The 115343-nt window shown below is 64.3% G+C and carries 104 protein-coding genes and 2 pseudogenes (2 of these 106 cut by a window edge); 47 read left to right on the top strand and 59 right to left on the bottom strand.

What is annotated here, in order from left to right:
• Positions 1–729: the 3' portion of an NAD-dependent epimerase/dehydratase family protein gene (locus AWB77_RS26245; RefSeq protein ID WP_061137374.1), read on the top strand. The gene continues 168 nt to the left of window position 1, outside the view; 729 of the gene's 897 nt are visible here — the last part of the coding sequence; its start codon lies beyond the left edge, outside the window; it ends in the stop codon at positions 727–729.
• Positions 730–787: 58 nt separating this feature from the next.
• Here the strand turns inward: AWB77_RS26245 and AWB77_RS26240 are convergent, their stop codons facing one another.
• From AWB77_RS26240 to AWB77_RS26230, 3 genes are all read right to left on the bottom strand, one after another.
• On the bottom strand, positions 788–1897 hold the full coding sequence (locus AWB77_RS26240) for a malate/lactate/ureidoglycolate dehydrogenase (protein ID WP_061137373.1): 1110 nt from the start codon (positions 1895–1897) through the stop codon (positions 788–790).
• 179 nt (positions 1898–2076) lie between these two features.
• Entirely contained in the window at positions 2077–3543 is a 1467-nt protein-coding gene (locus AWB77_RS26235) for a M20 family metallopeptidase (protein WP_061137372.1), read from the bottom strand.
• Positions 3544–3629: 86 nt separating this feature from the next.
• On the bottom strand, positions 3630–6053 hold the full coding sequence (locus tag AWB77_RS26230) for a penicillin acylase family protein (RefSeq protein ID WP_061137371.1): 2424 nt from the start codon (positions 6051–6053) through the stop codon (positions 3630–3632).
• Positions 6054–6181: 128 nt separating this feature from the next.
• On the opposite strand from AWB77_RS26230, the gene AWB77_RS26225 reads away from it, so the two are divergent.
• On the top strand, positions 6182–6370 hold the full coding sequence (locus AWB77_RS26225; RefSeq protein ID WP_061137422.1) for an oxidoreductase-like domain-containing protein: 189 nt from the start codon (positions 6182–6184) through the stop codon (positions 6368–6370).
• A gap of 92 nt (positions 6371–6462) precedes the next feature.
• Entirely contained in the window at positions 6463–6972 is a 510-nt protein-coding gene (locus AWB77_RS26220) for a DUF1993 domain-containing protein (protein ID WP_061137370.1), read from the top strand.
• Between the two features lie 21 nt (positions 6973–6993).
• On the opposite strand, the gene AWB77_RS26215 is transcribed toward AWB77_RS26220, so the two are convergent.
• Positions 6994–8289 (bottom strand): virulence factor family protein, encoded by a 1296-nt coding sequence (locus AWB77_RS26215; RefSeq protein WP_061137369.1) that lies wholly within the window; start codon positions 8287–8289, stop codon positions 6994–6996.
• Positions 8286–10826, bottom strand: a complete 2541-nt coding sequence (mprF, locus tag AWB77_RS26210; protein ID WP_061137368.1) for a bifunctional lysylphosphatidylglycerol flippase/synthetase MprF — start codon at positions 10824–10826, stop codon at positions 8286–8288. The genes AWB77_RS26215 and mprF overlap by 4 nt, the downstream gene beginning before the upstream one ends.
• Positions 10827–11287: 461 nt before the next feature.
• Between mprF and AWB77_RS26205 the strand changes: the two genes are divergently transcribed.
• Positions 11288–11644 (top strand): hypothetical protein, encoded by a 357-nt coding sequence (locus AWB77_RS26205; RefSeq protein WP_061137367.1) that lies wholly within the window; start codon positions 11288–11290, stop codon positions 11642–11644.
• Between the two features lie 15 nt (positions 11645–11659).
• Here the strand turns inward: AWB77_RS26205 and AWB77_RS26200 are convergent, their stop codons facing one another.
• The gene (locus tag AWB77_RS26200; RefSeq protein ID WP_244158654.1) at positions 11660–12172 is read right to left on the bottom strand and encodes a hypothetical protein; all 513 of its coding nucleotides are present in this window, start codon (positions 12170–12172) and stop codon (positions 11660–11662) included.
• Positions 12173–12324: 152 nt separating this feature from the next.
• On the bottom strand, positions 12325–13020 hold the full coding sequence (locus AWB77_RS26195; RefSeq protein ID WP_061137365.1) for a response regulator transcription factor: 696 nt from the start codon (positions 13018–13020) through the stop codon (positions 12325–12327).
• A 194-nt stretch (positions 13021–13214) separates the two neighbouring features.
• Here AWB77_RS26195 and AWB77_RS26190 point away from each other — a divergent pair, with 194 nt between their 5' ends.
• Positions 13215–13667: a response regulator gene (locus AWB77_RS26190; RefSeq protein WP_061137421.1), complete on the top strand. Its 453-nt coding sequence runs from the start codon at positions 13215–13217 to the stop codon at positions 13665–13667.
• A gap of 111 nt (positions 13668–13778) precedes the next feature.
• On the opposite strand, the gene AWB77_RS26185 is transcribed toward AWB77_RS26190, so the two are convergent.
• From AWB77_RS26185 to AWB77_RS26135, 10 genes are all read right to left on the bottom strand, one after another.
• On the bottom strand, positions 13779–14714 hold the full coding sequence (locus AWB77_RS26185) for an aldose epimerase family protein (RefSeq protein ID WP_061137364.1): 936 nt from the start codon (positions 14712–14714) through the stop codon (positions 13779–13781).
• A complete protein-coding gene (locus tag AWB77_RS26180; protein ID WP_061137363.1) occupies positions 14711–15613 on the bottom strand; it encodes an ABC transporter permease in 903 nt (300 codons plus the stop codon). Before AWB77_RS26180 ends, AWB77_RS26185 begins: the two co-directional genes overlap by 4 nt.
• A complete protein-coding gene (locus AWB77_RS26175; protein ID WP_061137362.1) occupies positions 15613–16479 on the bottom strand; it encodes an ABC transporter permease in 867 nt (288 codons plus the stop codon). Before AWB77_RS26175 ends, AWB77_RS26180 begins: the two co-directional genes overlap by 1 nt.
• Positions 16476–17552, bottom strand: coding sequence for an ABC transporter ATP-binding protein (locus AWB77_RS26170; protein ID WP_061137361.1), 1077 nt, complete (start codon positions 17550–17552; stop codon positions 16476–16478). The genes AWB77_RS26175 and AWB77_RS26170 overlap by 4 nt, the downstream gene beginning before the upstream one ends.
• 80 nt (positions 17553–17632) lie before the next feature.
• A complete protein-coding gene (locus AWB77_RS26165; protein ID WP_244158660.1) occupies positions 17633–18736 on the bottom strand; it encodes an ABC transporter substrate-binding protein in 1104 nt (367 codons plus the stop codon).
• A gap of 564 nt (positions 18737–19300) precedes the next feature.
• On the bottom strand, positions 19301–19993 hold the full coding sequence (locus AWB77_RS26160) for a FadR/GntR family transcriptional regulator (protein WP_061137359.1): 693 nt from the start codon (positions 19991–19993) through the stop codon (positions 19301–19303).
• A gap of 157 nt (positions 19994–20150) precedes the next feature.
• Positions 20151–24311: a YadA-like family protein gene (locus AWB77_RS37595; protein WP_074168972.1), complete on the bottom strand. Its 4161-nt coding sequence runs from the start codon at positions 24309–24311 to the stop codon at positions 20151–20153.
• Between the two features lie 468 nt (positions 24312–24779).
• On the bottom strand, positions 24780–25616 hold the full coding sequence (locus AWB77_RS26145; RefSeq protein ID WP_061137420.1) for a 3-oxoadipate:acetyl-CoA acetyltransferase: 837 nt from the start codon (positions 25614–25616) through the stop codon (positions 24780–24782).
• Between the two features lie 187 nt (positions 25617–25803).
• Positions 25804–26085: a DUF3303 domain-containing protein gene (locus AWB77_RS26140; RefSeq protein ID WP_061137356.1), complete on the bottom strand. Its 282-nt coding sequence runs from the start codon at positions 26083–26085 to the stop codon at positions 25804–25806.
• Positions 26086–26202: 117 nt separating this feature from the next.
• Positions 26203–26550, bottom strand: coding sequence for a hypothetical protein (locus AWB77_RS26135; protein WP_063936569.1), 348 nt, complete (start codon positions 26548–26550; stop codon positions 26203–26205).
• 258 nt (positions 26551–26808) lie between these two features.
• Here AWB77_RS26135 and AWB77_RS26130 point away from each other — a divergent pair, with 258 nt between their 5' ends.
• The 4 genes from AWB77_RS26130 to AWB77_RS26115 all read left to right on the top strand — a co-directional run bounded on the left by AWB77_RS26130 (position 26809) and on the right by AWB77_RS26115 (position 29930).
• Positions 26809–27111, top strand: a complete 303-nt coding sequence (locus AWB77_RS26130; protein WP_061137354.1) for an EF-hand domain-containing protein — start codon at positions 26809–26811, stop codon at positions 27109–27111.
• A gap of 11 nt (positions 27112–27122) precedes the next feature.
• Positions 27123–27836 (top strand): response regulator, encoded by a 714-nt coding sequence (locus tag AWB77_RS26125; protein WP_061137353.1) that lies wholly within the window; start codon positions 27123–27125, stop codon positions 27834–27836.
• On the top strand, positions 27833–29164 hold the full coding sequence (locus tag AWB77_RS26120) for an ATP-binding protein (protein ID WP_061137352.1): 1332 nt from the start codon (positions 27833–27835) through the stop codon (positions 29162–29164). Before AWB77_RS26125 ends, AWB77_RS26120 begins: the two co-directional genes overlap by 4 nt.
• A gap of 61 nt (positions 29165–29225) precedes the next feature.
• Positions 29226–29930 (top strand): Crp/Fnr family transcriptional regulator, encoded by a 705-nt coding sequence (locus tag AWB77_RS26115; RefSeq protein WP_061137351.1) that lies wholly within the window; start codon positions 29226–29228, stop codon positions 29928–29930.
• Here AWB77_RS26115 and AWB77_RS26110 read toward each other — a convergent pair whose 3' ends face one another.
• Positions 29931–30920, bottom strand: a complete 990-nt coding sequence (locus AWB77_RS26110; protein WP_061137350.1) for a zinc-dependent alcohol dehydrogenase family protein — start codon at positions 30918–30920, stop codon at positions 29931–29933.
• Between the two features lie 564 nt (positions 30921–31484).
• Between AWB77_RS26110 and AWB77_RS26105 the strand changes: the two genes are divergently transcribed.
• Complete coding sequence (locus AWB77_RS26105) at positions 31485–31859, top strand: DUF3564 family protein (RefSeq protein WP_061137349.1); 375 nt, start codon at positions 31485–31487, stop codon at positions 31857–31859.
• A 16-nt stretch (positions 31860–31875) separates the two neighbouring features.
• On the opposite strand, the gene AWB77_RS26100 is transcribed toward AWB77_RS26105, so the two are convergent.
• Complete coding sequence (locus AWB77_RS26100) at positions 31876–32067, bottom strand: DUF2964 family protein (protein ID WP_061137348.1); 192 nt, start codon at positions 32065–32067, stop codon at positions 31876–31878.
• A gap of 300 nt (positions 32068–32367) precedes the next feature.
• On the opposite strand from AWB77_RS26100, the gene phaP reads away from it, so the two are divergent.
• Entirely contained in the window at positions 32368–32790 is a 423-nt protein-coding gene (gene phaP / locus AWB77_RS26095) for a phasin family protein (protein WP_061137347.1), read from the top strand.
• Between the two features lie 18 nt (positions 32791–32808).
• Here phaP and AWB77_RS26090 read toward each other — a convergent pair whose 3' ends face one another.
• Complete coding sequence (locus AWB77_RS26090; RefSeq protein WP_061137346.1) at positions 32809–34953, bottom strand: serine/threonine protein kinase; 2145 nt, start codon at positions 34951–34953, stop codon at positions 32809–32811.
• A gap of 451 nt (positions 34954–35404) precedes the next feature.
• Here AWB77_RS26090 and AWB77_RS26085 point away from each other — a divergent pair, with 451 nt between their 5' ends.
• On the top strand, positions 35405–35626 hold the full coding sequence (locus AWB77_RS26085; protein WP_061137345.1) for a hypothetical protein: 222 nt from the start codon (positions 35405–35407) through the stop codon (positions 35624–35626).
• 18 nt (positions 35627–35644) lie between these two features.
• On the opposite strand, the gene AWB77_RS26080 is transcribed toward AWB77_RS26085, so the two are convergent.
• Entirely contained in the window at positions 35645–40024 is a 4380-nt protein-coding gene (locus AWB77_RS26080) for a DEAD/DEAH box helicase (RefSeq protein WP_061137344.1), read from the bottom strand.
• A 168-nt stretch (positions 40025–40192) separates the two neighbouring features.
• Here AWB77_RS26080 and AWB77_RS26075 point away from each other — a divergent pair, with 168 nt between their 5' ends.
• Both AWB77_RS26075 and AWB77_RS26070 read left to right on the top strand, forming a co-directional pair.
• Positions 40193–41491: a glycosyltransferase family protein gene (locus AWB77_RS26075; protein ID WP_061137343.1), complete on the top strand. Its 1299-nt coding sequence runs from the start codon at positions 40193–40195 to the stop codon at positions 41489–41491.
• Positions 41492–41680: 189 nt separating this feature from the next.
• Positions 41681–44088, top strand: a pseudogene (locus tag AWB77_RS26070) (phosphoketolase family protein).
• Between the two features lie 128 nt (positions 44089–44216).
• Here the strand turns inward: AWB77_RS26070 and AWB77_RS26065 are convergent.
• From AWB77_RS26065 to amaB, 8 genes are all read right to left on the bottom strand, one after another.
• Positions 44217–45554: an MFS transporter gene (locus tag AWB77_RS26065; protein ID WP_061137342.1), complete on the bottom strand. Its 1338-nt coding sequence runs from the start codon at positions 45552–45554 to the stop codon at positions 44217–44219.
• Between the two features lie 32 nt (positions 45555–45586).
• Positions 45587–46537: a hydroxymethylglutaryl-CoA lyase gene (locus AWB77_RS26060; protein WP_061137341.1), complete on the bottom strand. Its 951-nt coding sequence runs from the start codon at positions 46535–46537 to the stop codon at positions 45587–45589.
• Positions 46534–47727 carry a CaiB/BaiF CoA transferase family protein gene (locus tag AWB77_RS26055; protein ID WP_061137340.1) on the bottom strand — a complete coding sequence of 398 codons (1194 nt, stop codon included), beginning with the start codon at positions 47725–47727 and terminating at the stop codon, positions 46534–46536. Before AWB77_RS26055 ends, AWB77_RS26060 begins: the two co-directional genes overlap by 4 nt.
• A 125-nt stretch (positions 47728–47852) precedes the next feature.
• The gene (locus tag AWB77_RS26050) at positions 47853–48770 is read right to left on the bottom strand and encodes a LysR family transcriptional regulator (RefSeq protein ID WP_061137339.1); all 918 of its coding nucleotides are present in this window, start codon (positions 48768–48770) and stop codon (positions 47853–47855) included.
• A complete protein-coding gene (locus AWB77_RS26045) occupies positions 48770–49156 on the bottom strand; it encodes a PaaI family thioesterase (RefSeq protein ID WP_061137338.1) in 387 nt (128 codons plus the stop codon). The genes AWB77_RS26050 and AWB77_RS26045 overlap by 1 nt, the downstream gene beginning before the upstream one ends.
• 299 nt (positions 49157–49455) lie before the next feature.
• Positions 49456–49647 (bottom strand): hypothetical protein, encoded by a 192-nt coding sequence (locus AWB77_RS26040; RefSeq protein ID WP_061137337.1) that lies wholly within the window; start codon positions 49645–49647, stop codon positions 49456–49458.
• Positions 49648–49925: 278 nt separating this feature from the next.
• Complete coding sequence (locus AWB77_RS26035; protein ID WP_061137419.1) at positions 49926–51098, bottom strand: NAD(P)/FAD-dependent oxidoreductase; 1173 nt, start codon at positions 51096–51098, stop codon at positions 49926–49928.
• 139 nt (positions 51099–51237) lie between these two features.
• Complete coding sequence (gene amaB, locus AWB77_RS26030) at positions 51238–52737, bottom strand: L-piperidine-6-carboxylate dehydrogenase (protein WP_061137336.1); 1500 nt, start codon at positions 52735–52737, stop codon at positions 51238–51240.
• 195 nt (positions 52738–52932) lie between these two features.
• Here amaB and AWB77_RS26025 point away from each other — a divergent pair, with 195 nt between their 5' ends.
• Positions 52933–53571 (top strand): helix-turn-helix domain-containing protein, encoded by a 639-nt coding sequence (locus AWB77_RS26025; protein WP_061137335.1) that lies wholly within the window; start codon positions 52933–52935, stop codon positions 53569–53571.
• On the opposite strand, the gene AWB77_RS26020 is transcribed toward AWB77_RS26025, so the two are convergent.
• The 8 genes from AWB77_RS26020 to AWB77_RS25990 form a co-directional block, all read right to left on the bottom strand.
• Positions 53568–55016, bottom strand: coding sequence for a cytochrome P450 (locus AWB77_RS26020; protein WP_061137334.1), 1449 nt, complete (start codon positions 55014–55016; stop codon positions 53568–53570). The genes AWB77_RS26025 and AWB77_RS26020 overlap by 4 nt on opposite strands.
• Positions 55017–55100: 84 nt before the next feature.
• The gene (locus tag AWB77_RS34790; RefSeq protein WP_074168971.1) at positions 55101–55385 is read right to left on the bottom strand and encodes a type II toxin-antitoxin system RelE/ParE family toxin; all 285 of its coding nucleotides are present in this window, start codon (positions 55383–55385) and stop codon (positions 55101–55103) included.
• The gene (gene relB / locus AWB77_RS26015; protein WP_061137333.1) at positions 55382–55579 is read right to left on the bottom strand and encodes a type II toxin-antitoxin system RelB family antitoxin; all 198 of its coding nucleotides are present in this window, start codon (positions 55577–55579) and stop codon (positions 55382–55384) included. The genes AWB77_RS34790 and relB overlap by 4 nt, the downstream gene beginning before the upstream one ends.
• 99 nt (positions 55580–55678) lie before the next feature.
• Positions 55679–56533 (bottom strand): IclR family transcriptional regulator, encoded by an 855-nt coding sequence (locus tag AWB77_RS26010; RefSeq protein WP_061137332.1) that lies wholly within the window; start codon positions 56531–56533, stop codon positions 55679–55681.
• A gap of 58 nt (positions 56534–56591) precedes the next feature.
• Positions 56592–57413, bottom strand: a complete 822-nt coding sequence (locus AWB77_RS26005) for a sugar phosphate isomerase/epimerase family protein (RefSeq protein ID WP_061137331.1) — start codon at positions 57411–57413, stop codon at positions 56592–56594.
• A gap of 14 nt (positions 57414–57427) precedes the next feature.
• Positions 57428–58039 carry an NIPSNAP family protein gene (locus AWB77_RS26000; protein ID WP_061137330.1) on the bottom strand — a complete coding sequence of 204 codons (612 nt, stop codon included), beginning with the start codon at positions 58037–58039 and terminating at the stop codon, positions 57428–57430.
• Positions 58036–59775: an FAD-dependent oxidoreductase gene (locus AWB77_RS25995; RefSeq protein WP_061137329.1), complete on the bottom strand. Its 1740-nt coding sequence runs from the start codon at positions 59773–59775 to the stop codon at positions 58036–58038. Before AWB77_RS25995 ends, AWB77_RS26000 begins: the two co-directional genes overlap by 4 nt.
• Positions 59772–61535, bottom strand: a complete 1764-nt coding sequence (locus AWB77_RS25990; RefSeq protein WP_244158651.1) for an FAD-dependent oxidoreductase — start codon at positions 61533–61535, stop codon at positions 59772–59774. The genes AWB77_RS25995 and AWB77_RS25990 overlap by 4 nt, the downstream gene beginning before the upstream one ends.
• Positions 61536–61696: 161 nt before the next feature.
• On the opposite strand from AWB77_RS25990, the gene AWB77_RS25985 reads away from it, so the two are divergent.
• The 3 genes from AWB77_RS25985 (at position 61697) to AWB77_RS25975 (ending at position 65145) form a co-directional block, all read left to right on the top strand.
• Positions 61697–63415, top strand: a complete 1719-nt coding sequence (locus AWB77_RS25985; RefSeq protein WP_061137417.1) for a SulP family inorganic anion transporter — start codon at positions 61697–61699, stop codon at positions 63413–63415.
• Between the two features lie 165 nt (positions 63416–63580).
• Complete coding sequence (locus AWB77_RS25980; protein WP_061137328.1) at positions 63581–64408, top strand: shikimate dehydrogenase family protein; 828 nt, start codon at positions 63581–63583, stop codon at positions 64406–64408.
• A 272-nt stretch (positions 64409–64680) separates the two neighbouring features.
• Positions 64681–65145, top strand: coding sequence for a hypothetical protein (locus AWB77_RS25975; protein ID WP_061137327.1), 465 nt, complete (start codon positions 64681–64683; stop codon positions 65143–65145).
• Here the strand turns inward: AWB77_RS25975 and AWB77_RS25970 are convergent.
• The gene (locus AWB77_RS25970) at positions 65112–66440 is read right to left on the bottom strand and encodes a tetratricopeptide repeat protein (protein WP_061137326.1); all 1329 of its coding nucleotides are present in this window, start codon (positions 66438–66440) and stop codon (positions 65112–65114) included. The genes AWB77_RS25975 and AWB77_RS25970 overlap by 34 nt on opposite strands.
• A gap of 177 nt (positions 66441–66617) precedes the next feature.
• On the opposite strand from AWB77_RS25970, the gene AWB77_RS25965 reads away from it, so the two are divergent.
• The 3 genes from AWB77_RS25965 to AWB77_RS25955 all read left to right on the top strand — a co-directional run bounded on the left by AWB77_RS25965 (position 66618) and on the right by AWB77_RS25955 (position 69611).
• Positions 66618–67964, top strand: a complete 1347-nt coding sequence (locus AWB77_RS25965) for an acyltransferase family protein (protein ID WP_157694926.1) — start codon at positions 66618–66620, stop codon at positions 67962–67964.
• 104 nt (positions 67965–68068) lie between these two features.
• Positions 68069–68929, top strand: a complete 861-nt coding sequence (locus AWB77_RS25960; protein ID WP_244158650.1) for an alpha/beta fold hydrolase — start codon at positions 68069–68071, stop codon at positions 68927–68929.
• A gap of 205 nt (positions 68930–69134) precedes the next feature.
• Positions 69135–69611, top strand: coding sequence for a hypothetical protein (locus tag AWB77_RS25955; RefSeq protein ID WP_061137324.1), 477 nt, complete (start codon positions 69135–69137; stop codon positions 69609–69611).
• Positions 69612–69614: 3 nt separating this feature from the next.
• Here the strand turns inward: AWB77_RS25955 and AWB77_RS25950 are convergent, their stop codons facing one another.
• Both AWB77_RS25950 and AWB77_RS25945 read right to left on the bottom strand, forming a co-directional pair.
• Entirely contained in the window at positions 69615–70937 is a 1323-nt protein-coding gene (locus AWB77_RS25950) for an MFS transporter (protein WP_061137323.1), read from the bottom strand.
• Between the two features lie 101 nt (positions 70938–71038).
• Positions 71039–71998 (bottom strand): MBL fold metallo-hydrolase, encoded by a 960-nt coding sequence (locus AWB77_RS25945; RefSeq protein WP_061137322.1) that lies wholly within the window; start codon positions 71996–71998, stop codon positions 71039–71041.
• A 181-nt stretch (positions 71999–72179) separates the two neighbouring features.
• Here AWB77_RS25945 and AWB77_RS25940 point away from each other — a divergent pair, with 181 nt between their 5' ends.
• Positions 72180–72938: an IclR family transcriptional regulator gene (locus AWB77_RS25940; protein ID WP_061137321.1), complete on the top strand. Its 759-nt coding sequence runs from the start codon at positions 72180–72182 to the stop codon at positions 72936–72938.
• Complete coding sequence (locus AWB77_RS25935; RefSeq protein WP_061137320.1) at positions 72935–73729, top strand: IclR family transcriptional regulator; 795 nt, start codon at positions 72935–72937, stop codon at positions 73727–73729. Before AWB77_RS25940 ends, AWB77_RS25935 begins: the two co-directional genes overlap by 4 nt.
• Here AWB77_RS25935 and pdxY read toward each other — a convergent pair.
• Positions 73726–74607 (bottom strand): pyridoxal kinase PdxY, encoded by an 882-nt coding sequence (pdxY, locus tag AWB77_RS25930; RefSeq protein ID WP_061137319.1) that lies wholly within the window; start codon positions 74605–74607, stop codon positions 73726–73728. The two genes, AWB77_RS25935 and pdxY, sit on opposite strands and share 4 nt — an antisense overlap.
• A gap of 453 nt (positions 74608–75060) precedes the next feature.
• Between pdxY and glgC the strand changes: the two genes are divergently transcribed.
• From glgC to AWB77_RS25905, 4 genes are read left to right on the top strand one after another with little or no spacing between them, the layout of a single operon-like run.
• Entirely contained in the window at positions 75061–76335 is a 1275-nt protein-coding gene (glgC, locus tag AWB77_RS25920) for a glucose-1-phosphate adenylyltransferase (protein WP_061137317.1), read from the top strand.
• Positions 76336–76383: 48 nt separating this feature from the next.
• Complete coding sequence (gene glgA, locus AWB77_RS25915; RefSeq protein ID WP_061137316.1) at positions 76384–77847, top strand: glycogen synthase GlgA; 1464 nt, start codon at positions 76384–76386, stop codon at positions 77845–77847.
• Between the two features lie 40 nt (positions 77848–77887).
• Positions 77888–78688, top strand: coding sequence for an SDR family oxidoreductase (locus AWB77_RS25910; protein ID WP_061137315.1), 801 nt, complete (start codon positions 77888–77890; stop codon positions 78686–78688).
• Positions 78689–78701: 13 nt separating this feature from the next.
• Positions 78702–80138 (top strand): dihydrolipoyl dehydrogenase, encoded by a 1437-nt coding sequence (locus AWB77_RS25905; protein WP_061137314.1) that lies wholly within the window; start codon positions 78702–78704, stop codon positions 80136–80138.
• A gap of 71 nt (positions 80139–80209) precedes the next feature.
• On the opposite strand, the gene AWB77_RS37070 is transcribed toward AWB77_RS25905, so the two are convergent.
• From AWB77_RS37070 to AWB77_RS25890, 3 genes and pseudogenes are all read right to left on the bottom strand, one after another.
• A complete protein-coding gene (locus AWB77_RS37070) occupies positions 80210–80422 on the bottom strand; it encodes a hypothetical protein (protein WP_244158649.1) in 213 nt (70 codons plus the stop codon).
• A gap of 409 nt (positions 80423–80831) precedes the next feature.
• Entirely contained in the window at positions 80832–81728 is an 897-nt protein-coding gene (mmsB, locus tag AWB77_RS25895; protein WP_061137313.1) for a 3-hydroxyisobutyrate dehydrogenase, read from the bottom strand.
• Positions 81729–81741: 13 nt separating this feature from the next.
• A pseudogene (locus tag AWB77_RS25890) lies at positions 81742–83266 on the bottom strand (CoA-acylating methylmalonate-semialdehyde dehydrogenase).
• A 189-nt stretch (positions 83267–83455) separates the two neighbouring features.
• Between AWB77_RS25890 and AWB77_RS25885 the strand changes: the two are divergent.
• The 6 genes from AWB77_RS25885 to infA all read left to right on the top strand — a co-directional run bounded on the left by AWB77_RS25885 (position 83456) and on the right by infA (position 88404).
• The gene (locus AWB77_RS25885) at positions 83456–84424 is read left to right on the top strand and encodes a LysR family transcriptional regulator (RefSeq protein ID WP_061137312.1); all 969 of its coding nucleotides are present in this window, start codon (positions 83456–83458) and stop codon (positions 84422–84424) included.
• Between the two features lie 291 nt (positions 84425–84715).
• Positions 84716–85666, top strand: a complete 951-nt coding sequence (locus tag AWB77_RS25880) for a M23 family metallopeptidase (RefSeq protein WP_061137311.1) — start codon at positions 84716–84718, stop codon at positions 85664–85666.
• Positions 85653–86018 carry a hypothetical protein gene (locus AWB77_RS25875; protein WP_061137310.1) on the top strand — a complete coding sequence of 122 codons (366 nt, stop codon included), beginning with the start codon at positions 85653–85655 and terminating at the stop codon, positions 86016–86018. Before AWB77_RS25880 ends, AWB77_RS25875 begins: the two co-directional genes overlap by 14 nt.
• A gap of 57 nt (positions 86019–86075) precedes the next feature.
• The gene (locus AWB77_RS25870) at positions 86076–86510 is read left to right on the top strand and encodes a bactofilin family protein (protein WP_061137309.1); all 435 of its coding nucleotides are present in this window, start codon (positions 86076–86078) and stop codon (positions 86508–86510) included.
• Between the two features lie 174 nt (positions 86511–86684).
• Positions 86685–87662 (top strand): magnesium/cobalt transporter CorA, encoded by a 978-nt coding sequence (gene corA, locus AWB77_RS25865; RefSeq protein ID WP_061137308.1) that lies wholly within the window; start codon positions 86685–86687, stop codon positions 87660–87662.
• A gap of 475 nt (positions 87663–88137) precedes the next feature.
• Positions 88138–88404 (top strand): translation initiation factor IF-1, encoded by a 267-nt coding sequence (gene infA / locus AWB77_RS25860; protein WP_061137307.1) that lies wholly within the window; start codon positions 88138–88140, stop codon positions 88402–88404.
• A gap of 148 nt (positions 88405–88552) precedes the next feature.
• Here the strand turns inward: infA and AWB77_RS25855 are convergent, their stop codons facing one another.
• Genes AWB77_RS25855 through zwf form a run of 3 tightly spaced genes read right to left on the bottom strand, consistent with a single transcriptional unit; the run spans position 88553 to position 91845 of the window.
• Entirely contained in the window at positions 88553–89431 is an 879-nt protein-coding gene (locus AWB77_RS25855) for a Cof-type HAD-IIB family hydrolase (RefSeq protein WP_061137306.1), read from the bottom strand.
• Positions 89431–90252, bottom strand: coding sequence for an ROK family protein (locus tag AWB77_RS25850; protein WP_374728717.1), 822 nt, complete (start codon positions 90250–90252; stop codon positions 89431–89433). The genes AWB77_RS25855 and AWB77_RS25850 overlap by 1 nt, the downstream gene beginning before the upstream one ends.
• Positions 90253–90279: 27 nt before the next feature.
• Positions 90280–91845, bottom strand: a complete 1566-nt coding sequence (gene zwf / locus AWB77_RS25845) for a glucose-6-phosphate dehydrogenase (RefSeq protein WP_061137414.1) — start codon at positions 91843–91845, stop codon at positions 90280–90282.
• A 206-nt stretch (positions 91846–92051) separates the two neighbouring features.
• Here zwf and AWB77_RS25840 point away from each other — a divergent pair, with 206 nt between their 5' ends.
• The 6 genes from AWB77_RS25840 to AWB77_RS25815 all read left to right on the top strand — a co-directional run bounded on the left by AWB77_RS25840 (position 92052) and on the right by AWB77_RS25815 (position 96548).
• Entirely contained in the window at positions 92052–92891 is an 840-nt protein-coding gene (locus AWB77_RS25840; protein ID WP_061137305.1) for an arylamine N-acetyltransferase family protein, read from the top strand.
• 13 nt (positions 92892–92904) lie between these two features.
• Positions 92905–94608, top strand: coding sequence for a peptidoglycan D,D-transpeptidase FtsI family protein (locus tag AWB77_RS25835; protein WP_061137413.1), 1704 nt, complete (start codon positions 92905–92907; stop codon positions 94606–94608).
• 146 nt (positions 94609–94754) lie between these two features.
• The gene (locus AWB77_RS25830) at positions 94755–95120 is read left to right on the top strand and encodes a hypothetical protein (RefSeq protein ID WP_061137304.1); all 366 of its coding nucleotides are present in this window, start codon (positions 94755–94757) and stop codon (positions 95118–95120) included.
• Positions 95121–95132: 12 nt separating this feature from the next.
• Positions 95133–95423, top strand: a complete 291-nt coding sequence (locus AWB77_RS25825; protein WP_061137303.1) for a hypothetical protein — start codon at positions 95133–95135, stop codon at positions 95421–95423.
• 274 nt (positions 95424–95697) lie between these two features.
• The gene (locus AWB77_RS25820) at positions 95698–96003 is read left to right on the top strand and encodes a hypothetical protein (RefSeq protein WP_061137302.1); all 306 of its coding nucleotides are present in this window, start codon (positions 95698–95700) and stop codon (positions 96001–96003) included.
• A gap of 200 nt (positions 96004–96203) precedes the next feature.
• Entirely contained in the window at positions 96204–96548 is a 345-nt protein-coding gene (locus tag AWB77_RS25815) for a hypothetical protein (protein WP_061137301.1), read from the top strand.
• Between the two features lie 13 nt (positions 96549–96561).
• Here the strand turns inward: AWB77_RS25815 and AWB77_RS25810 are convergent, their stop codons facing one another.
• Positions 96562–97419, bottom strand: coding sequence for a formate/nitrite transporter family protein (locus AWB77_RS25810; RefSeq protein ID WP_061137300.1), 858 nt, complete (start codon positions 97417–97419; stop codon positions 96562–96564).
• Between the two features lie 83 nt (positions 97420–97502).
• On the bottom strand, positions 97503–98582 hold the full coding sequence (locus AWB77_RS25805) for a HoxN/HupN/NixA family nickel/cobalt transporter (protein WP_061137299.1): 1080 nt from the start codon (positions 98580–98582) through the stop codon (positions 97503–97505).
• Positions 98583–98749: 167 nt separating this feature from the next.
• Between AWB77_RS25805 and AWB77_RS25800 the strand changes: the two genes are divergently transcribed.
• The 7 genes from AWB77_RS25800 (at position 98750) to AWB77_RS25770 (ending at position 104367) form a co-directional block, all read left to right on the top strand.
• Positions 98750–99757, top strand: a complete 1008-nt coding sequence (locus AWB77_RS25800; RefSeq protein ID WP_061137298.1) for a fatty acid desaturase — start codon at positions 98750–98752, stop codon at positions 99755–99757.
• Between the two features lie 25 nt (positions 99758–99782).
• Positions 99783–100595 carry a phosphate/phosphite/phosphonate ABC transporter substrate-binding protein gene (locus tag AWB77_RS25795; protein ID WP_061137297.1) on the top strand — a complete coding sequence of 271 codons (813 nt, stop codon included), beginning with the start codon at positions 99783–99785 and terminating at the stop codon, positions 100593–100595.
• A gap of 118 nt (positions 100596–100713) precedes the next feature.
• The gene (locus AWB77_RS25790; RefSeq protein WP_061137296.1) at positions 100714–101709 is read left to right on the top strand and encodes an LLM class flavin-dependent oxidoreductase; all 996 of its coding nucleotides are present in this window, start codon (positions 100714–100716) and stop codon (positions 101707–101709) included.
• Between the two features lie 227 nt (positions 101710–101936).
• Positions 101937–102182, top strand: coding sequence for a hypothetical protein (locus tag AWB77_RS25785; RefSeq protein WP_008353523.1), 246 nt, complete (start codon positions 101937–101939; stop codon positions 102180–102182).
• Positions 102183–102629: 447 nt separating this feature from the next.
• The gene (locus tag AWB77_RS25780) at positions 102630–102881 is read left to right on the top strand and encodes an H-NS family nucleoid-associated regulatory protein (RefSeq protein ID WP_374728716.1); all 252 of its coding nucleotides are present in this window, start codon (positions 102630–102632) and stop codon (positions 102879–102881) included.
• 468 nt (positions 102882–103349) lie between these two features.
• Positions 103350–103754, top strand: a complete 405-nt coding sequence (locus AWB77_RS25775) for a helix-turn-helix domain-containing protein (protein ID WP_061137294.1) — start codon at positions 103350–103352, stop codon at positions 103752–103754.
• Positions 103755–103785: 31 nt separating this feature from the next.
• Positions 103786–104367: a copper-binding protein gene (locus AWB77_RS25770; protein ID WP_061137293.1), complete on the top strand. Its 582-nt coding sequence runs from the start codon at positions 103786–103788 to the stop codon at positions 104365–104367.
• A gap of 156 nt (positions 104368–104523) precedes the next feature.
• Here AWB77_RS25770 and rhaS read toward each other — a convergent pair whose 3' ends face one another.
• The 6 genes from rhaS to rhaM are packed head-to-tail and all read right to left on the bottom strand — an operon-like array spanning position 104524 to position 110357.
• Positions 104524–105537 (bottom strand): rhamnose ABC transporter substrate-binding protein, encoded by a 1014-nt coding sequence (gene rhaS, locus AWB77_RS25765; RefSeq protein ID WP_061137412.1) that lies wholly within the window; start codon positions 105535–105537, stop codon positions 104524–104526.
• A gap of 39 nt (positions 105538–105576) precedes the next feature.
• Complete coding sequence (locus tag AWB77_RS25760) at positions 105577–106593, bottom strand: ABC transporter permease (RefSeq protein ID WP_061137292.1); 1017 nt, start codon at positions 106591–106593, stop codon at positions 105577–105579.
• Positions 106586–107626, bottom strand: coding sequence for an ABC transporter permease (locus tag AWB77_RS25755; protein ID WP_061137411.1), 1041 nt, complete (start codon positions 107624–107626; stop codon positions 106586–106588). Before AWB77_RS25755 ends, AWB77_RS25760 begins: the two co-directional genes overlap by 8 nt.
• Positions 107626–109137, bottom strand: a complete 1512-nt coding sequence (locus tag AWB77_RS25750; protein ID WP_061137291.1) for a sugar ABC transporter ATP-binding protein — start codon at positions 109135–109137, stop codon at positions 107626–107628. Before AWB77_RS25750 ends, AWB77_RS25755 begins: the two co-directional genes overlap by 1 nt.
• Before the next feature lie 10 nt (positions 109138–109147).
• Positions 109148–110032 (bottom strand): amidohydrolase family protein, encoded by an 885-nt coding sequence (locus AWB77_RS25745; protein ID WP_061137290.1) that lies wholly within the window; start codon positions 110030–110032, stop codon positions 109148–109150.
• A 10-nt stretch (positions 110033–110042) separates the two neighbouring features.
• Complete coding sequence (gene rhaM, locus AWB77_RS25740; protein ID WP_061137289.1) at positions 110043–110357, bottom strand: L-rhamnose mutarotase; 315 nt, start codon at positions 110355–110357, stop codon at positions 110043–110045.
• Positions 110358–110519: 162 nt separating this feature from the next.
• Here rhaM and AWB77_RS25735 point away from each other — a divergent pair, with 162 nt between their 5' ends.
• Complete coding sequence (locus AWB77_RS25735) at positions 110520–111497, top strand: LysR family transcriptional regulator (protein ID WP_061137410.1); 978 nt, start codon at positions 110520–110522, stop codon at positions 111495–111497.
• A 9-nt stretch (positions 111498–111506) separates the two neighbouring features.
• Here the strand turns inward: AWB77_RS25735 and lra1 are convergent, their stop codons facing one another.
• The 4 genes in view from lra1 to AWB77_RS25715 are tightly spaced (at most 27 nt apart) and all read right to left on the bottom strand, a layout consistent with a single transcriptional unit that may run on beyond the window.
• Positions 111507–112289: an L-rhamnose 1-dehydrogenase Lra1 gene (gene lra1 / locus AWB77_RS25730; protein ID WP_061137288.1), complete on the bottom strand. Its 783-nt coding sequence runs from the start codon at positions 112287–112289 to the stop codon at positions 111507–111509.
• Positions 112290–112300: 11 nt separating this feature from the next.
• On the bottom strand, positions 112301–113479 hold the full coding sequence (rhmD, locus tag AWB77_RS25725) for an L-rhamnonate dehydratase (protein WP_061137287.1): 1179 nt from the start codon (positions 113477–113479) through the stop codon (positions 112301–112303).
• 20 nt (positions 113480–113499) lie between these two features.
• Positions 113500–114822: an MFS transporter gene (locus AWB77_RS25720; protein ID WP_061137286.1), complete on the bottom strand. Its 1323-nt coding sequence runs from the start codon at positions 114820–114822 to the stop codon at positions 113500–113502.
• 27 nt (positions 114823–114849) lie between these two features.
• A protein-coding gene (locus AWB77_RS25715) for an SDR family oxidoreductase (RefSeq protein ID WP_061137285.1) crosses the window boundary here: on the bottom strand, positions 114850–115343 show its 3' portion. The gene runs 268 nt beyond the window's last position; the window shows 494 of its 762 coding nt (coding positions 269–762); its start codon lies beyond the right edge, outside the window — the gene reads right to left on this strand; its stop codon occupies positions 114850–114852.

Raw genomic sequence — 115343 nt, 5'->3', positions numbered from 1 at the left:
CTGCTCGCCGCCGAAGCGCGCAACGCCGATGCGGTCATCAACGCGGCGAGCAGCGATCATCGCGGCGCGGTCGAAGCGCTGATCGGCGCGCTGGAAGGCACGGACAAGCCGTTTCTGCATACAAGCGGTTCGAGCATCGTCGGCGATGCGTCGGGCGGCGAGGCATCGGACAAAATCTACACCGAGGACGATCTGCCCGAGCCGACGCCCGACAAGGCGCCGCGCGTCGCGATCGACAATCTCGTGCTCGACGCTGCCAAACGCGGCGTGCGCTCGGCCGTGCTCTGCAACACGCTGATCTACGGCCACGGCGCGGTGCCGAATACTTCGAGCGTGCAGTTGCCGCGTCTGGAGCGGCAAGCGCGCAAAAGCGGCATCGTTCGGCATGTGGGACGCGGATTGAACATCTGGTCGAACGTGCATATCGACGATGTCGTCGCGATTTATCGGCTCGCGCTGGAGAAATCGCCTGCGGGCATGTTCTACTTTGTCGAAAGCGGCGAAGCGCAGTTCCGCGACATGACGAAGTCGATGGCGAAGGCACTCGATCTGCGCGGTCCGGAAGACTGGCCGCTCGAGCAGGCGATCGAAGAATGGGGCTACGAAATGGCGTCGTACGGCCTCGGCTCGAACAGCCGCGTGCGCAGCAAGCGCACGCGCGACATGCTCGGCTGGCAGCCGAAGCGCACGTCGGTCATCGAATGGATCGAGAAGGAACTGGTCGGCTAACGTGCGTGGCGCGGAAAATTGGCTTGACCAATTTCGCCGCGCCATCGTGTGCGTAACGTTACTTCAACGCGCTCGCGAACTTCTCAATGTCCGCGTCCGGCATGCCCGACTTCGCGGCCGAATCGCGGATCTGCGTCCACGTCGTCGGATCGATCGCAATGCCATTCGCGGTGCGCTCCGCGCGCCGCGCCTCTTCCGGCTCGCCTGGCGCCTGAATCGCGTCGACGCCTTCCGCGCGCGGCGATGCCTTCATCCATTCGAGGAACGCCTCGGCTTCGGCTTGCGCGGCGGGCGCATCGAATGCGTTCGGATCGACGATCACCGAGGTCATGCAGTTGATGATCGCGCTCGATTTCTCCAGCGTTTCCTCGTGCGTCGTGTAGCCGCCCGAAAGCGCGCCGCCGAAAATTTCGCACAGCGCGGCGAGCCCCGAACCCTTGTGCAGGCCGAACGCGGTGAGCGAGCCGAACGGCTCTTCGTGCATCACCTTCGGTTCGATGGTCGGCTTGCCTTCGTGATCGAGCAGCATGCCCGGCGCAACCTTCACGCCCTTGTTGTATGCGACGCGCGTCTTGCCGTAAGCGATGCCCGCGGTCGCGAAATCGAGCACGAGCGGGCTTTTGCCGTCGCGCGGATACGCGGCGCAGAACGGATTCGTGCCGAAGCGCCGGTCGATCCCGCCGAACGGCGCGACGAGCGGATCGCCCGCCACGTTCACGAAGTGGAACGACACCAGCCCCGCCTTCGCGCACTGCTCCGCCCAGTGTCCGATGCGTCCGATGTGGTGCGCGTTGCGCAGCCCGACCGCGCAGACGCCGAGCTTTTTCGCCCGCTCGATGCCGTGCTCCATCGCCTCGTAGGCGACGACCTGGCCGAAACCCTTGCGGCCGTCGATGGTCAGCACCGCGCCCGCGTCGCGCACGATTTCGGCGTGCGTGTTGAGCTTCAGTTGCCCTTCGCCGAGCGACGCGACATAGCGCGGAATCATGCCGACGCCATGCGAATCGTGGCCCGACAGATTCGACATCACGAGGTGATCCGCGACCAGTTCCGCTTCGCGCGGCGCGCTGCCGGCGGATTCCCAGATCGCGCGGACGTAGGCGTGCAGCGTGTCCGCGGCGATGCGCTGTTCGGCGGCGGAAGGGGTCGGCGTGAGGGATGCATTCATTGCGACAATCGTCTCCGTAGTTGATGGCTCGCGCGCCCGATTTTTCTGAGTCGCGCGGGCTTATTACTTTACAGACGATCAACTGGCCTTACCAGTTTGTTTTTCAGAAATCGCTGAAACTGGCGAAAAAAAACCCGGACGAGCCGGGCTTTTCGAACCATCGACCGATCGAAGAACGCTCAAGGCGCCGCCGCGATTACCTCGGCCACCGACGCCGTCAGCTTCTTCGCATACGGCACATGAAGAAATTCGTTCGGACCATGCGCGTTCGATTTCGGCCCGAGCACGCCGCACACCATGAATTGCGAGCGCGGAAAACCTTCCTTGAGCGTATTCATCAGTGGAATCGTTCCGCCCTGCCCCATATACGCGACGTTCGCGCCGAAGTGACGTTTCGACGCCTCGTTCAGCGACGTACTCAGCCACGGCGCGAGATCGGGCGCATTCCAGCCGGTCGCCGCGCCCGCTTCGGGCTTGAAAGTCACTTTGGCGTTGTATGGCGGGTCCGTTTCGAGCAGCCGTTGCAACTGGACGATTGCCTTGCCCGCATCGACGAGCGGCGGCAGCCGCAGCGACAGCTTGAACGCCGTGCGCGGCGCGAGCACGTTGCCCGCATCCGCGAGAGGCGGCAGACCCGACGCCCCCGTCACGGTAAGCGACGGACGCCACGTCGAATTGAGCAGCGCCTCGCGCGGATCGGTGGTCGTCGGCAGAACGCTGGTGCCGTCCGCGCCGCACGCCCACGGCATCTTCTTCCATACGTCGTCGCCGAGGATGCGCGCGGTCATTTCAATTTCGCGTTTGCGCGGGATCGGAAGCGGGCAATGAAAACCGGCCGGCAGCAGATTGCCGGTGCTCGAGTCTTCCAGACGGTCGATGAGATGCCGCAGAATGCGAAACGCCGATGGCGCAATGCCGCCGTAGCCGCCCGAGTGAATGCCTTCGTCCAGCACCTGCACTTCGAGATCGCCCGCGACGAGCCCGCGCAGGGACGTCGTGAGCCAGAGCTGATCGTAGTTGCCCGCGCCGGAATCAAGGCAGATGACGAGGCCGACATCGCCGAGCCGTTCGCGCAAGGCGTCGATGTAAGGGAGCAGGTCGTAACTGCCCGACTCCTCGCACGTCTCGATGATGCCCACGCAGCGCGGACGCTCGACGCCCTGCGCATCGAGCGCCGCGAGCGCGGTGATGCTGGCATAGGTCGCGTAGCCGTCGTCAGCGCCGCCGCGTCCGTAGAGCTTGCCGTCCTCGAGTTTCGGCGTCCACGGACCGAGATCGCTGCGCCAGCCTTCGAATTCCGGCTGCTTGTCCAGATGGCCGTACAGCACGACCGTTTCGGTGCTGCCCGAGCGCGTGGCGGGCGCCTCGAAAAAGATGACCGGCGTGCGTTCCGGCAGCCGCACGATCTCGACTTTCAGACCTTTCACCGGCTGCGTCGTAATCCAGTCGACGGCATCCGTGACCACGCGCTCGATGAAACCGTGGCGCGCCCAGTCGCTATCGAACATCGGGCTTTTGGCGGGCACGGCGATGTAGTCGGTCAGCGCCGGCACGATCTCATCGTTCCATTTGCGATCCACGAAATCCCGCAGCGCGGCGGAATCGAGCCGTACCGCGTCGTGTTGCGTGCTGTCGCCGAGTGTCATGACCGTGTTTCCCTTCGAGGCAAACTTCAATCATAGACGGGATTTGCCCTCGGCTGGACCGGCACCGCGCCGCGTGTGCGCGTTTTTCAATGTTGCGGTGCGCTCGCCGCGTCATCGCGCGTGCCGGAAACGACGACGCGTGTCGTCGCCGGATCAGCATCGATCGCCTTTTCGGTGAACGGGAAGCGCGTCCAGCGTTTGGCCGCGAAGGCGCGCGTCGCGTCGCCCGAATGCGGCGAAGCGGGATCGTCCGACTCGGCGTGCGACAGCATCGTGTCGGCCTCCACGCCGTTTTCGCCGAAGCTTACGACCTGCACATAGCTGTCGCCCTGTCCGCTCAAGTCCATCGGATAACCCTTCGCGTCGAGCGGGCGACGCGCGCAGACGATCGTGAAATAGCCCGCTTCGTCGCAGCCGCCGTAAAGCGGCACGCGCGCGCCGTTGCGCGTCGTGTAGAGGATGTCGCCGCGCCGCGAATCGAGCGCGAAACCGTTGAGGCTCAGCGCGAGCGCCGCACCGCCGAGCGCCTGACGCAAGTCCTGCACGACGGCCGGATTGGCCACGTTAAGGCCCGCGGGCGTCGCGAGCGGCTTGTCCGGATCGAAGGCCGCTTCGAACAGACGATCCGGCGCGATGTGCATCGCGCGCTGCCAGAACTCGTCCCACAGATTCGCGCCGCGCGCGTCGATATCCGCCGTGCCGTTCCAGTTGCGCAGAACCTCGCAGGCTTCGCGCAGCGATCCGGCCGCGTCGTTCACCCTGCATACCGCGTCGAGCAGCGGCTGGCGGAACAGCCGCTCGGACATCGAGCCGGTTTCCAGCACCGCCGATTCGAGCGCCTCGCGCGTTACGCCGCCGCGCTCGCGTTGCAGGCGCGCGGCGAGCAGATGGCCGTAGCGCGTGCGCAGCGATTGCTCGACGCGCGTCGCGCCCGCAATGCGCGGATAGCCCGACATCGGCGCGTTCGCGTTGGTGAGCCAGTAGCTGTCGTTAAAGTTGCCGACATAATCGCCGCGCACGATGCTCGGCAGTTGCGCGATGGGCAGCGTGCCCGGCTGCGCGCTCGCCGGATCGACGCGCCACGCGCACGCGCTTTTCGAGCCGTCGAGGAATGGCACGCCCGGCGCGCGGGCCGCGAATGCGTGTCCGGCGGGCGGCGTGCACGATTGCGCGAGCGCGTCGGGCACGTTCGGGATCGGACCTAAGTCGGCAAACCATACGCGCGCGTCGTCGCGGCCGATCGCGAAGGTGTTGACCCACGGCATGCCGGCATAGCGCTTCTGGATCGCCATGAAATCGGCGAGCGAGCGCGCCTGATTCCACGCGAAAAAGTTCTGGAACGCGCGCGTGTTGTCGACGTTCACATCCGCGATCGCGTACGCGCGCTGCGCGCTCCATCCGAGTCCCGGCGCCATCGACGAGAGATCGACGACCGGCCCGAAGCGCGTTCTATACAGCGTGCGCGACACGGATTCGTACGTGCCATCGTCGCGGCGCGCGCGCACGGTGAGCGGCACGGGCGTCATCGGCTCGCTTTGACCATCGACGAGATAGCGCGCCGGATCGGCGGGATCGAGCGTCAACTGAAAGATGCCGAAACGCCGTGCGCTCGACACCGTATGCGTCCACGCGATGTTCTCGTTGAAGCCGAGGACGATCAGCGGCACGCCCAGAAACGACACGCCCGCGACGTTCACTTGCCCGGGAATCGTCAGTTGCGCCTGATAGAAACGGTCGGGGCCGCGCCAGAACCAGTGCGGATTGCCGAACAGGAGACTGCGCCTGTCGCGGGTGATCGGCGCGCCGAACGCGAGCGCATTGCTGCCGATGCCCGGATTTTCGCCGATGGGAAAGCGCAACACGTCGCGCACGGTCGATGCGCCGTCACCGACCGTCGCCGCTTTCGGCGGATGCGCGATTGCGATCGGCGTCACGAAGCGCGCGGAGCCGCCCGCGAGATTGGCGGCGATCAGGCGCAGGTAGATATCGTCGGCGCTGATCTTGTCGACCCACGGCTTGCCGCGGCATGCCGCGTGCGCGCCCGAAAAACTGCCCGCGTTCAGATCGGCGAGATAGCGGTCGTAGCCGTTCGCGAAGCCGTCGATCAGGTCGCGCAGTTCAGGCGTCTGCGCCGCGCGGAAACGCTCGACCGCCACCTCGCCGCCGATCAGCCGGAAGAAGAAATCGGCGTCGATATTGCGCGGCTGGCCGAAGGTCGCGGCGGCGGGCGGGCGCGCATCGGGGCCGAAATAAGCCGAGCGCTCGCCGCGATACGTGACGAAGCCATCGGCGAGCGTGCACAGATTGTCCTGCGCCTGCGCGTAGCCGAAACCGAAGCCGAGGCTGCCCCAGTCGGCCGCGCGGATGTGCGGGATGCCGTCCTGCGTGCGGCGGATTTCGGCGCGCCAGGCCGTCTGGGCGCTGGAGTCGGGCTGCGCGGGCGCGGCACAGCCGGCGAGCAACGCGCCCGCGAGTGCGCCGGCGATCGCAAGGCTGACGATCTGATTCATCGCGTGAAGTCCTCGGTCCGATCGACGTGATGACGAGGCGCCATCGTCGCCCCGCGCGCAGTATCGCATTGTGCATGGCGCGATACGCCGCCAAAGTGTAGCCGTGAAGGCCGATGCACAATGAAGCGATGACCGATCTCCCAACCGATCGCGCCCGCTCCGCCGACGATCCACGCCCGCTGCCGCCCGAGCGCCCGCTGCCGGAAGACTGCTGCCAGAGCGGCTGCAATCCATGCATCTTCGATCTGTATCAGGAGGAACTGGCGCGTTACAGGGCGGCGCTGCGCGCGTGGGAGGCGCGCCACGCCGAGCAATGAATCTTTACCGCCGATTCGAGCAGGCGAACGGGCGCGGCGCTATGCTTCTCTCCCCTGTCACTAACGAATCAGAATCTCAAGGAGAACAATCCATGTCCCTCACGATGTATCGCGCATCGATTCCGGTCTTCATTCGCGGACTCGAAGTGTGCGCGGATCTGCTGAAGAAAGGCGCCGCCTTCGCCGATGAGAAAGGCCTCGCTCACGCCGATGTCATCAACGCGCGCCTCGCGCCCGACATGCTGCCGCTCGCCGCGCAGATCCAGCGCGCAAGCGATACGGCGAAGCTGTCGGCGGCGCGTCTGTCGGAAGTCGAAGCGCCGCGTTTCGAGGACAACGAAGATAGCTTCGAGGCATTGCAGGCGCGCATCGAGAAGACCATCGCATTTCTGAAAAGTATCGACAAGGCGTCGTTCGCGGCCTGCGAAACGCGCACGATCACGCTAAAGTTTCCGGATTTCTCGCCGTCGTTTTCCGGCGACGATTATCTCTTCGGTTTCGGCTTGCCGAACTTCTACTTCCACGTCGTTACGACGCACGACATCCTGCGCCATCTCGGCGTGCCGATCGGCAAGCGCGATTTTCTCGGTCCGCTGAAGTAATTTCGAGAGCCGGGCGCGGCGTCAGCCCTGCCGCGCCGCGATCTGCTTGCGCCAGCCCGCGAGGATGCGTCGCGCGAGCGCGTCGTAGTCGCCGCCGAAGTGATGATCGCCCGGCAGCTTCACCACGTCGATGCCCGTCTTCGTCAGATCAGGGCACAGCGTATCTTCTTCTTTTTCGCCGTAGATGCATTGCACCATCGACGGCGGCAGCTTGTTCAATTCCGGCCGCACTTTGAGCGCCTTGTCGCTTGCCTTCATGCCGAGCCAGCCCGTCACGCGGATCTGGAAGTCGGCGTCGGGCGCGAAACCCATTAGCGAGATATAGGACACTTGCGCGCGCGCCGCGTCGGGCAGACGGTTATAGGCGAACGGCATTACATCCGCGCCGAACGAATAGCCGACGAGCGCCACATGGCTCGTATGCCAGCGCGCGTTGTAAGCGCGGATCACGCGGGCGAGATCGTTGGCGGTCTGCTGCGGCGACTTCTCGCTCCAGAAGTAGCGCAGCGAGTCGATGCCGATGACCGACACGCCGTCGCGTTGCAGCGCGAGCGCCATTGTCTTGTCGAGATCGCGCCAGCCGCCGTCGCCGGAAATGACGATGGCGAGCAGATCGGTCGGCTGCGCGGCGCGCAATTCGATCAGCGGCAGATCGGAGACGTCGCCGTCGCTCAAAGGCTCGGGCTTTTTCAGATGGGGCGCGGCCATCGCGACGAGCGCGTCGGCTTTCGAGCGGCCCGCTTCGAGCACCGCCGTGTATTCGAAGAAGCCCGGCAGACCTTTCGCGTGGATGATGGCTGCATCCGGCGCGCACGGATTGAAGCGCGGGTCGAGCATCGGATCGGCGGCGAGCGACACGGCGCCCGCGACGGTGTTGTCGGGCGCCTGCTTGAGCGCGCTTTCCGCGACCGTCGCGCCCTGCCCCGTGCCGACGAGGATCGGCGCGAAATAGCGATTCGACTGCACGGTGCGTTCGAGCTGATGGCTCATGTTCTCCGCATCGCCGACGAGGTTGTGACAGTCCTTCTCGGTCTTGTCGGCCTGCAGCTTCGCGGCGTATTTCATCGTGTCCACGCCGACGACCATTGCGCCCTTCGCGGCGAGCGCGTCGGCGGCCTGGCTGTCGGCCGCCGTCCAGCCGTTCTTCCCGGAGAACAGCACGACGAACCCGGTCATGTCGCCCGAAGGCTTCGTCAGCGTGACCTGGCCGTAACGTCCGCCGGGAATCGACTCGGCGGCGTGCGCCGCACCGGTCACATACACACCACACACGACGGCCAACACGAGCGCCGCCGCTTTCTTGCAAAGAAATTTCATGAACGCCAGCCGCCCGCGAGGAGCGAAAGATCCGCCAAAGTGAAAAATACGCCGACCGAACCGGACGCCGCGAGATAACGCGGTTCCCAGCGCGGCTGGAACTTGCTTTTGAATCCGCGCAGACCGCGGAAGTTGTAGAAACGGCCGCCGAAACGCCACACGAGCCCGGCAAGACGATGCCAGTGCGATGCGAGCGGCGTCGGCTCCATGCCCGAAAGCGGCGCGATGCCGAGCGACAGCGACTTGAACCCCGCCTCCTTCAGATGCAGCGCGAGCTTGGTGAAGAGATATTCCATCGCGTACGGCGACGCCGCCGCGACATGACGCATCACGCCGACGGTCGCTTCGGTGTTCATGTCCGTCGTCATGAAGGTGACGAACGCGACCGGCTCGCCCTGCTGACGCACGAGCAGCACCGACTGCGCCGCGAGATATTCCTCGTTGAACGCCGCGACGGAGAAACTCTTCTCGCGCGCGGAACGGCTTTCGAGCCAGTCGTCGGAGATGGCGCGCAGCATCGGCATGCTTTCGGCGATGCGCTCCGGCCCGATCACTTCGGTATCGAAGCCATCCCGCTCGCCGCGCTTCAATGCATAACGCAGATGCGAACGATGCGAGCCCTTGAGATCGAACTCGGACAGCGCGACGTGCGCTTCCTCGCCGAGCTTCATCAGCGTGAGGCCGGCGTCGAGATAGAGCGGCAGCGCGTCGGCGCGCACCTGATAGAACGCCGCGCGGCCGTTGTGGGCGTGCGCGAGTTCGACGAACTTGCGGATGAGTTCCGCCCATTCGCGGCGCGGGCCGACGGGATCGTGCAGCGCGGCCCAGGTGCGGCCGTGCTTCGCGTACATCAGGAATGCTTCGCGCGACTCGGAGAAGATGAAGCTCTTGTCGCCCATCATCGCGAGACCGGCGTCGCTGCGTTCCTGCGCGCGGAAGATGCGCGCGGCATCGGCGAGATCTTGCGGCGCGGGCTTGACGAAGCGGCCCGCGGCCGGGCGCAGCAGTTGCCACACCGCGAAGGCCGCGGCGAACAGCGACGCCGCGAGCGTCGCGCGCAGCGCACGCGGGGCGCGCTCGTCGAAGGCGAACTGCCACCAGAGATCGCGGCTATACGGCACGTCGCGGAAGGCGAAGAACATGATCCAGACGGCGAGCGCCATCACGACGCCGATCGAGATGAGCCACGTCGCGGTGAAACGCTCGGCGAAGAGCGAGGAACGGCGATTGAAGCGCTCGCGCGTCAAAATGAGCAGGACGACGAGAAACGCGAGCACGCCCACTTCGACGAACGCGAGGCCCTTCGCGAGCGACAGCGCGAGGTTCGCGACCGCCAGCGCAAGCGCGAGCCACCAGGCGGCGTCGAGGCGGCGCATCAGCCCGCGCGCGACGAAGAGCAGCAGCACGCCGAGCACCGAGCCGAGCAGTTGCGAGCTTTCCAGCACCCACAACGGCACGATGGTCTGCAAGAGCGCGATACGCATCTTGAACGCGGGCGTCGCGCCCGAAATGACGAGCATCGAGCCGGCCGCGAACGTGACGATCGACAGAAAGAGCGGCGCGAGTTGCGAGACGTGACGCGAGCTCAAAACGTTGAAACGGCCTTTCAGCGCGCGGCCCTCGAACGCGGCCATCACGCCCGCCGACAGGATCAGCGGCAAGCCAAAGTAGATCGCGCGATACGCAAGCAGCGCGGCGAGCACGTCGGGTGTATGAACGCTGCCGCCGAGCGCGAAGACCATCGCCGCCTCGAACACGCCGACACCGCCCGGCGTATGGCCGATCATGCCGAGCAGCATCGCCGCCGAGAAAACCGTCATGAATTCGCCGAAGCCCACCTGGGGATTCGGCAGGAGCGCCCACAGCGCGAGACCGGCGCCGAAGACGTCGATGACAGCGAGCGCGGCTTGCGCGACGAAATCGCGGCGCGCAGGCACCGTGAACGCGAGCCACTTCCAGCGCGAACGCAGCGTGCGAGGCTCGCGGCCGCAGACGATGACCATCGCCGCGAACACCGCCAGAAGCGCCGCACCCGCAACGCGCAAGGCGGCTGGCGGCAGATGCATCATTTCCGGGAGCGTGCCTGCGCTGAACAACATGCCGGCGGCGGCCATGAACGCGAGCGACAGCGCGAGCGTGATGCTCGTGAAAATCGTCAGGCGGCCGACCTGCGCGGGCGTGACTTCGGCCGCGCCGTATACGCGGCAACGCACGGCGCCGCCCGTCAGCGCGCCGAAACCCGTGACGTTGCCGAGCGCGGAGCCGACCGTCGCCCCAACCCACAGCAGCGAACGCGGCATTCTGACGCCGATATGGCGAAGTCCGACCGCATCGCGCCCGACGAGCGCGGCGAAGCTGAGCGCGGTGGCGAGCAGCGCGGCGGCCCAGGCTTGCGGCGTCATCACGCGCAGCGAGTGCATCACCGATTTGTAATCGACCGAGCGCGAAAGATGCTGAAACACCACGAGCAGCAGCACGCAGATGACGATCGTGAGCGCGGGCGCGGCGAACCGCTGGAGATCGACGCCGCCGGACATGCGTCCGAGCGGAGTGTTGGCGCGAAGCCGGGCGAGCAACTTTGTGCGAGACATACGTTCTATCAAACTGGCTCAAGCCGCCTTCGTCGAAAATCGGCGATGGCAACATACATCACGGTTATCGGGATCCGCGCTCGAGATGAGACGTTGCGCGGTCGGAGAGCGCCACTTCGGCTCCCGCCGCCCGCGCTCGCGCCATACAAAAGGCTTCAAAGCGTGAAACGCCTGTATAACGGCGCCGGTTGACCCGACTTGACTAATATTGGGAAAACTACGAATAGAAAGCTTGCATTCAGTTCTGGCGCGCTTTCCCGGCCTGCACCGTGTGCCCGAACGAGCGATCGCAAGCGCTTTACGGTTTGTCAGGGAAGCGGTTAGGATCGACGGCCGCGAACGTGCCGGCGTCGAATGAACACGGGACAGTAGCTTAAGCGGATACTACAAAAAAAGGCATCGCAATCATGAAAAAAATCACTGCAATCCTGTTCGCCGCCGTCGGCGCGTCCCTTCTGGGCGGGTGCGTATCGACCGACGACGCCCTGCTCAAGACCGTGCCGTACGGCTCGGGCACCTCGCGGTATGCGCCGTACGACTTCATCCGCTGCGTGAAGGAAAAATGGACGCCGATCGCGCCGCGCGTGCGCGAATACTCGCCGAGCTCCGACACGCTGGCGGTATCGGTACCGAGCGGCGGGCCGACGAGCCAGTCGGTGGTGCTCGTCATCGCGCAGGCGTCGGCGGGCGGCACCGGTTACACGATTTACGGCGATATCGCGGCGGCGGGCCGCTACGTGACCGCGACGCACACCTGCGACTGATCCCGCTCCCGCGCGTCAGGACGGCTTGCCATTTTGCATGTCGACGCCGGCCAGATGCGTGCCGATGACCCGTCCGATCAGATAACCGTCCGATGCGCACGCGTTGACGCGCACCTTGCCGTCCCACTGGATTTTGTACTGATCGTCCTGGGAATGGACGGCGGCGGCGTCGAACTTGCGCTTCGCCTTGCCGCCGTTGCGCATGTCCTCGCCGACGAGCCGGTTCCACGTCAACGCATAGCCGTAGCGCACGCCGTCGGTGAACGCGTCGTTGTCGCAGACTTGCGATGGCGGCGTCGTCTTGAGCATCAGATGGTAGCCATTCGGGGTGCCGACCATGATCCGCCGCTCACCCGGCGGCGCCGGAGCGACGGGTGCCTTGGCTGCCGCCTGAGCCGCCTGCGTAGCCGATGCCGCGGACGCCGCCGCGGCGGCGCCGGCATCGCTCTGCTGCGGAAGCGGCGCGCACGCGCCGAGAAGCAGCGCCGCTGTCACCGTGAATGCCGTGCCGGCGCCTTGCATTTTCATGAACGTCATCCTGCGAATCACCTGCGCTGACCTTGTCTCGAAATTAGTCCGGGCTCTACCTTACCATCCCCGGCGGCATTCTTCGGAACGATGCAAAAAGACGACGCGGGCGCCCTTTCGGTGCGCCCGCGTCGAGAAAGAATGACGGAAGGTCAGGATGCCGACGATGTATTGCTCATCGGCATTTCGATACCGCGCCGCGCCATTTCGACGATCAGAAACGTTCGCCGTGTCACGTGAAAGCGCGCGAGCAGATCGCTCGAATACTCTTTGGCCGTGTTTTCGCTGATATTCATCTTCCGCGCGATCGCCTTGTTCGACAGTCCCTGCAGCAGATAGCGCAGCGTTTCGGTCAGGCGCGGCGGCAGATCGAGCGATTCGATGGTCACGCCTGCGTGCGGTGAAACCGGCTTCGGGCTGTGGCCGCCCTTGCCGAGCACGGTATTGGGCAGATAGACGCGTCCGTTGAGAATCGTTTTCAGGGCTTCGCGGAACACGCTCGCGCCCTGTTCGCTTCCCTTCGAGATGAATCCGCACGCGCCGTTCTTGATGCATTCGAGCACGGTGTCGCGGTCGTCTTGCGCCGACAACATGATCGTCTGAATCTCGCGCTCTTCCTCGCGGATCCAGTTGAGCAGATCCATGCCGGTCGCCTGGCCGCGCAGGTGGTAGTCGAGAAACATCAGATCGTAGGTGTTGGCGGAAAGCTTGGCTTTCGCCTGCTCGAAACCATCGGCTTCGTCGATTTCGAGCAAAGGCTCGTTTGCCAGGATGAGGCTTTTCATGGCGCTCCTGGTGAGCCCTTCGTCCTCTACTAGCAACACAGTTTTGAAATAGCCATTTTCCATTGCGACGCTCCGAGAACGGTTCCGATATTACGCGCGCCTTGCCCGACTTCCACCCTCCTTTCGCAGGGATACATTCGGCAGTCCCCCAAAATCCTCCGCTTCCCCTCCCCGTGCCGGGTTCAGCGGCCGGCCCGTTCGGTCGAAACTGGGTGCAGTCGAATCACCACGTCGCTCAAACGAGAATGGAGGATGAGATGTCAAGCCGTCTGGCCGCTAACGAAAGCGAATTCGCATTGTGGCGTATCAAGCGGGCGCGCGCCGGGGATGCGTCGCGCCGTGTGCTGATTGCCCATGCGGACAAGTCGGTCGGCGATTCGCTCGCCGTCCAGCTTCGGCTCAAAGGCTTGCAGGTCATCCTCTCGCAGGACATGAAATCGGTGCGCGCGCTGGTGAATAGCTGGCAGCCGCACGCGCTGCTGCTCGATACGAGCCTCGACAACGATTCCGGCTACGTCTTCCTGCGCACGCTGCGCATGGACGCCGACGTCACCGGCCGCCTGCTCGTCGCGATGAGCAACGTGTGGCCGGCCGATCCCGTGCAGACGCTCAAAGAAGCCGGTTTCGACGCCCATTGCCGCCGACCTTGCGCGACGTGGCGAATCGTCGATCTCGTCGAATCCTTCTTCTCGATGCCGCTCACACGCTGAGCTACCGGAGGTGCGCCATGAACACGGATATCTGCATCGTCGGGGGCATGTTGCCGGCGAAAGCGTCGCGCTGTCCCGCGGTTCGCGGGCGCGCCTGTGTCGAGGCGCGCGTCAGGCGGCGGCGCCGTCGCGCGGGGCCGGGTTCGCGGCGGCTGCCATCGCGAGCGACGCCCGTATTTCACTACCTGGCGCGATGACCGCGACGCCGGTGCCGGGAAAACCTTGCGCCGCGAGATTGAAGCCGTCGCTGACGTGCGAGACCGGCTCGACGCACAGATATCCCGCGCCCGCCGGACAATGCACGACGACGTGGCCGAGCGCGTCGTCGGCGCTCAGTTCGAGCGTACGGCCGTCGGCGTAACGCAACGTCGCGCGTCCGTCCCAGCCGCCCAGATAACGCGTGTAGCCGTCCGGCTCGCGCTCGTGCCGATGCGCGGGCCGTTCGTCGGTCGGCGCGATCGCGATCTCCGCTTCGTGGCGCCAATGCGTCGTCGTGCGCAATTCGGCTTCCTGCGCGCCGAAGTACGGATGAAAACCGAGGCCGACCGGCATCGGGCTCGACGAGCGGTTCGCGACGCGCATCGACAGCCGCATGCCGTCCGCATTCACCTCGATCATTTGCACGGCCTCGAACGCCCAGGGCCAGCCGTGTTCGCCTTCCCCGTGCGCGTAGCGCAGCACGACGCAATCCGCTTCCTGAAGCTCGACGCTCCACGCCGCGAACTGGCCGAAGCCGTGCAGCGCGTGCGCCGTGCCCGGAAACGTCGCGAGTTCGACGATGGAACCGTCCGGCGCGGAAAAGCGCGAATCACGCACGCGATTAGAAAACGGCACGAGCGGATAGCTGCCGCCCTTGGGCCACGCATCGCACGGCCAACGCTCGGCCGTCACCGGCGCGAGCCAGTCGTGCAGACCGCGCGCGTCCTGCGTGGCGAAACGCGTGATGCGTCCGCCCGCCATCGGCGCGATCTCGACGAAGTGCGGCCCGCTCGCGATACTGAGCCGCAGCGCGGCGTTCAGCTCTGCGACTTCACGAAGTTTCGTCACTGCTTCTGTTCCTTCACGCGCGACACGAGCTGCGTCGGGCTCACGAACTGCAGCGCGATCAGCACCCAGACCATCGTGATCGCCATGTAGATCATCGCCATGGCGTCGATGGATTGCGGCGCGCGCACGCCCGTCGAGAACACCGCGTAGTACAGCGCGACGACGAGCGTCTGCGTCGTGGGTCCTGCGGTGAAGAACGTCAGCTCGAACATGCCGATCGTGCGTACGAGCACGAGCAAGCCGGCCGCGAGCATCCCGGGCACGAGCAGCGGCAGCAGCACGTAGCGGAAATACTTCGCCGTGTTCGCCCCGAAAATGCGCGCGGCCGATTCCAGATTCGGATCGATCTGCTCGATGAACGGCGTCATCACGAGGATCACGAACGGCAGCGCAGGCACCAGATTCGCAAGGATCACGCCGGTCAGCGTGCCTGCGAGATGGAACTTGTACATGACCGTCGCCATCGGGATGCCGTAGGTCACGGGCGGCACCATCAGCGGCAGCAGAAAGACGAGCATCGCGAAACGCTTGCCGGGGAACTGCACGCGGGCGAGCGCATACGCGGCGGGCACGCCGAGCGCAATCGACAGCAGCACCACCGCGCCGACCACTTCGAGCGTGACGAGCAGCACGCTCGAGAGCTGAAAGTCGCTCCACGCCTGCGCGTACCAGTGCAGCGTGAAGCCTTGCGGCAGCAACGTGCCGAACCAGCGCGTCGCCACCGAGTTCACCGCGACGGTCGCGATCAGCAGCAGCACGTTGACGAGGAAGAAGGCCATCGTCGTCCAGACGAAGAACTTCCACAGCCTGTCACGCAGGCTCGACTGTTGTTTCATGACCTTGCCCGCGTTGTTGCCGGGCGATGCCCAGGCCGGCGCCGTTTGATTATCGAGAGCCATCAGCCCTTGCCTCCGGTCACCGGACCCGTGTAGAAGAAGCGGCGCGCGCCGAGCATCCCGCCCACGACGAGCAACTGCACGAAGCCCATCACGATCGCGATCGTCGATGCGAGCGCGTAGTCGTAGCTTTCGAAGGCGGCCTCCGATGCGGCGATCGAAATGACGCGCGTCGGACCGGCGGGCGCGCCGAGCAGCACCGCCGACGGAAATACCGAGAACGCCTGCACGAACGACAGACACGCCGTCATCGTGAGGCCGGGCAGCAGGAGCGGCAGATAGATCTGGCGGAACTGCTGCCACGGGCTCGCGCCGAGCGTCGCGGCGGCGCGCGCGAGCGTCGGATCGATGCCGGTCACATACGAGAGCGTCAGCAGAAACGCGAACGGAAAGCCCGACACGACGAGCGAAATCAGCACGCCCCAGTAGTTGTGCGTGAGGCGCACTTCGTCGCCATAGAGATGCAGCGCCTGCAACGCCTGCGGAAACCAGCCGTTCGGGCTGAAGTACGTCAGCATGCCGTCGGCGATCAGCACGGTGCCGAGCGTCACCGGCACGACGAGCAGCGTCGTCACGAACTTCTGCCACGGCGACGTGCGGCGCAGCGCGAACGCGACCGGCACCGACACGCCCACGTTGATGATCGTCGCGGGCACGGCGAGCTTGAGCGTGACGATGATCGTCGGCCACATCGACGAATCGGTGAAGAACGTGATGTAGTTCGTCCACATGCTGCCGCCGTTCATCGGATTGAACGACAGCATCAGCCCGTATGCGAACGGATAGATGAACAGCGCGAGGATGAAGATGAGCGCCGGCGCGACGAGCCAGCCCTTCGGATCGCGTTGCTGCGCGGGAAGCGCGATCATTTTTCTTCTCCGTAGACGAGCGTCTTCGACGGTGCGACGCGCAGCGCGATGCGCTCGCCTTCGCTGCATTCGCCCGCGATCCGCGCCCACAGTTTGCCGAACGCCGTATTCACGATGATGAGCGAATCGCGGCCGCCGTATTCGACGACTTCGACGTGCGCATCGAACGCGTTCTCCGTGCCGGGCGCGGCGCGTTCCATGTCTTCCGGACGCAGCGCGACCGCCACGCGCTTATTGTCGAATCCTTCCATCGGCGTGCCGAGCAGGCGCACGCCGTTCGCATTCACCGCGACCGCGTCGCCCTGCGTGCCTTCGAGCGTCGCCGGCACGACGTTGCGAAAGCCCATGAAGCGCGCGACGTGCAGGTTCTTCGGCCGCGCATAGACTTCCTTCGGCGACGCCACCTGTTGCACGACGCCCTCTTTCATCACGACGATGCGATCGGCCATCGATAGCGCTTCGTCCTGATCGTGCGTCACGTAGATGGTCGCGCGCTCCAGCTTGCCGTGGATGCGGCGAATTTCGGCGCGCATCTCGATCCGCAGCTTAGTGTCGAGATTCGACAGCGGCTCGTCCATCAGCACGAGCGGCGGCTCGATGACGATCGCCCGCGCAATCGCGACGCGCTGCTGCTGGCCGCCGGAAAGCTGGCCGGGCAGCTTGGCGTCGTGTCCGATCAGTTGCACGAGTTGCAGCGCGGCCTTCGCGCGCTTCGTGGCTTCGGCCTTCGATACGCCGCGCATCTTCAGCCCGAAGCCGACGTTATCCAGCACCGACATGTGCGGAAAGAGCGCGTAGTTCTGAAAGACCATGCCGAAGCCGCGCTTCTCGGGCGGCAATACGTCGATACGTTTGTCGTCGAGCCAGATGCCGCCGCCCGTCAACGGCTGCAATCCGGCGATGCAGTTCAGCGCCGTCGACTTGCCGCATCCCGACGGCCCGAGCAGCGCGATGAACTCGCCACGCTGGATGTTGAGGTCGAGACCCTTCAACGCCGCGAGCTGCTGCCCTTCCGCGTTGGTGAAGCTGCGCGAGACGGAATCGAGGCGCAACTGCTCAAAAGTGTGCTTCATGACATGTCCTGCGCTTTTTTGTACAAGCGGCGACGCTCCTCGCGAGGAACGTCGCCGTCTCATTGCAGCGTGACGCAGCGTTACTTCGTCTTCGCCGCGCCGATTTCACGGTCCCATTTCTGGAACGCCGCGACCATCGCCTGGGCGTTGAGCGGAAGCACGTGCGGACGGTCGGCGAGCAGCTTCGCGTACTCGGGCCGGCCGAACTTCTGGATGACTTCCTGGCTCTTCGCGGGCGCCATCGAGAGCGGCACGTCCTTCACCGCCGGACCCGGATAGAAATAGCCGTCGTCATAGGTCAGCGCCTGCTGCGCTGGCTCCAGCATGAAGTTCATCAGCTTGTAGAGCACGTCGAGCTTTTCCTTCGGCACGCCCTTCGGGATCACCATGTAGTGGGCGTCGTTGACCCACGTCATGTTGTCGAATGCGCCGACCTTGAATTCCGCCGGCACGATGCCGAGCGCGCGCGGGTTGATGTCCCAGCCCGTCACGGTGACGGTCATGTCGCGCGTGCCTTCGCCCAGTTCCTTCATCACGGCCGACGTGCCGCCCGGGTAGTACGGAATGCAGTCGTTCAACTGCTTGAGGAAGGCCCAGGTCTTGTCCCAGCCGTTGATCGGGTCCATCGGGTCTTTATCGCCGAGCACGTACGGCAGACCCATCAGGAACGTGCGGCCCGGGCCGGAGTTCGCCGGACGCGCGTAGATCAGCTTGTTCGGATGCGCCTTGCACCACGCGAGCAGTTGATCGGGCGTCTTCGGAACGTCGGTGACCTTGGCCGGGTTGTATTCGAGCAGCGGTCCCGCGGGCATGTATGTCACTTCGAGACCGTAGCCTTGCGCGATGTCCTGCATCTTGCGCGGACCGGGCGCGTACTTGTCGAGCACGCCGGGGAACGCCTTCGCGTTATCGGGCAGCAGCTTTTCCCACAGACCTTGCTGGATGCCGGCGGCGAGTGCATCGGTGCCCGTCACGACCAGGTCGATGTCCGAGCGGCCCGCTGCCTGCATCGCCTTGATCTTGCCCGGCAACTGCGGCGCGGGCGCGTTGGTGAACGTGATGCTGGACACGAGGTCCGGGTACTTGGCCTTGAATGCCTCGAAGCCCTTTTGCGTCAGTTGCAGATTGCCTGCGACATCGACGATGTTGATCGATACCGGATCGGCCGCGTTCGCCGCGTTCATGCCGAAAGCCGCGCCGACGGCGACGCAAATTGCCGCCAGTTTCACTGACAGTCCTGCCTTGAAAGCCATGTTGTCTCCTCACTTCTCTCGCAACCACGGGTCGGGAAGAGGTCCGGTCGTATCGTCGATGTTTGTCGATGTTCTCGATTGTGCTGATCGCCGGCCTGTTTTTGCTTCGTCTCGTCTGGTGTCTCTGTGCGCGTGCGCCCTCGTTGCGTCTGGATGCTGAAAAATAGCTAACAGGGTTATAGGATGTCAAGCAAATCCCGGCACGTCGAGGGCATGCGGAAACCTGGGAATAACGTTTTTCTTATGCCGATAGCGGTTTGAGCGGTCTCTCGGGAGATACCCCGAGCCGTTGTTACTCGGATAGTTTCCCTTCTTTTAACTTGGGTTTCCTGCGTGCTTAACCTGTCTTAGCAGGCGCGATGAAGTCACGGCGGCCGCTTCACATACATGCGAACACGCGCGGATAGGGGCGAAGTTGTCAAACAACCCGGCTTACGCTTTCAAGTCGTCGAGCAATCGACGCTAACGTTGTATTACAACTGTCGCCTTGGGTTGTTATTCCCCGAAAACACGATCGACCGCATTCTGTAGATGCGTTCGCATCGCTTCCTTTGCGCGTGACGGATCGCGCGCTCGGATGGCTTCGAGCACTTCGAGATGTTCGCGCTGGACGAGCCTTTGGCGCTCCAACGTCTTCGCCACCGACAGGCTCCGCGACAGGTTCATGCTGACTTCGACCTGCTCTTCCATGATCGACAGCACGGTGACGAAGAACGGATTTCGCGACGCGCGCGCGACGGCCAGATGGAAGGTGAAGTCATCCTTCGCGCCGATGCTTTCCTGCGTTTCAACCACTTGTTCGAGCCGTTCCCACGCGTTCTGAATCGCCAGAATGTCTTCGTCCTCGGCCTTGCTCGCGGCGAGTTCTGCCGCGCCGGACTCGGTCACCAGGCGAAATTCATAGCACCGACGGATGTCCGACAGCGTTTCGAGCGGTGCGAAACGGCGCGCAGCCAGATCGGGGCGACGTCCGACGATGGTTCCCGAGCCGCGCCGCGTCACGATGATGCCGTCGGCGCGCAGGCGCGCGAGTGCCTCGCGCACGGTCGGGCGCGATGTCGCGAAGCGCTCCGCAAGCGCGTGTTCGGTGAGAAGCCGGTCGCCTTCCTTGAACTCGCCCTCGACGATGCTGTTGAGGATGTCGCTGTAGATCCGGTCGGCGAGCCCGGGTGACTTACGCTCGTTCATGTTCGCGCGTGACGTGCTTGTCAGGGTGGAGAACGATTGTAAGGCAGATTTTTCCGCGCGAATCACGTTAGGCGCGAACGGAAGCACATAAAAAATCGGCCGACGCGATGACTGCGTCGGCCGATTCAGGTTGCGCTGCTAGAGCCGCGTCAGGCGGTTACCACTGATGCCCCGCACCGATGGTGAAGCCGACGTTGCCGGAACTGCTGGTATTGCCCGAAGCCTTCACGACCCAGCGGTCGTCTTGCGTGACATACGAAACGCCGATCGCCGCGCCGGAAGCGCTCGCGTATCGTGCGCCCGCGACAGCCACCATCGTCTTGCCCGGTCCCGTGGGTTGAGGCAATCCGGCGGCAGCCATTGCTGCGGCGATGCCACCGTAAGCCGTGCTCGCGACATTGTTGATCTGGCTCTGCACGCCTGCGATGCGTGAATCCGTATAGCTTTGCGCTTGCGCGGATGCCAGATTCAATTGCCGGAGGTTGACGGCATCGGTGTCCTGCGTACCGTTGGCAACGTTGGTGATCTGACGCTCGTTGCCCGCGGAACCGACGGACACCGTGTTCACCCGATCGGCAACCGAATTGGCACCGAGCGCGACCGAGTTGTCGGCGCTGGCGTTCGCGCTCGCGCCCATGGCGGTCGCGTGAACGCCGGTTGCGCTGGCGACTTCGGTGCCGCGATCTCCGTCGGCGGCGAACAACGGATTGCCGCCACTTTCGGCGATGTTCGTCACGCGATCGAGCGCCGCGTTCATCTGATTCACGTTCACCGCATCGGAGCCGGCGACGCCGTCCGCGACGTTGTGAATCACGGTGCTGCTCTTGCCATTGCCAAGCGTGATGCTCGTGTAGTCGGCCTTGCCGTCGCCGCCGACGTCATAGGTCACGGCTGTGTTGGCCGAGCCATCACCGTTGATCAGTCCGGCCTGCTTCAACTGCGACACGTTCACGGCGTCGGTGTCCTGCGTGCCAGCCGCTACGTTCGTGATTTGACGCTCCGAGCCTGTCGCTCCGACCGAGATGGTATTTGCACGATCTGCGACCGAGTTCGTGCCGAGCGCCACCGAGTTGGTCGCCGTCGCATTCGCGTTGCCGCCGATCGCAACCGCGTTGACACCCGTCGCCGACGAATCCTGCAGGACCGAATTCGCATGGAAGTACTTGATGCCGCCGCCGGTCGTGATGTTGTTCAGCGTGTCGTTGATCGTGGTGATGGCTGACGTGTTCAGCGTGACGCGGCCGTCGAGATTCGTCAGCGCATCGCCGACGTTGTCGAACGTGGTGTTATCGGTGAACTTGTAGGTCGGTTTGACGATCTTTCCGTCCGCGTCCACGCTTGCTCCGCCGCCCAACGCATCGGCCGTGCTTTGCGCGGTCGCGTAGAGTTGTGAACCGTTGATGGCCTCGTGACTCTTTTCGTCGACCTTGCCGTTGGCCACGTTGTCGATCGTAACCTGAGCCTGCGGATCCTTAGCATGCAGCGTGATCTTGCTGTGAGTGGAATCATCGTAGGTGACGACGTTCGCCACGCTCGACGAAATCGTCGACTTCAACTGGGACACGTTGACCGCATCGGTGTCTTCCGTGCCCGCTTCGACGTTGGTAATCTGCCGCGTCGCTCCGGGCGCACCAACGGAGACAGTGTTGGCACGATCCGCGATAGAGTTCGATCCGAGCGCGACTGCGTTATCCGCCGACGCGACCGCGTTGCCGCCGATCGCCACGGCATCCGCGCCCGTCGCCGACGAATCGATCAGGGTCGAATTGGCGTGGAAGTACTTGATCCCGCCGCCGTTTTCAATCGTGCTCAGCGTCGTTTCGATGACGGTAATGTCGGACGTGTTCTTCGTGACGCGGCCGTCGAGATTCGTCAGTGCATCCCCTACGTTATCGAACGTGGTGTTATCGGAGAACTTATAGGTCGGTTTGACGATCTTGCCGTTCGCGTCCACGCTCGATCCGCCACCTAGCGCATCCGCCGTGCTTTGCGCGGTCGCATAGAGTTGCGAACCGTTGATGGCTTCGAGGCTGGTGTCGTTCACCGCGCCGGGCGCGACGTTCCCGAGCGTAACCGGCGTACCAGGCTTACCGAACGTTACGCTTGTGTGGTCCGGCGTGTCGTACTGGACCGTGTTGGTCAACGCGACCGACAGGGAATCGACGCCCGTCGAGAGGGAGGCGATGCCGGTACTCGCCGAACTCAGGCCGGTCGACGTTGAGTTCGACAGCGAGATTACGTCGGTCGAAAGTGAGCTGAGGCCGCTCGAGAGTGAGGTCACGTTGGACGTGATCGTGCTCATGCCGGTCGACAGCGAGGTCACATTCGACGTGACCGTGCTTACGCCAGTCGACAGTGAGGTCACATCAGACGTCACGGTGCTCAGGCCGGTCGAGAGCGATGTGACATTCGACGCGACCGTGCTCAAGCCGGCTGAGGTCGAGGTCGACAATGAAGCAAGACCCGACGTCACGGTGCTCACGCCAGTCGATAGCGAGGTCACATCAGACGTCACCGTGCTCAGGCCGGTCGAAAGCGAACTCACATTTGACGTGATCGTGCTTACGCCCGTCGACAGCGAGGTCACGTCAGACGTCACCGTGCTCAGACCGGTCGAGAGCGAACTCACATTTGACGTGATCGTGCTTACGCCAGTCGACAGCGAAGTTACCTCAGACGTCACGGTGCTTAGGCCGGTCGAGAGCGAACTCACATTTGACGTGATCGTGCTTACGCCAGTCGACAGTGAAGTTACATTAGACGTCACGGTGCTTAGGCCGGTCGAAAGCGATGTCACATTCGACGTGACGGTGCTCAAGCCGGTTGACGTCGAGGCTGACAATGAAGCAAGACCCGACGTGACCGTGCTCACGCCCGTCGACAGCGAGGTCACGTCAGACGTCACCGTGCTCAGACCGGTCGAGAGCGAACTTACATTCGACGTGACCGTGCTCAAGCCGGTCGACGTCGAGGCTGACAATGAAGCAAGACCCGACGTGACCGTGCTCAAGCCGGTTGACGTCGATGCCGACAAGGAAGCAAGACCTGACGTCACCGTGCTTACGCCCGTCGACAGCGAGGTCACATCAGACGTCACTGTGCTCAGACCGGTCGAGAGCGAACTGACATTTGACGTGACCGTGCTTACGCCCGTCGACAGCGAGGTCACATCAGACGTCACTGTACTCAGACCGGTCGAGAGCGAACTGACATTTGACGTGACCGTGCTCACGCCCGTCGACAGCGAGGTCACATCAGACGTCACTGTGCTCAGACCGGTCGAGAGCGAACTGACATTTGACGTGACCGTGCTTACGCCCGTCGACAGCGAGGTCACATCAGACGTCACTGTACTCAGACCGGTCGAGAGCGAACTGACATTTGACGTGACCGTGCTCACGCCCGTCGACAGCGAGGTCACATCAGACGTCACTGTGCTCAGACCGGTCGAGAGCGAACTGACATTTGACGTGACCGTGCTCACGCCCGTCGACAACGAGGTCACATCAGACGTCACCGTGCTCAAACCGGTCGAGAGCGAACTGACATTTGACGTCACCGTGCTCACACCAGTCGACAGCGAGGTCACATCAGACGTCACCGTGCTCAAGACCGTCGAAAGGGAAGTCACGGCAGTCGAAGCAGATGTCGACACCGTGCTGACACGCCCATCCAGGCTATTGAATGCACTGCCGACGTCACGGTACGTCGTGCCGTCCAGTACATACGCCGGCGCGTTGACAGTTCCAGCGGCAATGTTCACCGATGCTCCGCCGCCAAGCGCCGAAGCCGTCGTCGACAAGGCAGTGAAGAGCTGACCGGTGTTCACGGCTTCCTTGCCGATGCTACTGGTGATCGCACCGGCCGCGAGGTTGGTTATCTTCTTGCTGCTCATGTTGAGCTGCTCGCTTACAATGAGACCGCCGGATGTCGAAAGCGTGAACATCGTTCTGCCGCCCGCACCCATCACGACCGTATCGGCATCAGTCGCAATGACGTAGGCGCTCATATTGCCTGTAGCGCCATATGCCGCAAAGCCGGCCCCGACGTTACCACTGCCATCGCACGACGCGGGATCGCGCTGCACATCGGCCGTTGTTCCGGAATAGAAGCATTCGGACGGGAACGTACCGTCACCCAAAAGACCGACGGAATATTCATAAGGCGTGCCCGCGTGAGCCCCTCCCGCCGCCGCGAGCAGCGCCACGCTAGCAGCAATTACGGGCGTGCTTCCTTTGCCCCGCGATCTTGCGTTCTCGGGCACGACAATCCAGCTTTCCGACGCACGGCTCCAAACGACGCGATACCTCTTGTTCATATCTGCAACCTCTTAACCCTTGTTTCTTTTGTCGAATGCCCGACTTCGAACCGTTCTCCAGGTTCGAAGTCCAGCTCACTTTTTAACGGCCGCGTGCGACTCCGACTCCAACGCCGCCGGTTATTCTCGGGATGAGGCAAACAATAGGATTACTAACTTGACACTAGGCAATCATGTGACGCATTTACTGCTCCAAGACAACCAATAGCTTGACCACCGCAAATCCCGCGTGCCCACCTCTCCACACCGGAATTTTTAGTTTTCTAAGCAGAACTTTCCATTCATAAATTCCGAAAAGTTACCTTTCTCTTGCGTTTCTTTGCGGTCATACGGGCAAAACCCTAGCTAACGTGGTCCGCTATATGGAACCGCACGTCGAAGTAACCACGATTTCAATCGATGAGCATCCCAAACAAAAAAGCGCGCTGCGGTTTCCCGACAGCGCGCTTCGACCAGCAAAGGCAACACTCAAATCGACAGCAGCTTCCTCGCCTCTTTCGCCGTCGCCACCGGCCGACCATATTCCGCGCAAAGCGACGCCACCCGGCTCACCAGTTGCGCATTACTCTGCGCGAGCGTGTCCTTGTCCCAGCGCACGTTATCCTCCAACCCCGTGCGGCAATGTCCGCCCAACTGCAACGTCCAGTGATTGACTTCGAGCTGATGGCGTCCGATGCCCGCGGCGGTCCACGTCGCATCCGGCAGATTCTTTTTAAGTTGCTCGACTTCGAATTCGAGAATCTCGCGCCGCGCGGGCAGCGCATTCTTCACACCCAGCACGAACTGCACGTGAACCGGCGACTTCAACAGCCCCTGATTCACGAGATCGACGGTGCTGTACAGCATCGCCAGATCGAAGATTTCGATTTCGGGCTTCACGTTGTGATCGAGCATCGTCTGCGCGAGCGAGCGAACGAAATCAGGCGGGTTCTCGTAGACGATCGTCGGAAAATTAACCGATCCCGTCGCGAGCGACGCCATGTCCGGCTTCAGATCGAGCATTGCGCCGCGTTGTTCGAAGGAACGCCCGCGCCCGCCCGTCGAGAACTGGATGATGATGTCCGGACAATGCTTGCGAATGCCCTCCTGTAATTCGGCGAAGCGATGCCGGTCCGAACTCGAACGTTCATCCTCGTCGCGCACGTGCAGATGCACGAGCGTCGCGCCTGCTTCATACGCCTCGTGCGTGCTCTCGATCTGCTCGGCGATCGTGATCGGCACAGCGGGATTGTCCTTCTTGCGCGGCACCGAGCCGGTGATCGCAACCGATATCACACAGGGTTCTTTCGTAGGGGATTGGGTCACGCTTCGCTCCTTGACGGCGCCATCCTGACGATCGCGATGGTGATTGAGACTACGCGTATCGCGGACAGCGCTCAAATTTGAACTAACTAGTACGTTTTAATGATGAGGCTTTATCCTGTTCGCGGCAAGCCCCACAAACCCTAAGCGCCCGATGCGTCTTCTTCAGACGAATCGGGCGGCTGCTCGACTACTGCCGCTGCGCATCTTCGGCGAGCATTTTTCCGACCTGCTCGTCGGTGATGGCTGGCTTGATATCGAACATGAAGAGATCCGCCCACTCGTGCGCCCAGCGCGCAAGCGGCTCGATTGCGTCGCACTCGCACACGGCGATGCCCCAGATCGAGCCGATCGCGTGCCAGCGGCCCAAGAGACGAATGCCGTCGGGCGGCGCGCCGCGCGTTTGCAGGAACCGCTCGGCTGCCTGTCGCTCGACCTCGGGCTGCGCAGTCCAGTTGACGATGAATAGCATGGCTCGATCCTCCTGTTGGAACGCCATGGAACGGCGCGCCGCGCCGGGCTCGCCGCCGCATCGCATGGTCGTCCGATGCGGTTCATCCAGTATAGGAGCCGCCGTGCATTGCATCGCTCAATGCATCACGACGACGGGCGCCGCGAGCACCGGCTGCGCATAAGTCACCCTGACGGCCGGCGCGAGACCGTACGGCGACACGACGACCGCCGGCCTCGGCGGCGGAGGCGGCGCGCTGACCACCACCGGCGCGACCGGCGGCGCGACGACGACCGTGCGCACCGGCACGTAGTAGTACGGCGGCGCAGGCGGCGGCGCGTAGTAATAGACCGGACGCGGCGGCGGCGCATAGACCACGGCGGGCGCTACGTAGGAAACCTGCACGCTCGTTCCGGCCGACGCGCTCGTCGCGCAAGTCAGGCCGATGACGGCAATCGTGGAAACGCTGAGCAATTGAAAGTTCATGTCGATGTCCTCATGCATCGTGAGACGTTGATTCCGGCGGCGTGAGCGAAACACATCCGCCGGCGATGAGAACGATAGCGAAGCACCGCGCAAAGCGTGAGCCGTAACTTATGTCGCCGGATGTCGGCGCAAGCGCGAGGCATCGCGGTTGAAATATGGCGACATCATTCGTAGCATCCCCAAGATTGCGTTCGCCGCGCGGCTCAATAGAATGGCATCACCGTTGACGTTCATCCGTTATCGATCAGGGAGACAGCCATGCGAAAGTTCCTTGTCATCCTCGCGGCATGCGCGGCGTGCGCGACATCCGGCGCGGCGTTCGCGCAAACCGCCACGCAGCCGATGGGCGCGAGCCCGCGGCTCGAACACGCGCTCGGCCAGCTCCAGACGCGATTCTCGAACGCCAACACCACGCACGACGGCAAGCTCACGCGCGAGCAGGCATCCACCGGCATGCCGATGGTCGCCCGCCACTTCGACGAAATCGACACGCACAAGAACGGCTACGTGACGCTGCCGCAGATCGAAGCCTTCATGCACGAACACGCCGCGCAACGCTGACCGGAGCATCCATGGAAACCCTGCCGAAGATCATCGTGCTCGACGACGAAGCCGAGCTGCGCAACATGCTGCAGCGTTTTCTGAGTTCGCAGGGTTTCGAGGTGCGCGTCGTCGAAAACGGCAAGCGGCTCGACCGCTACCTTCAGCGCGAGCCTTACGACCTGCTCGTGCTGGACTGGATGATGGAGCCCGAGGACGGCCTCTCGGTCTGCAAGCGCCTGCGCGCCGAGGGCCAGACGCTGCCGATCCTGATGCTCACCGCGAAGGGCGATCCCGTCGACAAGGTCATCGGTCTCGAAACCGGCGCCGACGATTACCTCGCCAAGCCCTTCCTGCCGCAGGAACTCGTCGCGCGCGTGCGAGCGTTGCTGCGCCGCCAGAAGATCGCGGCGGGCGACCCGACGCACACGCAGCAGATCATCCGCTTCGGCGACTTCCGCTTCGATCTCGCGAAGCAGAAGCTCTATTGCAACGGCGAGCCGTTCGAGATGCATTCCGCGCAGATGCAGTTGCTGGGCGCGCTCGGCGCGTCGCCGAATCGCGCGGTCAGCCGCGACAATCTCATCGCGCGCACGCGTGGCCGCGATCACGACGCGCTCGATCGCAGCATCGACGTGCAGGTGTTGCGGCTGCGGCAGATCGTCGAGGAAGATCCGGGCAAGCCGCGCTTCATCAAGACGGTGTGGGGCGTCGGCTACATGCTGCTCGCGGAAATCGAATCGTGAACGTCGTGCCGCGCTCGCTCTTCGCACGCAACATCCTGCTGCTCGTCGCGCTCGTCGCGGTGAGCCAGGTGTGCGCGATCGCGGTGCTCCTGCACTTCATCCAGACGCCGCGCATCGAGCGCGCGGCGGCGACCTTCGCGAGCTACATCGTCACGCTCGACACGCTCCTGAAAACATCGCCGCCGCAAGCCGCGCAAAGCGTCGCCGCGCATCTCGACCTGCGCCGCGAACTGCCGGCCGGCGCGGGCGAAACGGCGCCGGGATCGCGTCTGCGCTTCTATCAAACGTATCAGCGCCGGACGTTCATCGAAAGCCTGCGCGAGCATTTGCCCGCCGACATGCCCGTGCGCTGGCAAGGCGGCGACACCGCCGGCGACGGCCAGCAGCGCCTGTGGATCCGCGCGCATCTGTCGGGCGAGCCGCGCTGGCTCGCGCTGCCCGTGCCCGAAGCCGCCCACGACGACGGCCTCACGACCGCGCTGCTCCTGTCGCTCGGACTCGGCGCGCTCGCGACCGCGACAGCCTATGTGATCCAGCGTCACCTGAACCGCCCGCTCGCGCATCTCGCCGACGCCGCGCGGCTCGTCTCGGCGGGCGGCGAACCCGGCGTCCTGCCGACCGACGGTCCCACCGAAATCGCGCAGGTCAGCGGCGCCTTCAACCGCATGACCGCCGCGCTGAAAGAGGCCGACGCCACGCGCGCGCTGATGCTCGCGGGCATCTCGCACGACATCCGCACGCCGATGACCAAGCTGCGCCTCGCGATGGCGATGTCCTCGGTGCCGTCGACGGACGCGGCGTTCGCGGCATCGGCGGAAGGCTATCTCGACACCATCGACACGATTCTTCAGCAGTTCATGGACTACGCGGGCAGCGGCGCGAAGGAAGCGCCCGTCACCGGCGATCTGAACGCGCTGATCGCCAGTCTCGCCGCCGATTTCGCCGGGTTGGGCCACGAGTTCTCGCTCGATCTCGGCGAGATCGAACCGTTTCCGTTCCGCCCGATCAGCATGTTGCGCATGCTGATGAACCTGATGCAGAACGCGGTGCTGTACGGCGTCGTCGGGCTGGAAGTGCGCACGTGGACCGATCGCGCGGCGAATGCGGCGTGCGTCGTGATCGCGGATCGCGGCAAGGGACTCGGCGGCCAGGATCCGGAAGCGCTCAAGCAGCCGTTCAAGCGCGGCGGCGGCGAAGGCCAGCCGAAAGGCACGGGCCTCGGACTCGCGATCGTCGAGCGCATTGCGCGGCTGCACGGCGGCACGCTCGAATTGCGCGCGCGCGAGGGCGGCGGCGCGGAGTCGCGCCTCGTGCTCCCGCTGCCGTGAATATCGACGATTTTCCTTTCCTCGCTTCCTGAACCATACTGGTCTGAAGGAGGAAGCCGCGATGGAACCTTCAACCGATACCGCCGTTCCGGCCGGGCGCGCGCCCACGCTGCACGTCCGCTTCGCGGATGCCGATGCCATTCCGTTTCCCACACGCACCGTCGAGCGCGGCGATGCCCTCTATTGCGCGGGCGAACCGCTGCGCAGCCTGTACACGGTGCAAAGCGGCTGCTTCAAGACCGTCGCGACCTTTCCCGGCGGCGACGACGACAGCGCCCCGCACGCGCAGGTCACGGCATTTCACTTCAAGAACGAAACGCTTGGCCTCGACGGCGTGTGCACGAACCGGCACGAGAGCGACGCCATCGCGCTTGAAACGAGCATCGTGCGCATCATGCCGGTCGGCATTCTCGAGCCGCTGTGTCGCGAATACGCGGCGATGCAGCACGAACTGCTCGCGATCATGAGCGCGGAGATCGTGCGCGCGTCGCGGCTTGCGCTGATGCTCGGCACGATGCCCGCCCGCGAGCGCGTCGCCGCCTTTCTGCTCGATCTCGCGGAGAGGCTCGACGCGCGCGTATCGTCGTCGGGCGAACACGCGAGCGAATTGCTCCTGCCGATGACGCGCGCCGATATTGGCAGCTATCTCGGCCTGGAACTCGAAACGGTGAGCCGCACGCTTTCGAAGTTGCAGCGCGAAGGCGCGATCGGGCTTAACGGTCGGCAGGTGCGGATCGTCGATCGCGCGATGCTCGAGCGTCAGTAATCACGCGCGGACCGTCAGCACGGCCGCGCCCGTCAGCTTGCCGTCGCGCAGATCGGCGAGCGCGCGGTTCGCATCGTCGAGCGGATAAGGTGTCGTGTGCATGTCGAGGTGAAACTGCCCCGCGATGCGCATGAATGCGCGCCCGTCCTCGCGCGTGAGATTGGCCACCGACATGACGCGCCGCTCGCCCCACAGAAGACCGTACGGAAACGACGGAATGTCGCTCATATGGATGCCGCCGCACACGACGGCGCCGCCCTTCGCGACCGCCTTCAGCGCCGTGGGAACGAGCGCGCCGGCGGGCGCGAAGATGAGCGCGGCGTCGAGTTCGCCGGGCGGCGTCTCGTCGCTGCCGCCCGCCCATTTCGCCTTCAGGCTAAGCGCGAGCCGTTGCGCCGCGAGATCGCCCGGGCGCGTGAACGCGTAGACCGCGCGGCTCTGGTGGACCGCGACCTGCGCGACGATATGCGCCGCCGCACCGAAGCCGTAAATGCCGATGCGTTCGGCCTCGCCTGCCATCGCGAGCGTGCGATAGCCGATGAGTCCCGCGCATAGAAGCGGCGCCGCTTCGATGTCGGAATAGCGTTGCGGCAGATGCAGGCAGTAACGCGCATCGGCGACGACGCGTTCGGCGTAACCGCCATCGATCGTATAGCCAGTAAAGCCCGGCGTATCGCAGAGATTTTCGCGGCCCGCCGCGCAATAGCGGCAATGACCGCACGTATGTCCGAGCCACGGCACGCCCACGCGATCGCCGGGCGCGAAGTCCGTCACGCCCGCGCCGCATTGCGCGACGGTCCCGACAATTTCGTGCCCCGGGATGACGGGCCGTTTCGGATGCGCGAGCTCGCCGTCGACGACGTGAAGATCGGTACGGCACACGCCGCACGCGTGCACGTCGATGAGCAGTTCGCCCGCGCGCGGCAACGGATCGGGCAGATCGCGGGCCTGCAGAACGGGCGTCTTGCCATCGAAGACCATTGAGCGCATCGACACGTCTCCTGGTTTCGTTGCAGTGTTGCGGCGCAGCGGTGCTAGCGGAAGGCGACGCACATGTGCAGGTCGTTCGCCACCGCCGTGGTGCACAGGCGCACGATCGGCGAGCGTCACGCACCGACATCCCGCGATGCCGCAGCGCGTCGATCGTTTTAAAACATATGCAAACCTGCGGCGATATGACCTTGACGCTTGTCGCCAAAGCTTCAGATTGTCATACTAAACTTCGGTCATGCAAGGCCGAAACTCATGCGCGTTGCGATCATTTTCGGCATCGGTCTTGCTTAATTGATTCGGACGACTTCACTGTTGCAGTGCGGCATGTTTCACGGCAAAAGCCTTGCCTTATGAACGCTGCGTCGATGGAACCCATTACATGCGGTGCGATTAAACTTATCCGCCGCCTGTCGTTCGAATCTCTCATCGCGGTCCTGACGGGCCGGGTCGTAACGCCTTAACAATACGCGCGGTGCAAGCCGCCATTCGATCGATGACGCTCATGGCAGGCGCGCTTGCGCCGGGCGTCTCGTCCATGGATATCGTTTCTTGGAGGATGACATGCGTATCACGGTCAAGTTGGATGGCTTCGAAGGCGCACAATCGGCGGCCTACGCCATCCTGTGGCTCGACAAGGAAACCCGCCGATGGTCCCGCGAAGGTCACCAGTCCGTCGAGGTGCCGGACTGGGGCGGATTGCGTTCAGGATCGAGTGGCACGATGATCTGCGGCCAGCAGGTCGGCGAGCCGATCTGCGTGCTGGAGCGCCTCGACGTCGACGCGCCGGACGGCCCGAGCGAAGGCCTCGCGGGACGCGTGCTGTGGTATGCGGACGGCGCGGGCATCACCGGCACCGGACGCTGGCACGTGCAGTGCATCGACCGCGAGCAGATCAAGGCGGAACACGGCGTCTTCGCCGGCGAGGAGGAAATCTGATCCGCACGCGGGATCGTCAGGGCTCGTCGCTCGGGAACGGTGTGAGCATCACGACGAACGACGCAGCCCCGATGAGTATCGCGAGCACGCCGTAATACATCACCGACGTCTCGTCGAAAAGCAGGCCGCGCAGCGCCGCGTCGATGCCGCCGAGCGTCACGAAGACGGCGCCCAATGCCGCGACGATGCGCCCTTCACCCATGATCATGATGTTCTCCCGGCCATCGGCGGCGCGTGCCGATATTGCGCCGCCATAGATTCATGGTCGGCCGCGCGGCGCCGCATGCGTTGACCTGCATCAACGTCGACGGGACGCGCGTCAAGGCGTAAGAAGACCGGTCGTTCTGGTGTTTTCCCTTGCCCCATTTCCACGGTTTATATTGGTAGTATCAGGTGCTGGCTGCGCGACGACATGGTGTCGCGCACGGCGCATGCTGCCCGGGCCATCCTCGCGTTTTGCTCCGCGAGCCTGGCTCGCATTCGACCGACAGAACCCTGGGGAGGCACGATGAATCAGAATTTCAGCGATCCGTTCAGCCAGTTTGCAGCCATGTTCCAGCAGTACCAGCTTCCAGGGTTCGATGTCACCGCGATCATGGAATCGCGCCGCAAGGACGTCGAAGCGCTCGCGGCGACCAATCGCGTCGCGTTCGGCGGAATGGAAGCGCTGCGCGACAAACAACTCGAAATTCTGCGCCGCACCCTGGGCGATCTCGAAACCATCGCAAAGCAGTTCGCTACCACGTCGACTCAACCGCCCTTCAACGCCAACGAAGTCGTGCAGCGCGCTTTGCACAACGCGCTCGCCGACATGCAGGACATCGCGCGCACGACCCAGCAGACGCAGGCCGAAGCCTATGCGCTCGTCAGCAAGCGCATGGAAGACGCATTGAAGGAACTCAAGGCTTCTATCGAGCAGCCGAAGACCTAGCGGCGCATCGACGCGGCGTTACTTCTTCGCTTGCGTGGTGATCTGGAAGATATCGACGGCAACGCGCTCGCGGCCGTACTTTCCTGCGAGCGCGGAAAGCCGTTTTTCGACCGCGCGCAGATATTCCGGTTTGGCTTCGCTGTCGGGGCGCGGCGCGTCGAAAAGCGGCGCGGGCGTGACCGTCAGCACGATCATCTCCGAACCGAACGGCTTGCCGACGACCCAGTCGCCCATCGTGCCGATCGTCGCCGTGTAGTTCGCGGGCGCCTGGTTGTCGCGCGAGCGCGCGTTCGGCAGCAGATGCACGACGCTGCCGTCGAGCGTGTAGTAATCGACGTTGACGTAGGACTCGAACGCCGGCGTCATCAGATCGACGATCAGCGGATCGCCTTCGGTGAGGCGCGTCGCGCGCGAACGAGTGTGCACCGACGCCGGCCTGCCCGACTGCCGGTTCGCCGTCCAGTACGCGCCGAACACCTTGAGCAGATCGCATTTGTCGTCGGCGACCTGCTGCACGCCGAAGTTCGTCGTCTTCACGCCGGGCACGCGGCCGAGCGCTTCCTTCAGGCGCGCGAGACCGTATTTCTGCGACACGAACCCCTGCACGTCGACGGTCTGATCGTGCACCGACGCGACGAGCGCCGAGCACGGCACGCTCGCGAGCACCGGCGTGACGGCGGCCACCGTGAGTTCGGGAAGCGGCGTCGCGGGCACGGCGGGCACGACCGTCACGGTCGCGGAAGCAGGCGGCGCGCCGGGGCCGTGTGGCGTCACCGTGCCCGTCGTGCTGCCTTCGGACGCGCGTGGCGGGGTTTCGTGCGCGGCTTCCTCGACGCCTTTCGACTGATCGTAGAAGTAATAGGCCGCGCCCGCCGCGACGAGCGCCGCCAGCAGCGCCCCGCCGATCGCGAATTTCGGCGCTGAGCTCTTCTTCGCCTTGCGGCCTGCCGGCGACGCGGCATGATCGTCGCCGATTTCTTCGAGGAATTGCGCGACGCTCGGCGTTCTCGCTTCACGCTCGAAGGCGAGCGCGGCCCTCAGCGCCTTCCACTGCTTGCCGCCGAGATGCTCGGGGCGCTGCGGCTTCATGCCCGCGCTTCTCGCCTGCAGCGCGGGCACGCGGTCGAACGGATGCTTGCCCGTCAGCAGTTCGTATGTGATGCAGCCGAGCGCATAGATATCGTCGCGCGGATCGGGCTCGCGATGCTCCAGCATCTCCGGACTCGCATACGCTGGCGTCAGCGCGCCGAGACTGCCCGGATCGAAGACGGTCGCCTCCGTTTCTTCTTCCGGGCGCTGGATCACGCGCGAAATGCCGAAGTCGATCACCTTCACTTCCGACGCGTCCGTCAGGAACACGTTGGCGGGCTTGAAATCGCAGTGCACGAAACCGCGCTCGTGCGCGTAGGCGAGCGCGTTGGCCATGCCCTTGAAGATCGGAAAGACTTCGGCGAACGGCATGCCCTTGAAATTCGGGTTCCGAAGCAATCGGGACAGCGGCTGGCCGGACAGATATTCCATCGTCAGATAGACGACCTGGCCGTCGCGGTCGAAGTCGTACACGGTGACGATGTTCCGGTGCGCGAGCTGCTGCGCCTTGCGCGCTTCACGCTGCAACGCGATCAGCGATTTCGGATTGCCGCGGAACTGGAGATTCAGCACCTTGATCGCGACGTAGGGCCGCCGGTCCGACGCTTCGAGCTTGCGCAGATCGAGCGCCTTGTACACCGTGCCCATGCCGCCGATGCCCAGGCACTCTTCGAGCACGAAACGGCTGTTGAGCGTGTCACCGACGCCTTTCATCGTCTGATCGTGGTCGACCATGACCTGCGTCGCCTGGCTGCCGGTGCCGCTGCTCGGATCGCGCGATGGCGGCGGCGCGAAGCCTGGCGACGTTTGCAGGCGCGTCTCGTCGCGGTTCGCGGGACCCGTGGGAGAATCGGCTTCGGGACGCGTGCGCGCGGCATGCTCGATGCGGCGCCGGATGGCCGCATAGATGTCGGGCGGCAAAGGCCGCGCCGCGTGCTCCTCGTCGAGGATGTCCATGAGCCGTTTCGCCGGAGTCTGCTCGGTCGCCAGTGCGCCGTCCACTCCCGCAAAGAACTCGTCGCGCGACCCGCCGTCGCCCCGATATGTACGAATCGCTTGCGCAAAACTTGTCATCTGTGCGACGCGACGCGGCTCCAATCGATCGACTGATACTTGTCGTAACAAAATCCGGTGCTCGTTCGATACTAGCCTTCACGTCACGCTTACGCAAATGGCGTTTTCGATTCTGAGCGGCATCGCGCACATGTCGTTCGGAGACCGACACATCGGGTTCGAGTGTTGGCGCTTCGGCGTCGCTTCGTGTGTTTGTCTTTCGTGCGGCAGCGGATAAACCCTCGCGGAATCAACGCGTTGCGTTGTCCGTACGAAACACGGTAACGCTGGCACGCGATTCGCATAACCCGTCGCGAACACCGTTGCGGCAGAAGGCACGCGCCTTTTGCCGGCATTGGCGTTCATCGCCGCTTTCCGCCGATGAAACAGCGCGCCGGACCAAGGAGTCCGTCCGGCGCGTTCGGCGGATTGTCTATACTCGATTGCGACTCCCCACTCCGGAGGAACACTCATGGCCGTCATCAAGATCAGAGACCTCGCCGACAGCGTCGAACTCGACCGGCAGGCGATGCACACCATCGTCGGCGGCGCGCGCGATGGCGTGCGGCCCCTGTTTCGCATCCGCCGTGCATCGAGCGGAAATCGTGTGGTCGACTATCCGGGCGTGCCGGTGAAGGACGTGCCCGCCGCGCAGGCCGGACCGTTCACCGCGAAGCTCGTCGCAAAGAAATAACGTCCGCGCTTCGTCGCTTCAATGGCGCACCGGCATGCCGGTGCGCGTCGCCGTGCTGCCAATCGCCGTGCCGAGCGAACGCGCCGTCCGCTTGACGAGCGCAAGCCGCACGCGCTCGCGCGCTTCTCCGTCTTCATCGCCGAAATAACGCGTCTTGCCCGCAATCACCGCGCCGACCGGCACGCCGTCGCGATACAGCACGCGATTGCCCGCGAGCGCAGGCACTTTATCGCCCGGCAACAGCGTGCCGACGAGATTGAGCGGATCGACCGCCGACAACGCCACGAACGCGCCGTCTTTCGGCCGCTTGCGCATGTCGCGCAGGAGCGGCACGGCTTCGGGCAGCGCGAACTGCTCGCCTGCGAGCCCGGCGACGAAGCGCCCGCCGCGAATCTCGCCGCGCGCTTCCAGCCGGTGATAGACGCGCAGCAGATCGCGCCACGGCGGCAGCCAGTCGGCCTCGCGCTCGAGCAGCCGCCAGAACACGACGCCATAACGCCGCAAGAGCGTCATTGCGATGTGTTCGATGTCGCCGTCCTGATCGCGCGCGTCGTCGGGTTTCGCGCGGCGCAGCAGCGCCCAGCGGCCCGCATCGTCCATCCCGCCGATGAACAGGCCGCCGCGCCGCGGCCTGCGCGCGAACGCATTGCGCTTCGCGGCGGGCGCGAGCAGCGCGCGCAGTCCCGCGAAACTGTCGGCGCTGACGAGACCGAGCGCTACGAGTTCGCCGAGCGCGTCTTCGAGTTCGGTGCGCAGGAGACGCACGTCGGAAAGGAGTTCGTCGAAGAACATCGCGCCATGCGCTTTCAGCGCATCGAAGACGCGTTCGGCGCGCGACGAAAGCTGCGGCGCGTCGTCGGGACGTACCGTCGACATCAGCGCGTTCCACGCGTCCAGATGACGGCGCGGCAGGAGCACGACCGGCGTGCCGCGCACCGGTCCGCCCGACGCGCGCGAGCGTCCCGCCGGGCGGGTCCACACGAGCTTGCCCGCGCGGCAGAGATCGTCGAGCCACATGCCCGAATAGTCGGCGATGCGCGCCGGCAATATTTCGTCTTCCCACGCGACGGCGGGCGCTTCGAATCCTTCGAGCTGTTCGAGCACGGCGCCGAGAGCGTCGCGCCCTTCGCCGCGCGAATCCGGCGCCACGCGCTGCCATTCGAGCAGAAAGCGCATGAAATCCTGCCGCTCGACCGGTTCGATCTCGCGACGCAGCCGCCGCACCGTATAGCGATGAATCCGCGCGAGCAGATGCCGCTCGCACCATTCGTCGGCCTGCGCGCCCGGCGTGAAGCGTCCGCGCATGACGTAGCCCTGCGCTTCGAGCCGCGTCAGCGCAAGCGCGATCGCCGATGCGGGCAGCGCAAGCGGCCGCGCGATCTCCGGCACCGTCAGCGGACCGCAGCCCGACAAGCGCGCCCGCACGATTTCGACGAGCGCATCGTCAGCGGACCAGGCATCGTCGAAACCGGGCGGCGGTGTAAGCGCGGGATGCATCGGCGCATGTTCGTAGACCGCGCGCACGCATGAAAGACGCTCGACCGGCGTCCACAGCGCGTCGTGCTCCGCGACTTGCAGGCGCGTCGCGCGGCCGGCGCGCGCGAGCGCATCGAGCCACGCGAGCCATTGCGGATCGCGGCGCGCTTCCGTTTCGGCGATGCACGCGAGCGTCGAAAGCGCCTCGTGCATTTCGTCGGCGTTCGTGACTTCGGGCCACGCTTCGTCGTGCACGCTCGCGATGGCGTCGGGGTCGAGCGCGCCGAGATCGTCGGCGGATCGGGGATCGGCCCAGCGGCGCGCGAGCACGGCCTGCGTGCGGCGTTCTTCGAGCGGGGCATCGTCGAGAAACGCGTAAGGACGCGCCGACAAGATTTCGGCCGCGAGCGGCGACGGCGCCGGCAACTCGCGCGCGACGAGCCGCACGCCGCCGCTTTCGATGCGCCGCAGGAGCGCGAGCCACGCGTCGGCGTCCATCGCGTCGTGCAGGCAATCGTCGATGGTCTGTTCGACGAGCGGATGCGCCGGCACCTCGCGCTCGCCCGCGATGTTCTCCACGCACGCGACCTGATCGGGAAACACCGCCGCGAGCAGATCCTCGCTTTTCATGCGCTGCAATTGCGGCGCGACCCTGCGCCCGCCCGTGTAGCGCGGCAGCGCGAGCGCGTTGGTCGCGTTCCATCGCCAGCGCACGCCGAAAAGCGGCGCGTCGAGCAGCGCCTGAACGAGCACGTGTTCCGCCGTCGCGGAGTTCAGATAGCGCCAGACGTCGTCGAGTACGAAGCTGTGGCTGCCCGTCAGCGACAGCACGATCGCGTCCTCGGTCGCCGCCGCCTGAAGTTCGAAGTTGAACGTGCGGCAAAAGCGCTTTCTCAACGCGAGACCCCACGCGCGATTCACGCGGCTGCCGAACGGCGCGTGGATGACGAGCTGCGTGCCGCCGGATTCGTCGAAGAAACGCTCCATGACGAGCGTGTCCTGCGTCGGCAGCACGGTGAGCGCCGCGCGCGAACGCGCCAGATAATCGACGATCTGCCGCGCCGGTTCTTCGCCGATGCCGCTTTCCCGTGCGAGCCATGCGACCGTCGCGTCGATGCCGTCATCGATCCGTGTGTCGATATCGGCGCGAAGACGCGAAATCGCGTGTGAAAGCTCGTCGCTGCGGCCCGGCGCTTCGCCGAGCCAGAACGGGATGTTCGGCGGCTGGCCGTTGGCATTCTCCACGCGCACGCGCCCGCCTTCCACGCGCGCAATCCGGTACGACGTGTTGCCGAGCTGGAAGATATCGCCCGCGAGACTTTCGACGGCGAAATCCTCGTTCACCGTGCCGATCTGCAAGCCTTGTGGTTCGAGGATCACGGCGAAATCGGCGTTGTCGGGAATCGCGCCGCCCGAGGTCACCGCCGTCAGCTTGCCGCCGCGCCGGCCGCGCAAGGTGCGCGACACCGCATCGCGATGCACGTACGCCGCGCGCACGCCCTGCCGTCCGGTATAGCCTTCCGCGAGCGTGCGCAGCACGGCTTCGAAATGTGCGCGATCGAGGCTCGCATACGGATACGCACGCGTGATGCGCTCGAAAAGCGCGTCTTCGCTCCATTCGCGGCATGCGACCTCGGCGGTGATCTGCTGCGCGAGCACGTCGAGCGGGGCGTGGGGAATCGTCAGCGCATCGAGTTCGCCGCGGCGCACGCAATCGAGGAGCGCCGCGCATTCGATCAGATCGTCGCGCGAAGTCGGAAAAAGCCGCCCTTTCGGCACGCCGCCGACGTGGTGCCCCGAGCGCCCGACACGCTGCAAGAACGCACCGATCGAACCGGGCGAGCCGATCTGGCAGACGAGATCGACATCGCCGATATCGATGCCGAGCTCCAGCGAAGCCGTCGCGATCAGCACGCGCAGCTCGCCGCGCTTCAGCCGCTGCTCCGCGTCCAGCCGATGCTCGCGCGCGAGGCTGCCGTGATGCGCCGCGACCGATTCCTTGCCGAGCCGCTCGGTCAGATGCCGCGCCGCGCGTTCGGCCATGCGGCGCGTGTTGACGAAAACGAGCGTCGTGCGATGTTGGCCAGCAAGTTCCGCGAGACGATCGTAGACGCGCTCCCACATGTCGTTGGACATGATGGCTTCGAGCGGCATCGGCGGAATGTCGAGCGCGAGATCGCGCGTGCGGACGTGGCCGACATCGACGATTTCGCAAGCTTCGCCCGCGCCGGCGAGGAATTTCGCGACGAGTTCGATCGGCTTTTGCGTCGCCGACAGCCCGACGCGCACCGGCCGTTCGCCGCCCGCGTCCTCGCAGAGCGCGTCGAGCCGCGCGAGCGACAGGCTCAGATGCGAGCCGCGCTTGCTGCCCGCGACCGCGTGAATTTCGTCGACGATCACGGTGCGCGTTGTCGAGAGCATCGCGCGGCCCGAATCGGACGAGAGCAGCACGTAAAGCGATTCCGGCGTCGTCACGAGAATATGCGGCGGGCGCTTCTTGACCGCGTTGCGCTCCTGCTGCGTCGTGTCGCCGGTGCGCACGGCCGCGCGAATCTCCGGCGCACTCACGCCGGACTCGCGCAACGTCCGCGCGATGCCCGCGAGCGGTTCTTCCAGATTGACGTGAATATCGTTCGACAACGCCTTCAGCGGCGACACATACACGACGCGCGTCTCGTCCGGCAGCGCCCCGCCGCCCGCGATGCCGTCGCGCACCAGTTCGTCGATGGCGGCGAGAAACGCGGTCAGCGTCTTGCCCGAGCCCGTCGGCGCCGCGACGAGCGTCGAGCGGCGTGCGTGCACCAGCGGCCACGCGCGGGCCTGCGCGGCGGTCGGCGCGGGAAAGCGCGAGCGGAACCAGTCGACGACGGCGGGATGGAAGCCGCGCAGGGCGGCATCGGCGGAAATGGCTTTTTCGGTCATCCGGACATTCTATGAGTGCTTGAGAAACGGCGTATTGCGTGGCTTTTTCGGACAATTCCCATGCGAGCAGATCGGCTTAACGGCGATGCTAGCGCGTCTGCCGTTTTCGTTCGCTTCGACTCGTGCCGTCCCGCGGCGCGATCGAATGCGCTTTAATCCGCTCATCTCATGATCGTCGTAAGCCTCTTGTTCGACCGCGCACCGGGCGCGCTCGCCAATCATCGCGCCTATGCTCGCGCGCTCACCTATCGCCATGAAGCACTGGATCTGTCCGATCTGTCAGGCAGCGACGACGCCACCCGGTGGGCTTATAAATATGAAGCGCTTTCGCGCTGTCTCAATCAGGCTGCGAACAATGAAATCATCCTGTTATTGAGCGAAAACGCAGCGATTCTCCGCACGGTAGACCTGCCCTCGCTGATGGCCGGTCGTGACTGGCTCGTGACCTGTTCGGAATCTGACCAGGCGCAGACCGATGTTCTCATTTTCCGCAACACCGAATCCGTCCGGACACGGATCGCAGAACTGGTCAGGCGCTGCCGCTACGGCATCGAGCAGCCATTGCAAGAAGGCGAATTGCTGCGGGATTTTCCTGCCTGCCCGCAGCAATATTGCGTGGGCGATGTGATGGTCGTCGTGCCGGCCGCCACCAACACGCAGACAGTCTGGGCAAACTGGAATGCGTTCTCGCTCAGCTTCCGCGATGAGAAGCAACACCGGCGTTATCGGGCGGCTGTGTTCGAGCACATCAACGAATGCCGCGCGCGCGGGCTGCCTTATCTCTCACTCGTCGACACCGGCGTGCGCGAAACGTCTGGCCACAGCGTATATCAGCCGAACCGCGCCATCGCCGTCGTTACGCTGTATACGCCGAACGTCGCGCAGTACGGGCGCATCGCCGAGGCGAACTTCAGGCGCTACTGCGAGCGCCACGGCTACACACTCTATGTTCACCGTGAGATTCCCGCGCAACTCAACGACGGGAAGGCAACGGGAAACTGGCACAAAGCCGCCTTGTTACGCGAATACCTTCCGAATCATCAATGGGTGTTCTGGCTCGACGCGGACGTGCTCATCAACGACATGAACCGGCGCCTCGAACCGCTAACGCACGAATGCGATACCGTGTTCGCGCGCGACGTGGGAACATGGGATTTCAACTCCGGCATCATGGGATTCCAGCGCAATCAGCACAACTACGACGCGCTGGCACGCGTCATAGATGAGTGCGGAAAGCTGGAAGACAAGTCAAAAGTCTACGCGAGCCGCGGCGATCAGCACTACTTCATCCGCGCATTCGAAACGATGCCGGAATACGATCCCACGCGCTTCTTCGGTTTCATCGATCTGAACACGCCCTGGATATACCGCCGCCCGGACAGTTTCATGGTCCATTATCTCGGGATGTGGGAAGACAACCGCGCGCTAGTGATGGACTATGATCTACGGCATGCCGCGATGGAATGACGCGCCCGGCTCCCCGTTCCCCGAATCGACGTTAAGATGTCTCACCGGGCGCCGCGTGCGCCTGCAACCAAAACGCCACAAAGACCGCCGATCATTGAAGGAACGCGCAGGACGCAATCCTGCGCGTTCCCGCACTTCCCCGCACGCCCGACGCTCGACCGATCCTCTCACTTTCGCAAGGAGAAGCCATTGAACGACGACGTCACTCGCACGACCGCTCCCGAAACGCCGCTCGACCCCGATCTCCTCGCGAAAATCGACGCGTACTGGCGAGCCTGCAACTATCTGTCGGTCGGCATGATCTACCTGCGCGCCAATCCGCTGCTGCGCGAACCGCTCAAGCCCGAGCACATCAAGCGGCGTCTGCTCGGTCACTGGGGATCGGACCCTGGTCAGTCGTTCGTGTGGGTGCATCTGAACCGGCTCATCAAACGCGACGATCTCAACGTGCTGTTCGTCTCCGGCCCTGGCCACGGCGCGCCCGCGACGCTCGCCAATTCGTGGCTCGAAGGCCACTATTCGGACATCTATCCCGATCGCAGCGCCGACGAGCGCGGCATGCTGCGGCTCTTTCGCGCGTTTTCATCGCCGGGCGGGATCGGCTCGCATTGCACGCCGGAAACGCCGGGATCGATCCATGAAGGCGGCGAACTCGGCTACAGCCTGTCGCATTCGTTCGGCGCGGCGTTCGACAATCCCGACCTGATCGTCGCGGCGGTCGTCGGCGATGGCGAAGCGGAAACCGGCCCGCTCGCCACGTCCTGGCATTCGAACAAGTTCCTCAATCCCGCGACCGACGGCGCCGTGCTGCCGATCCTCCATCTGAACGGCTACAAGATCGCGAATCCGACGATCCTCGCGCGCATTCCACACGACGAGCTCGAAGCGCTGTTCAAGGGCTACGGCTACGTGCCGCATTTCGTCGAAGGCGACGAGCCCGAAACGATGCATCAGCGCATGGCCGCGACGCTCGAACGCTGCATCGACGACATCCGCGCGATTCAGGCGAACGCGCGCGCTCATCGAAACGGCGCTGACGACATCGCGCGCCCGCGCTGGCCGATGATCGTTCTGCGCACGCCCAAAGGCTGGACCGGACCGAAGGAAGTCGACGGTCACAAGGTCGAGAATTTCTGGCGCTCGCATCAGGTGCCGATCGCCGATCCCGCGAGCAACTATCGCAGTCTCGCGCTGCTCGAAGAATGGCTGCGCAGCTACCGGCCCGAAGAATTGTTCGATGAAGACGGCCGCCTGATCGAAGTCTGCGCGCGCTCGCGCCCGAAGGCACGCGCCGCATCAGCGCGAATCCGCATGCCAACGGCGGCGCACTGCGCCAGTCGCTCGATCTGCCCGATATCCGCGATTACGCGTTCGAGTTCAAACGCGCGGCAAGCGTGTATCAATCACCGACGGCCGTGCTCGCCACGTTTCTGCGCGACGTGATCCGCCGCAACATGACGCGCTTCCGTCTCTTCGGCCCGGACGAAACCGCGAGCAACAAGCTCGACGGCGTGTACGAGGCGTCGGGCAAGCGCTGGCTGGCACAGACGCTGCCCGAGGACGAAGACGGCGGCGCGCTTTCCATCGATGGCCGCGTGATGGAAATGCTGTCGGAGCACACGCTCGAAGGCTGGTTCGAAGGCTATGTGCTCACCGGCCGGCACGGACTTTTCGCCACTTACGAAGCCTTCGTGCACGTGATCGATTCGATGTTCAACCAGCACGCGAAGTGGCTCGAAAAATCGAAGACCGAACTCGACTGGCGCGCGCCGGTGCCGTCGATCAACCTGCTCATCACGTCGCTCGTATGGCGGCAGGATCACAACGGCTTCACGCATCAGGACCCCGGTTTTCTCGATGTCGTCACGAACAAGAGTCCGGGAGTCGTGCGTATCTATCTGCCGCCGGATGCTAACTGCCTGTTGAGCGTCGCGGATCATTGCCTGCGCTCGCACGATTACGTGAACGTGATCGTCGCGGACAAGCAGCCGCATCTGCAATACCTGAACATGCAGGACGCGATGGTGCATTGCGCGAAGGGCATCGGCATATGGGACTGGGCGTCGACGGATCAGGGCGCGGAGCCGGACGTCGTGATCGCCTGCGCGGGCGATATTGCGACGATGGAGGCGCTCGCCGCCGTCGAAATCCTGAAGGCGAATTGTGCCGATCTGAAGATCCGCTTCGTGAATGTCGTCGATCTCTTCAGGCTGATGCCGGATACGGAGCATCCGCATGGTTTGTCGCATCGCGATTTCGATTCGATTTTCACGCGCGACAAGCCAGTGATCTTCAACTTCCACTCGTATGCATCGCTCGTGCACAAGCTTACGTACAACCGCACGAATCACGCAAACATGCACGTTCACGGTTATCGCGAGCGCGGCAACATCAACACACCGTTCGAACTCGCGATCATCAACGGCGTGGATCGCTACACGCTCGCGATCGACGTGATCGACCGCGTGCCGCGCATCGCGAGCAGCGGCGCGCATACGAAGGAATGGCTCAAGAATCAGATCATCGAGAGCGTGCGGTATGCGCACGAAGAAGGCATCGACCGCGACGAGATTCGCGACTGGACGTGGAAAGATTGATGCGCGATTGAATGCGGCATGCAAGATGCCATCTGGTCGAATGAATGCAAAACGCCAGATGCAAAAGGCAAAAAGCGCCCGGAGAAATGTATCTGCCGGGCGCTTTTGCGTTTCAGATCGTCGGACGTTCAGGCTTTGCGCTCCGAATGATCCTTCTGCCTGAGCGACTGCGGCAAGCCGAACAGCAGCAACAGCGCGCACAGCACGCTCATCGCGCCGATCGCATACAGCGCGGGCGTCGTGCTGCCCATCGTGTCGCGGATGCGGCCGACCATCACCGGGCTCACGATGCCGCCTAGTTGCCCGAGCGTGTTGATGAGCGCGATGCCGCCTGCCGCGCCCGCGCCGGTCAAGAGCTTCGGCGGCAGCGCCCAGAACGCCGGGATCGATGCGATCACGCCCGCGCCCATCACGCCTAGCGCGGCGATCAGAAGCGTCGTCTGCTTGTCGAAGACGCCCGCCGCGAAGAAGCCCGCCGCCGCCATCACGAGCAGCATCGCGACGAATTTGCGGCGCTCGCCCGAACGATCAGACATACGGCCGACGACGATCATGCACACCGCGCCGCAGATATACGGCACCGCCGTGAGCAGACCGATGATCGTCGGATTTTGCGTGCCCGCCGCGCGGATCAGATGCGGCGCCCAGAAGTTGAGGCCATACGACGCGATCTGGATCAGGAAGTAGATCAGGCCGAGCATCAGGAAACCGGGCGTCTTGATCGCGCCGAAGAGCGAATGGCCGGTTTCCGTATGCTGACTTTGCGTCGAGATCTGGCTCTTCAGCGTCGTCTTCTCGGCGCTCGTGAGCCACGCGGCGTCATCGACGCGATCTTTCAAGACGTTGAGCACGAGAATGCCGAGCAGCACGCACGGCAACCCGCCGAGCAGGAACAGCCAGTGCCATCCCGCGATGCCCGCCACGCCGTTCAGATGCCCGAGCACGAGACCCGACAGCGGTGCGCCGAAGAGACCCGAGAACGCCGACGCGAGAAACAGCATCGACGTGATGCGCCCGCGATAGCTCGCCGGAAACCAAAGCGTCAGGTAGTACAGCACGCCCGGCGCGAAACCCGCTTCCATCGCGCCGATGATGAAGCGCAGCCCGTAGAACTGCCATTCCGTCTGCACGAAGACCATGAGCGCGGTCGCGATGCCCCATGAAATCATGATGCGCGCGATCCAGCGGCGCGCGCCGACCTTGTAGAGCAGCATGTTGCTCGGCACTTCGAAGAGCACATAGCCGATCACGAAAAGACTCGCGCCGAGACCGTAGGCGGTATCGGACAGACCGAGCGAGCTTTGCATCTGAAACTTCGCGAAGCTGATGTTGATGCGGTCGAAGAACGCGAAGAAATAGCACAGCATGATGAGCGGCATGAGCCGCAACGCCACCTTGCGAATGATGTCCGAGGTGTTCGCGCTGACTTGCGGCTCATCGGCCGCGTTCGCACTGAGATCGCTCATGTTTGTCTCCAATATAGTTTTGGTGTCTTGACTCAGATGGTTTTCACGTAATCGGGCGCCGCATGCAGATCGCAATTGCGTCCCGCCTTCGCCACTTGTCCCGACACCTCATGTCCGACGAGCGCAGGCAACGTGCGCGACAACACGATCAGCTTTTGCAGATCGATGCCCGTCGAGATGCCCATCTCGTCGCACATGTTCACGAGGTCTTCGGTGCAGATGTTTCCCGATGCGCCCGGCGCGAAAGGACAGCCGCCGAGACCGCCGAGCGCAGCATCGAAACGGCGCGCGCCGGCATCGTAGGCGGCGAGGACGTTGGCGAGGCCCAGGCCGCGCGTGTTGTGGAAGTGCAGCGTGAGTTCGGCGGCGGGGACATGTTCGAGCACGCGCGCGACGAGCCGCGCGACCTGACGCGGATTCGCCATGCCCGTCGTGTCTGCGAGCGTGATGCCGTCGATGCCCATCTCGCGATATGTCCGTGCAATCGACACCACGCGCTCTTCGTCGATGCGTCCTTCGAACGGGCAGCCGAATGCGGTCGCGACCGTCGCGTTCAGCGATATCGAGTGCGATACCTTGTCCGAAGCGAGCCGCACGATATCGCCGAAACCAGCCAGCGACGATGCGCAACTCATGCGCATGTTCGCGCGGTTATGCGTCTCGCTTGCGGACATCACGAGGTTCAGTTCATCGGCGCCAGCGGCGAGCGCGCGCTCGGCGCCCTTCACGTTCGGCACGAGCGCGACATAGATCACGCCTCGCCCGCGCCGGATGCCGTTGAAGACCGCCTCGCCATCGCGCAGCGCGGGTATCGCCCTGGGCGACACGAACGAGCCCGCCTCGATGCGCGTGAAGCCGCACGCCGACAGCGCGTCGATCAGCGCGATTTTGTCTTCGGTCTCGATCCATTGCTTTTCGATCTGCAATCCGTCGCGCGGCGCGACTTCCTGCACGATCAGTGGTTCTTTGTATTCGTAATTCATTGCACCGCTCCTTCGGCGCGCAGCCGTTTTACGTCGTCCGCGGCGAAGCCGAGCGATTCGAGCACCGCTTGCGTGTGCTCGCCGAGCGCCGGGCCTTGCCAGTGCACTTGGCCCGGCGTGTCGGAGAGCTTCGGCACGATGCCCGGCATCTTCACCGATGCGCCGCCCGGCAGATTCGCCTGCAACAGCATGTCGCGCGCTTGGTAGTGCGCGTCGTTCACGATATCCGCGACCGAATAGATGCGGCCCGACGGCACGTCCTCGCGCTCGAGCGTCGCGAGGACGTCGTCCATCGAGTGATGCGAGGTCCATGCGGTGATCGCTTCGTCGAGCATCGCACTGTGCCGCACGCGGCCGTCGTTGCGGGCGAGCGCGGGATCGTCGGCGAGATCGGGCCGGCCGATCACGTTCATCAGGCGCCTGTAGATCGGATCGCTGTTGCCCGCGATCACGACGAAGCCGCCGTCTTCCGTGCGATACGTGTTCGACGGCGCGATACCCGGCAGGGCCCCGCCGCTGCGCTCGCGCACATGGCCTAGCAGGTCGTATTCGGGCACGAGGCTTTCCATCAGGTTGAAGACGCTTTCGACGAGCGAGACATCGACCACCTGGCCATCGCCCTGACCGGTCTTCACGCGCAACACCGACATCAGCGCGCCGATCACGCCGTGCAGCGACGCGAGCGAATCGCCGAGACTCACGCCGACGCGCGCCGGCAGCCCTTCGGCGTCGCCGGTCGTGTAGCGGATGCCGCCCATCGCCTCGCCGATCGCGCCGAAGCCCGGACGGTCGCGATACGGACCCGTCTGGCCGTAGCCGGAGATGCGGACCATCGTGAGCTTAGGGTTTATTGCATGCAAAATATCCCAGCCGAGGCCGAGCTTTTCGAGCGCGCCCGGACGCATGTTTTCGATGACGATGTCGGCATCGGCGGAAAGACGCTTGATGACGTCCACACCCTCGGGCGACTTGAGGTTCACGCACACCGACTTCTTGTTGCGCGATTGCAGATACCACCAGAGCGACGTGCCCTCGTGGAGCTTGCGCCATTTGCGCAGGGGATCGCCGCTTTCGGGCGCTTCGATCTTGATGACTTCCGCGCCGAATTCGGCCAGCATGCGCGCCGCGAAAGGCGCGGCGATCAGCGTGCCGATTTCGATGACGCGAATGCCCTGAAGAGGTCCGCTCATGCTGCCTGTCTCCTACGATGTGTTTTTCGATGGAAACAAGCTTATTGGCGAACGCTCGGACGCGTCCAACCGCATTTCGGCAAGCATCGTTCGCCAAACGCGAACGCTCACCGGTTTTTTGAATGTTAAATGCGAGATTCCACGGTCCGAAGATGGTCGAACAGGAGCCGGCTGACGGGCGAGAGCGCGTCCGAATCCCGCACGACGATGACGAGACTGCGCGCGGCCCATTCATCGTCGAGCGCGACTGCCGCGAGGCCGAGCTGGCGGCCCATCGCTTCGAAGACCTGCATCGGCAGCACGCCGACGCCCATGCCCGCCTGCACCATGCGGCACACGGCATCGAAGCCGGGCACGTGGATGCGCAGCCGCAGCGCGCGCCCCGCCTGACGCGCCGCGAGATGCGTGCGCTGATTGATCGAGCTCGCCGAATGCAGCCCGATGTGATCGAAGTCGAGTGTTTCCGCGAACGCGACGCGCTCGCGCTTCGCCAGCGCATGATCGCCGGGCATGACGAGCGCGAGCCGGTCGTGACGGTAGTGCGCGGTTTCGAGCCCGCGCGTATCGGCATCGCCGGAACAGATACCGAGATCGACGAGACTGTCCGCCACGCCTTCCACGATGCCGCCGCTCGGGCGCTCTTCGAGATCGATCTTGATCTGCTCGTGCACGGACGAAAACGCGCGCAGGTCTTCCGGCAGGAATTCGACGATCGCGGAAAGATTCGCCATCATCCGCACATAGCCGCGCACGCCGCTCGCGTGTTCCGCAAGCTCGATGCCGATATTCTCGACATCGCGCAGCACGCGACGCGCATGATGGAGCAGCGTTTCGCCCGCCGGCGTCAGCGCCATGCCGCGGGCCTTGCGCTCGAAAAGCACCGCGCCCACGGCCTGTTCCAGTTCGAGCAGACGCTTGCTCGCCGCCGATACCGCGATCGCCTCGCGCTCGGCCGCGCGCGTGAGCGTGCCTTCCTCGAAGACGGCCAGAAAGAGTTGCAGCGTCGTGAGATCGAGCCGCCGGAGCAGGTTGCGCGTGGCCATCAGCGTGCGTATTTGAACGTGCCTTGCGCGCTTGCGATCATCAAGTGATCGTCGATCCACGCCTCGCCGCGCGCGAAGAACACGGAACGTCCCTGGCGTTCTAGGAAGCCCTTTGCGACAACCTTGTCGCCGATGCCGCGATCGAGATAATTCACCGTCAGCGACAACGTGAATCCATGCACGGGCGTTGTGTCCGCCGTGAAGAGGCCCGCGTAGCCACACGGCGCGTCGAGCAGCGTGGCGATCGCGCCGCCTTGCAGAATGCGTTGCCGGTTCAGATGGCCGGCGTGTATCGGCATCGTGAATTCGGCGTATCCGGCGCGCCACTCCGTGAATATTGCGCCGAGCGCTTCGAGAAACGGATTGTCCAGATCCAGGTTCGCCACCTGTGCTCCTGAGATGCCTGCATTGCGAGCGATTGTGCCATCGGTGCGCGCGGGCTGCCGGGCAAAGCGAACGTGATTCGAACACGTCAGAAATGCAAAACCCGCACGCGGCGGGTCCGATTTGCACACTTGAGATTTACGACGAACTCCGGTCGACTACTGTTTAGTAACGCACACAAACATTCGCTATTCGCGTTCATGACGCCTCGTCATGAATTGCGCGGCTACGCATTCTTGTGCGCGTTTATATGGGCCGTGACAAACCGTGTCACGCGCGCAACACATCGCACTAAACGACGTCAGTTATATCCACGAATCACACAGGAATTTTTTTCTTCCTCCGTCTTCGCGAAACGTCCGCAAATTTCGGCGACATATTCGGGTTCCGCGGCAACCTGACTGGAACGGTGCGACACGGAAACACTCGTGTCTGGCGGCAGTTCGCCGTCGTCGATCCAGGCATAGTAATGCGCGCTCGTATTCGCTTCCATGTTAAGTCTCCTTGTCTAATAAGACGCGAAAAAGCGTTTTGACGATTCCAGAATGCGCTTATCCGAAGCGGCTGGCCCTAGTGGATTTCATTGATGGACGCCGCCCGCCGGCATGACGATGATAATAGGAATGCCCGTTCGAAACGCATACCGAACCGGTTTCAATCCGCTCGTTTATTTAGTAGCGAAAAAAATGCCCGGTGCGGGACCGGGCAATCTTTGCAAATTCCCTTTCTGCAAACGGGAATTCGCAGTCCTATATCAGTTATACGACGCGGTTATACGACGTTTTTCTCGACGATCGGCCGGCCTTCCAGCACGCGCGTCCAGTCGAGCGGCGATAAATCGAGCGTCTCGTAGCGCCCTCGCAAAATCAGTTCACTTACACCACGGCCCGTCGCGGGGCCTTGTTGCAGGCCGTGTCCGCTGAAACCGTTCGCGAAAATGCAGTTATCGACATCCGGGTGACGGCCGATGATCGCGTTCTGGTCAAGCACGTTGTACTCGTAATAGCCGGACCAGCAACGCTCCACGCGCAACGCCTCGAATCCCGGTACGCGATGCGCGAGCGTCGGCCAGATCACGTCGTCGAAAAGTGCGTGATCGACCTCGTCGAGCGGCAGGTTGTCGGGATCGTTGTCGGCGGCGGGCGACGTGCCGCAGATATACGTGCGCCCTTCTGGACGGAAGTAGACGCCGCTTGGATCGATCAGCAAGGGCGCGCGTTCGAGCTTCGCCGGCGACGACACGTTGAAGATGCTGCGCCGCCGCGCAAACACCGGAATGTCGATGCCGAGCATCGCCGCGATCCGGCGCGACCACGCGCCCGCCGCGTTCACGACGACATCGCATGGATACGTCTCGCCGTTGGACGCGCGCACCGCGCTCGCACGCGGCCCTTCACGCTCGATCCCGACAACTTCCGTGGTCACGTAGCGCGCGCCGAGCGATTGCGCCTTGCGGCGCAGCGCCTGCACGAGACCGTAGCCGTCAAACCAGCCTTCGCCGCTTTCGCCGAACGCGCCCGCCGCGAGATCGTCCGTGTTGAGCCACGGAAAGCGCGCGTTCAATTGCGCGGCGTCGAGCAGGCTGATGTCCGCGCCGAGCTCGCGCTGCAATGCGTGATTCTCGCGCAGCGTCGATACGCCCGCCGCGGTCGCAAGAAAGAGATAGCCGCCTTCGTGCAGATCGATCGACGGGCGCTCGCCGTTCACTTCGAGCCGCTCGCCGATCGAGCGCAGAAAATCGATGCCGAAGAGCGACATGCGCACCGAAAGCGGCGTCGAGAACTGCTGCCGGATCGACGCCGCCGACAGTGCGGACGACGACCGCGCGTAAGTCGGATCGCGCTCGATCACCGTGACCAGCACCGTCGGATCCGACGCGCGCAGAAAATACGCGACCGAGCTGCCGATCACGCCGCCACCTACGATCACCACTTGAGAAGCCAACGCCGCCTCCATTCGCCGGTTTGCATACAACGGACAAAACGCACAATGCACGATGGCATGCGTAATGCAAAACGCAAAATGCCAACGCGGCGCGCAGAACGCTGGCGCGCCTGGGCCGCCTCAATCGCGGGAAAGCCTGTCAGCCGAGATTGAAGTCGATGCCTTGCGCGAGCGGCAATTCCGACGAGTAGTTGATCGTGTTGGTCGCGCGGCGCATGTAGGCTTTCCATGCATCCGAGCCCGATTCGCGGCCGCCGCCGGTTTCCTTCTCGCCGCCAAACGCGCCGCCTATCTCCGCGCCGCTCGGCCCGATGTTCACATTGGCGATGCCGCAATCGCTGCCCGATGCGGACAGAAAGCGCTCGGCCTCGCGCAGATCGGTGGTGAACGCGCACGAGGACAAACCATGCGCGGCGGCGTTGTTGGCGGCGATGGCTTCGTCGAAATCGGAATAGCGCATCACGTAGAGAATCGGCGCAAAGGTTTCCTTCAGCACGACTTCCGTTTGCGACGGCATCTCCACGAGCGCCGGGCGCACGTAATAGCCGTTTTCATGACCCTTCACGGTGACGCGCTCGCCGCCCGTCACCTTGCCGCCTTCGCCTTTCGCCTGTTCCAGCGCGTCCTGCATGCGCGCGAACGCCTGGACGTCGATGAGCGGGCCCATCAGCACGCCCTGCTCCAGCGGATTGCCGACGGGCACTTTCGCGTAGAGATCTTTGAGGCGCGCGACGGTTTCGTCGTAGACGCTGTCGTGCACGAACAGGCGCCGCAGCGACGTGCAGCGCTGCCCCGCCGTGCCGACCGCCGAAAACAGGATGCCGCGCAGCGCGAGATCGCGATTGGCCGTCTGCGACACGATGCCCGCGTTGTTTCCGCCGAGTTCGAGGATCGAGCGGCCGAAGCGCTCCGCGACCGCGACGCCGACCTTGCGGCCCATTTCCGTGCTGCCCGTGGCGCTGACGATATCCGAGCGCTTGTCCGCGACGAGCGCCGCGCCGACCTCGCGTCCGCCGATGATGACCGATGCAAGACCGGCGGGCGCGGAGCCGAATTCATCGATGGCATCGCGCAGAATGCGATCGACCGCGAGCGCGGTGAGCGGCGTCTTCTCGGACGGCTTCCACACGACCGCGTTGCCGCAGACGAGCGCGAGCGCCGCATTCCACGACCACACCGCGACCGGAAAATTGAACGCGGAAATGATCGTGCACACGCCGAACGGATGCCACGTCTCCGCCATGCGATGCCCGGGGCGTTCGGAGGCGATCGTCAGACCGTACAACTGGCGCGAGAGGCCGACGGCGAAGTCGCAGATATCGATCATTTCCTGCACTTCGCCCAGCCCTTCCTGAAGAATCTTGCCCGCTTCGAGCGACACGAGCCGGCCGAGCGCCTCCTTCTTTTCGCGCAGGCGATTGCCGAGCAGCCGCACGAGCTCGCCCCGGCGCGGCGCGGGCACGTTGCGCCAGGCGGCGAACGCGGTGCGGGCCGAGGCAAGCGCGGCGTCGACGTCGGCGGTGGTGTTCTGCTTCACCCGGCCGATGACTTCGCCGGTGATCGGCGAAGTGACGGCGATGTCGCCATCGGCGACGAGGCTCGCGATGCCGAGGTCGGAAAGAATCGATTGCGTGTTCACGGAGAGTCCTTTCGAAACGGGTTCGTTCTTCGGAGCGAAGTTTCTGATAAGAAACTTTCGTAGGTCTGGAGACTATACGCGCTGCCGCCGATGCTCACAACACTCGAAAATATAAGGGTTGTTACCAGATGGACGCCGCCCGCCGCCCTTTGGCGCGATGTTATTATCGGAAACAAACGTCCTTTCCGCATTCCCATGTCCAGCCCCGGCACGAAAATTCCGCCCGAACAATCCTCGTCCGACCTCGGACGACGGGTGAAGCGCGCGCGGCTTGCGCACGACCTGACGCTCGAAACCGCGAGCCGGATGTGCGGAGTATCGCGTTCGGCGCTGTCGAAGATCGAGAACGGGCTGATGTCGCCGACCTTCGACGTGTTGCAGAAAATCGTCCGTGGCTTGCAGATCGATCTGGCCGAACTCTTCGGCACCGCGCCCGCGCCGAATGCGAGCGGGCGGCGCGCGCTCACGCGGCGCAACGAAGGACAGCGCCACGCGTATCGCGGGTATCAGATGGAATTGCTCGCGACCGAACTCGCGCACAAGGCGATGCTGCCGTTTCGCATCCGCATTTCGGCGCACACGCTCGACGCATTCGACGACTGGGGCCGTCACGAAGGCGAGGAATTTCTGTACGTGATCAGCGGCAGCGTGTGCCTTTATTCCGAACTCTACGCGCCGACGCACCTGAACGCCGGCGACAGCATCTACTTCGACAGCCGCACCGGTCACGCGGCCATATCGACGAGCGACGAAGACGCCGAAGTGCTGTGGATGGCGACGCTTGCCGGCGCGCCCACGCTCACCTCCGCCTCCGACGCCGTGGACGCGGGCTAGCGCGAGGCGAGGCGCATCGGCATTTCGCTCGGTCCCACGGTGAACGTGCAGACTTCGTGGATATCGGCTGGATTCGTCGCGAATTGCGCGGTGAAATTCGCCGTCAGCATCGACACGACGAGCCGCATTTCCACCGCGGCCAGATGCCGCCCCGGACACACGCGCGGTCCCGCGCCGAACTGCAGATAGGCGCGCGCTTCGTGCGCGCCGCGCGGCGATTCGCGCAGCCATCGGTCCGGATCGTAGCGCGCGGGATCGGCGAAATTTTTCGGGTCCATCATCGCGGGCCGATGCAGCATGAACATCTTCGTGCCGGCGGGAAGGCGCACGCCCTGCAGGCGCACCTCCTCGAGCGGCTCGAACGACAGATACGGCGCGATCGGATGCAGACGGCTTGCTTCGGTGCAGACGGCTTCGCAGAGGTCCAACTCGCGCATCGCGGCGTAGCTCGGGCACACGGGCGAATCGCCGAGCACGCGCCGCGCGTGAGCCGCGATGCGCGCCTGCAAGGCGTCGTCGGCGCCGATGAAGCGCAGCGCCCACGCAATCGACGTCGCGGTCGTCTCCTCGCCCGCGACGAGCATCGTCAGCACGTTGGCGGCAACTTCGTCGTCGGTGATGCCGGAGCCGGGTGCATCGCGCAATGCAAGCATCGCTTCGAGCAGATTGCGCGGCGCGCGGGCGGTCTCGGCGAGCGGCGTTCCGCAGGCTTCGATCGCCGCGTCCTCACGCATGCGCGCGCGCGTGCGCGCCATGAGTTCGCGGATATGCCGATGCACGTCGATCATCGCTTCGTCGAATTTTCGGTCGCGCGGAAACTTCACGTAATGCCAGTAGGCGAACGGCGAATTGACGCGCGCCATGAGCATCGGCAGAAGCATCGACAGTTGTTCCTGGATCTGCACGCGCTCGTTTTCCAGCGTATTCGGATCCTCGCCGAAAGCGAGCGCGCTCGTGACGTCGACGGTGAAACGCTTCAGATCCTCGATCATGTCGACGACGCGCGCCGCACGCGATGCCGCTTCCCAGCGCCGACGCAGCCGCTCGGTGATCGCGGCGAGCGTCGGATAGAACGTCTTGATGTGCGGAATCGACAGCGCCTGCATCACGAGGCGGCGCTGCGGCTCCCACGCGGCGCCTTCTATTGAGAAGAGGCCGTTGCAGCCGAATTCCTTCAGGATGTTTTCGATGGGCGCGTAGCGGCGGTAGCGATGCGGCCGCTCGCGCATCACGGCGTGCGACAGTTCGATGTCGCTCCAGACCGTGACGGGCGTCGTCGCGAAGCGGAAGACGTACGGCGTGCCGAGTTCGGCGGCCCAGCGTTCGAGCGTCAGATGATGCGTGGCGGGCGGCAATTGATGCAGATTGCCGAGGAGCGGCAGGCCGCGCGGGAACGGCAAGTCATCGACTTCGCGCAGGGACGCGCTGACGGACGCTGCGGTCATGATTGACCTCGCGAGGGCTTGATTTGTGGAGGATAGTGCAGGCGCCGAAGAAACGCGCCGATACTCGATTCCTCGCTCGCTTTCTCATTCGAACGGGTAACACTGCCGTGAATGCAGCACGTTCAACACCTCGACATAGTCGGTCACTACTTGATAGACGACGATATAGTTTGGATGAACAACGATTTCGCGGGTCCCCGGAATCCGTCCATTGCGATACAGATAGGGATCGATGGCAGCGGATAAAGGCGCGGATTCTATGCCGTCTTTGAGCGCCCGCGCAGAAGCAGGACTGCGTTCAGCTATGTAGCGAATGATTTCACGAAGGTTGAGGCGCGCGGTTTGGGTCCAGACTACTTGTAACGTCAAGCGGCCCTCGACTTGCGGCGTTTCTCGGCCTCCGTAATGATCTCTTCCATTTCGGCCATCACCTGGTCATGCGGAATAAGCGGCCGCGTATCCGCCATCGCGCGTCGGACTTTCTCGCGAAACCACTGGTCATAAGCCTCGGCTTCTTCGACAGTGGCGAATTCGGACACGATCGGATCGAGTGGAGTGGGCATTTCAAGTTCTCGTTTCATGATGAAAACGATGATAACGCAGGCGTTTTCGCCGCGTCACCTCGTCCGTTCGGCCAACTCGCGCACCATCGATGCGCGCCATCAAGCGTTCGTCACCCGCTTTCCTTTCGCCTTCGGCACGGGCGCCGGCACCGGCTGCTCAACCTTCCCCGCAGACCGCTTGAAATAAGGCGAGCTCAACGTCGCCGCGCTCATATCCGATGCCGCTTCGAGCAGCGCCGGTGCGAGCGCCTTCAGCCGCGCATCGGACAGGCGGCTCGTCGGGCCGGCGAGGCTGACCACGCCGACGACGATGCCCGTCACCGGATGATGAATCGGCGCGGCCATCGACGTCATGCCGGCCTCGTACGTCTCGCTCGCGATGCCGTAGCCGCGTTCGCGCGCTGCCTGCAGATCGACGAGAAACTGCTGAATGGTCTTCGGCGCCCTCGGACCCCCCGAGCCGGGCTTGCCTAAACCGCCCTGCTTCGACACGAGCGCGAGGGCTTCTTCATCGGACAGGGATGACAGCCACGCCTGCCCGCTCGCCGTGCAATGCAGCGGCGGCTGACTGCCCATGTCCGGGTCGTAGCGCAATCCCGACTTCGCGCCCTGCGCCTTGCCGACGAACGTGATGTGATCGTCCTCGACGACGCCCAGCCGCGCCAGCTCGCCCGATTGCGCGGCGAGCCGGTCGAGCACGGGCTGCGACACGTCGAGCACGCCGCCCGTCGACAGGTAAATGAGCGCGAGCGACACGAGTTTCAGCGCGAGCATGTATTCGCCGTGATCCTCGTCCTGCCGCACATAGCCTTCGTCGATCAGCATCGCGAGCAGGCGATGTGTGCCGCTGCGCGGAATATCGAGCGTATCGGCGATGGCGGCGAGCTGCATCCGCCCGCCGTTTTTCGCCAACAGCTCGATGATCGACAACGCCCGCTCCAGATTTCCCGCCATCTTTCAGTTTCTCGTCGTTCCGGTAATTCGGAATGAGAACACGATTCCACCACGGAATTCAACCCGCATATGCGTGGTCCACTACAGCAAGCGTCGCCTCGCGCAGACGCTTCGCACGCGTGAGCGCGCTGGCGCTCCTGGCCCACTCGTTCATCGGCGCTTCGATCGACAGCGGCAAACCGTCCGGCAGCGCGCGCAGGATGCCGGCGAGATCGAGGCCGCCCTCGCCCGGAATCATTCGCTCGGCGCGCGCCTGAAAGAGCAGCGTGTCGACATCGCCCGGGCGCGCCGCGGGCGCGTCGCAAAACTGCACGTAGCCAAACCATTCGCGCGGCAGTTCGCGCAAGGTTTGCGTCGACGACCCCGTGCGGTCGAAATGAATCGGATCGACGATCAGGCCGGTATTCGCACGCTGCGCCGCCTTCACGATGCGCGCGCCCTGCACGATGTCCTTCGCGTCGGTCCAGGGCATCGGTTCGAGCGAGGGCGACAAACCATACGGTTTCGCCAGATCGCACAACGCGGCGAGCCGCTCGGCCGTGCGCGCTTCGTCGGGATCGTTGCCCGCGACGAGCACGTAACGCGCGCCCAGTTCAGCCGCGGTCGCGAGCATCGGTTCGTAATCGTCGACGTTCGTGTCGGACTTGAGGCGCAGGATTTCGGCATCGAGCACGCCGATGCCCGTGTCGCGCAGAGCCGCGAGCGTCTCGCGCTTCAACGGCGTCGCGCCGACGATCTCGTGGCGCACCTCCGTATCGGTCGCGGGCAGAAGCCGCAGGCCGACGAAGTCGTAACCCGCCTGCGCCGCGCACTCGACCATCTGCGGCGGCGTCAATTCGAGGACTGTCAGCGCGGACAGGGAAAGCTTGCGTCGTGACATCGCGATGTCTCCCGTCAGCGCAGCGGCGAAAACGGCGCGGGCACGTAGATGGTCGACTCCATCGTCGTCAGATGCGCCGGTCCACCCTTCGGCGGCCAGATGCCGTCCTTCACGGCTTCGGCGCGAATCCGCGAACGCTCGTCGACGCTCTTGTACGGCCAGATGTTCAGGAAGCGCGGCACGGTGCCGTCGAGCGCATACATCGCGCCGACGAGCGGCGAGCGCTTCGTGCGCTCCGGCACCGCGTTTTGCCACGCATCGATCGTATGTTGCAGGCTCGCGAGCTTCGTGCCGTAGACGCGCATCTCGTAGATGCCGCCGTGTTCGGCCGGCTCGATCGGCGGCAGAAATGGAAAGAGCGCGTAGCTGTTCACGTCGACATCGACGATGAACTCGCCGCAGCCAAACGGGTTGCCTTCGAGCAGCAAGCGGCGGCGCTCCGCGATCAACGCCGTTTCCGATTCGAAGCCGCGCAGCACCATCACCTTGCCGAGCGCGCCGATATCCGAATACCAGCAGCCGAGCAGCTTCGCGCCGGGCGTATCGCCGCGCGTCTTGATGTTCTCGAAAACCTGCGCGTTTGAACCGATTTTCACCGTCAACGTGACCGTGTCGTACAGAGTCATTGCAGCGTCCTTGCGTGTGTGAAGTTGGATGAATTTGCGATGCTTTCCTCGCGCGCCGGTTCGGCGAGTTCGAGGCCCGCGAGATAGCCGAAGGTCATCGCCGGTCCGAGCGTGATGCCGCCTGCCGGATAGTGCCCGCCCATCATGCTGGCGGCGTCGTTGCCGATCGCGTACAGGCCGGAAATCGGCGCGCGCGTTTCGTCGAGTACGCGCGAGCGCGCATCCGTCGATAAACCCGCGAACGTGCCGAGGCTGCCCGGCACGATCTTGACCGCATGGAACGGACCATCGACGATCGGCGCGAGACACGGATTGGGCTTGTGCGATGCATCGCCCTGCACGCGGTTATACGGCGTCGAGCCTTTATGAAATTGCGGATCGAAGCCGTCTTTCGCGTAAGTGTTGTACGTGGCGACGGTATCGGCGAGCGCGCGCGCATCTATGCCGCATTGCTGCGCCAGCGCATCGAGCGTCGGGGCGGATTGCAGATAGCCCGAGCGCTCGTAAGGCCCGAGGGGAAACGGAAACGGCTTCGCAAACCCGAGGCCGTAGCGGCGCTGGAACCGGTGATCGCAGACGAGCCACGCGCATGTTTCATCGCCCGGGGCTGTCGTGCCGATCAGCGCGGACACGAAGTCGTAATACGACGATGCCTCGTTGGTGAAGCGCCTGCCCGCGCGCGTCACGGCGATGACGCCCGGCTTCGCGCGTTCGATCAGATGCGCAAACGCGACGTCCTGCCCTTCGGATTTCGGCACGAGCGACACCGGCGCCCACGCTGCGGGCGCTTCCAGCGACGCGTCAAAATGCGCGCCTGCCGCGACGCCAAGGCGAATGCCATCGCCGGTATTGCTTCTCGGCGCGGCAGACCAGTGCGGCATCACCGGAAACGTTTCTTTTTGACGCTGCACATCGTGCGGATAACCGCCGCACGCAAGCACGACGCCGCGCCGCGCGCGCACGTCGTGCATGACGCCTTCGATCTCCACGCGCGCGCCCGTCACGCGTTCGCCTTCGCGCGTGATCGACACCGCCTTCGCGCGCGTGCGCAGATCGACACCGCGATCCGCCGCCGATTTGAGCAGCCGCGCGACGAGCGCATTGCCGTTCACGAGATGCATCGAGCGCCGATAACGCAGGCTGTGCCACGCGAACGTTGCGAAACGCTTGGTCACATGCCATGCCGACTTCGCGTTGCGCGTCGCGTTCATGAAATGCGCGAGGTCTTGCCCCGACGCGATCGCCATGCCTTTGATCGTCATCTCGACGAGCGGCGGACGCAGCTTGTCGATGAGCGGGCCGAGTTCGCGCCCGTCGAACGGCATCGCGCAGACCGAACGGCCGCCTGTCGCCGCGCCGTGCGTGGTGTGGAAATCGGGAATCCGATTGCCGTCGACGAAACGCATCGACGTGCGGCGCTCGAAGAATTCGACCATGCGCGGACCGTGTTCGATCAGCGCGTCGGCTTTCGCGGCATCGAAATGCGCGCCGAGTTCGCTCTTCAGATACGCGCGCGGCGCACTTTCATCTTCGACGATGCCCGCGCGCGTCGCGAGCGGATTGCGCGGAATCCACATCCAGCCGCCCGACCACGCGGTCGTGCCGCCAAACACGTCTTCCTTCTCGCAGACGAGCACGGAAAGGCCGCGCGCCGCAGCCGTGACGGCCGTCGACAGGCCGCCCGCGCCGGAACCCAGCACGAGGACATCGCATTCGAGTATCGGGTCGGGCTTCATCGGGCGTGTGCGTGAATGTGAAGATCGAGTGATTCATCGCGCGCCGGTTGCGTGTGCTGTGCTGCGCGCAGCGTCGCGTGCCGCGCGGCGAGATAGCCGAACGCGAGACCGGGACCGAGCGTGATGCCGGGACCGGGATAGACGCCGCCCATCACCGATTGCGCATCGTTGCCGCAGGCGTAGAGACCGCCGATCGGCTGGTCGTCGCGATCGAGCACGCGCGCATCGGTATCGATGACGAGACCCGTTGCCGCGCCGATATCGCCCGGATAGAGCCGCACCGCATAGAACGGCGCGGCGCCGATCGGCCCGAGGCACTTGTTCGGGCCGCTCCAGTTCGCATCGCCGTTGGCGTTCTGGTACGCGGTCGTGCCGCGCGCAAAGTCCGTATCGACGCCGCTTTGCGCGAAGCGGTTGTTGCGCGCGACGCTGTCGGCGAGCCCGGCTTTGTCGATATCGAGCTTCGCCGCCAGTTCGTCGAGCGTCTTGCCTTCGACGAGATAGCCGTCCGCGAGAAACGGCGTGAGTCCCTTGCCGCCCGGCCGCACCATGCCGAGACCGTACTTGCGCAATCCTTCGGAATCCGTAATCAGATACGCGGGCACGGCAGGCGTCGACTCGTTCGCTTCCTGCATCGCGATGCCAAACAGGTGATACGACGTGTTCTCGTTGAGAAAGCGCTTGCCGGATTTGTCGACGGTAATCACGCCCGGCTTGCCGCGATCCATGATGAAGTGCGGGAAAACGGCCGTCGTGCCGTCGGCGCGCTTGCGCAACGAGACCGGCGCCCAGAACGCGTTCGACAGCGCACCCGTGCCGAAACGCGCGCCGGCCGCGAGCGCGAGATCCTGCGCGCCGCCCGTATGGCCGGGCGCGCCGGGGCACCAGATCGGATCGGCGCCGGGCAGCATGTCGCCGCGACGTTTCGCATGACGATTGAAGCCGCCGCTCGCCAGAATCACGCCGCCTTTCACCGCGATACGTCGCCGCTCGCCGCCGTGACTCAACGTCACGCCTTCGATGCCGCTCGCGCCCGCATGCAACGCTTCGACCGTCGTGTTCGTCAGCACGGTCACGCCGCGCTGAAGCAGCGAATACAGCAGCCGGCCGATCAGTGCGTTGCCCATCACGAGACGCGTGCCGCGCGGTGAGCTCATGCGGTCGCGCGCATGACGCGCAAGCAGCTTCGCGGCATGTCTGAACGACGCGAGCGACTTTGTCATGTTCAACAGATGCGTAACGTCATCGCGGTCCACCATCATCCCGCCGAGCACGGTGAATTCGGGAATCGGCGGACGAATCAGCGAAAACGCGGCGCCGAGTTTGCGGCCGTCGAACGGCAGCGGTTCGAGCGCGCGGCCGCGCAATGTCGAGCCTTCGACTTCCGACAGATAGTCCGGATGAAACGGCCGCGCGCGGTACTTCACATCGGAATTCGCTTCAAGATGCGCGACCGCTTTCGGACCGGCGTCGAGAAAGGCGCGGCGCATCGCCGCGCTGCTACGTTCGCCGATTGCACGTTGCAGAAAGCCTTCGGCGATCGCGGACGAATCGTAGCGATTGACGCTCGACGCGTGCATCGACGCGGGTATCCACGTCGTGCCTGCCGAGTACGCGGTCGTGCCGCCGACGTATTCCGTGCTTTCGACAAGCAGCACGCGCGCGCCGTCGATCGCCGCGACGAGCGCCGCCGACATGCCCGCACCGCCCGCGCCGACCACGACGACATCGAAAGTTTCGTTTTGTCCAAGATCGTTCATTGTCTCCGCCACTTCCAGAACCATTTTTGATATTGGAATAGTATTCCAGAATCGCGCGGCGATCCAGAGATTTCTGGAGGCTGGTTTTAGCCGGTCATCCGGCGCTTGGCACCGCCGATTCCTTGGGGCACGATCGCTTCTTCATGAACACGGGGCCGCGCATGCATGATTGGACCCGAACGCCCGCGACACGCCTGGCGCTCTTCAAAGGCATCCTGCCGATCAACCGCGCCGCCGCGTTGCGCGATGCGCTCGCGGGCATCTCGCTCGCGTCGATGGACATTCCGCAAGTGCTCGGCTACGCGCGCATCGCCGGAATGCCTGCCGTGACGGGGCTTTACACCGCGTTTCTGCCGCTCATCGCGTTCGCGTTCTTCGGGGCGTCGCGCCATCTCGTCGTCGCCGCCGATTCCGCGACCGCGACAATCTTCGCGAGCCGGCTGTCGACGATGTCGGCGATGGGCAGTCCGGAATACGTCGCGCTCGCCGGCATGGTGGCGCTGCAGACCGCCGCGCTGCTCTTGCTCGCGCGGCTATTCAAGCTCGGTTTTCTCGCCGATTTCCTCTCGCGCACGGTGCTGACGGGCTTTCTTGCGGGCGTCGGCGTGCAGGTCTCGATCGCGATGCTCGGCGATCTTTTCGGCATGACGGTGCCGTATCCGTCCTCACGCAGTCTCGCGCAGCTCGTCTATGTGATCGGCCACGTCATGCACGCGCATGGTCCGACGCTCATGCTCGCGCTCGGCGTGGTCGTCGCGATTCTGCTCTGCAAGCGTGTCGCGCCGCGCGTGCCGATGCCGCTCATCGTGGTGATCGGCAGCATCGCGGCAAGCCGTGCGCTCGATTTCGCGGCGCACGGCATTTCGGTGCTCGGCCCGGTCGATGGCGGCCTGCCCGCGCTGCGTTTTCCCGACGTGACCTGGCAGCAGGCGCTCGACATCGTGCCCGTGGCGGCGTCGTGTTTCGTGATGATCATCGCGCAGAGCGCCGCCGCGGCGCGCGTCTTCGCGCAGCAGTATCACGAGGACGTCGATACGAACAGCGACATCCTCGGTCTCGCCGCAGCGAACGCGGTGGCCGGCGTGAGCGGCACGTTCGTCGTGAACGGCAGCCCGACGCAGACCGCGATGGCCGAGCGCGCCGGCACGCGCAGCCAGCTCGGACAGATCGTGTTCGCGGCGGTCGTCGCCGTCGTGCTGCTGTTTCTGAGCGGCTATTTGCGCTATCTGCCGCATTGCGTGCTCGCCGGCATCGTGTTCACGATCGCGATCGGCCTTATCAACGTGCAGAGCCTGAAAGACATTCGCGCCGAAAGCCCCGGCGAATTCGCGCTCGCGCTCATCACGGCGGGCTCGGTGGTGGTGGCGGGCGTCGAGCACGGCATTCTGCTCGCGGTCGCGCTGTCGCTGCTGCGGCACGTGCGCCACAGCTATCATCCGCACACGATGGTCCTCACGCCCGTGGCGCCCGGCAAGCCGTGGCAGTACTTGCCGACGACGCCCGCAGCGATGACCGCGCCGGATCTGATCGTCTATCGCTTCGGCGCGGATCTGTTCTACGCGAACGATCACTTTTTCGTGTCGGAAGTGACGAAGCTCGTCGATACGGCTTCGGACGGCTTGCGCTTCTTCGTCGTCGACGCCGGCGCAATCACCGATCTCGATTATTCCGCCGCGCGCACCATCGGCGAACTGGTCGAGACACTGCGCGCACGCGATGTCGACGTGATCTTCGGACGCGTGAACCGCTTCCTGCGCAGCGACATGGACCGGCATGGATTGACGCGTGTGGTCGGCGCGTCGAACGTGTTTTACACGTTGCACGAGGCGTTGACTGCCGCTGGCGTGAGCCCGTCCGTACATGCGCCGGATGCATTGTGAAGTCTTGCAGACGTCTTTTTGTCGTCGCTCCTGAATACGCAGTTTCGAGATGGTCTAAAACTTTGACGGTTAGTTGCTTTAACTGAGACGACACAAGATTGTTGAACACCATTCCATTTTCAACTAGCATTCACGCTATTCCCGGCTTTGAGGAGCAATCGACGTATGACGCAGGACACTTCTTTTTCCGCATCGCTCGATGCGGGCCTGAGCGGCGCGACGCGCGTCTATTTCATCGTCGGCGATCCGATCGCCCAGGTACGCTCGCCATCGGGCGTCACGGCGGCGCTGCGCGCGGCAGGCCGCGACGCGATCGTCATTCCGGCGCACGTTGCGCCCGCGGATCTCGACGCGTTCTTTGCGGGCATCGCCCCGCTGCAAAACTGCGATGGCGTCATCATCACCGTGCCGCACAAGTTCAGCGCGACCGCCTATTGCAGCACGCTGACCGACGAAGGCGCGTTCCTCGGCGCGGTCAACATGCTCAAACGCAACGCCGACGGCACGTGGCACGGCGGCGCATCGGACGGCATCGGCATGGTCGCGGCGTTGCGTGACGCGGGCTGCGAGCCGAAGGGCAAACGCGCGCTGCTGATCGGCGCGGGCGGCGCGGGTTCGGCGATCGGCCACGCGCTCATCGATGCGGGCGTGGCATCGCTCGCAATCCGCGATTTCGATGCCGCGCGCACGAGCGCCCTTGCCTCTCGCCTGGCCGCGCTGGGCCGGGGCGCGGTGCATGTCGCCGACGATTCGCCCGCGGAAAGTTACGACGTCATCGTGAACGCGTCGCCGGCCGGTATGCGTCCGGGCGATCCGCTGCCGATCGACGTCTCCCGCCTGCCTCCGACGACCGTCGTCGGCGACGTCGTGACCAAGCCGCCGCTCACGCCGTTCATCGAAGCGGCCCGCGCGCGCGGCTGCACGACCGTCACCGGCACGCAGATGTTCGGCCGCGTGTGCGACGCGATTGTTGCCTATCTGCTGAAAAGCTGAGTACGCGACGCGATTCGGCGCGCAAGGAATCGGAGCAATCTGGTTCAATCGCGGCTCGCATTGGTACAACATTCCGGCCGCGCATTCGCCTCCCCTCGCGAAGCGCGCCGGCCCGCTGGTTTCGGAGCGAATCGACGCAGAACGCCGCCCCTATCAGGCGGCGTTTTTTTCGCGCGACGTTTCCAGCCACGCCGGCGCGAGCGTGCGGCTTTCGAGACCGTGCTCGCTTCGAGGGCCAACAAAGTGCGTGCGAATGCACGCAAGAGGCTGGAATGAAAGTGGATCAAAAAGGAATTCAACGCGCGGCGCGAGCAGGTTTCGCCGCTACCGCATTTGCGATGCTCGCGGCGTGCGCGAGCGGACCGGGCGCATCAGCGCCGCTGCCGGTGGACAGCACGCTCGCGACGGGCCGCGTCGTCGGCAAGCAATATCTGACGACAGTATTGACGAGCGCGGCTGCGTCGTCTGGTCCGACGCTCGGCGTGGGCGGGGGCGGCATCGGCGGGAATGGCTGGAACGGCGCGGGCGGCGGCGCGGGCCTGAGCTTCGATCTGACGAGCCTGTTCCAGAAGAGCCCGGAACAGACCACGAAGGTCTACCGCTACAGCGTTCAGATGAAGGACGGCTCGAAGCGCGAGGTCGACAGCGCGCTCGATCTCAATGACGGCGCGTGCGTGACGACGATCGATTCCAGCCAGCCGGGCTATCCGAGACTGACGGCCGCGGACGCATGCTGATCTTCCCGCGCGGCTCGGTCAATGAGCCGCGCCGACAGCGCCGCGGCGACGCGTTCCACCACGGGCGCCCAATCGCCCGGTGCGCGCTGTCGAATGAGTTGCACCGAGTCGTACCACGGCTGCGCCTCATCTTCACCCCAACACCAATGCGACGCGCGATCGATCATCGCCAGAACGGGCTTGCCGAGCGCGCCGGCGAGATGCAGCGGCGAGCTGTCGACTGTGACCAGCACGTCGAGCGCGCAGACGAGCGCGGCCGAATCGTGAAAATGCTCGTGATAGTCGGGCATTTCGGCGATGCGCGCGCCGGCTGAACGCATCGCCGCGATGTCGCCTTCGCGACCGGGCGCGACCGGATAGAACGCGACGTCCGGCAAACGCCAGAGCGGCGCGAGCGCTTCGACGGGCACGCTGCGTTGCGCGTCGCGGCGATGCGCCGGACTGCCCGCCCACACGAGCCCGACACGCAACGCCTCCGTGCCGTCCGACGCCAGCATGCGCCGCCAGCTTTCGATGCGTTCGGGAGCGGCGTCGAGATAGGCGCGGCCATCGACGTGATGGGGCAACAGGCCGATAGCGACCGGCATGCTCATCATGCGAACGGTGTAGTCGACCGCGCCGAAATCGCCTGTCTCGAGTGCGATGCAATCCGGCGCGAACCGCCGGATGAGCGGATAAAGCGTCGAGCGCACGGCCAGGCGCGCCTCGCCGCCGTTTCTTCGCACGCCTTCCGCGAATTGCGGAAAGTAGCGTACGAATTGAATGTCGTCGCCGAGACCGAGTTCGCTGTACACCACGACGCGCTTGCCGTCGAGCGGCTGCCCGCCCCAGCGTGGCGCGATTCCCTCCAAATGCGCGACGACGCTGTTCTCGCCGCGTGCCGAACGACGGCGCTCGAAGCGCCGCCAGCCGTCACTCCACGCGTTGCGCCGCAGTTCGACTTGCGCCAGATCGGCAGCGAGCTCGCTGTCATCCGGCGACTGCGCGAGCGCGGCGCGGTACATCGCTTCCGCTTCGCCGTAGCGCGACTGCTCGCTGAGATACATGGCGATCGCGCCGGTCACGGCGGCGTTATCCGGATGATGCGACGCCGCCTCGCGCATGACCGCTTCCGCCGACACGCTATCGTGGCGCATCCAGTAGCAATGACTCAGTTGCCAGCGAAGCTCGTAGTCGCGCGGGAATCGCCGCAACGCTTCGATGCAGAAACGCTCGAGCGCGGGCCAGTCGGCCGAGCGGCGAATATCGAGGGCGATGTCGAGCGCGTGGGCCGCATTGGATGGATCGGGATACATGGATGACTGAACGCGGAAGTATTTGAAACGCCGATTGAGTTTATATCAAGCGCTCCGTGGAAACGCGCCGGAAAAGACGAGATAAATCGGAAAAGCGCAACGGCATCGTGTGATTCATTCGCATGGCGAATCATCGGTGCGGGCCGACGTGAAACGCAGTGATTCGAATCGACGATTGTGCGCGACTCGCCGCTTTGCCATACTGAATCCAGACATTCTGTCTCCTCAAGCATCCGCTCTCGATTAACGAGCCCACACGCGGATGCTCTCGCCGCCTCTTCAGGCGGCGTTTTTTTTGCTCGCTCGCGGAAAGAGGCCGCCAGAGCCTCATGTAAAATGCGCCGTGCTCCTACCGTAGCGCTCGAGATGACCGGACGCTTGCCAGAAGAATATATGCAGCGCATGAAAGAAGACATGAAGAACGTCGAGATCGAAGGCATGCGCGGCATCGCGGCGCTTCTGGTCTTGTTCAATCACATCCCGTTCGCGTCAGGCGCGCTCGACCCAAAGTATGTCGCGCTTTTTGGTTTCGTGAAGGACACCCAGCGCTTTCTCATCCCGGGGCATTGCGGATCGCTCGGCGTTCAACTGTTTTTCTGCATCACGGGCTATCTGTTCTGGAAGCGGATCGTCGTTTCCGGAAAAGCAACCGACTGGGCGCAGTTCTATCGAAACCGGTTTCTGCGGCTCGCACCGGCATATATCCTCTTTGCAATCACGATGATGCTCACGCTGAGCGCAATCGACGGATTCGTGAAGCACGTATCGCTGAAAGATCTCGCTCACGACGTTTTCGCACAGCTTGCGCTCGGTATTGTCCAGCAGCGTCGATTCAATGGAATCGATACGACCATGTTCAATACGGTCACCTGGACATTACCGTACGAGTGGGGCTTTTATGTGCTGTTGCCGCTTCTCGCCGGTTTGCGAGCGAAGCGATGGACAACGAACGCGGGACTCGCCGTTCTCGCGCTCATGCTGCTCGTCTACGACGCGCGCTCGTATTTGCTGCTTTTCTTCCTGTCCGGCGCGCTCGCTGCGGAGATGCGTTTGCGCACTCGGCTGCGTCCGTTATTCGGCTCGGTGGCGTTCTGCCTTCTCGCATTCGCGGACATTATCTTTCCGAAAGAAGCGGTCGCAACCGCCATTGCGACGACACCGGGAATCAGCTCTTTCGCGGACGTTGCCGTGTATCTGGTGCAGTGGATTCTGGTGAGCGCGGCGTTCTTCGTTGCTATCGGATTGAAGCCGTACATATTGCGCGTCCGCCCGCTGATCTTGCTCGGCACGATCAGCTATAGCCTGTATCTGCTTCACCTGACGGTCCTGCAAATCTCCATTCGAATCGCGGACAAATTACAGCCGATCCCGCAATGGAGCATTGCGCACTTCTGGCACTGGGCAATCATTGCGACGATCTGTTCGATCGGCGCCGCGGCTGTTTCATACGCGCTCGTCGAGCGGCCCTTCCTGCATCGGCGACGCAACGAACGACGCTCCACGCTGGCCGATCAGAGCGCATGACGCCCGGTCGCGTGTCGCGCGGCCTATTACCTCTGGCGTAATTGTCCCGCCCGCTTTCCCCTGCGACGATGCACTCACACCGCACATCGAGAGGGAGAACGAAAGTGAACGCGATCCACGCCAGCATTGCCCGCCCGGGATTCATCGCGACGCCCGGCGGCGTCGAACTGTTTTATCGCGACTGGCGGCCCGACAGTGCGAGCGCCAACGGCAAGACAATCGTTTTCGTGCCCAGCTATTCGCTGCCGGGCGACATGTGGGCGTATCAGATGCTGCCGCTCACGCAACACGGCTTTCGCTGCATCGCCTATGACCGGCGCGGTCATGGCCGCTCGACCGATCCGGGCAGCGGCTACGACTACGACACGCTCGCGGACGATCTCGCCGCCGTCATCGAAGCGCTGGATCTGTCGGATATCACGCTCGTCGGCTATTCGATGGGCGGCGCGGAAGCCGTGCGCTATCTGACGCGACACGGCCGCGCGCGGGTTGCACGTCTTGCGCTGATCGCCTCGACTTTGCCGATGCTCGCGCAGACGCCCGACCATCCCGAAGGCATCGATCACGCGTATATCGAGGCCTTCCGGCACGATCTGCTGAACGACTATCCGCAATGGCTCGCCGAGAACGCGTGTCCGTTCGCGGGGCCGGATGTGTCGCAGGCAATGATCGACTGGATTCGGGAAATGGCCTTGCGCACGTCGCATCACGCGCTTTTCGCGTGCAACGAAACGGTGAGCAACGGCGATTTCCGCGACGAATTACGCGACATCGACGTGCCGACGCTCATCGTTCAAGGCGATCACGATCTCTCCAGTCCGCTCGAACTGACTTCGCAGCGCACGGCACGGCTGATTCCGCACGCGCGGCTCGTCGTCTACGAAGGCGCGCCGCATGGCATCTTTCTGAGCGATGCAGCGCGGCTGACGGCGGATATCGCCGCATTCGCATCCACGTCGATGTAATACGCCATTCTCTGTATTACTGACTTAATAACCTTCACGATCGGCGTTTGTCGGATTATCACTGACTCCTGACGCGTTTGAAAACACTCATAACATTAGTCTCTGGAAGAATCCCGCCACATCCAGCACTGCGAATCAACACTGCGGCGCGCGATCCGAAAACATCGCCGCGCCGTTTCTCTCCACGTCACCGGAGTCCATCGCGATGATCTTCCACGCCTCCATCCCCGCCCACGACCCGAAACACGTCGCTCATGTGCTCGCCGAATTGTGGGAAGGTTTCGCTGCCCCCTTCTCGCCTTTTCCCGACGCGTGGATGGCGGTCGCGGGCGACGATCGCGGCAGCATCATCGAGGTCTATCCGAGCGACAAGGTCATCACGCCGGGCGGCGGGCACGAGGAAACCGACAGCTACGGCGCGCAGACGCTCGCGCGCCCGCAGTACAGCGCGTTCCACATGGCCGTCGCGACGAAGCTGAGCGCCGACGAAGTCATCGCCATCGGCGAGCGCGAAGGCTGGCGCGCGGTACGCTGCACGCGCGGCGACAATTTCTTCCACGTGATCGAATTCTGGATCGAGAACTCGACGATGCTCGAATTCCTCACGCCCGACATGCAGGCCGAATATCTCGCCTTCGCAACGCCGGAGAACTTCAAGGCGATGGCCGCCGCCACCGCCTGACGCTCAATCGCCGCGCCGCAACCCGAAAAACAGCGCGGCGCCGCTCGCGAACAGCAGCAACGAAAGCAGTTGCACGGCGAGATCCATGCTGCCCGTCGCGGTGCGGATCTGGCCGATCACCCAAGGACTCACGATCCCGCTCGTGATGCCGATACTGCTGATGAACGCGATGCCCGCCGCCGCGCTCCTGCCCGGAAGATGGCTCGCGGGCACGGCCCAGAAGATCGGCAGCGCGGCGAAGATCAGCGTCGCGGCGAGCGAGAGTATCGCGAGCATCAGCGGCAGGCTTGGCGCATGCAGCGTCAGCGCGGCGAGCGCGATGCCGCCGCCGATCGTGCAGCACGCGAAGTGCTTGCGCCGTTCTCCGACGCGATCCGAATGCCGCGCGATCAGAATCAGGCCGGCTGCGCCGATCGCGTTCGGCACGACGGTGTAGAGACTGACCGACATGACATCGGTGATGCCGAAATCGCGGATCATCAGCGGCATCCAGAAACTCAGCGTCAGCGACGCGCATGTGAGCGAAAAATAGATGAACGCGAAGAGATAGACGCGCGGATTGCGCAGCGCGTCGAACATGCCGCGGCGGTCGTGCTGATCCGTATTTTCGGCAATGCACAGCGCCGCGAGCCGGTCGCGCTCCGCTTGCGTGAGCCATTGCGCATCGCGCGGCGTATCTACCAGCAGACGCAACGCGATCAGGCCGAGCAGCACCGCCGGCGCGCCTTCGATCGCGAACATCCACTGCCAGCCGTACAAGCCCATCGCGCCGGCCATGTCGCGCATGATCCAGCCGGACACGAGTCCGCCGAACACGCCCGCCACCGCGACGCCCGCGAAAAACACGGACATCACCCCGGCGCGCCGCTTCGCCGGAAACCAGTACGTCAGATACAGCACGATGCCCGGAAAGAAACCTGCCTCGAACACGCCGAGCAGAAAGCGCAGCAGATAGAAATGGCCGGGCGTCGACACGAACATCATCCCGACCGACGCCGCGCCCCACAGCAGCATGATCCGCGTGAACGTGCGGCGCGCGCCGAACCTCGCGAGCAGCAGATTGCTCGGCACCTCGAACAGCACGTAGCCGACGTAGAACACGGCGGCGCCGAGGCCATACATCGCATCGGAGAAACCGAGATCGTGCTTCATCTGCAACTGCGCGAAGCCGATGTTGATGCGGTCCAGAAACGACACCACGTAGCACAAGAACAAGAACGGAATGATGCGCCATGCGACTTTGCGGAACAGCGCCTCGTCCGAGAGGGCGTGCGTATCCGCGTCGGCGCTCGGGATGAGCGCCGCCGTGCTGATCGACTTCGACATGTCTCGCTCCAGATGGGCGTGTTGAGGCCGGCGTCTTGCGCGCGCCTTTTGCTTCGAGAAGGAAGAAGCGGCGCGTCAGTGCGCGCCGCAGGAAACGGCGGTCAGTCCTGCAAGGCGGCCCACATGTCCTTGTCGCGCTCGGCCGTCCAGATGCGCGGATGCTTGATGCCGCTCGCTTCATCGAAGGCGCGCGAGACATCGAACGGCAAACAGTGCTCGTAGATGAAGACGTGGCCGAACTTCGGGTCCATCGCTTTGCGCGTAAGCGCCATCGAACCCTTCAGATCGAGCTTTTCGGCGACGGCTTCACGGCCCGCCTGCAACAGCGTCGTGACGAAATCCTTCGTGTAGTCGAGGCCCTTGTCGACTTCCGCTGGCGACAGCAGCGCGGGGCCGCGGCCCGGCACGAGCTTGTCGGCCTTCAACGCGCGCAGCGCTTCGAGCGTCGCGGGCCATTCTTCGAGCTGCGCATCGCCGCAATAGCAGGCGGCGTCGTACTCGACGAGATCGCCCGAAAACAGCACTTTCTGCGACGGCAGCCAGACGACCGTATCGCCCTTCGTGTGGCCTGCGCCCAGATGCGCGATCTTCACTTCGAGCTTGCCGAGGAACAGCGTGATTTCCTTTTCGAAGACGAGAGTCGGCCACGTGAGGCCGGGCACCGTCTCGACGCCCGCGAACAGGCGCGGAAACCGCTCGATTTCCGATTTCATGTCCTGCTCGCCGCGCTCGACGATCATTTCATACGTGCCGCGGCTCGCGATGATCTGCTGCGCGCCTTCCGCGAAATAGGCCGACGCGCCCAGCACGCGCACCGCGTGGTAATGCGACAGCACCACGTATTTGATCGGCTTGTCGGTGACGCCGCGGATTTTCGCGATGAGATCCTGCGCCATTGCGGGCGTGGCCGTCGTATCGACGATGAGCACGCCGTCGTCACCGATGATCACGCCCGAGTTCGGATCGCCTTCCGCCGTGTACGCGTACGCGTTCTCGGAAACCTGCGTGAAGGTGATCTTCTTCTCTTCCAGATCGGCCTGCGATGCGAATGCTTTTGCCATGATCGTGTCTCTCTTCCATTCTCGTGAGGATGGGTGGATGATCGGCGCGATGCTGATCTTTGTCAACAGCAAGCGCGCTTGCTATTTGCAAATTTCGGGTAAATACCGAAACGCTTCGTCCGACGATTACCGCTCGGCTAACATTTGCGCTTCCTTATTCTTTATAGATCGCGGAGTGCCCTTGGCTCGTTCCGAAGACGGCGAAGAAAAAAAACAGCGCGGCGTCCAGAGCGTCGAGGTAGGCGCGCGTCTGCTCGATGCGCTCGCCGCGCGCCGTGAGCCGCTCGCGCTCAGCGCGCTGGCCGAAGCGGCGGAATTGTCGAGCGCGCAAGCGCACACCTATCTGGTGAGCCTGACGCGGCTCGGTCTCGTCAAGCGCGACGCGCTTACCGGCAACTACGAACCGGGTCCGCTCTCGCTCAGGCTCGGTCTACTGAATCTGGAACATCAGCCGGCATACCGTGCGGCGGCGCCACGCGTGACGGCGCTGGCGCTCGCGACGGGCATGAGCGTCGCGGTCAGCGTGGCCGGGCCGCAGGGTCCGACGATCGTGCGCTACGAGCGCGGCGGCTATCCGCTTCACGTGAACCTGCACGTCGGCACGGTGATGTCGCTGTCGGGGACTTCCACGGGCCGCGTGTTCCGTGCCTTCGACGATGCCGCCCGCGTCGCCGCGATGCTCGCGCATCAATCGGAAGCCGACGCGCCGGATATGGCCGCGCGCATCGATGCGATCCGCGTGCGCGGCATCGAACGCAGCGTCGATGCGCCGAGTCCCGGTGTCAGCAGCATGAGCGTGCCGGTGTTCGACGGCAAGCATCGGATGCAGCTCGCGCTGACGGCGATCGGACCCACCGGCCTCGCCGACGTCGACTGGAATGGACCGCTCGCGCATGCGCTGATGGACGCCGCACGCGACATCGCCGGACTGCTCTCATGACGCCATTCGACGAAGAAGCGAAACCGCAGCGCGGCATCAATGCGCTGGATGCGACCGGCGATCTGCTGCGCGCGCTGGTCGCGGCGGGCGAGCCGCTCGCGTTGCGCGATCTCGCCGCCGCCGCCGGCATGCCGCCCGCGAAGGCGTTCGCGCACCTGGTCAGTCTCGTGAAAGTCGGCTTGCTCGCGCGCGACGACGCCGGGCTGTTTCACGCCGGAACCTTGAGCCGCGAACTCGGTTTGATCGCGCTGCAGCGCCTTTCGCCGATCCGCGATGCCGAAGCGGAGATCGTCGCGCTCGCCGCGAGCACATCGATGACGGTGGCCGCTGCCGCGCTCGGACCGCTCGGGCCGACCGTGATCCGGCTGGAAGAATCGGCGCGGCCGCAGCATGTGAGCTTGCGCGTGGGCACGGTGATGTCGCTCGTGAACACGGCGATCGGGCGCGTGTACGCCGCGCATCTTCCCGCCGACATGCGCGCGAGTTTGATGACGCAGGACGGCATCCGCCTCGCGGGCGCGCCGCCGGACGCGGGACTCGACGACGCGTATCTCGCGACACTCGACGCAATCCGCGGGCGCGGGCTCGACACGGCGCTCGGCGCGCCGGTGCCCGGCATCCATACTTTGGCCGCGCCGGTATTCGATCACACCGGCAGCGTGTGCCTCGTGATTGCGTTGATAGGCTCGTCGGGCAGCTTCGACAGCGCCGCCGACGGACCGCTCGCGCGCGCGTTGCTGGCCGCGACGCGCCGCCTGTCGTGGCGCTTCGGACTGATGGAAGCGCGCTAGCCGCGCCTGACGACTTCCGTTCCGGTCACGCGGATAGCGGGGAAACGGTCGGTCGGCTTCGCGATCTCGTCCTGCGAGGCGACGATCTCCAGCTCGTAACGCCCCGCATCGTAGGTTGCCTTGACGACGGCATTGACCGCTGCGAGCGTGTGTTCCAGCGCGGTGCGCAGCGAGTCGCCCTGCAAGGTGCGCGCGACGAACACGGCGCTCGTCAGATCGCCGACGCCTACCGGCTGGCGCGCGAACGGATAGAGCGGGCGCTGCGCAAACCACGCCTCGGTCGGCGTGACGGCGAGCATGTTGAAGGTGTCGGCGCGGCTGTTGCGATCGAGCAGATGCTTGACCAGCACGATGCGCGGGCCGCGCGCGATCACTTCGCGGCAGGCGTCGACGGCCTCTTCGACCGTTTCGATCGTGCGCCCGACGAGCTTTTCCAGCTCGACGTGATTAGGCATGAGCGCATCGGCGATTTCGGGCATCGTCGTGACGAGGAAGTCCTCGATGCCGGACGCCACTGTGCAGCCACCCGTCTGGCCCATGACCGGATCGCAGAAAAAGAGCGCGCGCGGATTCACCGCCTTCACCATCTTCACGATTTCGACGACCGCGCGGCCCTGCTCCGGCGCGCCCAGATAGCCCGACAGCACCGCGTTGCAGCGCGCGAGCACGCCGATCGCGCCGATGCCTTCGATCACGCTTTGCAGTTCGTCGGCGTCGAACGCGCTGCCGGTCCAGCGGCCGTATTGCGTGTGATTGGAGAATTGCACGGTGTTGAGCGGCCACACGTTGACGCCCAGACGGCGCATCGGAAAAACTGCGGCGCTGTTGCCCGCGTGGCCGAACACCACATGCGACTGAATGCTCAGGACGTTGTTCATGTTCTGATTCCCGATTGATCGTGTCCGGTCAGGTGAAACGTTCGCCGCGCATGGCGTCGTGCAGCGCAGCGCGCCCGCCGACGCCGATCGCGGGCAATGCAATCTTCGCATTGTGCCGTGCCTCGGACGCACTGCGGCATGGCGCGCCCGTTATAAATTGCGCCGCCGCGCGTTTTCAGACGATGTGATCGTTCAGAAGCCCAAACGGAGCGTCAGAGACCGAAAAAGGTCGTGTGCCCGCAACACCGCCGCACGCCCGTGCGCGTTCGGCACACGGCTTGCTCGATCCGCACGGCGATTCGATTCGCGTCGTCCCGCGAAAAAAACGACCGACTTCGGCACACGAATCCGGATGCGCGCCGGATAATGCTTCATCGATGCACATACAGAAAGGCATACGAGGACGAACACACGCAAGACATCAATAGTCGCAGGTCAAATCAGGAGGCTGACATGGAGACGTTGTCTAAGAATCGCACCGATTTGCAGAAGTCGACCCTCGCAATCGTTCTCGCCGGCGGGCGCGGCACGCGTCTCGGCCCGCTCACCGACAAACGCGTGAAGCCGGCCGTTCACTTCGGCGGCAAGTACCGCATCATCGACTTCGCGCTGTCCAACTGCCTCAATTCCGGCATCCGCCGCATCGCCGTCGTCACGCAGTACAAGGCGCATTCGCTGATCCGCCACTTGCAGCGCGGCTGGGGTTTCCTGCGCGGCGAGTTCAACGAGTTCATCGACATCTGGCCGGCGCAGCAGCGCGTCGATTCGAGCTGGTATCGCGGCACCGCCGACGCCGTCTACCAGAATCTCGATATCGTGCGCTCGATCGGTCCGGAGTTCGTGATCGTGCTGGCGGGCGATCACATCTACAAGATGGATTACACGCGCATGGTGCTCGACCACGTCGAAAGCGGCGCGGATTGCACGGTCGGCTGCATCGAGGTGCCGCGCATGGATGCGGTCGCGTTTGGCGTGATGCACGTCGATGAGAACCGCCGCGTGACCGACTTCCTCGAGAAGCCCGCCGATCCGCCCGCAATGCCCGGCAAGCCCGACATCGCGCTCGCGAGCATGGGCATCTACGTGTTCAGCGCGAAGTATCTCTACGAGATGCTGCAGGACAATATCGAGACGTCGAACACGGATCACGACTTCGGCAAGGACATCATTCCGCGCGTCGTGACGACGGGCAAGGCGATCGCGCATCCGTTCGGCATGTCGTGCGTGACCTCGAGCAGCGATCCGGAAGCGCCCGCGTACTGGCGCGATGTCGGCACGGTCGACGCCTACTGGTCGGCGAATCTCGATCTCGCATCGACGATTCCGGAGCTCGATCTGTACGACCGCAAATGGCCGATCTGGACCAATCAGGAGCAGTTGCCGCCCGGCAAGTTCGTGCGCGACCTGAACGGCCAGCAAGGCGCTATCACCAATCTGCTCGTCTGCGGCGGCTGCGTGATCTCGGGGTCTCAGGTGTCGAAGTCGGTGTTTTCGTCGGCGGTGCGGGTCCATTCGTTCTGTAACATCAATGAGGCAGTCTTGTTGCCGCAGGTGACCATCGGGCCGAGTTGCAGGTTGCAGAAGGTCGTGATCGACCGCGGCTGCACGGTGCCCGAAGGACTCGTCGTGGGCGAGGATCCGGACGACGACGCCGCACGCTTCTTCCGCACGGAGTCCGGCGTCACGCTGATTACGCGCGATGCGCTGGCGCGCCTGTCGCAACGCTAGACGATTGAACGAACCGAATCGACCCGAATCGACCGGACAGGAGCGCCGATGACCGTATGCGTGCTGCATGCCGCAGCAGAGATGTTTCCACTGTTGAAAACGGGCGGGCTCGCCGATGTCGTCGGCGCGTTGCCGCCCGCGCAATCGCAATTGGGCACGGACGCGCGCGTCGTGCTGCCGGGCTTCCCCGCCGTGCTGGCGGGCCTCGACGATCTGCAACCGGTCGCCGATCTCGGTGGCGCGTTCGGCGCCGGCACTATCCGGCTCGAACGCGGCGTGCTTCAGCCGCACGGCGTGATCGTCTACGTGGTGCGCGCGGATCAGTTCTACGATCGTCCGGGCAATCCGTATCTCGACGCCGCGCATCGCCCATATGCCGATAACGACCGCCGCTTCGCGCTGCTCGGCTGGGCGGCGGCGCGCATCGCGACGGGCGCCGATCCGGCGTGGACACCGCACATCGTCCACGCGCACGACTGGCACGCGGGTCTCGCGCCGGCGTATCTGCGCGCGTTCGAGCGCGGCGGCGCGGCGAAGATCGGCAGCGTGATGACCGTCCACAACCTCGCGTATCAAGGCACGTTTGCGGCGTCGGAATTCGGCGCGCTGCAACTGCCGGGCGATTTCTTCGCAGTAGAAGGCGTCGAGTTCTACGGTCATGTTTCGTTTCTCAAAGCGGGCCTGTATTACGCCGATCGCATCACGACCGTCAGTCCGACTTACGCGCGCGAAATTCAGACGCAGACGCAGGGCGCCGGTCTGCACGGGCTGTTGCAGACGCGCACGCACGACATCACCGGGATACTGAACGGCGTCGACTATTCGATCTGGAGTCCGTCAGTCGATGAATCCATCGCATCGAAATACACGCAGGCGAAGATCGGCGGAAAGTCGAAATGCAAGGCGGCGCTGCAGGAGCGCATGGGTCTCGCGAAAGACGACGACGCACTGCTCTTCGGCGTCGTCAGCCGTCTGACCGAGCAGAAAGGACTCGATCTGCTGCTGTCCGCCGTGCCGGATATCGTGCAGCGCGGCGGCCAGCTCGTCGTGCTCGGCACGGGCGATCCGGCGCTCGAAACCGGCATGAAGAACGCGGCGGCGGCGCATCCGGGCGCGGTGGCCGTCGAACTCGGCTTCGACGAAACGCTGTCGCATTCGATCATCGCGGGCAGCGACGTGGTGATGGTGCCGTCGCGCTTCGAGCCGTGCGGCCTCACGCAGCTTTATGCGCTCGCGTACGGTTCGCCGCCGCTCGTGCATCGCGTGGGCGGGCTCGCGGATACCGTCGTCGACAGCTCGCTCGAAAATCTCGCCGACGAACTTGCGACCGGCTTCGTCTTCGATACCTTCGATCGCGCGGGCATCGTCGGCGCGATCCGGCGCGCGTTCGCGCTGAAGGCGCGTCGCTCGGACTGGAAAGCGGTCGTAAAGCGCGGCATGGGCCAGAACTTCGGCTGGGAAGCCGCGGCGCTCAAGTATGCGGAGGTCTATGAGGGACTGACGGGCGCGTAACTTGCGTCATCGGCGGGGAAACCTCACACGAGAACTCCCTATGCACAAACCTCTTGCAGGCCAGATCGCGCTCGTCACGGGCGCGAGTTCGGGCATCGGCACGGGTGTCGCGACCGCGCTCGCCGATGCCGGCGCGTACGTCGCCATCAACTATCACTCGCACGCGGAACCCGCCGAGCAACTCGCCGCCGCGATCACGGCGAAAGGCGGCGAAGCGTTCGCCGTCGGCGCGGATGTATCCGACGAAGCTCAGATCGACGCGATGTTCGATGCTGTCGTGAAACGCTACGGCACCGTCGATATCGTCGTCGCGAATTCGGGTCTGCAGAAGGACGCGAAATTCACCGCGCTCACGCTCGCCGACTGGAACACGGTCATCGAAACGAATCTCACCGGCCAGTTCCTGACCGCGCAGCGCGCCGTGCGCGAGTTCGAGCGGCGCGGCATGCGCGATGTATCGAAGGCGCTCGGGAAGATCATCTGCATGAGTTCCGTGCACGAAGTCATTCCGTGGGCGGGACACGTGAACTACGCGGCGTCCAAAGGCGGCATTCAGATGATGATGAAGACGATCGCGCAGGAAGTCGCGCCGCAGCGCGTCCGCGTGAACGGCATCGCGCCGGGCGCGATCCGCACGCCGATCAACAAGGACGCGTGGGACACACAGGAAAAGCTCGACAAGCTGCTCACTTTGATTCCCTACGGGCGCGTGGGAGAAGTCGAGGATATCGGCCGCGCGGCGGTGTGGCTCGCGTCGGACGAAAGCGATTATGTCGTCGGCACCACGCTTTTCGTCGATGGCGGCATGACGCTGTATCCGGGATTCGCGGATAACGGCTGACAGCAGGATAAAAATGAACGAAATCAAAGTAGACGTCGCCGTGATCGGGGCCGGCACGGCGGGCATGGCCGCATTTCGCGCGGCGCGGCTCGCAGGCGCGAGCGCGGTGCTGATCGAGAGCGGCGAACTGGGCACGACCTGCGCGCGCGTCGGCTGCATGCCGTCGAAGCTGCTGCTCGCGGCGGCGAACGGCCTGCACGACGCGCATACGCTCGCCGCGCGCGGTATCGAAGGCACGCACGCGCTCGAAGCCGACCACGCGCGAGTGCTCGATTACGTGCGGCGCGAACGCGATCACTTCGTCAAAGGCGTGCTCGACGAAGTGCGCGCGCTGCCGGGCGGCATGTTGCTGCGCGGGCAGGCGCGCTTCGAGTCGCCGACGCGCCTGCTCGTCGGCGACGATACGCGCGTCGAAGCAAAGAGCGTCGTGATCGCGACGGGCGCCGCGCCGAGCGTGCCCGACGAGCTGAAGGTCTTCGGCGACAAGCTCATCACGAGCGACGACCTGTTCGATCTGCGCACGCTGCCGAAGCGGATCGCCGTGTTCGGCGCGGGACCGATCGCGCTGGAACTGGGGCAAGCGCTCGCGCGGCTCGACATCGACATCTTCATATTCGGCAAAGGCGGCAGCGCGGGCGCGATCACGGATAAACCGGTACGCGACGCGCTCATCGACGCCCTCGCCGACGAGTTCTATTTCGATCCCGACGCGAAGTTCGACGCGATGTCGCTCGAAGACGGCCAGCCGACGCTGCGCTTCACCGCGCGTGACGGCACGGCGCACGTGGAACGCTTCGACCTCGTGCTCGCCGCGACGGGCCGCGCGCCGAATCTGAAGCCGCTCGCGCTGGAAAACGCGGGCATCGAACTAAACGATAAGGGCGTGCCGACCTTCGACGAATCGACGATGCAGTGCGGCACCAGCGCAATCTTCGTCGCCGGCGATTGCGACGGCACGCGCCCCTGGCTGCACGACGCCGCCGACGAAGGCAAGCTCGCGGGCGACAACGCCGCGCGCTTCCCCGACGTGCAGCCGGTCAAGCGCAAGGTGCCGTTCTCGATCGTGTTCTGCGAGCCGCAGGTGGCGATCGTCGGTCGATCGTACGACGATCTCGACAGGCAGATGACCGTGACCGGCGAAGTGTCGTTCGAGGACCAGGGCCGAAGCCGCGTGATGCGGCAGAATCGCGGCCTGCTGCATGTGTACGCCGACGCGAAAACCGGCAAGTTGCGGGGGGCGCAAGGCTGCGGTCCGGCGATGGAGCACCTGGGCCATCTGCTCGCGTGGGCGCTGCAACTGGAGTTGACGCTCGATGAAGCGCTCAAGCTGCCGTTCTACCATCCGGTCGTGGAAGAAGGCTTGCGCAGCGCGCTCAAGGATGCGGATCGGAAGTGCTACGAGGAGAGGTCCGAAACACCGCCCGCCCTTCCAAGCGCCGCAGGCTGCTAGACCAATAGAAAACGCCGGTTGCGAACAACCGGCGCTTCGTCTTCCGAATCAAAGATCGGAACCGCGACCGATCAGCTTCCGCTCAGACCGTATTGCAGCGCAAGGTCGAAACCCAGCACGACGAGCGAGCAGAAAAGCCCCAGCGACAGATTCGCCAGCCGATGGCCAACGTCCTTGTGCTTGGTCAGCACGGCGCCCGCGAGGAACGCGATTTCCACGATAACCTGCATGCAAAACACGGCGATCATCAACGCGAACTCGTAACCCATTGAGTTGAAGTTCATGAAGTTGAAGCCGTTCACCGCGACCCAAGACCCCACTCGCCAAGCTTCGTATGCCAATAGCAGCAACGGGAAGAAATAGCTGGCTACATAAGTCGGCACCGTGGCGTGCCGCAACTCCATATTTAAGTGACGTGTTACTTGCATCGCGTACTCCTCATCTGATTGCCCGAAAACGACGGGCGTTCTACCTGCACCGTGGCGCAAACCGGAGCGTTCTGATCGAACGGCACACGGGCGTCGTGCTTTCAGAATAGGACAATTTTCGGGAAAGCGAATCATCGTATTCCCGATGATCGCTTCCGCTAAGGAGTTGCGCGATGCGTTGTGCAGTGCAACTGAATAAAGCAGTTATTTCCGGGCCGGCGAATCGACGTGCGCGTGTATGCCAATTTCCTAAAGTCTGCAAATTCTAATCAGCGCCCGATTGCTTCGCGTATAGCTTGATGATGCCCGAAAAATCGAGTCCGCCGAGCCCTTGCTGGCTCATCGACTGATACAACTGTTGTGCCAGCGCGCCCATGAAAACAGGCTGCTTCGCGCTGCGCGCCGCATCGACGGCTAAACCGAGATCCTTCAGCATCAAATCCGCGCCGAATCCGCCGGAATAGCCACGCGACGCCGGCGCCGTTTCAACGATGCCCGGATAGGGATTACACGTATCCGAACTCCAGCAACGCCCCGTCGACGTATTGATAATGCTTGCCAGTTTCACCGGATCGATGCCGAGCGTTTCACCGAGTTTCATCGCTTCGGCGACGCCGATCATGGAAATCCCGAGTAGCAGGTTATTGCAGATCTTCGCGATCTGGCCGGTGCCGGTTTCGCCGCATCGCACCATATTCTTTCCCATTCCGGCTAAAACCGGACGCAACGTTTCGAAAAGCGTTTCGTCCGCGCCGACCATGAATGTGAGCGTGCCCGCCTGCGCGCCGACTACGCCGCCCGAAACCGGCGCATCCGCGAACGGATTGCCCTGCTTTGCCGCCGCTTCCCCGATGAGTTTCGCCGTCGCGGGATCGATCGTGCTGCTGTCGACGAGCGGAACGCCCTTCGCGACGCCCGCGAGCACGCCGTCGTCGCTCAGATAGACCGCCTTCACGTGCTGCGCGGCAGGCAGCATCGTGATGACGACTTCCGCGTCCTCGACCGCCGCGCGCGGCGACGCGGCGAGCGTCGCGCCCGCCGCCTTCGCCGCGTCGAGCGCGTCCTGCACGAGATCGAACGCCGTCACCGCGTGACCGGCCTTCAGGAGATTGGCGGCCATCGGACCGCCCATGTGACCCAGACCAACGAAGCCGATTCGCATGAGCAATCTCCCGTTAGCGAAGCGAGATGGTCGTGTTGACGCCGTCATTCACGGTGGCGTCGTCGAACCAGCGCGCGGTGACCGTTTTCGTCTGCGTGTAGAACTGCACGACCTGCTTGCCGTACGGGCCGAGATCGCCGAGCTTGGAGCCGCGCGAGCCCGTGAAGCTGAACGCGGGCACCGGCACCGGAATCGGAATGTTGATGCCGACCTGGCCAATATCGATCTCGCTCTGGAACTTGCGCGCCGCCGCGCCGCTTTGCGTGAAGAGGCCGACGCCGTTGCCCATCGGATTGCGGTTGACGAGCGCGATGGCGTCGTCGAGCGTATCGGCCTGCAGCACGCACAGCACCGGGCCGAAGATTTCCGTCTTGTAGATCGACATGTTCGTATCGACATTCGTGAAGATCGTCGGGCCGATGAAGTTGCCGCGCTCGTAGCCCTTGACGTCGATATCCCGGCCATCGAGCGCGAGCGTCGCGCCCTCTTCCACGCCCTTCCCGATCAGCCCGAGAATGCGCTCCTTCGCCGCCTTCGACACGACCGGGCCGACATCCGTGTTCGGCTCCGTGCCGCCGTTGACCTTGAGCGTCTTCGCCTTCTCGACGAGTTCCGGCACCCAGTCCTTCGAAGCCCCGACGAACACCGCCACCGATGTCGCCATGCAGCGCTGACCCGCGGCGCCGAAGCCCGCGCCCGCAAGGGCGTTGAGCGTCTGCTCCTTGTTCGCGTCGGGCAGCACGACGGCGTGATTCTTCGCGCCCATCATCGACTGCACGCGCTTGCCGTGCTGGCTCGCGAGGTTGTAGACGTGCGTGCCGACGGCCGTCGAGCCGACGAACGAGATCGCCTTGATGTCCGGATGCGTGCAGATCGCATCGACCACTTCCTTGCCGCCATGCACGACGTTCAGCACGCCCGCCGGCACGCCCGCCTCGAGCGCGAGTTCGACGAGTTCCATCGTCGAAAGCGGATCCTGCTCGGACGGCTTCAGCACGAAGGTGTTGCCGCAGACGATCGCCATCGGGAACATCCACAGCGGGATCATCGCTGAACGGCGTGATGCCCGCGCACACGCCGATCGGCTGACGCAACGTGTAGGTATCGACGCCGCCCGCGACGTTTTCGGAGAATTCGCCTTGCTGCAAGGTGCTGATCGAGCAAGCGTGTTCCACGACTTCGAGGCCGCGAAAGATGTCGCCTTCGGCATCGGCGAGCGTCTTGCCCTGCTCCGCGGTCAGCGTCTGGGCGATGCGCTTCTGGTTCTGGCGCACGAGATCCTGAAACTTGAGCATGAGGCGCATCCGCGTGCCCAGCGGCGTCGTGCGCCACGTCTGAAACGCCTTGTGCGCTGCGGCGACTGCGGCACTCACTTCGTCCATCGTCGCGAACGGCACGCGGCCGACGACTTCCTGCGTCGCGGGATTGACGATGTCGCGCCACTCCGTCGACTTCGAATCGACGAATTCGCCGTCGATGAGCAGTTTCGCCGTACGGACGGTCGCACTCTGCGCCGGATGTTCAGCAGCGATATTCACGAGTCACTCCTTTTGGATGAGTTGCCACGAAGAGGGACGAAGACGCGCGGACGGAGCGCCGATGCGGCGCCGAAGGGAAAGGCATGTCGTCTCCGTTTATAAGAAATCGGCGCGCAGCGCGGCACGCTCGTTTCCTTGAGTATAGTTATGCAAAAATCCATCATGGCACTAGAAAAATACCCGATCGATATGCAAAAAAACGCCATGCAGCCAGCCAAACTCGACCTCGCCCGTCTCAACTGGGACGACCTGCGATTCTTTCTCGAAGTCGCCCGCACGCAGCGCGCGAGCGGCGCGGCGAAGCGTCTGGGCGTCGATTACACGACCGTTGCGCGGCGCGTGCGTGCGCTCGAAGACGCGCTCGGCACGCTTCTGTTCGACAAGTCGCGCAGCGGCGGATTCATTCTGACCGCCGAAGGCCAGCGCCTGCTCGGCTTCGTCGATTCGATCGAAACCACGGTGCAGTCCGCGACCGAGCAGATCGCCAATACGGGCCACGCGCTGTCGGGACACGTGCGCGTAGGCTCGACGGAAGGCTTCGGCTGCTTCTTCCTCGCGCCGCAACTCGCACGCTTTCAGGACGCGCATCCGAACATCTCCATCGATCTCCTGCCGGTGCCACATTTCGTGAGTCTGTCGAAGCGCGAGGCGGATATCGCCGTCACGCTGGAGCGCCCCGAGCAGGGCCAGTACGTCTATACGAAGCTGTGCGACTACCGGCTCAAGCTCTACGCGACCGCCGAATACCTCGACGCGCACGAGCCGATCCGCACGAGCGACGACCTGCGCAAGCATCGTTTCGCGAGCTATATCGACGATCTCGCTTTCAGCTACGAACTGCTGTATCTCGAACGCGCGGTGCCGGGCGCGGTGTCGCGCTGGCGCAGCACGAGCGCAATCGCGCAATACTTCGCTGCGCTGCAGGGCCGCGCGCTCGCAATCCTGCCGTGCTTCATGACCTCGCCCGATCCACGTTTCGTGCCGGTGCTGCCCGACGATATCGTCGTGACGCGCGCGTTCTATCTGTCCTGCCGCGAGGACTTGCGCAAGCTGAAGCGCATCACTGCCGTATGGGACTACCTGCGCGCGGCGGCCGAAGCGAATCGCGCCTTCCTGATGGGCGACGGCACACAGATGGCCTGGGTCGATGTCAAGTGATCCTGATCGCAGCACGTTTTTTGACAGCACGTCGAGGGCGAACATGTTATTACCCGACACCGTTTGCGGTGACACAAAAATTGACTCGATAAATTCGTGGAATTTTGCTTCGATGTCCTGTTGAAACATCACTTCCGCGGGCGAGCTCGGGCATAATCGCCGCCCAGTTTCATTGCTTTGCCGTGGAGAGCGCGGCGCACTCCATCTCGTGATTTTCCCTAGTCCTTACTCCGCTGGCCGCCCGGGCCACGCCGTGCGCTGATGGCTTTCGTCATCTGGTCACGGCGGACCATGTCCCGCCAGCGTATCCGCTTCGTCGAGGCGCGCACGGCGCGCGCCATCGCAGTCATCGGCGCCATTACGCTTCTGGTCGCCGCGCTCGCGCTCGGCATCGCCATCGGCACCGTGTTCGCTCGCAGCCACCTCGGCGAGGAGCGGGCGCTCATGTCGCGCCGCTCCTACGAGATCGAAGAACTCGGGCGCATTCACGCCGCGCTGATCGAACTCGCGCCGCGCGTCGAAGGGCTGTCCGCCCAGGTGAACGAGCTGCATGATTTCGACGCGCATCTGAAGGCCGCACACGGCACGGGCGGCACGTCCGGCGTGCACGATGTCCCGCCGCTGCCGGACAGCGAGGAGCCGGTTTCGTCGCTCGACGGCGCCGGCGGCCCGGCCCTGCCTCCGCGCCTGTGCGATATCGAGCGTGAGTCGGCCGGAACGCCGCGGCAACGTCTGAAGAGCACGCAGCGCATCATCGATTGTCTGAACGACGAAGTCTCGCAACTGCAGACGCAAACACTCGCGCGCTATGCGGCCTATATGGCCTTTCCGGGGCGCAATCCAGCGCCCGGTCTGCGCTTCGGCTCGCCTTACGGCAACCGGCTGGACCCGTTCACGGGGCGTCTGAGCTTCCATCCGGGCATCGATTTCGCCGGACCCACGGGCACGCCGATCCTCGCCAGCGCGGGCGGGCGCGTCATCGCCGCCGGCGAGCGCAACGGCTACGGCAATGCGATCGATATCCGCCACGGCGACGGTCTGGTGACGCGCTACGGCCACGCGTCGCGCATTCTCGTGAAAGTCGGCGACTATGTCATGCCCGGGCAGGTGATCGCCGAAGTCGGCTCGACCGGGCGCTCGACCGGCCCGCATCTTCACTTCGAAGTGATCGTCGACGGCGCGCAGATCAATCCCTCTCCTTACCTCGCGCTTTTCAGGCGCATGCCGAATGCGCAAAGTTGATTCGAAGCGGCTGTCGCTGCAACTCACCCGCCAGTCCTACTCGCTGACGCCCAAGCGCGGCGCGGGCATCTGGCTCGGCCTGATCGCGGCCCTGTGCGCGATCGCCGCGCTCGGCGCCGCGGGCCTCGCGCTCAAGCGCTCGCACGAGGACGTGCGCAAGCTCGACACGCTATGCGCGCCGCCCGCCTCCGAGCAGAAGCTGCGCGAGCAACTCGCGCACGCGCAGCTCGCGCTCGAGCAGGAGGCGGCGAGCCGCGCGTCGCTCGAGCAGCGCGTCACGGACAGCACCGCTGAAAACCAGCGCCTGCAAACCGACATCGCTTTTCTCAGAAAGCAGCGCAAACCCGACTGAGCGACACGCGATACGCGCTCGCTTCGTGCAACTCTTCACCGCATCGCAAGGATCGACATGTTTTCATCGAAGAAGGACTCCAACGGCATAAAGATGGCCAAGCTCGCGACGCTCGTCGCGCATAACGTTCACATTTCTGGCGACCTCGAATTCAGCGAGGGCCTGCGCATGGACGGCCAGGTCACCGGCAACGTGTCCGGCCGCCCCGGCGAAGAGACGCTGCTCGTCGTGAGCGATCAGGGCGCCATTCGCGGCAACGTGAGCGCATACAACGTGGTCATCAACGGCTGCGTGACGGGCGATGTCACCGTCACGCATTTCGTCGAGCTTCAGTCCAACGCGCGCGTGCTCGGCAACATCTACTACCAGCAGTTGCGCATGGATATCGGTGCGACGATCGAGGGCAAGCTCACCAGGATCGATTCGCAATCCGCGCACGTTCCGACGCTGCCCGCGCCGCCGGAATACACGATCGACCTCACGACGAACTGAAGGCGAGCGGCGAGCGGCGAACGCGGGCTTCGCGGCCCTCGTTGGCAACGGCGCGCATGTGCGGCTAAGATTCGATGGATGAAGGCCACGCGCTCGCGCTTCCCGCGAAACAGCAACAACGAGCGCCCATCGACGCGTGGCCGGTGACATCGTGATAACGATAAAGGGCGCCCCATGCTGGTCAATTGCGCGGCTTATCAAAACGGCCGAAAGCTCGCGGACGTGCATATCGACGATATCAACGCATATCGCGATCTGCCCGACTCTTTCATTTGGGTTGCACTGAAGGAACCCGGCCCCGGCGAACTCGCGCACATGACGCATCAATTCGGCTTGCACGAACTGGCGGTCGAAGATGCGCAGCACGGTCATCAGCGGCCGAAGATCGAGGAATACGGCGACTCGCTGTTCGGCGTGTTCCATACGGTCGAGTTCGACGAAGAAGGCGAAGTGCTCGTCGGCGAGATCAACGTGTTCGTCGGCACGAACTATGTGCTCTCGGTGCGCAACCGCACGACGCAAGGCTTTCAGGAAGTGCGCAAGCGCTGCGAGCGCGAGCCGCATCTGCTCAAGCACGGGCCGGCGTTCGTGATGTACGCGCTGCTCGATGCGGTCGTCGACCGTTATTTTCCCGTGCTCGAAACGCTCGGCGCGGAAGTCGATGAAGTCGAGGAGCGCATCTTCGAACAGAAAGGCTCGGCGGAATCGCGCGAGATCATCGAAGATCTGTACTCGCTCAAGCGCCGCATGACGATCCTGCAGCATCACACGGCGCCGTTGCTCGAAGCCGTCAGCAAGCTGTATGGCGGACGCTCGCCCGGCGTATGCTCGGGCATGCAGGAATATTTTCGCGACGTGTACGACCATCTGCTGCGCATCGTCAAGACCATCGAAGGTCGTCGTGAAATGATCGTCACGGCGATTCAGGTGAATCTCGGTTTGATCGCCCTCGCGGAAAGCGAAGTGACCAAGCGCCTCGGTTCGTTCGCCGCGCTCTTCGCCGTGCCGACGATGATCGCTGGCATCTACGGCATGAACTTCAAGTCGATCCCGGAACTCGACTGGGTCTACGGCTATCCCACGTGCCTCGCCGTCATGCTGATCGTCGACCTGGTGCTTTACTGGCGCTTCAAGAAAGCCGGCTGGCTGTAGCAAAACGGTCTCTTTGAGGGAACCGTCTGGCGAAATTCATTGTCTAATCAAACGATTTGCGAGAGAATGTCGTCTGGCCTTGCAAATTGGCCGCTCGACCGCACATGACGTAAGCGCACAGAAAAAGCGCTCACTTTCGCAGCACACGTTGCTTTTCCGTTTCAACCCGCACGTCGGCCTCGCTTTTTGCCGATGTCGCCGTCCCGGTCATGCCGGCCGCAGCGCGCCGCATCGCGGTTCGCCCTGTCGTCCGGCCTATGCCGTCAAGCTCAGCACGAGCCTGAAATAGAGACGCGGCGCGCTCCAATCGCACGTTTTCACGGTGCGCGGACGTGCCAGGCCACGCTTTGCATCGCCTCTTACGTTTCGTAGCGACGACGCTTCCGGCAGCGGCGCTCGACGGGTCATTGGCGTTACACGCGCGTATCGCACGATACGCGGCAGCACCCACTACAACTCATCACAGGAGCCCCATATGGCGAAAGAAGAACTTATCGAACTCGACGGTATCGTTGACGAAGTGCTTCCCGACAGCCGCTATCGCGTGACGCTGGACAACGGCGTCGTCGTGGGCGCGTACGCCTCGGGCCGCATGCGCAAGAATCACATCCGGATTCTCGCAGGCGACCGCGTGACGCTGGAACTGTCGGTTTATGACCTGACCAAGGGCCGCATCAACTTCCGTCACAAGGACGAGCGTGCCGGCGGCGGCGGACCGCGCGCACCGATGCGTCGTCGTTGATATCCCTCTGCTTCATCTGAATCATCCGCAACGAGCGTGAGCCCGATCCGCAGCGCACGCTTTTGAACACCCTTCGCGGATCATCCTGAACTTCGACGCGGCCGCTCAACCGTCAAGGCTGCGCCACGCGTCGATGTCCCTTCTTCCCTCAGCCTCGCGCCGCCAGCAGCGCGCCGATGCCGATCGCGAAGCCGTCCTCGTCGTTGCTCTTCGAGACCAGGCTCGCGCGACGCCGCACGTCTTCCGACGCCTGCCCCATCGCAATCGAAACGCCCGCGATCTCGAACATCGCCACGTCGTTGCCCATGTCCCCGAGCACGGCCACGCGTTCGAGCGGCACGTTCGCGCGCCGCGCCAGTTCGCGCACCGCGGTGCCCTTGTTCGCCTCGATGCTCGTGATATCGAGGTAATAGGTCTGCGAGCGCGCGGCGTGGCCACGGCCCTCCAGTTGCTTCTGCACGCTGCTTTCGACGCGCGCAAGCAGCGCCGTGTCCGCGGTCGAGCCGACGATCTTGTCGACGGCATCGAGATCGATATCGTCGAAACGTGCGATGCGCACGCCTTCGTACCCAACCGTGCGCGTTTCGAGCGGCACATAGGTGCCATCCGGATTGGTCAGATACCACGCATCGTCGATGAACACCCACGCATCCACGCTTGCCGCCGCGAGCGCTTCGAGCGACGTCTGCACGACGTCCCGCGGCAGCTTGTGCGACGACAGCAATTCCCACGTGCGCGGCGCGACCAGGCTGCCGCCGTTGTACGACGCGTAAGGCATGTCGACGGCAAGCGTCTCCACGATATGCCGCATGCCCTTGCCCGGCCGGCTGCTCGCCACGGTGAATCGCACGCCCGCGTCCTTCAGGCGGCGCACGGCGTCGATCGCCGGCTGGCCCAGCGCCTTGTCGGTGTAGAGCAGCGTGCCGTCGCAATCGGTGACGACGAGTTGCACGGAGGCGAGCGCCTCGAAGGCCGCGTCGGCGTCGCCGTTTTCGCTGTAAAGGCCGTATTTGCCGATTGCGTTCATCAGTGCGCCCCTTCACGCTGATTGAAATGCGGCAGTTGCCGCGTCTCGCGCACCGAACGCGGATGCCACAGCCGCGCGCCGCCTTCGATGCCCGCCGCGTTCGACACGATCGCCACGTTATCGGGCAGCTTGAACTTGATGTGCGCCGCGTTGCCGCCGCCGATCCACAGCTTGTCGTAATTCGTGAGCGTCGCCAGGATGCCGATGATCTTCTCGACGCGCCGGCTCCAGCGCTTCTTGCCCGCTTTTTCGCGCGCTGCGTTGCCGATGTACTCGTCGTAAGTCTTGTCCTTCGCGACCGGATGATGCGCGAGTTCCAGATGCGGCATCAGCTCGCCGTCGCGAAAGAGCGCCGTGCCCGCGCCCGTGCCGAGCGTCAGAACCATTTCGATGCCGCGCCCTTCGATCGCCGCGAGCCCTTGCATTTCGGCGTCGTTGATCATGCGCGCGGGCACGTTGCCGAGATGCTCGGCGATCAGTTGCGCAAGCGGCACGCCGCGCCACGCCGGCGTGCCGAGATTCGGCGCGGTCAGCACGACGTTATCGCGCACAACGCCCGGAAAGCCGATCGAAATGTGCGTCGGCGGTTCGGCGACGATCGGCGCGATCAGTTCGACGAGCGTCGCCACGACGACGTCGGGCTTCGCCGGATGCGGCGTCGCCACGCGCACGCGCTCGCTCTTCATCTCGCCGTCCTCCGAGATGATGGCGGCCTTCAACCCGGTTCCGCCGATATCGATCGCGAGAATGCGTTCCGCCTTGATCGCGAGTTTGTCGGCTGTGACATGCGTTTTCTGTTTCGCTTTCGACTCTGTGCTCACGCTCGTTGTCCTTATGGTTGGATGAGTTCAGTCCTGCTTGTGCGCGTCGGTCAGCGAACGCCACGTGCGGCCGTCCTGCGCGAGCAGCCGGTCGGCCTCCTCGGGCCCCGCGCTGCCCGCCGGATAGCCGTGCACCGGCAGCGGCGTCTCCGGATGCAGCACGCGATCCACCGCCGCCCACGCCGTCTCGATGCTGTCCGCGCGCTGGAAGAGCGTCGCGTCGCCGAGCATGCAGTCGTAGAGCAGCGTTTCATAGCCGACGTTCGCGCGCTCGGCGAAGAAGTCCGCGTAGTCGAAGCGTGAACGCACCTTGCCGATCTGCATCACCGGTCCCGGCACCTTGACGTTGAAATCGAAGCCCGTGCCATGCGCCGGATCGATGCGCAGCGTGAACACGTTAGGCGTGAGCGCATCGACGGGCGTATCGCGGAACAGCAGAAACGGCACCGCCTTCAACTGCACCGATATCTCCGTGCGCCGCTCGGTCAGGCGCTTGCCCGTGCGCAGATAGAACGGCACGCCCGCCCAGCGCCAGTTCTCGACATACACGCGCGCCGCCGCGTAGGTCTCCGTGCGGCTGTCCTTCGCGACGCCCGGTTCTTCTTTGTAGCCCGGTCCGGCGGGCCCGGCATCGTACTGGCCGAGCACGACGTCGTTCGCGGTGAGCGGGCGGATCGCATCGAATACTTCGGCTTTTCTGTCGCGCACGGATTCGGCGTCGAAGGAGTTGGGCGGCTCCATCGCGACCATGCCGAGAAGCTGGAACAGATGATTCGGCAGCATGTCGCGGAACGCGCCGGTCTGCTCATAGAACTTGCCGCGCCCTTCCACGCCGATGGTTTCAGCCGCCGTGATCTGCACGTTGTCGATGTACTCGCGCCGCCAGATGGGCTCGAACATCGCATTGGCAAAGCGCACGGCGAGAATGCTCTGCACCGTGTCCTTGCCGAGAAAATGGTCGATCCGATACACCTGCGACTCGTCCGCATATTCGAGGATGCAGCGATCGAGCGCCTGCGCCGACGCCAGATCGCTGCCGAACGGCTTCTCGATGACGAGCCGTCTGAAATTGCCGTCCTTCTCCTCGAGCATGCCCGCCGCGCCCAGATGCTCGATGATCGGCTGGAAGAAGCGCGCGCCCACGGCGAGATAGAACATGACGTTCCCCGACTTCGCCTTGTCGAGCCGCGCCTTCAACCGCGCGAAGGTTTCGTCTTCCTCGAACTCGCCGGGGAAATATTCGAGCCGTCCGACGACCCAGTTCCACGCGTCCTCGTTCAGTTGCGACGTGTGGAAGGTCGCGGCCTTGTCGGCGGCGAAGGCGCGCAGCGACTGCGTGAGTTCGTCGCGCCACTCCGACGTCTCGCGCTCGCCGTGATTGACGCCGATGATCTCCATGCCGTCGTCGAGCAGCTTGTCCGCGGACAGGTTGTACAGCGACGGCATCAGGAGCCGCTTGGTCAGATCGCCGCCCGCGCCGAAAATCACGAGCGTGCAGGGCGGCGCGGGATGCTTGCCCGCGCATGTCTCGCTCGCCGGGTTCGTCTGCTTCGTTTCCTTCGATTGATTCGCTTCGTTTGCTTCGTTTGGCATGGCGTATCGCCCCTTGTCAGTTGCGCTTGAACTGGAAAGACCATCATCGATGCGGCACAGTTCATTCGCACGGCGCAGCGCAAGCTCGCGCACGAAAAACGTATGCTGTTTGTAATTTTTTACCTTTCGTGTCGTAAAATATGCGCGCCTGACGAGAGCGCTCGCGGACATTGCGACATCGAAGCCGATACGAGGCCTGGACTCACATGAACGCCCACGACACATCCATCGACGTTACCGCGTACTTCGCGCGCATCGGCTTTTTCGGACCGGCGCGGCCCGCGCCGACGCTCGACACGCTGCGCGCGCTGCATCTGCTGCATCCTCAGGCCATTCCTTTCGAAAATCTCGACGTGCTGCTGCGCCGTCCGGTCCGGCTCGATCTTGCATCGATCCACCGCAAGCTCGTCGACGGCCAGCGCGGCGGCTACTGCTATGAACACAACCTGCTGTTTCGCAGCGTACTGCAGACGCTCGGTTTTCGCGTGCGCAGCTTCGCGGGACGCGTGCTGTGGGGCCGCGAGGCGGCGGACATGCCGCCGCGCGCACACATGCTGCTGCTCGTCGATCTCGACGAAGGCACCTTCCTCACCGACGTCGGTTTCGGCGGCATGACGCTTTCCGCGCCGCTCGCGCTCCAGACCGGCCTCGAACAGATCACGCCTCACGGCGCGTTCCGTCTCGCCGATGCCGAGCCGTCCGGCTACATCCTGGAGGCGCTCGTGAACGGCGCGTGGGCGCGCGTCTATCGCTTCGACCTCGATCCGCAGTATGACGCCGACTACGAAATGGCCAATCATTTCGTGTCCACTTACCCGCAGTCGATCTTCGTGCATAACCTGCTCGCCGCGCGTCTCGCGCCCGGCAAGCGTCTCGCCCTGCTCAACCGGCGCTTTTCGACGCACGACGAGCGCGAAGGCAGCGCGCAACATCCGCTGAACGATGCCGCCGCGCTGCGCCGCGTGCTCCAGAACGACTTCGGCATTCGTCTGCCGGATGACGGCGAACTCGACGCCGCGCTCGGCCGCCTGCCCAACCAAGCTTAACCACGAGACCACGATGTTCAAGAAGAAGACGCTCGGCGCCAGAGAGTTCCAGACGCATCATCGCAGCGCGATGCTCGCGCAACGGCTGCCCGCATGGCGCTCGCGACTTGTCGTCGTCGGCGTGACGGCGGCGTTTCTCGCGCTCGCCGGGCGCGCGCTGTGGGTCCAGGTCATCGATCACGAGTTCTATCTCAACGAAGGACAGAAGCGCTATCAGCGCACGCTGGCGCTCTCGGCGACGCGCGGACGCATCGTCGATCGCAATGGCGCCATGCTCGCCGTGAGTCTCGCCACGTACGAAGTCTGGGCGACGCCCAGACTCTTCGACGGCGATCACGGCAACGAGATCGCGCGTCTGCTCGACATGCCGCCGAAAGACATGCAGCGGCGTATCGACGGCACGCGCGCGTTCGTGCTGCTCAAACGTCAGGTGGAAGCGGAAACGGCCGAGCGCATCGCGACGATCGGGCGCGCGGGCATCACGCTCGTGCCGGACACGAAGCGTTTCTATCCCGAAGGCGAATCGGCGGCGCACGTCGTCGGCTTCACGAACAACGAGGATCACGGGCAGGAAGGCGTCGAGCTTGCCGCCGATACGCGCCTGACGGGCGAAGCCGGCCAGCGCGAAGTGATCCGCGACCGGCTCGGGCGCGTCGTTTCGCAGATCGGCGAGCCGGCCATGCCGCAGAACGGCGAAACCATTCAACTGACGATCGACCGGCGCATCCAGCAACTCGCGCATTCGCAACTGAAGGCGGCGATCGCGAAGCACAAGGCGCGCGCGGGCAGCGTCGTCGTGCTCGATGCGAAGAATGGCGAAGTGCTGGCGCTCGCCAATTATCCGAGCTTCGATCCGAACGACCGCTCGCGTCTCACCGGCGAGCAGTTGCGCAACCGCGCGCTCACCGACACCTTCGAACCCGGCTCGACGATCAAGCCGCTCGTCGCCGCGCTGTCGATCGACCTCGGCCGCGTGCGGCCCGACACCCGCATCGACACGGCGCCGGGCACGTTCAAGCTCGGCCCGAACGTGATTCACGACACGTCGAATCACGGCGTCATCACCGTGTCGCAGGCGGTGCAGATGTCGAGCAACATCGCGCTTACGAAGCTCGCGCTGCAGATTCCCGCGCAGACCATCTGGGACAAGTACCGCGAATACGGCATCGGCCGTGCGCCCGAGCTGACGTTTCCCGGCGCCGCGACCGGCCGTCTGCGCGCGCCCGGGCGCTGGAAGCCGATCGAACAGGCGACGATGGCCTACGGCTACGGCATGTCGCTCTCGCTCGTGCAGATCGCGCAGATTTACACGGCGTACGCCGGCGACGGGCGCTTTCATCCGGCGACGCTGATTCACGGCGAAACGCGCCGCGAACCGCTTCAGGTGACGAAGCCCGCGACCGCGAAAGCCGTGCGCGAGATGCTCGAAAACGCGACCGGCGACCACGGCACGGGGCGCGCGGCGGCGGTCGAGGGCTATCGCGTCGGCGGCAAGACGGGCACCGCGCGCAAGCAGGTCGGGCGCTCGTATGCGGCGAACAAGTACCGGGCATCGTTCGTCGGCATTGCGCCGATGAGCGATCCGCGCGTGATCGTCGCCGTGATGATCGACGAGCCCACGGGCGGCACCTATTACGGCGGCACGGTGGCGGGGCCGGTGTTCTCGGGCATCGTCGGCGCGACGCTGCCGTTGCTCGGCGTGCCGCCCGACGCGTGACGCCCGACGCCCGACGCATGAAGCGCGGCGCATGCGGGCGCAAGCCTTGCTGCATCGACCGGACGCATCCCGCCAACCTGACCGGACTGTAAAGGGCGTGTGCTCTAATGTCGTGTCCGGCACCAAGAGATCAAACGGGAAAGACCATGAAAAAACTCGCCGCGGCGCTCGCGTTCCCTGTGCTTTTCGCCGCTTGCGCCCAGTTTCATAACGAAGATGCGGGGCAGCCCGAAGTCGAGAAATCATCGACGGAAAACAAGGTGAACGGTATCGTGCAATGCATCGCCGGCGAGGCGAAAAAGCACGATGCGCAGTACAAGCAGACGTCCATTCCGCAAGGTGTGATGCTCGAATTCGGCGATTCGAACGTCATCAAGGTCCGTTACGACAACGGCGAGACCACGTATCGCTTTTATCCGGGGCAGCGTCATCCGTCGAATCTGTGGATCGAAGGCGCGGGCAAGAAGTGCGCGCCGGCGGACTCGACCGCCCACGACGAACCTCAGAAATAAGCCGGCGGCGACATGCGCTCGACCAAAGCCATCAGCGCCGTGGAGCGGCTCAAGACGCGCAGCGGCAACGCGAATTACGCGGCCATCTCGATGCCCGGCGGCTACTTTTATCTCGTCGAGCGTTCGCCCGAAGGCTCGAAGAAAATCTCCGAACCCATGCCGATGGACGAGTTCGTCGCGTTCGTTAACGCGCGCGAGCCGGCCAAACCGCGCAAGGTCAGCAAGCTCGATCTCGCGATGGAAGAGCAGATCGGCCGCAGCGGCAAGCGCACGGCGAAATCGCCCGCAGACGGCGACGCGTAAGCGCCCCGCGCCGCCCAGGCGCGGCGCAACGTCGCCATCCCCACACTCCTCCCCCCCTCAATGTGCGATGACAGACGGAGCCGGCAGGCTCGCGTTGCGTACATTTTTGTTAACGATCGAGCCCGCTCAGACGGGCAACGATCGGTCATCCGAAGATAAGAGCAAGGGCCACCCGCTTAGCTATAAAAAAATGCGCGGGTGAACGGGGTGCCTGAACGGCGCGTGTGTCCGATGTCTGGACGAGGCGCCGCATGGCCGAGAGGAAGACCAGAAAATGAAGAAAAAAAGCGAGACCAAGGGCAGCCTTCTGCCCTCGGCGATGGCGGACGTCGAGCTTCAGCACATCGAGCGCGCACTCGCGCAGCTCCGCACGATGAACAAGCAATCTTCCGGCACGCTCAACGTCGAATACTGGCGCGAGCGTCTTGCCGCCGTATCGAAGGGATATGCGCTCGTGCCGGCGCAGAAGCAACGCATCGAAGCGCTGCGCATCGCGCTCGATACGGTCGACAGCGGTCCGCGCGACGGCTCCGGCAGCCGTAAAAGGTCGACCAACAGGCTTTGGGCGAAAGCGGCCTAATCCCCGCTTTCGCCGCTCGCGCCGCGGCGCGACCCTTCGCCCACGCCCGCGTCTCTCGATGAGCCGGGCGTGCGGCGTCCTATCGAACATCCGGCGATTCACGGCACGCGCGCACGTTCGACGCGTTCAACGCGTTCGCCCCTCCGCGCAGGCACCGTTCATGCTCGAAAGCTAGTCTTTCGATCCTGCCGGGAGCCGCCATGTCTCTTCATCGTCACGCTCAAGAATTCGATCCCGCGCGCGCGCCGCGCCGGCCTTTCCCGATGCTTGCCAATGCGCTCGTCGCCGGGCTCATCGCGACGTTCAGCACGTATGGCGTCGCGCAAATCACGAATGGCGGCGGCTCCGAGCGTCAGGAGAACCGCCAGTCGGATTCGAGTTCGCGCGAGAATCCATCCGGCTCGCCGCTGGTCGAATCGCAGAAGCCGCAATCGAAGGACGCGGCGCAGGGCCGCACCGCCAAGGCGGACAAGAATCACAAGTCTGACGGCAGCGGCGGCTTCAACAACGGCTTATACGGCACCGGCGCGGGCAACAACAAATGATGCGCGGCCGCGCTCACTCTTCGCGCTTGGGTGTTGCGTCGGTGATCTCCGGCGCGATGGCCGCGTGATTGACGATCGCGACGAGCGAGACACCGCCGATCACGTTGCCGATGAACGTCGGCACGAGGAACACGAAGAAGTAGTCGGAGAGGTTCGCGGCGCCGGTCATCACCGCATACGCCGCTTCGACGGATCCCGCGATCACGTGCGTCAGCTTGCTCACGGCGACGGTCCAGGTCACGAGCAAGATGGTCAGCAAGCGCGCCGAGCTCGCGCTCGGCAGAAGCCACACCATCAGCGCGATGAGCCAGCCGGAAAACACGCCGCGCACGACGGTCACGCCGAACTCGGCCGACAGCGGCATCTTCGCGATGTTGGCGAGCGCCTCGATCACATCCGGCGAGAATACGCCGCGAATCTGCAGGATCCCCGCGAAGATCGCCGTGCCGACGAGATTGAAGAACAGCACGATCGCCCACAGCCGCAGCGCCTTGAACAATGTCGAGAGATCGCGGCGCGTGAGCACGGGCAGCACCGCCGTCAGCGTGCTTTCGGTGAAAAGCTGCTGGCGCCCCAGAATCACGAAGACGAAGCCGATCGTATAGCCGAAACTCGACACGAGGCCGCTCCAGTGCGTCTTCGGCAGCGCGCTTTCGAGAATCGCCTGGACGAGAAAGGAGAAGCCCATCGAGAGACCGGCGGCGAGCGCGGACCACATCAGCGCGGCGAAGGTGCGCTCCATCGCGACTTCGCCTTCCTCGCGCACGATCTCGTGGATGACGAGCGGATGCGGCGCGGTATGTTCGGCGGCCTGTTCCTGTTCGGCGCTATCGAGGTGCGGCGACTCCGCCCCGGCTTGCGGGTCGTTCATGTTTTTTCTCCCTGTACGCCGCTCGATACGGCACGTGGATGAGCGGCTGGCGCATCCACGAAGCAGGAAGAATGCCCAAAGCGTTATCGCGCGATGCCGCCATCGAGCGATTCATAACCGCGCCACTTGTAGATGAGCGCGGAGACGATCCAGCACGCCGCGAAGACGCCGACGATCGCGTAGCCGAGCATCCCGAAGTGCTCCGAGAGCGACGCGGCCACGTCCCATAGCCCGCCCTTCAGTTGCAGCCGTTCCGCGATCAATCCGAGCGCCTCGATGCCGCCGACGAGCACCGCGATCAGCACCGACACGAGCGTGACCGTGAGGTTGTAGTAGAGCTTGCGGACCGGCTTCATGAACGCCCAGCCGTAGGCGCCCGTCATCAGCAGGCTGTCTGCGGTATCGATGAGCGACATGCCCGCCGTGAACAGCACTGGAAACGCGAGGATCGACCAGATCGGCACGCCGCGCGCCGCTTCCGCCGCGGCGATGCCCATCAGCCCGATTTCCGTCGCGGTATCGAAGCCGAGGCCGAACAGAAAGCCGAGCGGATACATGTGCCAGCTCTTGCCGATCAGCCTGAAGAGCGGCCGCGCGATGCGCGCGAGCGGGCCGCCGCCGACCGCGAGCATGTCGATGTCTTCGTCGCGGCAGATTTCCCCGCGCCGCACGCGTCTGAAGGCGCGCCACACGCCGCGCAGCACGAAGAGGTTCATCGCCGCGATCGCGAACAGGAAGAGCGACGACACCGACGTCCCGATGATTCCGCCGATCTCGCGGAACCCGGCGAATCGGCCCTGCACGGCCATCGCGGTTGCGGCGATGAGCGCGCTCGCCGCGACGACGATCGTCGAATGTCCGAGCGAGAAGAAGAAACCGGCGAAGAGCGGGCGCTTGCCTTCGTGCATCAGCTTGCGCGTGACGTTGTCGATGGCGGCGATATGGTCGGCATCGACCGCGTGACGCAAGCCGAGCGAATACGCGAGCAGCGATGTGCCGAGCAGCAGCGGGTAGTGACGGAACGCGACGAGCGCCCAGAGCCACGCGAGCACGTTGAACGCGATCAGCCCGGCGATGAGACGCGCCGACTTGCGCGGCAGGATGCGAAGCGCCGGCTGTCTCGTTGATTGGGGCGCGGAAACGGGCTCGATCGGTTCGGACATGGGCGCACGCGCATGCGGTGATGAAGGGACAAAGCATACCGTGCGTGCGCGCACGGCCAATATTCGGATGCTTATTGCGCTGTGCGCGAAATCCTTAGCCGGATTCGTTGGTTGGGGCCGCCGACCCGCGCCGCTACGATGGCGCTTCGCCTTTCCCGACGCCCGCCATGCCCCGCTATCTCGACGACGCCCAACGCCAGGAACTCCAAAGCCAGCGCACGAGCTGGCGCTGGCGCAGCGAATGGCCGACGTGGGCGGTCATCGTCGCGATCTACGGCGGATGGTTCGGCGTGGCGCTCAACGCGCGCGCGATCGGGCTCGTTCCCGCCGTCGCGCTGCTCGCGGTGCTGTCGTGCTGGTACATGTCGCTGCAGCACGAATTGATGCACGGCCACCCGACGCGCTGGCCGCTCGTCAACATGCTCATCGGCGTTGCGCCGCTCGCGGTGTGGTTTCCGTACGCGGTGTATCGCGAATCGCATCTGCGTCATCACGACGACGCCCATCTGACCGAGCCGGACCGCGACCCCGAAAGCTACTACGTCAGCCCTGAACAGTGGGCGAGCGCGGGTCCCGTGCTGCGCGCCGCGCTCGCCGCGCGCAATACTTTCGTCGGGCGCATGCTCGTCGGTCCGTGGTTTTCGATCGCGGCGTCGTGGCGCGAGGCGGCGCAGGCGCTCGTCGAGCGGCGCTGGCGGATCGTCGCGAGTTGGGCGGCGCACCTCGCGTCGCTCGTCGCGCTGGCGAGCTGGCTCGAAACGCGATGCGGCATTCCGTGGCGCGCGTTCGTGTTCGGCGTCGGTTATGCGGCGCTCGCGCTCGCCTCGGTGCGCTCGTTCCAGGAGCATCGCGCGGCGGAACGGGAAAGCGAACGCACGGTCGTCAACGAAGCCGCGTGGCCGTGGCGTCTGCTCTTTCTCAACAACAACTTCCACGCCGTGCATCACGATCTGCCCGGCGTGCCGTGGTTCGCGCTCGGCAACGTCTATGCGCGCCGCCGCGATGCCTATCGGGCGAGTAACGGCGGTTTCATCGTCAGGGGATACGGCGAATGGGCGCTTCGCCATGCGTTCGCGCGGGCGGCGCAACCGGTGCATCCGCTCGCCGCTCCCCAGGCGGCAGCCGGACGAGCGCGGCCCGCACGCAGCGCCGATACCGCGAGCCTCGCGAGCTGACGCGCCGCACGGTAGGATTCGCGTCATGCACTGGATCGCCGCCCTGCCTATGTACAACGTCGCGCCCGAACTCGCCGCCGACTGGCGCACGCTGCTCGCGCGCGTCCGCGAAGATCTCGCGCCGTGGCTCGACGCGCGCGGCGATACGCTGGATATCGTCGATCCCGGCCCGGACCTCACCGCGTTCTGGCTGCGCGACGACGTGCTGCTGTCGCAAACCTGCGGCTATCCGCTCGTCAAAGCACTCGCGGGTCGCGTGCAGATCGTCGGCGCGCCCGATTTCGATGCGCCCGGCTGCGAACCCGGCGCGTATCGCAGCGTGATCGTCGCCGGGGCGCATGTGGATGCGCGCTCGATCGAAGATTGCCGGAACCTGCGCGCGGCCTATAACGACGACGATTCCAACAGCGGCATGAACCTCTTCCGGCACGCCGTGGCGCCGTTCGCGCGCGATGGGCGCTTCTTCGCCTCGGTGACGAAAACCGGCGCACATCTGGCGTCGCTTGCTGCAATTTCCGAATCGCACGCCGATATTGCCGCGATCGATTGCGTCACGTTCGCCTTCGCGCGGTCGCACGAACCGGCGCTGACTGATGGCATCCGCATACTCGGCACGACCGCTAGCGCGAGCGCATTGCCCTTCATCGCATCGATGCGCGTGCCGCAAACGGGCATCGACATACTATTTGACGCGCTCGCCGCCGCGCTCGTTCGCGACCCGGCCCTTGCCGCGCGACTGCGCTTGAAGGGCGTCGTGAGGCGCACACAGGCGGACTACGCGCCAATTCTCGACTACGAACGCGACGCCATCGCGCGCGGCTATCCCCGCCTCGCCTGATCCGCCGCGCAGGGCCTTCCGGCAGAAAGCGCGGAGTTTCGGCACAATTGGTTTTTTAGCGCGCGCCAGCGGCGCGGTGCGCAGGCATCGCGATCGGGCGCGCTTTCGGAAAGCCGCAATGATCCCCTTCTCGCTACTCGACCTTTCTCCGGTTCCGCTCGGCTCGACGCCCGCCGACGCTTTCGCCCATTCGCTCGATCTCGCCCAGCACGCCGAGCGCTGGGGTTATCGGCGCTACTGGCTCGCCGAGCATCACAACATGACGGGCATCGCCAGCGCGGCGACCGCCGTCGTGATCGGCCATATCGCGGCGGGCACGAAGACGATCCGCGTCGGTTCGGGCGGCGTGATGCTGCCCAATCACGCGCCGCTCGTGATCGCCGAGCAGTTCGGTACGCTCGCGTCGCTGTTTCCAGGGCGCATCGACCTCGGACTCGGACGCGCACCCGGCACCGATCAGACCACCGCGCGGGCGCTGCGGCGCGACATGAACGGCAGCGCCGAATCGTTCCCCGACGATGTCGTCGAACTGCAACGCTATTTCGCCGATCCCGTCGAAGGCCAGCGCGTGCGCGCCGTGCCCGGCGCCGGGTTGCACGTGCCGATCTGGCTGCTCGGCTCATCGTTGTTCTCGGCGCAACTCGCGGCCGCGCTCGGGCTGCCGTTCGCGTTCGCGTCGCATTTCGCGCCAGATTATCTGCTGACGGCGCTCGAGGTGTATCGCAAGCAGTTCCGCCCGTCCGCGACGCTGCAAAAGCCCTACGCAATGGTCGGCGTGAATGTCTTCGCCGCCGATACCGTCGAGGAAGCGCGCTTTCATTTCACATCGCTGCAACAGCAGTTCATCAATCTGCGACGTGGCACGCCGGGCCAGTTGCCGCCGCCGGTCGAATCGATCGCGTGGAACGAGGCCGAACGCGCGGGCGTCGAGCGCTCGCTCGCGTGCTCGGTCGTAGGCGCCCCCGCCGATGTCGAGGCGGGCCTGCGCTCGGTGATCGACCAGACGCAGGCGGACGAACTCATCGTCACTGCGCAGATCTTCGATCATAAGGCGCGTCTGCGCTCGTTCGAGCTCACGAGCCAGGCGCGGGACGCAATCGGAGCGGCCAACTGAAGCGAAAAAATTAGGGGTCGCAAGGCTTTGGCGGGCTCGCGCTGGACGCGCGCGCTTTTGACAGGCAATAATGGGATACCGGAGGGCGGCGCAGGCCGTGCCGCCCTTCGCGTCCGCTTCATCCGCCAAGCCGAGACTCCGCAGCGCGTGCCCGATATTCGTGCACGCCGGTGACCGGCGCGGCGACACAACAACAACGACGTCGCAAGACGGGAGGAAGAATGTCGATGCCGAGAAGCGCCGCTACTGGCGCCATGACGCTCCTGACTGAATACGACGATGCCAGCGGACAGGAAGTGCGTTCGCTGCGCCTCGAACCGGCAGCGGACGGCAAGGCCGTACTGCTGATTGAAATCGACGAGCGCAAACCCGGCATTCACCGCGAAGTGCGTTATGAAATTACGCCCGCGGAACTGATCGCCGCCATTCGCGCGCATGGTGCCGAATTACCGGGGGAACAACACAGTCGTTAAAACGTTTTAATCGCGGCCCTAAGCAGCATACAATAGTGTTATGTGAGGTTTCGCCCACCAAGGGTCATCGGTGGCGCGGGCTTCGCCATCGGTTCGTGGCTCCCCTACGTGACTTCCCGTGCGCTTTCCCTGTCGCGCGTCCGTCACGGCGATGCTCGGGCGGGCGAACGTTCGCAATCGTGGCACTGCCCTGCATTAAGGCAAAGTCACCGGGCGAGTTAATAGGCGTGCGGTAAATACACTAATTGACGCGAGGCATGTGCTGCGTCACGCTTCGTAAAACACATATATTCAAGTCATCGAGCCGCCCCGGTCCGCGCGGGGTTTCGGTTCGTCCTTTGAAAATCAAAAAGCTGAATCAGGAAAGCCGTGGACGAAAGAAAGCGAGACAGCATCATTGCGTATTTGCGCAGCCGAATGGCTGAGTTCGGCATTACGGAGACCGCGTTGGCCGAAGCATTGGCCGAAGCGCCGGTGGTGAATCCACCGCCCTCCTTCACCAAGACCAACGGGGCTCATGGCGCACCCAAGGCAAAGCGGCCGATGCCGCAATTGCCCTTGCTGCCGCATGCGGCGGATATCGGCGTGCCGATATTCCGAAACGCGAGCGGCGACACGTGGGACGGCATCGGCGACATGCCCGAGTGGCTCAAGCGCGCGGTGCACGCCGGCCAGGACATCGAGTTCTATCGCGTCTGAGACGCCGCCGATGATGCGCCGCAGCCGGCCGTGAACCGCTCGCGGCCCTCTTCGCGCGCCATAATGCACGCGCGTCGAAACGCACGCGCGCAGCATTGCGTGTCGCGGCGCGTTCGATGCCTATCGGCAAGTTGCATAGGCAATTCGCTGACATTTATCAAGCCGAAAAAATTTTCGCCGATGGTTCCCCATCGCGCCTGAAAACGTTTATTGGTACGTCTCTGTAATCCGGCTCTACCGGACGAACCACGCATCGACCCTTCACGTCAGCCACGCCCGATCAGTCCCGCCGTCTCCATTCGACAGGGAGGCACGCATGAACACATACGGACGCCGCAACGTTGCACTCGTCGCTCACTTGCATCGACAGGCACGCAGGCGAGTGTCAGGCGTCGGCCTTGGATCGCGCAGCCGCGCCTGACGCGCCGGGCAATCGCGTGTAATCCGAACGATCGAGCGGCGCGCGCCATGCTCTCCCGCCCTGAAACACTGCCAAGCGTCGTGCGACGCATGACGGCTGGCCGCATGCTGCTCGACGGCGCGTCGATCGAAGAGGTCGCGCGGCAGCTGCATCTTTCCGTGCAGACGGTGCGGCGCTACAAGGCGATCGTCAGCGAAGGCGGTCTTGACGCGCTGGCGCAGATGGGCGTCGGCGGGCGCGCGTCGGTGCTGGATCGCGAGGCGCTCGACTGGATCGCCACGGCGTTGCGCGGACCCGCGCGCGAACACGGCTTCGAAAGCGATACGTGGACCAATGCGCGTTTGCGTGACGTTATCGAGCGGCGCTTCGGCGTGCGCTACTCGCGCGTCTATATCTGGCAGATCGCGACGAATCTCGGGCTAGGACATTTGCTGTCGAAGTCGCGGCGATGAAGGTGTTCTCCATCACGATACGGAGGTTCTCATGAATCGCTCTTTCAAGGTCGCTGCAATGTGCCTGGCGCTCGCGGTTGCGGGAATTGGCGGCGCATCGGCTCAGGATGCAGCGTCGGCACCGCCCGCGCGCGGCGCGGCTGCCATCGCGCATGTGCAGGCGCGCGTCGTCGGCATCGATCCGGTGACCAACAGCGTGTCGCTGCAAGGGCCCGCCGGGCGCGTCGTGGATGTGGCGGTCGATCCGCAGATCGGCAATGTCGGCAAGCTGAAGCTCGGCGATGTCGTGAACATCGAATATCGCAGCGCGCTGCTCGTGAGCGCGACGAAGGTGAAATCGAACGGGATACGCGAGCGGATCGACACGCAAGCGACGATTCCCGCATCGGGCGGCGTGATGGCCCAGGCGCGGGTGGTCGAAGTCATCGGAACGATCGAGCGCGTGGATGCGAAGAAGCGTCGGGTAACCTTGCGCGGGCCGAGCCGGACGGTGACGCTCGATGTCGCGCCGGACGTGCAGCTCGCCGGCCTGAAGGCGGGTGACATGGTGCACGCGCGGTTCGAATCGGCGACGGCCGTGCAGGTGATGCGCGATGGGCAGGGGATACAGTGACTGCATGCGGTTGTCCACAGTTTCTGTGGAGAGCCTTGTGGATAGCCGCCGGAACATCGGCATCAACTCGTTGACGGGGAAGGCTTTTCGCGAAGGCCGCGCTTGCGCGGCAGCCGCTCACAAACCAAACGCCCCGCAGGGCGTTCCCCAAGAACCTCAAAAATTGAAGTTATCGATATTTGCCGCATCGAACGTGGTCGGCGGCCCGAGAATCACTTCCCCGCTCTTGCCGACCGTCCGCTTGCCCAGCTTGCCCGCCTCGAACGAATCGCCTTCCTTGCCGGTGATCGTCCCCGATGCGAGATTGGCCGCCGCGAACGCCGCGAGATAGCCCAGTTGACCCGGATCCCACAACTGGAACGCCTTCACCGTACCGTTCTTCACGAACGCGCGCATCTGGTTCGGCGTGCCGAGCCCCGTCACGACGACCTTGCCCTTCGCCGGCGAGCTCGAGATATAGCGCGCCGCCGCCGCGATGCCGACCGATGTCGGCGCGACGATGCCCTTCAGGTTCGGATAAGCCTGCAATAAGCCCTGCGTCTCGACGAACGATTTCTGATCGTCGTCATTGCCGTAGGCGATCTTCACGAGCTTTATCTTCGAATACTCGGGCTTCTTCAATTCCTCCTGCATCCACTTGATCCACGTGTTCTGATTCGTCGCATTCGGCGTCGCCGAGAGGATCGCGAATTCGCCCTCGCCGCCGATCAGCTTCGACAACAACTGAATCTGCCCGCGCCCGATCGCTTCCGAATCGGCCTGATTGACGAAGATCTGCCGGCCATCGGGCGCGGTGTCGGAATCGAACGTGACGACCTTGATGCCCTGCGACATCGCCTTCTTCAGATACGGCACGACCGCGTTGGCGTCGTTCGCCGCGATCACGATCGCGTTCTGCCGTTGCGTGATGAGCGTGTTGATATAGCTCACCTGCGACGACGCGCCCGCATCCGACGGGCCCACGACCTTGCCATCGCCCTTGAGCTCCTTGATCGCGGCCATGCCGCCGTCGTCGGCGATCACCTCGTACGGGTTGTTGATCTGTTTCGGCAGGAACGCGATCTTCAGGCCGCTCTTGATGTCGGCGGCGCTCGCCGAGAGCGCGACGGTCGCGGCCAGAAACGCGGCTGCCAGCGCCGGGCCGCGCGGGAATCGAATGGGCTTTTTCATCTTGGCATGTCTCCTGTCATTGCGCATTGGCTGCGCTGGTTAACCACGAACTTCAAGCGCCTGCGCCATCAGACGCTTCTCGCGCACCGCCCGCCAGCGCGCGACGAGATTCGGTATCAGCACCGACGAGAGCAGAAGCGCGCCCGTCACGATCGTCAGCGTTTCACTCGATACATCTGCGAGCGTCAGCGCATTGCGCAACACGCCGATGATGACGAGCGACAACAGCACGCCAATCATCGAGCCGCGTCCGCCGAAGATGCTCACGCCGCCGAACAGCACCGCCGCGATCACCGAAAGCTCGAAGCCTTCGCCATTGTCGCCGCGCGCGCTCGTGAAGCGCAGCGTATAGACGATGCCCGCGAGTGCCGCCATCGCGCCCGACATCATGAAGAGCTTCAGCTTCGTCTTGGCGACGTCGATGCCCGAGAACTGCGCGGCCGTCGGATTCGCGCCGATTGCGAAGAGGCTGCGCCCGAACGGCGTCGCCTGAAGCAGGATCGTAAAGACGATCGCGCCCGCGATGACGAGGATGAACGGCATCGGCAGGAAGGTCGCGCCTATCGTATCGATGCCAAACGCCGTGTACGACGCGGGAAAATCCGCGATCGCCTGATCGCCGAGCAGCACGTACGCGAGGCCGCGAAAGAGCGCGAGCGTGCCGATCGTCACCGCGAGCGACGGCAGATTGAAGCGCACGATCACGAGCCCGTTGAGCAAGCCCGCGAGCGTGCCGAACAGCAGCACGAGGACGATCACGAGCGGCATCGGCAACCCTATGTGCCACAGCACGCCCGTCAGTGCGCTCGATGCGCCGAGCACCGACGCCACCGACAAATCGATCTCCGCCGCGACGATGATGAGCGTCATCGGCAATGCGATGAGCGCGATCTCGGTGAAATCGGCGAGCATGTTCGAGATGTTCGCCGCCGATAGAAACAGCGGCGAGAGCACGCGCCCCGCGACGAGCGCGACGACGAGCAGGATCGCCAGCATCGCTTCCCATTGCAGATGACGGCGCTTCGCTGTAGAGAGTGCGGAATCCGGTTTAGCCATGATCGCGTTTCCTCATCATGCGGCGCGCGACGGAACGCGCGAGCAAGGTATCGAGCGCGATCGCCGCGACGATCAGCGCGCCTTGAATCGCCTGCTGCCAGAACGGCGACACGCGCAACACCACCAGCGCGATGTTGATGACGCCGAGCACGAGCGCGCCGAGCGTCGCGCCCGCAATCGTGCCGACACCGCCCGTGATCGCGACGCTGCCGACGACCGCCGCCGCGACCACTTGCAATTCGATGCCCTTGGCCGTGCTCGCGTCGACGGTGCCGAAGCGCGCGAGCCACAGCACGCCCGCAAGCCCCGCGATCGCGCCGGAAAGCAGGAAGCCGATCATCACGCGCCGGTCCACGCGTATGCCCGCGAGACGCGCGGCCTCGGGATTCGAGCCAATCGCGTAATGCTCGCGCCCGCCGCGATACTGCTTCAAATAAACCGACAACGCGATCAGCACGACAAGCGCGATCAGCACGAGATTCGGCACGCCGATGAGCGAGCCCGTCGCGATGGACGCGAATGCATCGGGCAGGCTCGTCGCGTTGATCTGGCCGCCGTGAACCCATGCGTAATCCGCGCCGCGCACGATATAGAGCGTCGACAACGTCGCGACGAGCGAAGGCACGCGCCCGAACGTGACGAGCGCGCCGTTCACCGCGCCGATCACGAAGCCGATGCCGATGCCCGCGCCCATCGCGACGATCACCGGCATGTGCGGGAACATCACGAAGAGACTGCCGACCGCATACGCGCTCACGCCGACCACCGACGCGACCGACAGATCGATATGCCGCATCAGCATCACGATCGTCATGCCCGCCGTCAGCAGACCGATGATCGACACATTCAGCAGCACGTCGCGCAGGTTCTGCAGATTCAGGAAGTCGGGCTTCACTGCGGCCGTCGCGCCGATCAGCACGAGCAGCACGATGAAGAGCGTCAGTTCGCGGCTCTTCGCGATCGTCACCGCGAGGCTTTCGCGCTTCGTTTCGGCGGGTGGCATCGCGGGCAGCGTCGGGGAATGTCGTGTCATCATGCTGCGCGTCCTATCGTCTGCGATGACGCGCCCAACGCAGCGCCCATCACGCGTTCTTCGTTCGCATCGACGCGGGCGATATCCGCGCTGATGCGTCCTTCGTGCATCACCAGCACGCGATCGGCCATGCCGAGCACTTCGGGCAGCTCGCTCGATATCATCAGCACGGCCATACCGTCCTTCACGAGTTCCGCGAGCGTGCGATACACCTCCGCTTTCGCGCCCACGTCGATGCCGCGCGTCGGTTCGTCGATGATGAGCACCTTTGGGTTCGTCGCGAGCCACTTGCCGAGCACGACCTTCTGCTGATTGCCGCCCGAGAGCGTGCCGACGGGTGCATCGAGATCGCTTGCCTTGAGACGAAGCCGCTTGCCCCAGTCCGATGCCAACGCGGACTCGCTGCGCGATGATATGAGTCCGTGACGCATCAAGCGCCCGAGCACGGTCAGCGACGCATTGCGCGCGATGCTCAGTTCCAGCGCGAGCCCTTGCGCGCGGCGGTCTTCCGGCACGAGCGCGAGTCCCGCGCGCACCGCCGCCGCAGGATGACCCAATGCGAGCTTCTTGCCGGCGATCTTCACCTCGCCGCCATCGACCGGATCGATGCCGAAAATCGCGCGCGCCACTTCGCTCCGTCCCGCGCCGACGAGTCCCGCGAGCGCGACGATCTCGCCCGCGCGGACATCGAAGGAAACGTTCTCGAACACGCCTTCGCGCGTGAGATTGCGCACCGAAAGGCGCACGTCGCCGGGCGTCACATCCGCTTTCGGATAAAACGTGTCGAGATCGCGGCCGACCATCCTGCTCACGATCGCATCGATGCTCATGTTCTCCGTGAGCGCGTCGTAGACCTTCATGCCGTCGCGCATGATCGTCATGCGTTGCGTGAGCGCGAACACTTCATCGAGACGATGCGTGATGAAGAGAATCGCAACGTCGCGCTCCTTCAGCGCGCGCACGATCGCGAACAGCCGCTCGACTTCGGGCAGCGAAAGCGCGGCGGTCGGCTCGTCCATGATGAGCACGTTCGCATCGAGCGACAGCGCCTTTGCGATTTCAACGACCTGCTGATCCGCGATCGACAAACCGCGCACCAGCCGTTGCGCGCGCAGATTCACGCCGAGCGACGCGAGCAGCGCATCGACCTCGCGATGCATCGCGTCATGGCGAATGCGCCCGAAGCGGTCGCGTGGCTGCCGGCCCATGTAGATGTTCTCGGCAATGGAAAGATCGGCGAAGAGCGTCGGTTCCTGATAGATGACGGCGATGCCCGCGTCGCGCGCTTCGGCGGGATTCGCGAAGCGGCGCGCAGTGCCTTCGACGAGGAGCTCGCCCGCATCCGGCTGATACACGCCCGCGAGCAGTTTCACGAGCGTCGATTTGCCCGCGCCGTTCTCGCCGAGCAGCGCGTGGACTTCGCCGGGAAAGAGTTGCAGGCTGCCGTCGCCGAGCGCGCGCACGCGGCCGAACGATTTGCTTGCGTGTCTCAATTCGAGACGTGGCGTCATGTCGTTATCCTCAAATGCGGTAGATGCGTTCCGCGTTGCGCACGAAGAGCGCGTCTTTCTCGCTCTCGCTTGCATCGGCGACGATGCCCGCATACGCGTTCCACAACGCCGTGTACGTGCCGAATAGCCGGTCCACCGGAAAGTTCGATGCGAACATCGCGCGCGAGACGCCGAACGTATCGATGGTTTCGTGCACGTAAGGACGCAGGCTCTCGATGGTCCAGCCGTGATCGAACATCGCGAAGCCGCTCAGCTTCACCGCGACGTTCGGGCACGCGGCGAGCAGGCGCATGCCGTCGCGCCAGGCACGATAGCCGTGCGTCGAATCGCGGTCCACGAACATGCCCGCATGATTGACGATGAACTGCGTATCCGCATGTTCGCGCGCGAGTTGCGCGGCCTCTTCCATCTGCGACGGATAAAGCTGCAGATCGAACGACATGCCGAAGCGCTTCAGCAAGCCGAAGTGCCTGCGCCATTGCGGCTCGCGCATGTAATGACGCCCGACGTAATCGTAGAGCTTGCTGTCATGCACGTTGAGAATCTGGCGGATGCCGCGCGTGTTGGCGAACGCGGCATGCGCTTCGAGCACTTGCTGCGCGTTGTCCGCCGACAGATCCGCGCCCGCGACGATGCCGTTCGGCATGCCTGCCTGATCCGCGATCGATTGCAGCCAGCGCGTTTCCTCGACGGGATCGGCGGGATCGTGATTCGCATCGACATGGACGAGCTTGAGCACGTCGATGTCCACGGCATCGCGCAGCAGATCGGCGAGCAGATAGTCGTGCTGCAAGTCCCGCGCATCGCCGACGAACGAGGTCTGCGGGTTCGCGAGCCAGGGATAGTGATGCGTCTTCAAGTCCCACAAATGAATGTGCGGATCGACGACCTGCATGATGGCGTTCCTAGGGAAGATGAAAGACTTGCGCGAGCGGCGTCGCGACCGGCGACTGGTCCGCGTGCGTTTCCATCAGTTCGGCCATGTAGTTCCACCACTTGCGCATGATGGGCAGCGCGGGCAACGTATCGGCCGAATGCGTGTCCGTGCGCTGATGAATGGCGAAGAGATGTCCGGTCGATTCGTCCAGGAAGATCCGGTAATCGCGGATGCCGGCGGCGCGCAACGCATCGGCCAGTTCCGGCCATACCTCGCGATGGCGCCGTTCGTATTCCTCGCGCATGCCCGGCTTCAGGGTCATGCGAAATGCCACTGTCTCCATGGCGGCCCGCCTGTTTTGATTGGTGAATCCCTGTGTTCGGGACTCGTTGTGCTGCGACTATAATTCGCCGACCGATAACACGACAATCCGATTGCAGGATTGGCCGATTGCAAAAACGTATCGCTGCGCCGTATCATCGCGCGGTTCAAAGCGGGCTGTCGAATGAGCCAGAATGTGTCCCACAGTGTGTCGCCTAGTTTCTCGCCTAGCCTCTCGCCGATCGCGCTCGTGAATCGGCTGAAGTTCAAGCATCTCGCGCTGCTGGTCGCGCTGGACGATGCCCGCAATCTGCACCAGGCCGCCGACACCATCAACGTCGCGCAGCCCAGCGCGAGCCGCATGTTGGCGGATATCGAGGAAGCGTTCGGTTTTCTGCTTTTCGAGCGCAATGCGCGCGGCATGCAGCCGACGCCGCTCGGCACCGCCGCGCTCGCCTACGCGCGCCGCTCGCTCGCGGACCTCACGCGTTTCGCAGACGACCTCGACGCCAAGCGGCGCGGCGGTCATGGTCAACTGACGGTCGGCGCGATCATGGGCGCCGCGCCCGACGTGCTTGCGATGGCCGTCACCGAACTGAAATCCGAGCGCCCGCTTTTGAACGTGCGGATTCTCGGCGAGACGAGCGATCAGGTCGTGCAGTTGCTGCATCGCCGCGAAGTCGATCTTGCGCTCGGGCGACTCACTACGCCGTTGCAGCACAACGATTTCGATTTCGAGCCGCTCGCGCGCGAGGCGATGCGGCTCGTCGTGCGCGCGGGGCATCCGCTCGCCGGGAACAGCGAAGTCACGCTGGAGATGCTCGTCGGATGGCCGTGGATTCTGCAGCCGATCACGAGCCCCGCGCGCGGCCTGTTCGAAGAGGAACTCGCGCGCGCCGGTCTCACGACGCCCGCCGATATCGTCGAATGTGCGTCGATCTTCGCGACGCTGCAATTGCTGCAGAACAGCGAAGCCGTGGCGATGCTGCCGGAATCCGTCGTGCGCGATTATCTGCGCGCGCAATTGCTGATCGAATTGCCGATCGAAATCGGCAAGAGCCTGTCGGGATTCGGGTTGCTGCGGCGCAAGTTCGAGACTTTGAGCGAGCCGGCCGAGTACTTCATCGCGTTGCTGCGCAAGTACTCGGCGTCTTCGCGTTGATCGAGCGCATCACTGCAGGTTGACGAACAGCCCGCCGTCGACGAGCAGCGACGCGCCCGTCACATAGCGCGCGCGATCCGACGCGAGGAACACGACGCATTGCGCGACATCGTCCGGTGCGCCCAGACGTCCGAGCGGAATGCGCTTTTCCATGTAGGCGCGCTTGTCCTCGTCGGACAGATCGTCGGCGTTGAGATCGGTCGCAATCGTGCCCGGCATCACCGAATTGCAGCGGATGCCGTATGGCCCCAACGCGATCGCGCAGGACTGCATCAGCGAATGCACGCCTGCCTTGGTCGGCGTGTAGTGCGTCTGCATGCCGCCGCCGACGAGCGCGCTGATCGAACTCGTTGCAACAATCGCACCGCCCGTGCCCTGCGCCTTCATCTGGTTCGCGGCGGCCTGCGTCACGTAGAACGCGCCGTTCAGATTCACGGCGACCGTGGTTTCGTAGACGGAAGGCGGCATGTCGAGGAACGCGTGAAACGGGCAGATGCCCGCGTTGCTCGACAGCACGTCCACGCGCCCGAACGCTTCCACCGTGCGCGCGATCAGTTCGATGCCCGTATCGCGTTCGGCGACGTTGCCTTCGACCGCGATCGCGCGCCGCCCGAGCGCCTCAATTTCGCCGACGATCGACTCCACCGCCGACGCCTTGCCGTAAGCGTTGTCGTTATCGCGCCAGTAGTTGATCGCGACATCGGCGCCTTCGCGCGCGCTCGCAAGTGCGATCGCACGGCCGATGCCGCGCGAGCCGCCTGTCACCACGACGACTTTGTTCTCCAGCAGCATGCGATGCCCCTTCAATGTGAATATGGCCGCGTCAGCGCGCATTCGGGATTCAGCCGCACGCCGAAGCCCGGCGCCTCCGGCACCTTCATGCGGCCGTTCACCGGAACCGGCTCGTCGAGCAGCAAGGGCGTGAACATCGGCACGACCTGATCGGCCTCTGGCGCCATCATCAGAAATTCGGAGAACGGCGAATTGTGGCGCGTGACGACGAAGTGATAGCTGTACACCGACGAACCGTGCGGCACGACGAGCACGTTATGCGCGTCCGCGAGCGCCGATATCTTGATGAGTTCCGTGATTCCGCCGCACCAGCCGACATCCGGCTGCACGAGATCCGCGCAGCCCATCTCGAAGAGCATGCGAAAACCCCAGCGCGTCGCTTCGTGCTCGCCGGTCGTCACCATCATGCCGTTCGGCACGGAACGGCGCAGTTCCGCGTAGCCCCAGTAATCGTCGGGCGGCAGCGCTTCCTCGATCCACTTCAGCCCGTGTTCGCGCGCCGCATTCGCGAGGCGCTTCGCGTAGTTCAGATCCAGGCTCATCCAGCAATCGAACATCAGCCAGAAATCGTCGCCGACTTTCGCGCGCATATCGGCGAGCTTCGCAATGTTTTTGTGCAGCCCCTCCTCGCCTTCCGCCGGGCCGTGCTGCAAAGGCATCTTGCCGCCGATGAAGCCCATCTCCTTCGCGAGATCCGGACGCGCGCCCGTCGCGTAGAACTGCAATTCGTCGCGCACGGGTCCGCCGAGCAGATGAAACACCGGCTCACGGCGCACTTTCGCGAGCAAGTCCCATAGCGCGAGATCGACGCCCGAAATCGCATTGAGCACGATGCCCTTGCGCCCGTAATAGAGCGTCGCGTAGTACATCTGATCCCACATCTTTTCGATGTCGGTCACGCGCTGGCCTTCGAGGAACCGCGCGAGATGCTTCTCGACGATGAATGCGCCGATCTCGCCGCCCGTCGTGACCGCGAAGCCGACGGTGCCATCGCTCGCCTCGATCTCGACGACGAGCGAGCCGAGCACGTTCAGCCCGAACGACTGACGGCTTGCGCGGTATTCGGGATAGCGGGCCATCGGCGTGGCGATGTGATCGTCGATCCAGTGATCGGCGCCCTGATCGTGATAATCGGCGCCGCCGCCGCGGACAGTGAAGGCGCGTACTTGCTTGATGGTCGGCATGGACATGTGTTCGTCTCCTCTTCCGTTCAGGATGCCTTCGCGGCATCGGCAAGGTGTTCGTGTTCGATGCGCCCCGGCACGCGCACCAGCGCGACGATGACGAGCGCGGCCAGCACGCTCGCGCCCGCCAGCACCATGAGCCCGGCGCTCGTCGAATGAAATGCGGCTTCGGCGGCGGTGCGGGCCATCGGCGCGAAGAAGCCGCCGAGTCCGCCGAGCGAATTGATGAGCGCGATGCCCGCCGCGGCGGCCGCGCCGGTGAGATAGCGCGTCGGGAAGGTCCAGAAAAGCGGCTGTGCGGCGATGAATCCGCTTGCCGCGCAGCACAGCGCGACGAGCGACACGGCCGGCGACCCCGCGATGCCCGATACCGCGATCGCAACGCCCGACATCGTGAGCAGCGCGACCGCGCAGACCCGATGCCGCCCGGTGCGATCGGCGTAACGCGGCACGATCCACGTAACGATGACGGCGGCGACCCACGGCAGCGCCGTCACGAGCCCGACGCGAAATCCGACCTTCGTGCCGAGCAGCGCCGACACCTGTTGCGGCAAGTAGAACACGACGCCGTACACCGCCGCCTGAATCAGGAAGTAGACGCAGCACAGCACGAGCACCCGCGCGTCGACGAGCGATGCGAGCACGCCGCGCGGACCGTGCGACGACGCGGCGCGCGCATCGTCGTCGAGCCGGCCGATCAGAAGCGTGCGCTGATCGTGGGTGAGCCAGCGGGCTTTCGCGGGGTCATCGTCGAGATACCAGAACGCGCACCCGCCGACGATCGACGCGAGCAGCCCTTCGACGAGAAAGAGCCATTGCCAGCCTTTCATGCCAAACGCGCCGTGCAGATCGAGCAGCAACCCGGACAGCGGCGCGCCGAAGATGAACGCGAGCGGCGCGCCGAAATAGAAGACGCCGAGCGCACGCGCGCGCGACACTTGCGGAAACCAGCGCGTCAGGTAATAGACGATGCCGGGAAAGAAGCCCGCCTCCGCCACGCCGAGCAGAAAGCGCAAGGTATAGAACGTCGTGGCGCTATGCGCGAAGGCCATCGCGGCGGAGACGAGGCCCCACGTCACCATGATCCGGCACATCCACAGCTTCGCGCCGACGCGATGCAGGAGCAGATTGCTCGGCACCTCGAAGATCGCATAGCCGACGAAAAATACGCCCGCGCCGAAGGCGAACGCGGCGTTGGTGAGCCCCGTGTCCTGCTGCAACGCCTTTTGCGCGAACCCGATGTTCGCGCGATCCAGAAACGCGAGCACGTACATGAGCAGCAGAAACGGCAGCAGCCGGCGCATGACGCGCGACGTGACCGCGCCTTCCGCCTGTGCGGAATGATTCATGTGATTCTCCCGATGACGCGACGCGTCTCAGTACGTCGCGCGTCCGCCCGACAGATCGAACACCGCGCCCGTGCTGAACGCGCAGTCCTCGGACGAGAGCCACAGAATCAGCGACGCGGCTTCTTCCGGCATCAGGAAGCGGTTCATCGGGATTTTGGCGAGCATGTAGTCGATGTGCTGTTGCGACATCGAGTCGAAGATTTCAGTCTTGGCGGCCGCGGGCGTGACCGCATTCACGAGGATATTCTTGCCCGCGAGTTCCTTGCCGAGCGATTTCGTGAGCCCGATCAACCCGGCCTTCGACGCGCTGTAGTGCGACGCGTTCGGATTGCCTTCCTTGCCCGCGATCGACGCGATATTGACGATGCGCCCGTAACCCGCCTTCAGCATGTGCGGCACGACGGCGCGGCAGGTCAGATACGGCCCGATCAGATTGACGTCGATGACGCGGCGCCACACGTCGGGCGCGAGTTCCCAGGTCGTGCCATTGCCGCCGGTAATGCCCGCATTGTTGACGAGCA

It is taken from the genome of Caballeronia fortuita (assembly GCF_001544835.2).
GTDB lineage: Bacteria > Pseudomonadota > Gammaproteobacteria > Burkholderiales > Burkholderiaceae > Caballeronia > Caballeronia fortuita.
This window is presented reverse-complemented; position numbering and strand designations above follow the sequence as displayed.

Excerpts from the sequence above, each read along its gene's own strand:
- lra1 (WP_061137288.1), bottom strand. The coding sequence starts at position 112,289 with ATGCTGCTGGAGAACAAAGTCGTCGTGGTGACAGGCGGCTCGCGCGGC.
- AWB77_RS26160 (WP_061137359.1), bottom strand. The coding sequence starts at position 19,993 with ATGAACGAGCGTAAGTCACCCGGGCTCGCCGACCGGATCTACAGCGAC.
- AWB77_RS25935 (WP_061137320.1), top strand. The coding sequence starts at position 72,935 with ATGACGCCATTCGACGAAGAAGCGAAACCGCAGCGCGGCATCAATGCG.
- AWB77_RS25825 (WP_061137303.1), top strand. The coding sequence starts at position 95,133 with ATGCGCTCGACCAAAGCCATCAGCGCCGTGGAGCGGCTCAAGACGCGC.
- AWB77_RS26200 (WP_244158654.1), bottom strand. The coding sequence starts at position 12,172 with ATGAAAATGCAAGGCGCCGGCACGGCATTCACGGTGACAGCGGCGCTG.
- AWB77_RS26130 (WP_061137354.1), top strand. The coding sequence starts at position 26,809 with ATGCGAAAGTTCCTTGTCATCCTCGCGGCATGCGCGGCGTGCGCGACA.
- AWB77_RS25775 (WP_061137294.1), top strand. The coding sequence starts at position 103,350 with ATGCTCTCCCGCCCTGAAACACTGCCAAGCGTCGTGCGACGCATGACG.
- AWB77_RS26060 (WP_061137341.1), bottom strand. The coding sequence starts at position 46,537 with ATGAATTACGAATACAAAGAACCACTGATCGTGCAGGAAGTCGCGCCG.
- mmsB (WP_061137313.1), bottom strand. The coding sequence starts at position 81,728 with ATGCGAATCGGCTTCGTTGGTCTGGGTCACATGGGCGGTCCGATGGCC.
- rhmD (WP_061137287.1), bottom strand. The coding sequence starts at position 113,479 with ATGTCCATGCCGACCATCAAGCAAGTACGCGCCTTCACTGTCCGCGGC.
- AWB77_RS26005 (WP_061137331.1), bottom strand. The coding sequence starts at position 57,413 with ATGTCACGACGCAAGCTTTCCCTGTCCGCGCTGACAGTCCTCGAATTG.
- AWB77_RS26235 (WP_061137372.1), bottom strand. The coding sequence starts at position 3,543 with ATGACACTCGGCGACAGCACGCAACACGACGCGGTACGGCTCGATTCC.
- AWB77_RS26220 (WP_061137370.1), top strand. The coding sequence starts at position 6,463 with ATGTCCCTCACGATGTATCGCGCATCGATTCCGGTCTTCATTCGCGGA.
- AWB77_RS25910 (WP_061137315.1), top strand. The coding sequence starts at position 77,888 with ATGCACAAACCTCTTGCAGGCCAGATCGCGCTCGTCACGGGCGCGAGT.
- AWB77_RS25985 (WP_061137417.1), top strand. The coding sequence starts at position 61,697 with ATGCATGATTGGACCCGAACGCCCGCGACACGCCTGGCGCTCTTCAAA.
- AWB77_RS25875 (WP_061137310.1), top strand. The coding sequence starts at position 85,653 with ATGCGCAAAGTTGATTCGAAGCGGCTGTCGCTGCAACTCACCCGCCAG.
- AWB77_RS25905 (WP_061137314.1), top strand. The coding sequence starts at position 78,702 with ATGAACGAAATCAAAGTAGACGTCGCCGTGATCGGGGCCGGCACGGCG.
- AWB77_RS25760 (WP_061137292.1), bottom strand. The coding sequence starts at position 106,593 with ATGGCTAAACCGGATTCCGCACTCTCTACAGCGAAGCGCCGTCATCTG.
- AWB77_RS25800 (WP_061137298.1), top strand. The coding sequence starts at position 98,750 with ATGCCCCGCTATCTCGACGACGCCCAACGCCAGGAACTCCAAAGCCAG.
- AWB77_RS26115 (WP_061137351.1), top strand. The coding sequence starts at position 29,226 with ATGGAACCTTCAACCGATACCGCCGTTCCGGCCGGGCGCGCGCCCACG.
- AWB77_RS25975 (WP_061137327.1), top strand. The coding sequence starts at position 64,681 with ATGAAAGTGGATCAAAAAGGAATTCAACGCGCGGCGCGAGCAGGTTTC.
- AWB77_RS37070 (WP_244158649.1), bottom strand. The coding sequence starts at position 80,422 with ATGAACTTCAACTCAATGGGTTACGAGTTCGCGTTGATGATCGCCGTG.
- AWB77_RS26225 (WP_061137422.1), top strand. The coding sequence starts at position 6,182 with ATGACCGATCTCCCAACCGATCGCGCCCGCTCCGCCGACGATCCACGC.
- AWB77_RS25815 (WP_061137301.1), top strand. The coding sequence starts at position 96,204 with ATGTCTCTTCATCGTCACGCTCAAGAATTCGATCCCGCGCGCGCGCCG.
- AWB77_RS26205 (WP_061137367.1), top strand. The coding sequence starts at position 11,288 with ATGAAAAAAATCACTGCAATCCTGTTCGCCGCCGTCGGCGCGTCCCTT.
- AWB77_RS25835 (WP_061137413.1), top strand. The coding sequence starts at position 92,905 with ATGTTCAAGAAGAAGACGCTCGGCGCCAGAGAGTTCCAGACGCATCAT.
- AWB77_RS25870 (WP_061137309.1), top strand. The coding sequence starts at position 86,076 with ATGTTTTCATCGAAGAAGGACTCCAACGGCATAAAGATGGCCAAGCTC.
- mprF (WP_061137368.1), bottom strand. The coding sequence starts at position 10,826 with ATGTCCGGCGGCGTCGATCTCCAGCGGTTCGCCGCGCCCGCGCTCACG.
- glgA (WP_061137316.1), top strand. The coding sequence starts at position 76,384 with ATGACCGTATGCGTGCTGCATGCCGCAGCAGAGATGTTTCCACTGTTG.
- AWB77_RS26040 (WP_061137337.1), bottom strand. The coding sequence starts at position 49,647 with ATGGAAGCGAATACGAGCGCGCATTACTATGCCTGGATCGACGACGGC.
- AWB77_RS25785 (WP_008353523.1), top strand. The coding sequence starts at position 101,937 with ATGCCGAGAAGCGCCGCTACTGGCGCCATGACGCTCCTGACTGAATAC.
- AWB77_RS25840 (WP_061137305.1), top strand. The coding sequence starts at position 92,052 with ATGAACGCCCACGACACATCCATCGACGTTACCGCGTACTTCGCGCGC.
- AWB77_RS25885 (WP_061137312.1), top strand. The coding sequence starts at position 83,456 with ATGCAAAAAAACGCCATGCAGCCAGCCAAACTCGACCTCGCCCGTCTC.
- rhaS (WP_061137412.1), bottom strand. The coding sequence starts at position 105,537 with ATGAAAAAGCCCATTCGATTCCCGCGCGGCCCGGCGCTGGCAGCCGCG.
- corA (WP_061137308.1), top strand. The coding sequence starts at position 86,685 with ATGCTGGTCAATTGCGCGGCTTATCAAAACGGCCGAAAGCTCGCGGAC.
- infA (WP_061137307.1), top strand. The coding sequence starts at position 88,138 with ATGGCGAAAGAAGAACTTATCGAACTCGACGGTATCGTTGACGAAGTG.
- AWB77_RS25880 (WP_061137311.1), top strand. The coding sequence starts at position 84,716 with ATGTCCCGCCAGCGTATCCGCTTCGTCGAGGCGCGCACGGCGCGCGCC.
- AWB77_RS25980 (WP_061137328.1), top strand. The coding sequence starts at position 63,581 with ATGACGCAGGACACTTCTTTTTCCGCATCGCTCGATGCGGGCCTGAGC.
- relB (WP_061137333.1), bottom strand. The coding sequence starts at position 55,579 with ATGCCCACTCCACTCGATCCGATCGTGTCCGAATTCGCCACTGTCGAA.
- AWB77_RS26170 (WP_061137361.1), bottom strand. The coding sequence starts at position 17,552 with ATGAAGCACACTTTTGAGCAGTTGCGCCTCGATTCCGTCTCGCGCAGC.
- AWB77_RS26085 (WP_061137345.1), top strand. The coding sequence starts at position 35,405 with ATGGCCGTCATCAAGATCAGAGACCTCGCCGACAGCGTCGAACTCGAC.
- AWB77_RS25955 (WP_061137324.1), top strand. The coding sequence starts at position 69,135 with ATGATCTTCCACGCCTCCATCCCCGCCCACGACCCGAAACACGTCGCT.
- AWB77_RS25795 (WP_061137297.1), top strand. The coding sequence starts at position 99,783 with ATGCACTGGATCGCCGCCCTGCCTATGTACAACGTCGCGCCCGAACTC.
- AWB77_RS26240 (WP_061137373.1), bottom strand. The coding sequence starts at position 1,897 with ATGAATGCATCCCTCACGCCGACCCCTTCCGCCGCCGAACAGCGCATC.
- AWB77_RS25995 (WP_061137329.1), bottom strand. The coding sequence starts at position 59,775 with ATGAAGCCCGACCCGATACTCGAATGCGATGTCCTCGTGCTGGGTTCC.
- AWB77_RS25820 (WP_061137302.1), top strand. The coding sequence starts at position 95,698 with ATGAAGAAAAAAAGCGAGACCAAGGGCAGCCTTCTGCCCTCGGCGATG.
- AWB77_RS25990 (WP_244158651.1), bottom strand. The coding sequence starts at position 61,535 with ATGAACGATCTTGGACAAAACGAAACTTTCGATGTCGTCGTGGTCGGC.
- zwf (WP_061137414.1), bottom strand. The coding sequence starts at position 91,845 with ATGCCAAACGAAGCAAACGAAGCGAATCAATCGAAGGAAACGAAGCAG.
- AWB77_RS25790 (WP_061137296.1), top strand. The coding sequence starts at position 100,714 with ATGATCCCCTTCTCGCTACTCGACCTTTCTCCGGTTCCGCTCGGCTCG.
- pdxY (WP_061137319.1), bottom strand. The coding sequence starts at position 74,607 with ATGAACAACGTCCTGAGCATTCAGTCGCATGTGGTGTTCGGCCACGCG.
- rhaM (WP_061137289.1), bottom strand. The coding sequence starts at position 110,357 with ATGGAGACAGTGGCATTTCGCATGACCCTGAAGCCGGGCATGCGCGAG.
- AWB77_RS25720 (WP_061137286.1), bottom strand. The coding sequence starts at position 114,822 with ATGAATCATTCCGCACAGGCGGAAGGCGCGGTCACGTCGCGCGTCATG.
- AWB77_RS25770 (WP_061137293.1), top strand. The coding sequence starts at position 103,786 with ATGAATCGCTCTTTCAAGGTCGCTGCAATGTGCCTGGCGCTCGCGGTT.
- AWB77_RS25855 (WP_061137306.1), bottom strand. The coding sequence starts at position 89,431 with ATGAACGCAATCGGCAAATACGGCCTTTACAGCGAAAACGGCGACGCC.
- AWB77_RS26180 (WP_061137363.1), bottom strand. The coding sequence starts at position 15,613 with ATGGCTCTCGATAATCAAACGGCGCCGGCCTGGGCATCGCCCGGCAAC.
- AWB77_RS26135 (WP_063936569.1), bottom strand. The coding sequence starts at position 26,550 with ATGAACTTTCAATTGCTCAGCGTTTCCACGATTGCCGTCATCGGCCTG.
- AWB77_RS26065 (WP_061137342.1), bottom strand. The coding sequence starts at position 45,554 with ATGAGCGATCTCAGTGCGAACGCGGCCGATGAGCCGCAAGTCAGCGCG.
- AWB77_RS25735 (WP_061137410.1), top strand. The coding sequence starts at position 110,520 with ATGAGCCAGAATGTGTCCCACAGTGTGTCGCCTAGTTTCTCGCCTAGC.
- glgC (WP_061137317.1), top strand. The coding sequence starts at position 75,061 with ATGGAGACGTTGTCTAAGAATCGCACCGATTTGCAGAAGTCGACCCTC.
- AWB77_RS26165 (WP_244158660.1), bottom strand. The coding sequence starts at position 18,736 with ATGAACGCGGCGAACGCGGCCGATCCGGTATCGATCAACATCGTCGAT.
- AWB77_RS26080 (WP_061137344.1), bottom strand. The coding sequence starts at position 40,024 with ATGACCGAAAAAGCCATTTCCGCCGATGCCGCCCTGCGCGGCTTCCAT.
- AWB77_RS26195 (WP_061137365.1), bottom strand. The coding sequence starts at position 13,020 with ATGGAAAATGGCTATTTCAAAACTGTGTTGCTAGTAGAGGACGAAGGG.
- AWB77_RS37595 (WP_074168972.1), bottom strand. The coding sequence starts at position 24,311 with ATGAACAAGAGGTATCGCGTCGTTTGGAGCCGTGCGTCGGAAAGCTGG.
- AWB77_RS25750 (WP_061137291.1), bottom strand. The coding sequence starts at position 109,137 with ATGACGCCACGTCTCGAATTGAGACACGCAAGCAAATCGTTCGGCCGC.
- AWB77_RS26000 (WP_061137330.1), bottom strand. The coding sequence starts at position 58,039 with ATGACTCTGTACGACACGGTCACGTTGACGGTGAAAATCGGTTCAAAC.
- AWB77_RS26230 (WP_061137371.1), bottom strand. The coding sequence starts at position 6,053 with ATGAATCAGATCGTCAGCCTTGCGATCGCCGGCGCACTCGCGGGCGCG.
- AWB77_RS25805 (WP_061137299.1), bottom strand. The coding sequence starts at position 98,582 with ATGTCCGAACCGATCGAGCCCGTTTCCGCGCCCCAATCAACGAGACAG.
- AWB77_RS26075 (WP_061137343.1), top strand. The coding sequence starts at position 40,193 with ATGATCGTCGTAAGCCTCTTGTTCGACCGCGCACCGGGCGCGCTCGCC.
- AWB77_RS26190 (WP_061137421.1), top strand. The coding sequence starts at position 13,215 with ATGTCAAGCCGTCTGGCCGCTAACGAAAGCGAATTCGCATTGTGGCGT.
- AWB77_RS25945 (WP_061137322.1), bottom strand. The coding sequence starts at position 71,998 with ATGGCAAAAGCATTCGCATCGCAGGCCGATCTGGAAGAGAAGAAGATC.
- AWB77_RS25970 (WP_061137326.1), bottom strand. The coding sequence starts at position 66,440 with ATGTATCCCGATCCATCCAATGCGGCCCACGCGCTCGACATCGCCCTC.
- AWB77_RS25950 (WP_061137323.1), bottom strand. The coding sequence starts at position 70,937 with ATGTCGAAGTCGATCAGCACGGCGGCGCTCATCCCGAGCGCCGACGCG.
- AWB77_RS26140 (WP_061137356.1), bottom strand. The coding sequence starts at position 26,085 with ATGCTATTCATCGTCAACTGGACTGCGCAGCCCGAGGTCGAGCGACAG.
- AWB77_RS26050 (WP_061137339.1), bottom strand. The coding sequence starts at position 48,770 with ATGGCCACGCGCAACCTGCTCCGGCGGCTCGATCTCACGACGCTGCAA.
- AWB77_RS25830 (WP_061137304.1), top strand. The coding sequence starts at position 94,755 with ATGAAAAAACTCGCCGCGGCGCTCGCGTTCCCTGTGCTTTTCGCCGCT.
- AWB77_RS26055 (WP_061137340.1), bottom strand. The coding sequence starts at position 47,727 with ATGAGCGGACCTCTTCAGGGCATTCGCGTCATCGAAATCGGCACGCTG.
- AWB77_RS25745 (WP_061137290.1), bottom strand. The coding sequence starts at position 110,032 with ATGCAGGTCGTCGATCCGCACATTCATTTGTGGGACTTGAAGACGCAT.
- AWB77_RS26125 (WP_061137353.1), top strand. The coding sequence starts at position 27,123 with ATGGAAACCCTGCCGAAGATCATCGTGCTCGACGACGAAGCCGAGCTG.
- AWB77_RS26010 (WP_061137332.1), bottom strand. The coding sequence starts at position 56,533 with ATGGCGGGAAATCTGGAGCGGGCGTTGTCGATCATCGAGCTGTTGGCG.
- AWB77_RS26215 (WP_061137369.1), bottom strand. The coding sequence starts at position 8,289 with ATGAAATTTCTTTGCAAGAAAGCGGCGGCGCTCGTGTTGGCCGTCGTG.
- AWB77_RS26105 (WP_061137349.1), top strand. The coding sequence starts at position 31,485 with ATGCGTATCACGGTCAAGTTGGATGGCTTCGAAGGCGCACAATCGGCG.
- AWB77_RS26020 (WP_061137334.1), bottom strand. The coding sequence starts at position 55,016 with ATGACCGCAGCGTCCGTCAGCGCGTCCCTGCGCGAAGTCGATGACTTG.
- AWB77_RS26175 (WP_061137362.1), bottom strand. The coding sequence starts at position 16,479 with ATGATCGCGCTTCCCGCGCAGCAACGCGATCCGAAGGGCTGGCTCGTC.
- AWB77_RS26025 (WP_061137335.1), top strand. The coding sequence starts at position 52,933 with ATGTCCAGCCCCGGCACGAAAATTCCGCCCGAACAATCCTCGTCCGAC.
- AWB77_RS26100 (WP_061137348.1), bottom strand. The coding sequence starts at position 32,067 with ATGATCATGGGTGAAGGGCGCATCGTCGCGGCATTGGGCGCCGTCTTC.
- AWB77_RS25810 (WP_061137300.1), bottom strand. The coding sequence starts at position 97,419 with ATGAACGACCCGCAAGCCGGGGCGGAGTCGCCGCACCTCGATAGCGCC.
- AWB77_RS26090 (WP_061137346.1), bottom strand. The coding sequence starts at position 34,953 with ATGACAAGTTTTGCGCAAGCGATTCGTACATATCGGGGCGACGGCGGG.
- AWB77_RS26110 (WP_061137350.1), bottom strand. The coding sequence starts at position 30,920 with ATGCGCTCAATGGTCTTCGATGGCAAGACGCCCGTTCTGCAGGCCCGC.
- phaP (WP_061137347.1), top strand. The coding sequence starts at position 32,368 with ATGAATCAGAATTTCAGCGATCCGTTCAGCCAGTTTGCAGCCATGTTC.
- AWB77_RS25755 (WP_061137411.1), bottom strand. The coding sequence starts at position 107,626 with ATGACACGACATTCCCCGACGCTGCCCGCGATGCCACCCGCCGAAACG.